This is a genomic window from Hymenobacter telluris (assembly GCF_017313265.1).
Taxonomy (GTDB): domain Bacteria; phylum Bacteroidota; class Bacteroidia; order Cytophagales; family Hymenobacteraceae; genus Hymenobacter; species Hymenobacter telluris.
In genome coordinates this window covers 57,672-173,014 of record NZ_JAFLQZ010000001.1, presented here as the reverse complement: position 1 = coordinate 173,014, position 115,343 = coordinate 57,672, and the positions used below count along the sequence as shown (strand labels likewise).

General features: G+C 58.1%; 104 protein-coding genes and 1 tRNA gene (2 of these 105 cut by a window edge). 41 read left to right on the top strand and 64 right to left on the bottom strand.

From position 1 onward, the window contains the following. A protein-coding gene (locus tag J0X19_RS00720) for a type I restriction enzyme HsdR N-terminal domain-containing protein (RefSeq protein WP_206979963.1) crosses the window boundary here: on the bottom strand, positions 1-170 show its 5' portion. It extends 286 nt beyond the left edge of the window; only the first 170 of its 456 coding nucleotides appear in the window; its start codon is at positions 168-170; the stop codon falls past the left edge of the window. A 175-nt stretch (positions 171-345) separates the two neighbouring features. Here J0X19_RS00720 and J0X19_RS00715 point away from each other — a divergent pair, with 175 nt between their 5' ends. The 3 genes from J0X19_RS00715 (at position 346) to J0X19_RS00705 (ending at position 3,392) form a co-directional block, all read left to right on the top strand. Continuing rightward, on the top strand, positions 346-1,119 hold the full coding sequence (locus tag J0X19_RS00715) for an AMP nucleosidase (protein WP_206979962.1): 774 nt from the start codon (positions 346-348) through the stop codon (positions 1,117-1,119). 237 nt (positions 1,120-1,356) lie between these two features. After that, a complete protein-coding gene (locus J0X19_RS00710; RefSeq protein ID WP_206979961.1) occupies positions 1,357-1,722 on the top strand; it encodes a hypothetical protein in 366 nt (121 codons plus the stop codon). Positions 1,723-1,742: 20 nt separating this feature from the next. After that, complete coding sequence (locus tag J0X19_RS00705; protein WP_206979960.1) at positions 1,743-3,392, top strand: amidohydrolase; 1,650 nt, start codon at positions 1,743-1,745, stop codon at positions 3,390-3,392. Positions 3,393-3,453: 61 nt separating this feature from the next. On the opposite strand, the gene J0X19_RS00700 is transcribed toward J0X19_RS00705, so the two are convergent. Together J0X19_RS00700 and J0X19_RS00695 are read right to left on the bottom strand one after the other, a co-directional pair. Further along, on the bottom strand, positions 3,454-3,966 hold the full coding sequence (locus J0X19_RS00700; RefSeq protein ID WP_206979959.1) for a DinB family protein: 513 nt from the start codon (positions 3,964-3,966) through the stop codon (positions 3,454-3,456). A gap of 92 nt (positions 3,967-4,058) precedes the next feature. Next, positions 4,059-5,504, bottom strand: a complete 1,446-nt coding sequence (locus tag J0X19_RS00695; RefSeq protein WP_206979958.1) for an MFS transporter — start codon at positions 5,502-5,504, stop codon at positions 4,059-4,061. Positions 5,505-5,720: 216 nt separating this feature from the next. Between J0X19_RS00695 and J0X19_RS00690 the strand changes: the two genes are divergently transcribed. Then, positions 5,721-6,524, top strand: a complete 804-nt coding sequence (locus tag J0X19_RS00690; RefSeq protein WP_206979957.1) for a DUF5602 domain-containing protein — start codon at positions 5,721-5,723, stop codon at positions 6,522-6,524. 60 nt (positions 6,525-6,584) lie between these two features. On the opposite strand, the gene J0X19_RS00685 is transcribed toward J0X19_RS00690, so the two are convergent. The 11 genes from J0X19_RS00685 to J0X19_RS00635 form a co-directional block, all read right to left on the bottom strand. Next, positions 6,585-7,409 (bottom strand): HNH endonuclease family protein, encoded by an 825-nt coding sequence (locus J0X19_RS00685; protein WP_206979956.1) that lies wholly within the window; start codon positions 7,407-7,409, stop codon positions 6,585-6,587. 8 nt (positions 7,410-7,417) lie between these two features. Then, positions 7,418-8,869, bottom strand: coding sequence for an AAA family ATPase (locus J0X19_RS00680; protein ID WP_206979955.1), 1,452 nt, complete (start codon positions 8,867-8,869; stop codon positions 7,418-7,420). Positions 8,870-8,884: 15 nt separating this feature from the next. Next, on the bottom strand, positions 8,885-9,469 hold the full coding sequence (locus J0X19_RS00675; protein WP_242581781.1) for a nucleotidyltransferase family protein: 585 nt from the start codon (positions 9,467-9,469) through the stop codon (positions 8,885-8,887). Between the two features lie 20 nt (positions 9,470-9,489). After that, positions 9,490-10,677 carry an XdhC family protein gene (locus J0X19_RS00670; protein ID WP_206979953.1) on the bottom strand — a complete coding sequence of 396 codons (1,188 nt, stop codon included), beginning with the start codon at positions 10,675-10,677 and terminating at the stop codon, positions 9,490-9,492. Between the two features lie 97 nt (positions 10,678-10,774). Beyond that, on the bottom strand, positions 10,775-13,111 hold the full coding sequence (locus tag J0X19_RS00665) for a xanthine dehydrogenase family protein molybdopterin-binding subunit (protein WP_206979952.1): 2,337 nt from the start codon (positions 13,109-13,111) through the stop codon (positions 10,775-10,777). A 102-nt stretch (positions 13,112-13,213) separates the two neighbouring features. Continuing rightward, positions 13,214-14,194, bottom strand: a complete 981-nt coding sequence (locus J0X19_RS00660; RefSeq protein WP_206979951.1) for an FAD binding domain-containing protein — start codon at positions 14,192-14,194, stop codon at positions 13,214-13,216. Positions 14,195-14,297: 103 nt separating this feature from the next. After that, complete coding sequence (locus J0X19_RS00655) at positions 14,298-14,936, bottom strand: (2Fe-2S)-binding protein (RefSeq protein ID WP_206979950.1); 639 nt, start codon at positions 14,934-14,936, stop codon at positions 14,298-14,300. Positions 14,937-15,272: 336 nt separating this feature from the next. Beyond that, positions 15,273-15,482, bottom strand: a complete 210-nt coding sequence (locus tag J0X19_RS00650) for a hypothetical protein (RefSeq protein WP_206979949.1) — start codon at positions 15,480-15,482, stop codon at positions 15,273-15,275. Positions 15,483-16,141: 659 nt separating this feature from the next. After that, positions 16,142-16,444: a hypothetical protein gene (locus J0X19_RS00645; protein ID WP_206979948.1), complete on the bottom strand. Its 303-nt coding sequence runs from the start codon at positions 16,442-16,444 to the stop codon at positions 16,142-16,144. A 399-nt stretch (positions 16,445-16,843) separates the two neighbouring features. Continuing rightward, positions 16,844-16,931: transfer RNA gene (locus J0X19_RS00640), tRNA-Ser, on the bottom strand. A 69-nt stretch (positions 16,932-17,000) separates the two neighbouring features. Next, positions 17,001-18,050, bottom strand: coding sequence for an asparaginase (locus J0X19_RS00635; protein WP_242581774.1), 1,050 nt, complete (start codon positions 18,048-18,050; stop codon positions 17,001-17,003). Between the two features lie 185 nt (positions 18,051-18,235). On the opposite strand from J0X19_RS00635, the gene J0X19_RS00630 reads away from it, so the two are divergent. Continuing rightward, a complete protein-coding gene (locus J0X19_RS00630; protein WP_206979947.1) occupies positions 18,236-19,522 on the top strand; it encodes a glycoside hydrolase family 28 protein in 1,287 nt (428 codons plus the stop codon). Positions 19,523-19,671: 149 nt separating this feature from the next. Next, on the top strand, positions 19,672-21,210 hold the full coding sequence (locus tag J0X19_RS00625) for a rhamnogalacturonidase (RefSeq protein ID WP_206979946.1): 1,539 nt from the start codon (positions 19,672-19,674) through the stop codon (positions 21,208-21,210). Positions 21,211-21,301: 91 nt separating this feature from the next. On the opposite strand, the gene J0X19_RS00620 is transcribed toward J0X19_RS00625, so the two are convergent. The 5 genes from J0X19_RS00620 to J0X19_RS00600 form a co-directional block, all read right to left on the bottom strand. After that, positions 21,302-22,075 (bottom strand): TatD family hydrolase, encoded by a 774-nt coding sequence (locus J0X19_RS00620; RefSeq protein ID WP_206979945.1) that lies wholly within the window; start codon positions 22,073-22,075, stop codon positions 21,302-21,304. Positions 22,076-22,185: 110 nt separating this feature from the next. Then, positions 22,186-23,292 (bottom strand): glycosyltransferase, encoded by a 1,107-nt coding sequence (locus J0X19_RS00615; RefSeq protein ID WP_206979944.1) that lies wholly within the window; start codon positions 23,290-23,292, stop codon positions 22,186-22,188. A gap of 119 nt (positions 23,293-23,411) precedes the next feature. Beyond that, positions 23,412-24,050, bottom strand: coding sequence for a polysaccharide deacetylase family protein (locus J0X19_RS00610; RefSeq protein WP_206979943.1), 639 nt, complete (start codon positions 24,048-24,050; stop codon positions 23,412-23,414). A 37-nt stretch (positions 24,051-24,087) separates the two neighbouring features. Then, the gene (locus J0X19_RS00605) at positions 24,088-25,218 is read right to left on the bottom strand and encodes a glycosyltransferase family 4 protein (protein WP_206979942.1); all 1,131 of its coding nucleotides are present in this window, start codon (positions 25,216-25,218) and stop codon (positions 24,088-24,090) included. Positions 25,219-25,347: 129 nt separating this feature from the next. Further along, the gene (locus J0X19_RS00600; RefSeq protein ID WP_317194733.1) at positions 25,348-26,748 is read right to left on the bottom strand and encodes an oligosaccharide flippase family protein; all 1,401 of its coding nucleotides are present in this window, start codon (positions 26,746-26,748) and stop codon (positions 25,348-25,350) included. Between the two features lie 278 nt (positions 26,749-27,026). Between J0X19_RS00600 and J0X19_RS00595 the strand changes: the two genes are divergently transcribed. Next, positions 27,027-28,103, top strand: a complete 1,077-nt coding sequence (locus J0X19_RS00595; protein ID WP_206979940.1) for a Wzz/FepE/Etk N-terminal domain-containing protein — start codon at positions 27,027-27,029, stop codon at positions 28,101-28,103. Between the two features lie 78 nt (positions 28,104-28,181). Beyond that, on the top strand, positions 28,182-29,648 hold the full coding sequence (locus J0X19_RS00590; protein ID WP_206979939.1) for an O-antigen ligase family protein: 1,467 nt from the start codon (positions 28,182-28,184) through the stop codon (positions 29,646-29,648). A 96-nt stretch (positions 29,649-29,744) separates the two neighbouring features. Here the strand turns inward: J0X19_RS00590 and J0X19_RS00585 are convergent, their stop codons facing one another. From J0X19_RS00585 to J0X19_RS00555, 7 genes are all read right to left on the bottom strand, one after another. After that, positions 29,745-30,464 carry an FkbM family methyltransferase gene (locus tag J0X19_RS00585; protein WP_206979938.1) on the bottom strand — a complete coding sequence of 240 codons (720 nt, stop codon included), beginning with the start codon at positions 30,462-30,464 and terminating at the stop codon, positions 29,745-29,747. Positions 30,465-30,570: 106 nt separating this feature from the next. Continuing rightward, complete coding sequence (locus J0X19_RS00580; RefSeq protein ID WP_206979937.1) at positions 30,571-31,809, bottom strand: PP2C family protein-serine/threonine phosphatase; 1,239 nt, start codon at positions 31,807-31,809, stop codon at positions 30,571-30,573. An 88-nt stretch (positions 31,810-31,897) separates the two neighbouring features. Further along, positions 31,898-33,088: an ABC transporter permease gene (locus J0X19_RS00575; protein WP_317194716.1), complete on the bottom strand. Its 1,191-nt coding sequence runs from the start codon at positions 33,086-33,088 to the stop codon at positions 31,898-31,900. Positions 33,089-33,090: 2 nt separating this feature from the next. Next, a complete protein-coding gene (locus J0X19_RS00570; protein WP_206979936.1) occupies positions 33,091-33,348 on the bottom strand; it encodes a hypothetical protein in 258 nt (85 codons plus the stop codon). A 75-nt stretch (positions 33,349-33,423) separates the two neighbouring features. Continuing rightward, on the bottom strand, positions 33,424-33,978 hold the full coding sequence (locus J0X19_RS00565; RefSeq protein ID WP_242581771.1) for a c-type cytochrome: 555 nt from the start codon (positions 33,976-33,978) through the stop codon (positions 33,424-33,426). Between the two features lie 120 nt (positions 33,979-34,098). Beyond that, positions 34,099-35,328: a glycosyltransferase gene (locus J0X19_RS00560; RefSeq protein WP_206979935.1), complete on the bottom strand. Its 1,230-nt coding sequence runs from the start codon at positions 35,326-35,328 to the stop codon at positions 34,099-34,101. Beyond that, complete coding sequence (locus J0X19_RS00555; protein ID WP_206979934.1) at positions 35,325-36,389, bottom strand: lysylphosphatidylglycerol synthase transmembrane domain-containing protein; 1,065 nt, start codon at positions 36,387-36,389, stop codon at positions 35,325-35,327. The genes J0X19_RS00560 and J0X19_RS00555 overlap by 4 nt, the downstream gene beginning before the upstream one ends. A 93-nt stretch (positions 36,390-36,482) precedes the next feature. Here J0X19_RS00555 and ruvC point away from each other — a divergent pair, with 93 nt between their 5' ends. The 5 genes from ruvC (at position 36,483) to J0X19_RS00530 (ending at position 44,663) form a co-directional block, all read left to right on the top strand. After that, positions 36,483-37,106, top strand: coding sequence for a crossover junction endodeoxyribonuclease RuvC (ruvC, locus tag J0X19_RS00550; RefSeq protein ID WP_206979933.1), 624 nt, complete (start codon positions 36,483-36,485; stop codon positions 37,104-37,106). Between the two features lie 105 nt (positions 37,107-37,211). Next, positions 37,212-37,430 carry a KTSC domain-containing protein gene (locus J0X19_RS00545; protein WP_206979932.1) on the top strand — a complete coding sequence of 73 codons (219 nt, stop codon included), beginning with the start codon at positions 37,212-37,214 and terminating at the stop codon, positions 37,428-37,430. Between the two features lie 769 nt (positions 37,431-38,199). Beyond that, entirely contained in the window at positions 38,200-42,372 is a 4,173-nt protein-coding gene (locus J0X19_RS00540) for a beta strand repeat-containing protein (RefSeq protein ID WP_206979931.1), read from the top strand. Between the two features lie 297 nt (positions 42,373-42,669). Continuing rightward, entirely contained in the window at positions 42,670-43,947 is a 1,278-nt protein-coding gene (locus J0X19_RS00535) for an LVIVD repeat-containing protein (protein WP_206979930.1), read from the top strand. Next, the gene (locus J0X19_RS00530) at positions 43,947-44,663 is read left to right on the top strand and encodes a hypothetical protein (RefSeq protein ID WP_206979929.1); all 717 of its coding nucleotides are present in this window, start codon (positions 43,947-43,949) and stop codon (positions 44,661-44,663) included. The genes J0X19_RS00535 and J0X19_RS00530 overlap by 1 nt, the downstream gene beginning before the upstream one ends. A 125-nt stretch (positions 44,664-44,788) precedes the next feature. On the opposite strand, the gene J0X19_RS00525 is transcribed toward J0X19_RS00530, so the two are convergent. Beyond that, positions 44,789-45,583, bottom strand: coding sequence for a PhzF family phenazine biosynthesis protein (locus J0X19_RS00525; RefSeq protein WP_206979928.1), 795 nt, complete (start codon positions 45,581-45,583; stop codon positions 44,789-44,791). Between the two features lie 219 nt (positions 45,584-45,802). Here J0X19_RS00525 and J0X19_RS00520 point away from each other — a divergent pair, with 219 nt between their 5' ends. After that, the gene (locus J0X19_RS00520; RefSeq protein WP_206979927.1) at positions 45,803-46,342 is read left to right on the top strand and encodes an RNA polymerase sigma factor; all 540 of its coding nucleotides are present in this window, start codon (positions 45,803-45,805) and stop codon (positions 46,340-46,342) included. Here the strand turns inward: J0X19_RS00520 and hutI are convergent. Then, on the bottom strand, positions 46,292-47,545 hold the full coding sequence (hutI, locus tag J0X19_RS00515) for an imidazolonepropionase (RefSeq protein ID WP_206979926.1): 1,254 nt from the start codon (positions 47,543-47,545) through the stop codon (positions 46,292-46,294). The two genes, J0X19_RS00520 and hutI, sit on opposite strands and share 51 nt — an antisense overlap. Before the next feature lie 98 nt (positions 47,546-47,643). Between hutI and J0X19_RS00510 the strand changes: the two genes are divergently transcribed. Then, positions 47,644-48,177, top strand: coding sequence for a 2'-5' RNA ligase family protein (locus tag J0X19_RS00510; RefSeq protein WP_206979925.1), 534 nt, complete (start codon positions 47,644-47,646; stop codon positions 48,175-48,177). Positions 48,178-48,266: 89 nt separating this feature from the next. Here J0X19_RS00510 and J0X19_RS00505 read toward each other — a convergent pair whose 3' ends face one another. The 14 genes from J0X19_RS00505 to J0X19_RS00440 all read right to left on the bottom strand — a co-directional run bounded on the left by J0X19_RS00505 (position 48,267) and on the right by J0X19_RS00440 (position 64,943). After that, the gene (locus J0X19_RS00505) at positions 48,267-49,805 is read right to left on the bottom strand and encodes an aldehyde dehydrogenase family protein (RefSeq protein ID WP_206979924.1); all 1,539 of its coding nucleotides are present in this window, start codon (positions 49,803-49,805) and stop codon (positions 48,267-48,269) included. A gap of 226 nt (positions 49,806-50,031) precedes the next feature. Beyond that, positions 50,032-51,384 (bottom strand): Gfo/Idh/MocA family oxidoreductase, encoded by a 1,353-nt coding sequence (locus J0X19_RS00500; RefSeq protein WP_206979923.1) that lies wholly within the window; start codon positions 51,382-51,384, stop codon positions 50,032-50,034. Positions 51,385-51,523: 139 nt separating this feature from the next. After that, entirely contained in the window at positions 51,524-52,546 is a 1,023-nt protein-coding gene (gene fbp, locus J0X19_RS00495) for a class 1 fructose-bisphosphatase (RefSeq protein WP_206979922.1), read from the bottom strand. 109 nt (positions 52,547-52,655) lie between these two features. Beyond that, positions 52,656-53,129, bottom strand: a complete 474-nt coding sequence (locus J0X19_RS00490) for a nuclear transport factor 2 family protein (protein WP_206979921.1) — start codon at positions 53,127-53,129, stop codon at positions 52,656-52,658. A 116-nt stretch (positions 53,130-53,245) separates the two neighbouring features. Beyond that, positions 53,246-54,607 carry an MFS transporter gene (locus J0X19_RS00485; RefSeq protein WP_242581768.1) on the bottom strand — a complete coding sequence of 454 codons (1,362 nt, stop codon included), beginning with the start codon at positions 54,605-54,607 and terminating at the stop codon, positions 53,246-53,248. A 79-nt stretch (positions 54,608-54,686) separates the two neighbouring features. Next, entirely contained in the window at positions 54,687-55,343 is a 657-nt protein-coding gene (locus tag J0X19_RS00480; protein WP_206979920.1) for a beta/alpha barrel domain-containing protein, read from the bottom strand. A 98-nt stretch (positions 55,344-55,441) separates the two neighbouring features. After that, positions 55,442-56,449, bottom strand: coding sequence for a sugar kinase (locus tag J0X19_RS00475; protein WP_206979919.1), 1,008 nt, complete (start codon positions 56,447-56,449; stop codon positions 55,442-55,444). A gap of 90 nt (positions 56,450-56,539) precedes the next feature. Beyond that, a complete protein-coding gene (gene uxaC / locus J0X19_RS00470; protein WP_206979918.1) occupies positions 56,540-57,997 on the bottom strand; it encodes a glucuronate isomerase in 1,458 nt (485 codons plus the stop codon). Between the two features lie 242 nt (positions 57,998-58,239). Then, a complete protein-coding gene (locus tag J0X19_RS00465) occupies positions 58,240-59,892 on the bottom strand; it encodes a UxaA family hydrolase (protein WP_206979917.1) in 1,653 nt (550 codons plus the stop codon). A 144-nt stretch (positions 59,893-60,036) separates the two neighbouring features. Next, a complete protein-coding gene (locus tag J0X19_RS00460) occupies positions 60,037-61,572 on the bottom strand; it encodes a tagaturonate reductase (protein WP_206979916.1) in 1,536 nt (511 codons plus the stop codon). A 10-nt stretch (positions 61,573-61,582) separates the two neighbouring features. Next, positions 61,583-62,704, bottom strand: coding sequence for a pectate lyase (gene pelA, locus J0X19_RS00455; RefSeq protein WP_206979915.1), 1,122 nt, complete (start codon positions 62,702-62,704; stop codon positions 61,583-61,585). Between the two features lie 154 nt (positions 62,705-62,858). Next, positions 62,859-63,203: a cupin domain-containing protein gene (locus tag J0X19_RS00450; RefSeq protein ID WP_206979914.1), complete on the bottom strand. Its 345-nt coding sequence runs from the start codon at positions 63,201-63,203 to the stop codon at positions 62,859-62,861. 15 nt (positions 63,204-63,218) lie between these two features. Further along, the gene (kduI, locus tag J0X19_RS00445; protein WP_206979913.1) at positions 63,219-64,049 is read right to left on the bottom strand and encodes a 5-dehydro-4-deoxy-D-glucuronate isomerase; all 831 of its coding nucleotides are present in this window, start codon (positions 64,047-64,049) and stop codon (positions 63,219-63,221) included. Between the two features lie 123 nt (positions 64,050-64,172). After that, positions 64,173-64,943 (bottom strand): SDR family oxidoreductase, encoded by a 771-nt coding sequence (locus J0X19_RS00440; RefSeq protein ID WP_206979912.1) that lies wholly within the window; start codon positions 64,941-64,943, stop codon positions 64,173-64,175. A 307-nt stretch (positions 64,944-65,250) separates the two neighbouring features. On the opposite strand from J0X19_RS00440, the gene J0X19_RS00435 reads away from it, so the two are divergent. Further along, positions 65,251-66,303, top strand: coding sequence for a LacI family DNA-binding transcriptional regulator (locus J0X19_RS00435; RefSeq protein ID WP_206979911.1), 1,053 nt, complete (start codon positions 65,251-65,253; stop codon positions 66,301-66,303). Between the two features lie 132 nt (positions 66,304-66,435). On the opposite strand, the gene J0X19_RS00430 is transcribed toward J0X19_RS00435, so the two are convergent. The 4 genes from J0X19_RS00430 to J0X19_RS00415 form a co-directional block, all read right to left on the bottom strand. Beyond that, on the bottom strand, positions 66,436-68,388 hold the full coding sequence (locus J0X19_RS00430; RefSeq protein ID WP_206979910.1) for a glycoside hydrolase family 88 protein: 1,953 nt from the start codon (positions 68,386-68,388) through the stop codon (positions 66,436-66,438). Between the two features lie 170 nt (positions 68,389-68,558). Then, positions 68,559-70,217, bottom strand: a complete 1,659-nt coding sequence (locus J0X19_RS00425) for a glycoside hydrolase family 28 protein (RefSeq protein ID WP_206979909.1) — start codon at positions 70,215-70,217, stop codon at positions 68,559-68,561. Positions 70,218-70,271: 54 nt separating this feature from the next. Beyond that, positions 70,272-71,927 carry a RagB/SusD family nutrient uptake outer membrane protein gene (locus J0X19_RS00420; RefSeq protein ID WP_206979908.1) on the bottom strand — a complete coding sequence of 552 codons (1,656 nt, stop codon included), beginning with the start codon at positions 71,925-71,927 and terminating at the stop codon, positions 70,272-70,274. Positions 71,928-72,041: 114 nt separating this feature from the next. Continuing rightward, the gene (locus J0X19_RS00415) at positions 72,042-75,008 is read right to left on the bottom strand and encodes a SusC/RagA family TonB-linked outer membrane protein (protein ID WP_206979907.1); all 2,967 of its coding nucleotides are present in this window, start codon (positions 75,006-75,008) and stop codon (positions 72,042-72,044) included. 286 nt (positions 75,009-75,294) lie between these two features. On the opposite strand from J0X19_RS00415, the gene pncA reads away from it, so the two are divergent. Then, positions 75,295-75,903 (top strand): bifunctional nicotinamidase/pyrazinamidase, encoded by a 609-nt coding sequence (gene pncA, locus J0X19_RS00410; protein ID WP_206979906.1) that lies wholly within the window; start codon positions 75,295-75,297, stop codon positions 75,901-75,903. A 111-nt stretch (positions 75,904-76,014) separates the two neighbouring features. Here the strand turns inward: pncA and J0X19_RS00405 are convergent, their stop codons facing one another. After that, positions 76,015-76,815, bottom strand: a complete 801-nt coding sequence (locus tag J0X19_RS00405) for a class I SAM-dependent methyltransferase (RefSeq protein WP_242581765.1) — start codon at positions 76,813-76,815, stop codon at positions 76,015-76,017. Between the two features lie 11 nt (positions 76,816-76,826). Then, positions 76,827-77,243 carry a BLUF domain-containing protein gene (locus J0X19_RS00400; protein ID WP_257573009.1) on the bottom strand — a complete coding sequence of 139 codons (417 nt, stop codon included), beginning with the start codon at positions 77,241-77,243 and terminating at the stop codon, positions 76,827-76,829. Positions 77,244-77,608: 365 nt separating this feature from the next. Here J0X19_RS00400 and J0X19_RS00395 point away from each other — a divergent pair, with 365 nt between their 5' ends. Together J0X19_RS00395 and J0X19_RS00390 are read left to right on the top strand one after the other, a co-directional pair. After that, positions 77,609-78,721, top strand: a complete 1,113-nt coding sequence (locus tag J0X19_RS00395; protein WP_206979904.1) for a mechanosensitive ion channel family protein — start codon at positions 77,609-77,611, stop codon at positions 78,719-78,721. Positions 78,722-78,865: 144 nt separating this feature from the next. Further along, the gene (locus J0X19_RS00390; RefSeq protein ID WP_206979903.1) at positions 78,866-79,408 is read left to right on the top strand and encodes a GNAT family N-acetyltransferase; all 543 of its coding nucleotides are present in this window, start codon (positions 78,866-78,868) and stop codon (positions 79,406-79,408) included. Positions 79,409-79,423: 15 nt separating this feature from the next. Here the strand turns inward: J0X19_RS00390 and J0X19_RS00385 are convergent, their stop codons facing one another. Both J0X19_RS00385 and J0X19_RS00380 read right to left on the bottom strand, forming a co-directional pair. Beyond that, positions 79,424-80,110, bottom strand: coding sequence for a hypothetical protein (locus tag J0X19_RS00385; protein WP_206979902.1), 687 nt, complete (start codon positions 80,108-80,110; stop codon positions 79,424-79,426). Between the two features lie 147 nt (positions 80,111-80,257). Beyond that, positions 80,258-81,376, bottom strand: a complete 1,119-nt coding sequence (locus J0X19_RS00380) for a spore photoproduct lyase family protein (RefSeq protein ID WP_242581762.1) — start codon at positions 81,374-81,376, stop codon at positions 80,258-80,260. Between the two features lie 316 nt (positions 81,377-81,692). On the opposite strand from J0X19_RS00380, the gene J0X19_RS00375 reads away from it, so the two are divergent. Beyond that, positions 81,693-83,207: a malate:quinone oxidoreductase gene (locus J0X19_RS00375; protein ID WP_206979901.1), complete on the top strand. Its 1,515-nt coding sequence runs from the start codon at positions 81,693-81,695 to the stop codon at positions 83,205-83,207. Between the two features lie 317 nt (positions 83,208-83,524). Here J0X19_RS00375 and ctlX read toward each other — a convergent pair whose 3' ends face one another. Both ctlX and J0X19_RS00365 read right to left on the bottom strand, forming a co-directional pair. Continuing rightward, positions 83,525-84,454, bottom strand: a complete 930-nt coding sequence (ctlX, locus tag J0X19_RS00370; RefSeq protein ID WP_242581759.1) for a citrulline utilization hydrolase CtlX — start codon at positions 84,452-84,454, stop codon at positions 83,525-83,527. Between the two features lie 144 nt (positions 84,455-84,598). Beyond that, on the bottom strand, positions 84,599-85,654 hold the full coding sequence (locus J0X19_RS00365; protein WP_206979900.1) for a LamG-like jellyroll fold domain-containing protein: 1,056 nt from the start codon (positions 85,652-85,654) through the stop codon (positions 84,599-84,601). Between the two features lie 239 nt (positions 85,655-85,893). Here J0X19_RS00365 and J0X19_RS00360 point away from each other — a divergent pair, with 239 nt between their 5' ends. Further along, positions 85,894-86,736 (top strand): ion transporter, encoded by an 843-nt coding sequence (locus tag J0X19_RS00360; protein WP_206979899.1) that lies wholly within the window; start codon positions 85,894-85,896, stop codon positions 86,734-86,736. Between the two features lie 104 nt (positions 86,737-86,840). Here J0X19_RS00360 and J0X19_RS00355 read toward each other — a convergent pair whose 3' ends face one another. From J0X19_RS00355 to J0X19_RS00345, 3 genes are all read right to left on the bottom strand, one after another. Further along, complete coding sequence (locus tag J0X19_RS00355) at positions 86,841-87,482, bottom strand: class I SAM-dependent methyltransferase (RefSeq protein WP_206979898.1); 642 nt, start codon at positions 87,480-87,482, stop codon at positions 86,841-86,843. Positions 87,483-87,603: 121 nt separating this feature from the next. After that, the gene (locus J0X19_RS00350) at positions 87,604-88,437 is read right to left on the bottom strand and encodes a phosphatase PAP2 family protein (RefSeq protein ID WP_206979897.1); all 834 of its coding nucleotides are present in this window, start codon (positions 88,435-88,437) and stop codon (positions 87,604-87,606) included. A gap of 507 nt (positions 88,438-88,944) precedes the next feature. Continuing rightward, positions 88,945-89,958: a zinc-dependent alcohol dehydrogenase family protein gene (locus J0X19_RS00345; RefSeq protein ID WP_206979896.1), complete on the bottom strand. Its 1,014-nt coding sequence runs from the start codon at positions 89,956-89,958 to the stop codon at positions 88,945-88,947. A gap of 180 nt (positions 89,959-90,138) precedes the next feature. Here J0X19_RS00345 and J0X19_RS00340 point away from each other — a divergent pair, with 180 nt between their 5' ends. After that, complete coding sequence (locus J0X19_RS00340) at positions 90,139-91,089, top strand: NmrA family NAD(P)-binding protein (protein WP_206979895.1); 951 nt, start codon at positions 90,139-90,141, stop codon at positions 91,087-91,089. 94 nt (positions 91,090-91,183) lie between these two features. Here the strand turns inward: J0X19_RS00340 and J0X19_RS00335 are convergent, their stop codons facing one another. Beyond that, positions 91,184-91,834, bottom strand: a complete 651-nt coding sequence (locus J0X19_RS00335; protein WP_206979894.1) for a hypothetical protein — start codon at positions 91,832-91,834, stop codon at positions 91,184-91,186. A 176-nt stretch (positions 91,835-92,010) separates the two neighbouring features. On the opposite strand from J0X19_RS00335, the gene J0X19_RS00330 reads away from it, so the two are divergent. The 3 genes from J0X19_RS00330 (at position 92,011) to J0X19_RS00320 (ending at position 95,247) form a co-directional block, all read left to right on the top strand. Then, complete coding sequence (locus J0X19_RS00330) at positions 92,011-93,135, top strand: TlpA disulfide reductase family protein (protein ID WP_242581756.1); 1,125 nt, start codon at positions 92,011-92,013, stop codon at positions 93,133-93,135. Between the two features lie 255 nt (positions 93,136-93,390). Beyond that, positions 93,391-94,398, top strand: a complete 1,008-nt coding sequence (locus J0X19_RS00325; RefSeq protein ID WP_206979893.1) for a glycoside hydrolase family 43 protein — start codon at positions 93,391-93,393, stop codon at positions 94,396-94,398. 102 nt (positions 94,399-94,500) lie between these two features. Further along, positions 94,501-95,247, top strand: coding sequence for a ThuA domain-containing protein (locus tag J0X19_RS00320; protein ID WP_206979892.1), 747 nt, complete (start codon positions 94,501-94,503; stop codon positions 95,245-95,247). A gap of 228 nt (positions 95,248-95,475) precedes the next feature. Here the strand turns inward: J0X19_RS00320 and J0X19_RS00315 are convergent, their stop codons facing one another. From J0X19_RS00315 to J0X19_RS00290, 6 genes are all read right to left on the bottom strand, one after another. After that, a complete protein-coding gene (locus J0X19_RS00315; protein ID WP_206979891.1) occupies positions 95,476-95,952 on the bottom strand; it encodes a hypothetical protein in 477 nt (158 codons plus the stop codon). Between the two features lie 93 nt (positions 95,953-96,045). Then, positions 96,046-96,360 (bottom strand): hypothetical protein, encoded by a 315-nt coding sequence (locus tag J0X19_RS00310; RefSeq protein ID WP_206979890.1) that lies wholly within the window; start codon positions 96,358-96,360, stop codon positions 96,046-96,048. A 483-nt stretch (positions 96,361-96,843) separates the two neighbouring features. Next, positions 96,844-97,413, bottom strand: coding sequence for a DUF6985 domain-containing protein (locus tag J0X19_RS00305; protein WP_206979889.1), 570 nt, complete (start codon positions 97,411-97,413; stop codon positions 96,844-96,846). Between the two features lie 139 nt (positions 97,414-97,552). Next, on the bottom strand, positions 97,553-97,882 hold the full coding sequence (locus J0X19_RS00300; RefSeq protein WP_206979888.1) for a GNAT family N-acetyltransferase: 330 nt from the start codon (positions 97,880-97,882) through the stop codon (positions 97,553-97,555). A 310-nt stretch (positions 97,883-98,192) separates the two neighbouring features. After that, positions 98,193-98,417 carry a hypothetical protein gene (locus J0X19_RS00295; protein WP_206979887.1) on the bottom strand — a complete coding sequence of 75 codons (225 nt, stop codon included), beginning with the start codon at positions 98,415-98,417 and terminating at the stop codon, positions 98,193-98,195. A 170-nt stretch (positions 98,418-98,587) separates the two neighbouring features. Further along, complete coding sequence (locus J0X19_RS00290) at positions 98,588-99,316, bottom strand: NADPH-dependent F420 reductase (RefSeq protein WP_206979886.1); 729 nt, start codon at positions 99,314-99,316, stop codon at positions 98,588-98,590. 215 nt (positions 99,317-99,531) lie between these two features. On the opposite strand from J0X19_RS00290, the gene J0X19_RS00285 reads away from it, so the two are divergent. The 3 genes from J0X19_RS00285 (at position 99,532) to J0X19_RS00275 (ending at position 101,582) form a co-directional block, all read left to right on the top strand. Continuing rightward, positions 99,532-99,879, top strand: coding sequence for a P-loop NTPase family protein (locus J0X19_RS00285; protein ID WP_206979885.1), 348 nt, complete (start codon positions 99,532-99,534; stop codon positions 99,877-99,879). A 436-nt stretch (positions 99,880-100,315) separates the two neighbouring features. Beyond that, positions 100,316-100,915 carry an AAA family ATPase gene (locus tag J0X19_RS00280; protein WP_206979884.1) on the top strand — a complete coding sequence of 200 codons (600 nt, stop codon included), beginning with the start codon at positions 100,316-100,318 and terminating at the stop codon, positions 100,913-100,915. A gap of 184 nt (positions 100,916-101,099) precedes the next feature. After that, positions 101,100-101,582, top strand: coding sequence for a hypothetical protein (locus J0X19_RS00275; RefSeq protein ID WP_206979883.1), 483 nt, complete (start codon positions 101,100-101,102; stop codon positions 101,580-101,582). Positions 101,583-101,647: 65 nt separating this feature from the next. Here J0X19_RS00275 and hutU read toward each other — a convergent pair whose 3' ends face one another. Beyond that, entirely contained in the window at positions 101,648-103,411 is a 1,764-nt protein-coding gene (gene hutU, locus J0X19_RS00270; RefSeq protein ID WP_206979882.1) for a urocanate hydratase, read from the bottom strand. Between the two features lie 355 nt (positions 103,412-103,766). On the opposite strand from hutU, the gene J0X19_RS00265 reads away from it, so the two are divergent. From J0X19_RS00265 to J0X19_RS00250, 4 genes are all read left to right on the top strand, one after another. Next, positions 103,767-104,384 carry a DUF2975 domain-containing protein gene (locus J0X19_RS00265; protein ID WP_206979881.1) on the top strand — a complete coding sequence of 206 codons (618 nt, stop codon included), beginning with the start codon at positions 103,767-103,769 and terminating at the stop codon, positions 104,382-104,384. Between the two features lie 5 nt (positions 104,385-104,389). Next, the gene (locus J0X19_RS00260; protein WP_206979880.1) at positions 104,390-104,623 is read left to right on the top strand and encodes a helix-turn-helix domain-containing protein; all 234 of its coding nucleotides are present in this window, start codon (positions 104,390-104,392) and stop codon (positions 104,621-104,623) included. 324 nt (positions 104,624-104,947) lie between these two features. Beyond that, positions 104,948-105,331, top strand: coding sequence for a hypothetical protein (locus J0X19_RS00255; protein WP_206979879.1), 384 nt, complete (start codon positions 104,948-104,950; stop codon positions 105,329-105,331). Positions 105,332-105,546: 215 nt separating this feature from the next. Continuing rightward, positions 105,547-106,542, top strand: coding sequence for an MBL fold metallo-hydrolase (locus tag J0X19_RS00250; protein WP_206979878.1), 996 nt, complete (start codon positions 105,547-105,549; stop codon positions 106,540-106,542). Positions 106,543-106,625: 83 nt separating this feature from the next. Here the strand turns inward: J0X19_RS00250 and J0X19_RS00245 are convergent, their stop codons facing one another. Beyond that, the gene (locus J0X19_RS00245; RefSeq protein WP_206979877.1) at positions 106,626-107,546 is read right to left on the bottom strand and encodes an arginase family protein; all 921 of its coding nucleotides are present in this window, start codon (positions 107,544-107,546) and stop codon (positions 106,626-106,628) included. A gap of 131 nt (positions 107,547-107,677) precedes the next feature. Between J0X19_RS00245 and J0X19_RS00240 the strand changes: the two genes are divergently transcribed. From J0X19_RS00240 to bioB, 9 genes are all read left to right on the top strand, one after another. Continuing rightward, positions 107,678-108,118 (top strand): copper resistance protein NlpE N-terminal domain-containing protein, encoded by a 441-nt coding sequence (locus J0X19_RS00240; protein WP_206979876.1) that lies wholly within the window; start codon positions 107,678-107,680, stop codon positions 108,116-108,118. A 153-nt stretch (positions 108,119-108,271) separates the two neighbouring features. After that, positions 108,272-109,006: a YebC/PmpR family DNA-binding transcriptional regulator gene (locus J0X19_RS00235; RefSeq protein ID WP_206979875.1), complete on the top strand. Its 735-nt coding sequence runs from the start codon at positions 108,272-108,274 to the stop codon at positions 109,004-109,006. 701 nt (positions 109,007-109,707) lie between these two features. Next, entirely contained in the window at positions 109,708-110,721 is a 1,014-nt protein-coding gene (locus J0X19_RS00230) for a proline iminopeptidase-family hydrolase (protein ID WP_242581753.1), read from the top strand. Positions 110,722-110,770: 49 nt separating this feature from the next. Continuing rightward, complete coding sequence (locus J0X19_RS00225) at positions 110,771-111,361, top strand: hypothetical protein (RefSeq protein WP_206979873.1); 591 nt, start codon at positions 110,771-110,773, stop codon at positions 111,359-111,361. Positions 111,362-111,377: 16 nt separating this feature from the next. Further along, positions 111,378-111,734, top strand: coding sequence for a hypothetical protein (locus tag J0X19_RS00220; RefSeq protein WP_206979872.1), 357 nt, complete (start codon positions 111,378-111,380; stop codon positions 111,732-111,734). A gap of 115 nt (positions 111,735-111,849) precedes the next feature. Further along, a complete protein-coding gene (rluF, locus tag J0X19_RS00215; protein WP_206979871.1) occupies positions 111,850-112,953 on the top strand; it encodes a 23S rRNA pseudouridine(2604) synthase RluF in 1,104 nt (367 codons plus the stop codon). 483 nt (positions 112,954-113,436) lie between these two features. Continuing rightward, positions 113,437-113,835, top strand: coding sequence for an inner membrane protein YiaA (gene yiaA / locus J0X19_RS00210; protein WP_206979870.1), 399 nt, complete (start codon positions 113,437-113,439; stop codon positions 113,833-113,835). Positions 113,836-113,972: 137 nt separating this feature from the next. Further along, positions 113,973-114,533 (top strand): sugar O-acetyltransferase, encoded by a 561-nt coding sequence (locus tag J0X19_RS00205; protein ID WP_206979869.1) that lies wholly within the window; start codon positions 113,973-113,975, stop codon positions 114,531-114,533. A gap of 234 nt (positions 114,534-114,767) precedes the next feature. Further along, positions 114,768-115,343, top strand: partial view of a biotin synthase BioB gene (gene bioB, locus J0X19_RS00200; protein WP_206979868.1) — the 5' portion only. The gene runs 432 nt beyond the window's last position; the window shows 576 of its 1,008 coding nt (coding positions 1-576); the start codon lies at positions 114,768-114,770; the stop codon falls past the right edge of the window.

The following is a 115,343-nucleotide window of genomic DNA, read 5'->3' as shown; positions in this document are numbered from 1 at the left end:
AAGCCGCGCGGATAGCCCCGGTGGTTTATCAAATAATGAAGAATGTGCTGGCGCACCCATTCTTCGGGCGTCAGCACCACGTTCTTGCGGCGCAACACGTCCCAGATATATAGAATTTCGCCGGTTTGCGTAACTTTGTACTCGAAAGGCGGCAGGTTTAGCTCTTGCATCACCTCCAAAGGTACGGCCTGGGTACTGTTCCCGCCTTTCAATTCCGTACCGTCGCCCTCTAGCAGGGTCGGCGGTTTTTTATTTTAATGGCTGCATTGTTAAATGGCTGACAGTGCAGTAAGCCTTGAGAACAAGCAGCCATTCAATATTGCAGCAATTTCAACAATTCAATACATGAAGAACAAATCAGACATCGTAGAAAACTGGCTGCCCCGCTACACCGGCGTACCGCTGAAAGAGTTCGGCCAGTATATTCTGCTCACCAACTTCCTCAACTACGTGCACATGTTTGCCGAGCAGTTCGGCGTAGAAGTACACGGCCTCGATAAGCCGATGCAAACGGCTACAGCCGGCGGTATTACCATCATCAATTTCGGCATGGGCTCCCCCATGGCCGCTACCGTCATGGATTTGCTGTCGGCCATCAAGCCGAAAGCGGCGCTTTTTCTGGGCAAGTGCGGCGGCTTGAAAAGCAAAACCAAACTCGGTGACCTGATCCTGCCGATTGCCGCTATTCGCGGCGAAGGTACTTCCGACGACTACCTGCCCGCCGAAATTCCGGCGCTGCCCTCCTTCCGTTTGCAGCGGGCCGTGAGCAGCATGATCAAGAAGCACGAGAAAGACTACTGGACCGGCACCGTGTACACCACCAACCGCCGCGTGTGGGAGCACGACGAGAACTTCAAAGAGTATCTGCGCCAGATTCGGGCTATGGCCGTGGATATGGAAACGGCTACCATCTTCACGGTGGGCTTCGTGAACGAAATTCCGCACGGTGCGCTGCTGCTCGTGAGCGACAACCCAATGACGCCCGAGGGAGTGAAAACGTCGGAAAGTGACAAGAAAGTAACAGCCGATTTTGTGAAGGCCCACCTCCAAATCGGTATCGACTCGCTGTTGGAGCTGAAAAACTCCGGTGAATCGGTGAAGCATATGCGCTTTGAATAGTGCAACCCAATAACCAGACTGTACTTGCTTGCAACCAAGCTTAAAAGACGCTCCCCGGTGACTTGTAGTTACCGGGGATTTTTTTGCAGTTTACTTTCTTCTTACTTTTCCTTATTCATTCTGATTTCCTATCCGCCGAGACAACTATTCTGCATGGGTTCTTTTTCCTCTACCTACCTTGATATTGAGTATCAGGCTATACCGCGGGTGCTGGCAGCCCACTGGCGCCGTGGGGTTATGCCTTTTGAATTACAGCGTGGCTACAAGGCCATGCTCGACGAGGCAGTATCGCGCCGCTGCCGCTTTTGGCTGATCAATCTGAGTGGCCGGGCCAGCGGCGTAAGTGCTGCCGACCTGCAATGGATATTGGAAGAGTTTTTTCCTCAGCTGCCTTTGCGGCTGCGGCGGCCGGTGTACATTGCCTATCTGATGGCGCCGCACCAGCTGGCCGGTTCCCTGGCCGACCCTAACGTTCCGAATGCCGCGTACTACGACGACCGTTCTTACCGCATAGAACGGTTCACGGTGCAAGAAGAAGCGCTGGCCTGGCTTCAGGATTGCCGCCAGCAGGATGCCAAAATTCGCCGCCGCAAAACCGCTTAGAGGCGCGTACCTTCGCGCTTATGAACCGGATTTTCTTGTTTGCCGCAGGCTTGTTGGTAAGTCTGCTGAGTGGTTGCCAGTCGCGGCGGCCCGTTGATTTGGTGGTGTATAATGCCACCGTGTACACCGTCGATTCCGCTTTCAGCAAAGCCACGGCCTTTGCTGTGCAGGATGGCAAGTTTGTGGCGGTGGGCACGGCCGACGAAGTGCGAAAGAAATTCGAAGCCAAGCAGGAGGTTGACGCGCACGGGCAATTCATCTACCCGGGCTTCTACGACGCGCATTGCCACTTTTACCGCTACGCCCTGGGCTTGCGCGATGCTGATTTGGTGGGTACCGCCTCATGGGAGCAGGTGGTACAGAAGCTGCAAGAGCAACGCCGGCAATACCCGCAGGCCGCCTGGCTTACCGGCCGCGGCTGGGACCAAAACGACTGGCCCGGCAAGCAGTTCCCAACCAAAGACACGCTGGATGTGCTGTTTCCGGACACGCCGGTATTTATCGTGCGGGTGGATGGGCATGCGGCCCTCGTCAACCAGAAGGCGCTGGATTTAGCGGGCGTTTCCACCCGCACTCCCATCAGCGGCGGCACCATTACTAAAGACGCCACTGGCCGCCTGACTGGCTTGCTGGTTGACAATGCGGTGGACCTGGTAGCAGTGAAGATTCCGGAGCCGACGGCGGCCGAAGCCAGTACGTTGCTGCTGGAAGGCCAGCAGCGCTGCTTAGCCGTGGGCCTTACCAGCCTCGCCGACGCCGGCCTTGATAAGGCCAACATCGACCAGATGGCGGCGTTGCAGCAGCAAGGCAAGCTGAAGCTGCGCCTGTACGCCATGCTCAATCCCACCAAGGCCAACAAGGACTATTATCTGAAGAACGGCCCGGTGATGGAAGACCGCCTGACGGTGTGCAGCTTCAAGGTGTACGCCGATGGCGCTTTGGGCTCCCGCGGGGCCTGCCTGCTGCACCCCTACACCGACAAGCCTCGGGAAACCGGCTTTCTGCTTTCGTCCATTGCCGATTATCGAACCTTGGCGAAAGAGCTAGCCGCCAGCAAGTTCCAGATGAACACCCACGCCATCGGCGACTCCAGCAACCGCCTGCTGCTTGACATTTACGGCGAAGTGCTAAAGGGCAAAAACGACCGGCGCTGGCGCATCGAGCACGCCCAGGTGGTGAGCAAGGCCGATATGGTGAAGTTCGGACAGTTCAGCATTGTGCCTTCGGTGCAGCCCACGCACGCCACTTCTGATATGTACTGGGCCGGGGAACGGCTCGGGGCTGAGCGCCTGAAAACCGCTTACGCCTACCGCGCCCTGCGTGAGCAATATGGCCAGGTAGCCATTGGCTCCGACTTTCCGGTGGAAGACATCAACCCGCTGTTCGGCTTTCACTCGGCCGTGGCCCGGCAGGATGCCAAGAACTACCCAGCTAGCGGCTTCCAGATGGAAAACGCCCTCAGCCGCCCCGACGCCTTGCGCGGCATGACCACCTGGGCCGCCCACGCCGCCTTCCAGGACAAGCAGAAAGGCAGCATCCAACCCGGCATGGCCGCCGACTTTGTGGTACTGGACACCGACCTGCTGGAGGCCCCGAAAGAGAAGCTACGCGGCGCCAAAGTGCAGCAGACTTGGATTGCCGGCGAGCAGGTGTTTTCAATTAAGAATTAAAAAGTAAAAATTGGCCGTTCAACGACTCCAAGTACGATGGTGAACGGTCAATTTTTACTTCCTAATTCTTATCATCGGCGCTGGGGCCATAGAGGCCGGGCACGGGAATATCGAGCAGGCGCAGATACACCGTTAGTTGCCCCCGGTGATGGATGCTGTGGTTGAGGCCCATAATGCGGAGGGCGGTACCCTTGGGATGGTCGAAGATGACCTGCTCACCGCGGTGCAGTTTGAAATTATGAGTCAGATGCTCGTTGGTACTGGCCTGTAGTTCCTTCCGCAACGTTGTGCTGTACTCCTCAAAACGTTCCAGCAGTTCGGCATGGCTCGTAGGCGTTGGGCCGGGTTTGGGCGCGTTTGGGTCGAGGAAGTCGCGCGAGTCGTGGGTGACAAAAAGCGTCTTGAAGGCTAACAGATTGACCACGTGGGTAGCTAGCTGCCACAAGCTCATGCTTTTAGGGTGCGGCTTGAAGTCGGCTTGGTCGAAGGGCACCCGTTCAAGAATGCGGCGGGTACTGGCTAGCTCATGGTGGAGTTCAGCCAGAATGTTCTGTTGGAGGGAAGAAGTATACATTGCTGATGATGTGGAAAAGCAGGTGTAAGCCCAGAAGTAACACGAGCACCGAAAACTTAGGTGCTCGTGCAAGAATCTAAAATCAATTGACATTATTTTCTGGTGGCGGGCATGCCTGCATTGGGGGTGGCGGGCGGTGGTGCCAGCGTTTCATCGGCATCCTCGCGGAGCTTGCGGCCACGGAGTTGGAGCAGGAATATCAGCCCCAGAATGAAGAACACAATCAGGGCCAGAATGCTGTAGCGCATATTGCCCCCCATTATCTGCGAGATACCGCCAAATACTACCAGGCCAATTACGATACCTACTTTCTCGGTTACATCGAAAAAGCTGAAGTAAGCAGCAGAGTTGGGCGTATTTTCCGGAATAATCTTGGAATAGGTGGAGCGCGAGAGACTTTGTACGGCGCCCATGGTGAGGCCGATTACGGCTGCCAAGGCGTAGAAAGTCCAGCCAGCCTGCACGAAATAGCCGGCAATACAAATCAGCATCCAGATGAATACCGCCCAGCTGAGGGCGCGCGTATTGCCAATGCGCTCCGAGAGCTTGGCGAATAGATAAGCGCCCAGAATGCCTACAATCTGAAGTAATAGAATGGTGATGATGAGCGACTTACTATCCAAATGCAGTTCTTCGTCGCCGAACAGCGTGGCCACGTACATTACCGTTTGCACACCCATGTTGTAAGTGAAGTAGGCCAGTAAGAAACGCTTTAGGTTGGGCTGATGCTTGGTTTCTTCCCACACTTTGCCCAGTTCCCGGAAACCGTTGAGCAGCCAACCCGACTCGGAAGCGGCACCCGCGGGGCGGCCTCGGTCGGGTGGCAGCGTGAAGAAGGGAATCTGGGCGAAACCGGCCCACCAAACGCCGGTGAGCAGAAAGCTGTACCGGGTGGCTTCGCCCGCAGTAAGCCCAAACATAGGCGTACCCGACAGTGTGGGCCCCTGAATCAGCATCAAGCACATGACCAGCAACAGCACCGACCCAATATAGCCCATAGAAAAGCCCCGCGCCGACAGAGAATCGAACTTCTCTTCCGAGGAAATATCGGGCAGGTAGGAATTGTAGAAGACGATAGAGCCCGAGAAGCCTACTGTTGCCATGATAAATACAAACACGCTGATGGTGAATGTATTGGGCTCGAAGAAATACAAGCCCGCGCAGGAAATGGCCCCGATGTAGCAGAAAATCTGGAGGAACAGCTTTTTGCGGCCCGAGTAGTCAGCTAAAGAAGTGAGCAGCGGACTGATAAGGGCAATAATTAGGAAGGCAGCCGATACCGAGTAGTTCTGCAACGACGTGCCGGGAACGTGCAGGCCCAGAAATTCCACTGGCGACTTGCCGCTGTCGGTGCCCGTAACGGCCTTGACCATGGAGCCCCAATAGATGGGGAAAATGCTGGAAGTAATTACCAGCGGATACACCGAATTGGCCCAATCATAGAAGGTCCAGCCGGTAGTGATACGCTTGTTGTCTTTGGGAATGTCGGCGGCGGTGTGGGCGGCTGGCGCCGAAGGAGCAGTAGGGATTGGGGTCATGAAATAAGGAATAGCAGCGTGGCAACGAGTAAGTAACGGGTTTCCAAGGTTCAGGTTGGGGTGGACCCTATCGGCCCATTCTTCCTGCACATCAAGAAGGCGAATTATACCATCTTATTACAAAGTAATTCTACTGCTCAGCGACATTAATTAATCATTTATTAACAAATAACTATATTTAATAAACAGTATTTTTGCGTCCTCACTTTACTCGCTATGAACAACTTTACCCCCTCTCTCTTTACAAGTTGCCGCTTTGCGCTGGCGGTACTGGCATGTACGAGCCCACTGCTGGTGGCCTGCGACAAAGACAACGACGAACCCGCCACGGCTTACGGCCCCAAGGTGCAAGTAGGCAGCGGTACGGCCCGCAGCTTTGTGGCTACTGACGCCAACGGCACCCCCACCGAAATTGGCGTGGCCGTGTCGGAGGCTTCTTTGAACAGCCTGCCCGCCACCCCGGCTATAGGTACCATGTACGACGTAGCGCTACCCACCGCCAAGGCCACTGCTGCAATGCCATTCGACCACATTTCGCTTGACTGGAACCCTACCGGCCACGAACCAAATCAGATTTATACGCTTCCGCATTTTGATGCCCACTTCTACATGCAGCCTACCGCAGTGCAGCACAGCATCACGCTCGACGACCCGAAAGGCGACATTTTTCCGGCGGCCAGCAAACTACCAGCTGGCTACATCACGCCACCTAACGTTGCGCCGGGCCGTACCGTGCCCATGATGGGCCGCCACTGGGTGGACCCCACCAGCCCCGAATACGCCCCTAGTGGCACTTTCTCGCACACCTTCATCTATGGCACCTACGATGGCCGCGTTACGTTCATTGAACCTATGTTCACCAAGGCCTTGCTAGTACCGGGCGTCAGCATTGAACAGGCCATCAAGCAGCCCGCTGTGTATGAGGTAACGGGCAAATACTTCCCCACCACTTACACCATTCGCCACGATGCCGCCGCTCACGAGTATATCATCTCGCTGAAAAACATGGTAATGCGCTAAGCAATGAACGGTTTCAGAAAGCAAAAAGCCGCTTTGAACAAAGCGGCTTTTTGTTGCATTCTAATGTGGCAAATGCGGAAAGTTAGCCCGCATCATGCCCGCATATTCAGCTGCGTCGAAGGCCGCTTGCTCCCAGACCTGCCGCGCCCGTGCTACGTACCGTCGTGCTTCCGTCTTGGTCATGTGTAGGTCGGTAAGCGTAAGGCGCAGGTCGGTCGGCGTCATTCCGTCGATATCCAGAGAGGCGGCGAAGCGAATTAGCTTGAGAGTTTCCAGAAATTCGTAGCGGCGCTGGCGTAGCGGCGGGCGGTTCAGGCCGTATGCCCGGATGCAGGCCACACCCCGCGCAGACAAGTTCTTCTCCACGGCTACGTGCCGATTAAAGGTCAACTCGGTGGCCGGGTCGGTGCGGCATGGGTGGGGCAACAAAGGCCGCTCCTGCCACAATTGGTCGTCGTGTTGGCGGGCACGCCGCGCGGGGTTCAGTAAAGGGAACCAGTTACTTTTGTGGCGGCGGTTACAAATTTCGCAGCTGTATAGCAGGTTCGACCACTCATATGCCAGCCAGTAGTAACCTGGCTTTTCCAGAGCCGATTTCGGCTGCTGCCGCACTCCGGCCTTGGGACGGAAGTGCTCTACATCGCCAAAGCCCGTGGCCTCAAATTTCGATTCGCAGTAGCAGCACTTGCCGCGTTGATCGGCAGCCAGCGCGGCTTTCACGGCCGCCGCCCCGTAGATGGCGGGCTTGGCAACCAGTTGTTGGTTACGCGGCACCTGACAAGCAGCCGGGTCGGCGGCGAAGATACCTTCCAACCGCTGCCGGTCGGCGGTACCCAACGTGGTGAGCATGGCGGGCGCGGTGGCCCGCTTCCGGATTCTGATCATGCGGGCAGCTAGTCAAGAAGGTCCTGTTTGCCCAGCTTGCGAGCCAGCTCACGCAGCACGTCAGCGGCTTTGCGCTCGGGTTGTGAGTCGCCCACTGGCTGCATGTTGTCCCATTCGTTTAACTCAGTCAACTCCTTCTTCTCGCTGGCTGAAAGGCGCGACTTCGCCAGCAGCGCATCACGGCGCTGGAGTTTCTTCTCCGTATCAGGCGAATGGGCCGGCACTTCGTCGAACAGTTCGCTGCTCAGAATCTGATCCAGCCGCCAGCTGCGCACGTCGGGCAGGTCTTCGCCCTGGTACACGATGGTCTGGTCGCCTTCACGCTTAAGCAAGACGACGTTGGCCCCGCTGGGCTGGTCGCCGGCGGCTTGTACCACCAACGGGCTATGAGCGGTAGCTATGAACTGCGTGTTCTTGAAGATACCACTCAGGAAGCCGATGAGCTTGCGCTGCCAGCTGGGGTGCAGGTGCAGGTCGATTTCGTCGATGAGCACAATGGCTGGTTCTTCCAGCGGATTAGGGCTGTCGGGGTAGCGAATAAAGAGCTTGCTGGCGAAGTCCGTTAGCCACACTGCCAGCGTCTGGTAGCCCAAGCTCATGTCGCGCAGGCGTACCCAGCCGTAGGGAGTATGAAATTGCAACCCTTGTTCAGGATTACCGCCTGAAGTCGCAGGGGAAACTTTTATCATATCTACATCCTCTAACACCTTGAGCAAAGCAGTATGTAATTGTATAAAATTCTGTTTAGTACGCCTATCATATGAGTCAGATTTAACACGATAATCAGCTTGCAAAAACCACTCTTCAGGATTAAGTAAATCTGCCTTATCGTTAAATAAACTTATGCATGTATCGGCCATATCCTGTACTTGCCCTAGTGTAGAATTACCTATTGATCTTCCTGCACCATAACCATAGCAAATTATCGTTTTTGCTTCGGGATAATCTTTATCCATGAACTCATTAGAAGATCTAAGTTTAGAACTAGGACTTAGAAATTCCAATATCATTCCTATTTCACGAGATGCTTTTTCCAACCAATCCGGATCAGAAAGTAATGCACCACCACGTGCAGTGAAATACATGAAAGTCGGCTTCTCACCTTTATTTCTTCTCAACTGCCACTCTGGGCGACGAAAGCTAAAATAAGCTGGACCATATTTACCAGCCGGTGGCGGTTGTTCAGTTGGCATTAATGCCGCCAACGACTTCAAAACCGTTGTTTTACCCACCCCATTATCACCAAGAATAATCGTCCATTGAGCGGGACGGCCGTCGGGGCGGGCGAAGGAAATCGTCTGCTTCTCGCCGAAGCTGCGCACGTTTTCCAGGCTAAGGGAGAGGAAGTAGGCGGGCGGCGGGGTTTGCGTCTTTTCAGGCATAATGAATGGGCAAGGAAGCCAAAGTGCCCCAAGTTCGATAATTCGCCACAGTAGTTGCAACACAAGGCGGGCAGCCATGCTGCCCACAAGCTGCTACTTGGCTAGCAGCGCCGCATACTGCTCAGGCGTATCCACATCAATGGCTCCTTCCGGAAACGGCACAGTGGCTACCAGTTGCGGATGCTGTTTCAGGAGTTGATTGGCGCCAGCGGCGTCGGGTAGCTGATGAAGTAGCGGCAGTGCTTCGGCTCCGAACAGAACCGGCACTCCGCGCACCTCACCGTACTGAGCAGCTACAATCGGCTGACCGGTGGTGTTGTGCGCAGTCAGTAATTGCTGTAATAAAGTCGGCGTAACAAATGGCTGGTCGCAGAGCATAACCAGTACGCTGTGCAAAGCAGGGCCTTTGTTTTCCAACGCGGCGAGGCCCGTTTTCAATGAAGCGCCCATGCCTAATTGCCAGGTATGGCAGCGCACCGTTTGTACCAGCAACCCAGCAAGTTCTGGCAATAACTCTTCGTGCAAAGCCCCCGTCACCACTACCACCGGGGTACCAGCTGCTGCCGTTACTGCGGTTTCGGCGGCGCGGCGCAGCAGGGTTTGGCCTTGGTATTGGAGTAGCTGCTTGGGCTGACCGAGGCGCGACGAAGACCCGGCTGCCAGCAAAATAATAGCCATAGACATACCGCCGCGTTAGTTTACAAACCACAAACGGCATCTACCCGACCCTCCGGAACCAATGCAGCATTGGAATGCAGAGAAGGATGAATAGGATGCGGCGAGTCGCGCAGGAAACCCGCGGGGCGGCCGGCCAGCACGGCTTGGATTTCGGCTACCACCGACAGCGCTATTTCCTCGGGAGTTTCGGCACCGATGTTGAGGCCAATTGGGCTGTGTAGCCGAGCGGCTAGCAATTCGGCTGCTGCAGGCTCCTGCTTGTGCAAATCGGTGAGTAGCCGCTCGTATTTCTTGCGGGGCCCCAGCAGGCCGATATAGCGAGTAGGTGCGTGCAATAAGTGGCGCAGCACTGCCAAATCGTAGTAGTAGTTGTGGGTCATGAGCAACGCAAAACGGGCATCGTGGGGCTCGTTTTGCACTTCGGCCAGCGGCAGCACCCGTACCTGCTCGGCTTCGGGGAAGCGCTGGGGCTGGGCCTGCGCCGGGCGGCCGTCCACCACTTGCACGCGCCAGCCCAAGCCAGCGGCCAAGCGCACCAAAGGCTGCACGTCGTTGCCGGCTCCGTACACCGTGAGACGTACCGGGGGGCGCAGAATTTCCAGACTCACCCGCACCGTACCCGCACCCACCGGATAGTGCCGGGTGGCAGGTTGGGCCGCCTGCAACGCGGCGCGGGCATCGGCCAGAATGGTGTCGTAAAGCTCAGAAGCAGTTGGGAGAGTGCCTTGCACGGTGCCATCCGAAAGCAAAAGCAGCCGCTCCCCTACTTGGGCGGCTACGTCGGTACCGGCTAGGCTGAATACGGTGGCTACTACGGCCGGCGCTTCCACGCCTTCCGCCCAGCGGCGCAACAGTTCCAGCGGGTTGTCGGGGTTGTTGAAGTCCAGCGGTTCCAGCAATATCTGCACAATGCCCTGGCAGCCCAGCGCGGCCCCAAATTGCAAGTCGTCGTCGGGGTCGGTGGAGTCGTAGGTAACAACGGTGGGACGGCCCTGCCGGATGGTGCGGCGGGCGCGTTGGCGGGCGTCGCCTTCGAGGCAGCCCCCACTGATGGCGCCCGTTAGTTGGCCGTCTTCCGTCACCAGCATCCGAGCACCGGGGCGCCGGTACGCCGAGCCTGCCACGTCAACCACCGAGGCCAGCGCACAGGCGCGGCCAGCAGTCCGGTGTTCGTCGTAGGCTATAAGAAGTCGTTGAAGCTCAGTCATATTTCAGTTGTCAGTTGTGAGTTGCCGGTTGTGAGTTACCAGTTGTCAATTGGAAGTCCTCTCAACTGACAACTGGTAACTCACAACCGGCAACTCATTATACCGCCATAGCGCCCATTACTTTATCGGGGGTGATGGGCAGGTCACGGACTCGCTTACCGGTGGCGTGGAACACGGCATTAGCCACAGCCGCCGACACGCCTACCATTGAAATTTCGCCGATGCCTTTCACGCCCATGGCATTGATGTACGGGTCGTGCTCCTCAATAAATTCCACGGTCATTTCCGGAATGTCGGCATTAACGGGAATGTGGTACTCGCCGAGGCTGGCATTGGTGTAGCGGGCGAAGTTTGGGTCGCGGAAGGTTTCCTCCATCAACGCCGCGCCAATGCCGAAGATGCTGCCACCGATAATCTGGCTACGGGCCGTTTTGGCATTCAGAATTCGGCCGGCCGCGTGCACGCTCACCCAGCGCGTGACGCGCACCGTGCCGAACTCGGCATCAACGCGCACCTCGCAGAAGTGCGCCCCAAATGAGTGCATCGAATGCCCCGCCATATCGTCCTGATGGCCGGAATCAGCGCCGCCCGCGGCCAGCCCCGACTCGTAGCCGGCGCCGTACTTGCCGTTGCCCGTGCCTTCGATGTCCGACATTTCGTTGCGCTTCATCAGGGCCATGAAGTCCTCGCCTTTCTGCTTGTTGGTCTTGAGCACCATGCGGTTTTTCTCCACCACCACGTCCTCTAGCTTGGCCCGGTACAGCGGCGACTTTTTATCGGCAATAGCCAGCTTTTTCAGCTTCTGCCACACCTCCTGCGCCGCCACATACACCGACGACGAAACCGTACCACCAGCCACTGAGCCGCCCGAGTTGGGGGCCGTAGGCAAACGCGAGTCGCCTAGTTCGAACCGCACTTTATCGGGCGTAAGGCCCAGCGTATCGGCGGCTACTTGCGTCATGACGGTGTAAGTGCCGGTGCCCAGGTCGGTAGCGCCGCTTTGCACCACGGCGTGCCCATCGGCGTAGAGTCGGACGCGGGCCGTGCCTTGCGAGTTGTGCACTGGGTATGATGCCGTAGCCATGCCGTAGCCCACCAAGTACTTACCGTCGCGGGTGGCACCGTTTTGGGGGTTGCGCTTGCTCCAGCCGAACAGCTCAGCGCCGCGGGCGTAGCACTGCTTCAGGCTTTTGCTGCTCCAGGGCTTGCCGTTGGTGGGGTCCTTTTCGGCATAGTTGCGCAACCGGATTTCCAGCGGATCGATGCCCAACTGGGAGGCTATATCGTCCATGGAGCACTCAATGGCAAACGAGCCGGGCGCTTCGCCGGGGGCGCGAGTAAACGTGGACGTCATCACGTTGGCGCGGGCCAGCTTGTAGCTCGACTCGAACGTGGGGCAGGCGTAGAGCAGGTTGATGATGCGGCTGTTGGGCTCGGCGTAGTTGTCCCAGGGCGAAGTGGTAGAAGTTTTTTCGTGCACCAAAGCCAATAACTTGCCCTCCCTGGTGGCCCCTATTTGCAGGGTTTGAGTTTGGTCTTCGCGGTGGCCCATGCCCGTAAACATCTGCTGGCGCGTGAGCACCAGCTTCACCGGCCGGTTTACAGCCTTAGCGGCTTGCACCGTGAGCACCGTATGGGGCCAGCTAGACCCTTTGCAACCGAAACCGCCACCCAAGTATTTGGTTACTACCCGCACCTGTTCCAGCGGCAGCCCCAGCATTGTGGCCAACGACTTCTGGGTGCGCGTAATGCCCTGCGTAGACTCGTACACCGTCAGGCGGTCGGGGGCTTCCCATACCGCCGTGGTGGAGCCCGGCTCCATAGGGTTGTGGTGGTTGATGGCGTGGGTATAGGTGGCCGTGTGCTTGACGGGCGCGGCGGCCAACGCAGCCCGCGCATCGCCGCGGCGGGTGAAGCCATCGGTTTTGCCATCCTGCACCTTTTCAGGGTTGAAGAGTTCAGCTTTGGGGTCTTGGTAGGAAGCCAGGGGCTTTTCGGCGGCGTATTGCACCCGTACCAATGAGGCCGCATGGGTAGCCCGCTCAAACGTATCGGCTACTACCAGCGCCACCGGTTGCCCGGCATAGTGCACCGTATCAGAGGTAAGCGGCAAAAAGCCCATGGGGGCGCCAATGGCCTTTTTACCTTCGGGGCTGTTGGGCGTTTTGGCGAGCTTGGGCAGGTTTTGGTGCGTGAGTACGGCCAACACGCCGGGCTCTTTCATAGCGGCCGTCGTGTCGATGCTCTGGATTTTGCCTTTCGCAATTTCACTGCCTTTCAGCACCCCATATACCAAGCCTTGCTGCGGAAATTCGGCAGAATAACGCGCTTTACCGGTCACTTTATCGTGGCCGTCAACGCGGTTGAGCGGCTGGCCCACTACCCCACCGGTTCCGGGGCCGTTGGTTTCAAAAAATCTAGGTTCAGTATCCATGAGCTTGGATGCAACACCAAGCGCTTGCTCGGTGAATCGTTAAACGATGTCTGGTATAAGGATGCCCTAAATGCTGGTGGCACAAGCCGCAGTAGTTTGGGGTTACGCTGCTATTTCCTGAAAGGCCCGCACAATGGCTTTCTGCACCATATCCACTTTGAACCGATTATGCTCTCGTGGCGAGGCCCCGCGCACTGCTACAGCGGCCGCCAGTTGAAAACTGGCTTCGGTGGCGGGCTTACCTACCAGCAGCTTTTCGGCTTCCAGGGCACGCCAGGGCTTGGTGCCCACGCTGCCCATAGCAAGGCGCGCCGACCGAATCTGGCCGCCTTGCACATCGAGCCCCACCGCCGCCGACACCAGCGCAAAGGCGTAGCTGGCCCGGTCGCGCACCTTCACGTAGTGCGACTTACGGGCGTGAGCAGCAGCGGGCACCGTTACGGCTACAATCAATTCGTCGGGCTCCAGCACGGTTTCGCGCTGGGGTGTGGTGCCAGGTAGCAAGTGAAAATCGAGGAGCGGAACGCGGCGCTGCTTGCCTTTGCTGTTTTCCAGGAGCACCACCGCATCCAGCGCAACCAGGGCCACGGCCATGTCGCCGGGGTTGGTAGCAATGCAGGCCGCGCTGCCACCCAAAATGGCTAGGCCGCGGTTGTCGCCGGTTTGGGCGGGGCAGCCGGAGCCGGGGTTGCGTTTGTTGCACGGAAACGCCGTGTCGCGGAAGTACGAGCAGCGGGTGCGCTGCATCAGGTTGCCGCCAATGCTGGCCATGTTGCGCAACTGCGGCGAAGCACTCAGCAACAGCGCCTCCGAAATAGCCGGAAATTGCTGCACTACCAGCAGGTTTTCGCCCACGTCGCTCATGCGTTCCAAGGCCCCGATACGCAGGCCGTCCGTGGTTTCACTGATGCCTTTGAAGGGCACCATGTTAATATCAACCAGCTGCGGATGCTGCTCCACGTTGAGCTTCATCAAATCAAGCAGCGTAGTACCCCCGGCAATGAAAGCCGATTGCACACTGTTTTTGCGGGCGCCAGTAGCTTCTTTGGCCGTAGTGGCCGTGGTGTAGCTGAAGTTGTTCATGAAGTAGTATCAAGTAATGAGTAGGGAGTAATTAGACTGCAATGAAAGTTGTAGTAGCATGACCGATTATTAGCATCCTTGTCTCACTACCAACTACTTACTACTAGCTACTCTTTGCTACTTCGCGCACGGCGGCGGTGATATTGGGGTAAGCGCCGCAGCGGCACAGGTTGCCGCTCATCCACTCCCGCACCTGGTCGTCGGTGGTGGCGTGGCCTTCCTGCACGCAAGCCACCCCCGACATAATCTGGCCGGGCGTGCAGTAGCCGCACTGAAAACCGTCGTGCTTCACGAAAGCGGCCTGCATGGGGTGCAGTTCCTCGCCCTTCGCCAAGCCTTCGATGGTGGTAATTTCCTTGCCTTGATTCATTACCGCCAAGGTCAGGCAGCTGTTGATGCGGCGGCCATCTACTAGCACGGTGCAGGCACCGCATTGGCCATGGTCGCAGCCTTTCTTACTGCCAGTTAGGTTCAGGTTTTCGCGCAGGGCATCCAGCAAGGTCACGCGGGGCTCGGCGCGCAGGGTACGGGTGGTCCCGTTTACGCGCAACGTCATTTCCGACACGCCCTCTACAGTTTTAGAGTAGGCCGTCAGGCGCTCGGCCTGGCTCACCAGCGGCGGCGTGAGGGCCAGCCCCAAGATGCCGCCGGCCTGCTTCATAAAGGAGCGCCGCGAACCATCGTCGGGGCGGGCGCCCGATGGCGTTCCGGCAGAATCGTCGGGAGTGGTATAATTTGACATGAGGAGAAAAGAAAGAATACGAGCCGACCATTGGCAGCCCAGCAAGCCAGAAACGCAACAAATAGCTTACCGCTGAAATAACCCGAGTATCGAACAGAGGTTTAGCTGATTTCAGTTGTATTTGAGGCGTTTCCGCTGGTGTACCGCGCCGCGGAAAGCCAACTATTTCGATACGGCATCTTGCTGCGCTGAGTTTATCGAAGTAGCTGAATAGCAGGAATTATAGTGCCTATAACTGCTATATAGCTGCTGCACTTAGCAGTTATAGGCTCTAAACGAAACAACCCTTCCGCCGATGGGCAGAAGGGTTGCAATACTTTAAGAAGCAGCAGGCTACTACGAACTAGATTTATCCATCTTCATTTTGCCCTTGCCTTTCTTGTTGTTCATTTTCACTTTACCGTCGGAGGCTTTCACTTTTTCCTTCTTGGAGTTCATTTTCATCTTGGTCGTGTCGCCTTGAATGGGTGCACCCTGAGCAAAAGCAGGCGCTACAGTACCGAGCAAGAAAGCAGAGAGGACAGCGGTGAACAGTGCTTTTTTCATGACAAATGTTGTGAGAGGGAAGTGTGGGAAAAGCAACCTGAAAGGCTATTGCGCCAAACAAGCCAGCGCAACAGCCGAGCCATCTACGCAAGTGCCGTACTGCAGGTTGTACCCCATGCTCAGTGGCAGCTTTGCTCCCAGAAAATCCCCTTCACATACCAGCCTACACTCAGCACTTACCCATTAGCGCAAAGTACAGAAAGCCAAGTGGTTTATAATAGCAGCCAGCCAGCCCAACGCTTACTCGGTGGGCAGGCCAGCAATGCCTTTGCTATGACGACGCCAGCAGTACCAGGCCCAGCGCGTAGGAAAATAGCCACTGGCAAGGCTATAAGACTTATGACAGGTGCGACGCAAATGAGCGCGCTCGGACAGACGTAACAGGTTCGGACTCATAGGTAGTATATTCTGTAATTACGCAAGCCATACCTGATTGGATTGAACTGCCTAGATACAAAAATTTGCCCGTTGATTCCACTAATTCTCCACATGGGCGCTGAGGAAATAGCTCCTGTACCCCAACAACCAAGTCGAGTAGCATGCTTATGCTGCACCAGCAGTCGTGCCAGGGTCTCAGGTAATAGGGCAGTTCTCTTTCTCAGTTCCTGTTTGCCTGTTCAAGGTGTAAGAACCCAGGAACCGCATAGAAAAGGGGCCATTTATTGATGCGCAAACACTTGTGGTTTGCGCAGCTTACGGGCCATATGCTTCCGGAACCGGGCCACAGCGTGGCGGCGCGTTTCGGCCAGGTGGCGCTTCGGCTCGGCCAGCGTTGCAACTGGCAATTGAAGCTCAATTGCTAGCATTGCTTTTGCGCGTTCAATGGTATCCGTAATAGGGTCATAGCCTTTGGGCCACTGCTCCTTAGGTAGGTCACGCCACGACTCATACGGATAGGGAGGAGTATCAACAGCTAATACCCACGAAAAGAAGGAACGGAACCAAAGGGCCAGTGAATTCATGACCTCTGCTTAAATAGATGTAACGATATACAAACATAATTATAAGCCTATCAATAACAACATATTTTACAATAATAATGGAATATTATAATCATGTAGAATACCCCAGAATATCATACTCACATTCATATCGAAGAATGATGGTTATACAGTCACTTTAGGCTACGTATAGCTAGTGGCAAAACACCCTATGCTCTTACCGTATAGCTGACTACAGCTTACTACTAGGCCAGGAAATGGATATTCTTACTCAATTCCAGCCAGCCTATGTGCATTACAGCCAGCTAAAGAACCTCATACCCGACCTTTCGAAGATTTCGTGCTACGAAGTTGACTTATCACTTGGGTGTGCCACCAAAAGCAAAAACCCCGTTTCTGATTCAGAAACGGGGTTTATTGTAGAGAGGATGGGATTCGAACCCACGATGAGCTTTAGACCCATACACACTTTCCAGGCGTGCTCCTTCAACCACTCGGACACCTCTCTAGGTGCGGTTAGCGGGCACAAAATAGCACCCGATTTTTTGGATACGCAAGCTGTGCCCGCAACAACCTTTCAATCTAGCGTGATTTCGCCGCGCAAGTCGTGGGTGAGCAGGCGGCTGGTTTCCACGGCGGAGCCACCCAGACCCAGCACGAACATCAGCTTGGCAATAGCGGCTTCACGAGTAATGTCGTCGCCGCCAATGATGCCGAGGTCGGTGAAGTGGGCGCTGGTTTCGTAGCGACCCTGTATCACGCGGCCTTCCTCGCACTGGCTGACGTTGAGGAACTGTACGCCCCGGTCCCGCGCCTCGCGCAGGCAGTTCAGAAACCAGGTGGTGGTAGGCGCGTTGCCGGAGCCGTAGGTTTCGAGTACGCAGCCGCGCAGGCCCTGTGCTTCTAGTTGGGCCCGAACCATGCGCTCGGTCAGGCCCGGATAGAGCGACAATAGCGTTACTCGGTCGTCGAGGTGCTGGTGGGTGTGCAGGCGGGCGGCGGGCAGCAGCCTAATCTGCTTGTCGTTGAACTCCAGCTCGATACCGGCGCGGGCCAAAGCCGGGTAGTTTTCCGAGCGGAAGGCGCTGTACTGCTGGCTTTCCACTTTCTTGGCCCGGTTGCCCCGGATGAGCACGTCGTTGAAGAAGATGCACACCTCTGGCACCCGCACCGTGCCGGCCGCAGGATGGCGCGCTACGGCAATTTCCAGCGCCGTCATCAGGTTGCGGCGGGCATCAGTCCGGACGCGGCCCACTGGAATCTGGGCGCCGGTGAACACCACCGTTTTACCCAGGTTTTCGAGCAGGAAGCTTAGGGCCGCCGCCGAGTAGGCCATGGTATCGGTGCCGTGCAGCACCACAAATCCGTCGTAGCGGCTGTAATTCTCCTCGATGATGGCCGCCATTTTGTACCAATCATCGGGCGTGACGTTGCTGGAATCTATGGGCTCCCCTAAGCTCACCACTTCCACGTGCATGTTAAGCTGACTTAGCTCCGGCATTTTTGCCCGAATCTGCTCGAAGTTTGTCGGGACCAGCTCGCCCTGCTGGTTGTAAGTCATGCCGGCCGTGCCGCCGGTATAGATAACAAGGACGGCGGTTTGGGGGCGGTTATCGGGAGAAGCCAAAGCGGATACAGTTGGGATGGAAGCGCCAAGTTAAGGACGTCCGGCAACCTATGTGCGCAGCGTACCGCCAGGAGTTTATACGCAGCAACAGGATAGTGCAGAACGGCTGGGTTAGCTGAAGCCCCCATCTTCGACACACCACCAGCCTTCTAGCTCTGAATAGCTCCTTGAAATCCAGATACCCGATGATACGACGAAACTGGCTCCTCTTAACAGCGCAATTTATAGTGCTGGTCGTGCTGGCGTCGTTCAGCGCCCGGCAGCCGGCCAAACGCTACGATATTGCCGCCTACGGAGCCGTAGCCGACGGGCAGACGATTAACACTCAGACGATTCAGGCTACCATCGATAAATGCTCGGCGGCGGGCGGTGGCACGGTGGTGGTTCCCAAAGGCACGTTCCGGACGGGCGCCATCTTCCTGAAACGCGGGGTGAACCTGTTGATTGAAAAAGACGGCGTGTTGAAAGGCTCGACCCGGCCCGAAGATTACCCACAGGTAGCCACCCGTTGGGAAGGCACCGAGCAGCAGTTCACGGCGGCGCTACTAAACGCCACCGACCTGACCAACGTTACCATCGAAGGCGCGGGAACCATTGATGGCTCGGGCGAAGAATGGGTGGAGCTGGCCCGGCAGGCGCGACTACAGGAAAAGGGCGCCGTCTCTACTACCGCGCCCCGCCGGGGTCGGCCGCGGCTGATTTGCTTTCAGAACTGCCGTAAGGCGCGCATTGCCAACCTCAAATTGAACAACCAGGCGGTGTGGGGCCTGCATATTCTGTACTGCACCGGCATGGTAGTAGAAAACCTGACCATCCGGGCGGCTCACAACATTCCTAGCTCCGACGGCATTGACGTAGATTCCAGCCGCGACGTGCGCATCAGCGGCTGCGACATTGACGTGAACGACGACTGTATCAGTATCAAATCGGGCAAGGACGCCGACGGTCTGCGGGTGAACCGGCCGAGTGAGGACATTCTCATCGAGAAAACCCGCTTCGGCTACGGGCACGGCGGCGTGGCCATGGGCAGCGAAACTTCGGGCGGCATCCGGCGCGTGACGGTGCGCAACTGCGTGGCCGAGGCCGACAACTGGGCCCCTATTCGGTTTAAGTCGCAGCCTAGCCGCGGGGGCGTGGTGGAGGATATTACCTACCGGGATATGGTGCTGCGCAACACCCGTCAGGCTTTCGAGTTCAACATGGAGTGGCGCATGGTGCCGCCTGTTGCCCCACCCGCGCAAGTGCTACCCGTGGTGCGCAACGTGAAGCTGATTAACATCACCGGCACCGTTACGGCGGGGGGCCGTATCCACGGTCTTAAGGACAGCCCAATTGAAAACGTCAGCTTCCGGAACTGCGTGGTTACCGCCCAAAAAGGACTGGTGCTGGAAAACGTGCGCGGCTTGGATACCAGCGGCCTGAAGCTAACGGTAGCCGAGGGCGAAGCCATTGTGCGGCGCGATGCGCAATAGAAAGTACTGTCAAACCCCGGCTTGGCACAAAGGAACTGTCATTCCGACCCAGGAGGAATCTGAGTGGAGTTTTACGATTTCACCCAGATTCCTCCTGCGTCGGAATGACAGACTTTCAACCTATTTGCATACCCTTTTATCCCTCTCCTATGCGGTGCTTTCTGCTTGTTGTTGCGCAGTTGCTTTTCAGTTTCTCGCTTCTCGCGCAGGCGCAGCCGGGGTATTTCAACGTGCGGGCGTATGGGGCTACCGGCAACGGCAAAACGCTGGACACGCCGGCCATCAATAAAGCCATTGATGCGGCAGCGGCAGTGGGCGGCGGTACGGTGTATTTGCCGGCCGGCACCTACGCCAGCTATTCGGTACATCTGAAAAGCAACGTTGCCCTTTTCCTCGACCAGGGCGCTACCCTGCTGGCCGCCGCGCCGCCTACCAACGGCCCCGGCGGCTACGATGTAGCCGAACCAAACGAATCAACCAAGTTCCAGGATTTCGGGCACAGCCACTGGCACAACAGCCTGATTTGGGGCGAAAATCTGGTGAACGTATCCATCCTTGGCACGGGTAGTATTGATGGCAAAATGGGTTTGACGCGGGAGGGCACGCGCACACCGGGCGTCGCCAACAAAGCCATTGCCCTGAAGCTGTGCCGCAACGTGCTGATTCGGGATATTACGATACTCTACGGCGGACACTTCGGTATTCTGGCTACCGGCATCGACAATTTCACGGTGGACAACGTGAAGATGGACACCAACCGCGACGGTATCGACGTGGACTGCTGCCGGCACGTGCGCATTTCCAACTGCACCATCAACTCGCCCTTCGACGACGCCATTTGCCTGAAAAGCTCCTACGCCCTGGGCTTCGCCCGCGCCACCGAAAACGTGACCATCACCAACTGCGAGGTAACGGGCTACGACCGAGGCACCGCTTTCGATGGCACCTACCAGCGCAAGGAAGCCGCCTTGGTGCCCGACAAAATGGACGTGACGGGCCGCATCAAGTTCGGCACTGAGTCGAACGGCGGCTTTAAGAACATCACCATCTCCAACTGCGTGTTCGAGTACTGCCGCGGGCTGGCGCTGGAAACCGTGGACGGTGGCATTCTGGAAGACGTGACCATCACCAACCTCACCATGCGCGACATTGTAAACTCGCCGTTTTACCTGCGCCTCGGGGCCCGGATGCGGGGGCCGGAAGGTACGCCGGTGGGCGTGCTGCGCCGCGTGAAAATCAGCAACGTGGTGGTGTACAATGCCGACGTGAAGTACGGCTCCATCATCAGCGGCATCCCCGGCCACGACATCGAGGACGTGACGCTCGATAATATCCGCATCGAGTTCCAGGGCGGCGGTACCAAAGCCCAGGCCGCCATTGTGCCGGCCGAAGGCGAAAAGGACTACCCCGACCCCGGCCACATGGGCGACATGCCCTCCTACGGCTTCTTCATCCGGCACGTCAAGAACCTGGAAATGCGCAACATCGACCTGCGCTACAAGACCGAAGACCAGCGCCCACCTTTCGTGCTGATTGATGTGAAAGACCTGCGCCTGCGCAACATCAACGCCCAGCACCCCGCCACCGTCCCGGCTTTCACCCTACAGTCCGTGTCGGGCTTCGACATCAAGGACAGTGAACTGCTGCGCGACAAGCAGGTGAAGCAGATGGCGAAAGGCCAACTGTAGCGCTAGGTGAAAAGACCGTCATGCTTCGACTGCGCGGACGCCAGATGGGCATGACGGTCTTGAGCTTTGTATTATACAGGTTATTAGCGTTTTACTTACTAGCGCCAAACAGCTCCTTGGTGTTGCGGGTGGTGGCTTCGGCTATCAATTGCACGTCTTGTTGCAGGATGTCGGCTACGCGCTGGGCGATGAGGGGCAGGTAGGCGGGCTCGTTGCGCTTGCCGCGGTGCGGCATGGGGGCCAGGTAGGGGCAGTCGGTTTCGAGGAGCAGGTGTTCGAGGCCAATGCCGGGTAGGGTCTTGTCGAGGCCGCCGTTTTTGAACGTGGCTACCCCGCCAATGCCGAGCTTGAAACCCAGTTTGATAACTTCTTCAGCTTCGGCCGCCGAACCCGAAAAGCAGTGAAACACGCCGCGCAGGCTGCCATCCTGGGCAGCCGTAATGAGGTCGGCGGTTTCGCGGAAGGCGTCGCGGGTGTGCAGCACCAGCGGTAGGTTGTGCTGCTTGGCCAGGCTGATTTGAATGCGGAGAGCTTCTTGCTGCTCGGCTAGGTGGGTTTTGTCCCAGTACAAATCGATGCCGCACTCCCCTACCGCCGCAAACGGGCGCTTACCCAGCCACTCTTCCACTTCGTAGAGCTGCTTCTCGAAGTGCTTGCCCACCGAGCACGGGTGCAAACCCATCATCGGGTAGCACTGGTTAGGGAAGCGGGCCTCGGTTTCCAGCATCCCATCAATGCTGGAATGGTCGATGTTGGGCATGAAGATGGTTTCGACGCCGGCCTGGTAGGCGCGGTTCAGCATGTCGTCCCGGTCCGCTTTGAACTGCTCGGAATAGACGTGGGCGTGAGAATCAGCTAGGATCATCTTGGTTTTTCGTTGTTGGTTTTTTGTTTTTGGTGGAGTTTCGGGCTAGTTAAGCTTCAAAAAGCACTTGTTGAGTAATAGCCAAAAACCAGCAACCAAAGACTAAAAACTCATTTATACCGCCGGCCTTTCCACTGAAATGAGAGGGGCAGCAGGCGGTAGGTGGTGAGGGTGAACGTGAGAATGAAATTGTAGAGTTCAGCCAGCGGCATCAGCCACAGGGGGGCGCGGCGGCCGGCCCGGCGGTAGCAAAAGTACGCCAGTGCGCCTTGCAGCAACATCTTAACAGCCAGTACCAGCGCGGCCGGGCCGGGGCCGGCCACCCAGGCCAGCCCTACCAGCAGCGGATAGAAGCCGGTGTAGTAGAGCGCCCCGCCTCGCAGGCTCCACGGCAGGCTTTCGGCGCCGTGCATCCAGCGGCGGCGCTGTTGCAGCAGGTTACTCAGGGTGCGCATCGGTAAGGAAACCGCCAACACCTCGGGCCGGAAAATAATGCGGTACCCAAAGCCCTGCCGGATGGTGGCCTGAAACAGGGCGTAGTCTTCGGTGACGGAAAACGGCAGCGCCTCGTACCCCCCGATGGCCTCATACGCGGCGCGCGTCACCAGCATGTTGTTGCCCATGGCCGTCACGGGCCGCCCCAGGTCGGACACCACCTGCACCAGCCCCAACGACATCAGCCAGTCGAGGCCCTGGAGCTTATCAAAGAGGCGCGGCCCGTCTACCAGCGTCAGGCCCGTGATGGTGCCCACGCCGGGAGCCGCGTGCGCCAGCATTCCTTGTATCCAGGTGGGCGGTACGGCAATGTCGGCGTCAGTAATGAAGAAGTAGTTACTGGAAGCGGCGCGGGTGAGGTGGGCCAGCACGTTGGCTTTACCGCGGGCCAGCCCTAGCGTTTCCTGGACGGGCACGATGGAGAAGCTGCCTGCAAAGCCCTGCATGGTGCGGGCCGCTAGGGCGCTGGTGGCATCGGTGGAGGCATCGTCGCCGAGCAGCACTTCCAGTAGGTGCGCGGGGTAGTTAAGCTGGCGAATAGCCGTCAGGCAGCGGGCAATGGCAGCTTCCTCGTTGCGGGCGGCAATCAGGATGCTGACGCGCGGCAGCGGTTCCGGCAGCGGCTTGGGCTGGCTACCGGGTCGGGTGGCAAACAGCGTGGTGGAAGTGGCCAGAATCAGAAACCAACCAACCAGAAGAACCGTGAGAAGCAGCAAGGGCACAGCGTAATTATCGGCGCAAAGGTAAGTTATAGCGTCACGCCTGCGCTTCGTGTATCGTTGTTAAAGCTGGTTAGGCGCAACGCCAGGCGCTGAATCATACGCGAGGCAAAGGCTTCGGGCTACAGCGCTTCAAACGAATACCCGGCGGCGGCGCAGGCTTCCAGGTAGCGGGGCAGCACGGCGCGCAGGTTGCGCTGGGCCTTCTGGCTGTCGTGAAACACCACAATGGAGCCCGGCCGGGTGTGAGCCAAAGCGGCCTTCAGGCAAACGTCGGCCGGATAGGTAGCGTCGTAATCGTAGGTCAGCACGTCCCACATAATGAGGCGGTAGGTGGGGTGCAAGGCAGCGGCCTGGGCGCGGGTGATGCGGCCATACGGCGGCCGCAGCAACGGCTGTTTTTCCGGCACTCCGGTCAGGTGCTCCAGTGCCTGCTGGCACTGCTCCACCTCAGCCAGATAATCGGCATCGGGCAGCCGCCAGCCGCTGACGTGGTGGTAGGTGTGGTTGGCGAGGCGGTGCCCAGCGGCCAGGGCCTGTTGAGCTACCTTGGGGTGTTTTTCCAGATTTTCGCCCACGCAGAAGAAGGTAGCACGGGCGTCGTGGCAGGCTAGTTGTTCCAGCACAAAGGGCGTTTGCTCGGGAATGGGACCATCGTCGAACGTCAGGTACAACGGCTTTTTGCCCTCGGGCGCAGGTCCGCGCCATTCCGTATGCGGCAGCAGGCGTTGCAGAAGTTTAGGCAGACGGTGCAAGCGCATGTTTAGGAGTAAGAATAAAGTAATGGAGCTGTTACACTCATTTTTCAACCACCGAAAGTATTGCTTCCCACAGCGCCTCAGCGCTTTTATCCCAGGAAAACCGCTGCACGTTCACCTCCCCTTTGCTTACCAGTTCTTGCCGCAACTCCGGCTCCTGCCACAGCCGGCTCAGGGCGCTGGCAATGGCAGACGGGCTGTACGGATCAACGAGCAAAGCCGCGCCGCCGGCTACTTCGGGCATAGAGCTTCGGTCGGACGTCAGGACGGGGGAAGCGCAGGCTTGGGCTTCGATGATGGGAATGCCAAACCCTTCGAAGTAAGGCACATACACGGTAGCCAGGGCGGCAGCATATAGGTGTACCAGCTCCGCATCGGTTACGCGGCCGGTGAGGTGTACGTCGTGGCGGTGCTGCATCTGCTGGTACACATCGAACATAGGGCCCGCTTTCCAGGCTGTCCGGCCCACGACAAGCAGTTTGGTGGGCGCCCCGGTTTGCTGCTTGAACTCGTCGAAAGCTTTGAGCAGATTCACTAGGTTTTTGCGCGGCTGTAAGGCTCCTACAAACAGAAAGTATGGCTTGCCGGCCGCAAACCGCTCCCGCGTGGCCTGCTGTACCTCGGCCGGCTGGGGCTGAAAATGCGCATCGGCGGCATTGTACACCACCTGAATTTTGTTGGCGGGCAGCTGATACGTGGCAATCAGGTCTTGCTTGGTGGCTTCCGATACGGCTACCAACCGCTCGGAGGCCCGCACAAAGCGCGGAAAGAAGTAATGGTAGTACTTGCGGCGCAGCAGTTCCACGTCCTGCGGGAAATGCTCGAAGGCCAGGTCGTGCACTACCGTGAGGCGCGGGACGGTGGTAGCCAACGTGGTGAAGCCGTCGGTACTGAGAAACACCGCCGGCTTATGCCGCCGCAGCCACCACGCCACCGCCCCTTCAAACCACGCCACAAACAGAAACGGGTGCCGCGCCGGCGGAAACAGCACGTGCGGCACCACGTTCGGCCCGAACACGTAGCGCGCGTCAAAGGGCCTGTCGAATAAAAAGTGGAACGTATGCTCGGGGTGCGCGGCCACCATCCGCTTCAGCGTCTCGAACGTGAAGCGCCCAATCCCCTCCAGTTGGTCGCCGGGCAGTAGAAAGCGGGTGTTGACGGCTATGTTCACTGAGTGGCTGAAGGGCTGATTGGATACGGGAACGAGTATGCCATACGACATCATTCGCGGGCAATGCGTCGCAAGAACGTCAAACCCATCCAATCATCCATTCCTCCACTCAGCCAGTCATTCACTCCTTCACCTACGGAGCAGGCTACGCACTTCGGAAACCTGCACAACCCCGGTTGCAAACAGGATGCCCAAGAAAGCCACGCCCGCCAATACCGATTCGGGGAGCCAGTGCAGCGCCAGCCCAACTTGCAGGCCGTACCATACGGCGCACAGCAGCCCAAACGCCAGCGCCAACCGGCTCAGCATCTCCCACGGAATAGCAATGCCCGTGCGGCGGCGCACCAGCCACACATACCCTACCGACACAAAAACGGCGCACACCAGCGTGTTGATGGCTCCGGCCACCGCGCCCAGCTTGGGCAGCAGCAGCAGGTTCAAACTCACGTTGAGTGCCACGCTGCCCGCCACCAGCCAGCTGACCGGCCGCTCGTGGTTGGTGCTGGTGAGCAAGGTGCTGTAAATGGCGAAAAAGGCGTGTACCAGCACATTCACGAAGAGAATTTTTAGGCACACCGTCATGCGGGCAATTTCCTCGGGGGTGCTGTGCTTGAACTGAAAGAACAGCAGCTCGCCCCGAAACAGCACGAAAGCGCACATCAGCAGCAGCGGCACCGTTACCACCCGCTGCCCAAACCACAGCAGGTCGCGCTGCTCCTGGGGCCGGCCGGTGGCGTGGGCGAACTTGGCAAAAAACAGCGGCAGCACCGTCCAGAGGTACATCATCACGGTATCAACCAGCCGGTAGGAAGCCTGGTAGTAGCTGGCTTCCTGCGGCGACACGAGGCGCTCCAGCATCAGAATGTCAATCCGCTCGTTCAGCCCGTACACCAGCGTAATAAAGGCCAGCGGCAAACTGGCTTTCATCACCAGCCGGGCCTTGTTCCAGTTCACTTGAAACCGTACCCAGCCGTAGAGCCGCGCCACCAGAGCATACAGCACCACAAATGTAAAGCCAATAGCTATTAACCTGGCCACCACGTAGTTGTTGAGCGTAATACCCACCGGAATCAGGGCCAACACCAGCCCCAAGAGCAGCAGCTTTTCCAGCACCGACAGCAGCGCATCGGTATTGAAGCGCTGATGCGCCTGCAACACGCCCCGCAAAAACAGCGTGTACTGCGCCAAGAGCAAACCGGCGCCCGTGAGAGCCAGCAGCGTGAGCAGATGCCCCTGGTAGCCCAACACCCAGCCAATAGCCACCAGCCCCCCCAGAAACAGCAAAGCCAATCCGCTTTTCAGGGGCAGCAAGGTAGGAAAGTACTCGGTCAGAAATTCCGGACTGGCGGCTACCCGCTTGGTAGTCAGCTGGGTAGTACCCAGGTCGGAGATGGAAGCCACAATGGTAGCCAGCGTGAACAACGCCCCGAAGGTGCCAAACGCCACGTGCCCCAGCCGGTCCTGCACCAGGTTTTCCACTACCACCCAAGCTGGTTTCACCAGTAGGTTGAGCAGCACGACGAAGCTAATATTTCCGAAAAAGCGTTTGATGTGCGCAAAAGTAGGCGAAAAGGCGCGTTGTTGTAAAGCCAGGCGCGCGAATAGCTACCGGCTTGGCGCCACGCATCCTCCGAACCAGTATGGGCCAGCAAGAGCAGCTACGCCATCGGTCTTCTGTCTTTGTAGTAGTAAACGCGCCATCAATCCAGCAATTGGCCGCTTGCCTAACGCATTTTCCGAGTAGATTTGCCGCGTTGTGGTACTACCGGTTGGCTGGCCGTGCTGCTTGGTTGTCTTTTTCCGCCTATATGTCATCCCGATCTTATTCGCTTTTGGGTCTGTGGCCCGTTATCAACCGTTGGAAGTTTTTGGTTCTGGCGGCTGTAGCGCTGGCCCTGGTAGTTAGTGTAGTGGTAGCCCTAGTGCTGCCAAACATCTACAAATCAACCACTGTTTTCTATCCGACCAACCCACAAACCACTGACCCTGACCGCATTGTGACGGAAGGCGGCAAACTGGAACTGGGCGGCCGAAGTGAGGACTTAGACCGGGTAATTACTATTGGCGAATCGCAGCCGGTGGCAGAAGGCGTCATTCGCCGCTTTCATTTGCACGAGCACTACAAGGCTGGGAAGCCCGGCGACGATGCCGCCGACCAGGCCGCGCTCGACGAATTTGCAGGCAGTCTGACCATCGTCCACAACGACCGGGACGCTATTGAGTTGACTTTTCAGGACAAAGACAAAGAACTGGCGGCCCGTATCGCCAATGCCTTGGTTCAAAGCATCGACTCAGTGAACCAGCAACTTACTTTTGCAAACCGGGGCAAAGTACTGGAGCTGTACGCCCAACGCCGCAACTTTTTGGAGCGTGAATACCAACTCACCTACGACAGTTTACTGGCGGGTCGGAAGCGCTACGGTATCTACGGGTTAGCGCTGGAATCCCGCTACCTGGCCAAGGAAATTATCGAGACGGAAAGCGAACTGCGCCGAGCCGAAGGAGAAGGCAACAGCGGCAAAGCTGCTGGGTTACGCCGGGCATTGCGCGCCCTCACCAAAACCGACGGCGGCAACATTTTCAACCTGGAAAGCTACACGACCGGCATCGACCGGATGAATACGCTCTACGCCCGCTTCAACGACATTCAGGGGCGCCTGTTGGGTGCTCGTAGTGCTTACGAAACGGCCCGCCTGGGCATCAGCGGCAAGATTTCCAGCATCTACGTAGTGCAGGAAGCGTATCCGGCCACCAAAAAATCCAAGCCCGTACGCTGGCTCATTGTGGCCTCTTCAGTGCTGATTACGTTCGCGCTGTCGGTCATCTTTGTTACCCTGTTGGAGCTGTACCGCGGCAACCTGAGCGTGGGGAAAAGCCGAAGCTAGAGCGTTATAAACCGGTGCATGAAGCCGTAAATAATTCAGCGGCCGGTTATTTGTATTGCTTGCTAACTCCTTGTCCGTTTGAACTTTCTGGCTCGCCTGCGCCCCCAAAACTCCGATCAGCGCTTGTTTATAGCGTTTATCGGCTTGCTAATGGCGTCCGGCGTTGTGGCATTGCTTGCTGATTCGATTGGCTGGCTGGCCCTGCCGGTAGTGGCGCTGGGCGTGGCAGTGCTGCTGGTTGATTGGCGCTGGGTGTACTACATCTTGCTGCTTACCCTGGCTTTCTCGCGCGAGTTTCCGCTGCCCGGTGGGCTCAGCATGGACGTACCTTCCGAGCCACTGATGCTGGTACTGCTGGTGTGCATAGTTGTGAGTGTGCTACTGGGCCGGGAAGAGGTGCCCCGGCAACTCTGGGTGCATCCGCTGGTAGTAATTATGGGGCTGGCGCTATTGTGGTCGGTGATTTCCGCGCTGTTTTCGGTGAGTGGCGTAAAATCGGTAAAGTACCTGCTGGCCAAAACCTGGTACATCGGCCCATTTGTGTTCGGGACGCTGGCCATTGTGCGGCGTCCGCGCGACGTATGGCGGCTGGTGGGCTTTTTTGCGGTGGGCGTGGTGGCTACCATTCTCTACACGATGAAGCGGCACGCGGCCCTCAGCTTCGGCTTCGACACCATCAACAAAGCCATTCAGCCTTTCTACATCAACCACGTAATTTATGCTACCACGGCGGCACTGCTAGTGCCCTACGCCTATTTTGCGGGCCGCAGCGCCGCTACCACGTGGGCACGCTGGCTGTGGTACACCGCCCTAGCCATACTGGTAGCGGGCGTGTTTCTGTCGTACACCCGGGCTTCCATGCTGTCCTTGATAGTAGCGGGCTTGTTCTACGCCGTGATTCGGTTGGGGCTAGTGCGGCTGGTACTCCTTGCCGCTGCCGTGGCGGCGCTTAGTGGGGCGTCCTATTTCATGAGCGAGAACAATTACATGCTCTACGCCCCTGATTTCGAGAAGACTATTTTCAACGGCAAGAACTTCGAAAAGCACCTGGAAGCCACCTACAAGCTCCAAGACGTATCGGGCATGGAGCGGGTGTACCGCTGGGTGGCCGCCGCCCGCATGATTTCCGATAAGCCGCTGACTGGCAGCGGCCCCGCTACTTTTTATCCGGAGTATAAGCGCTACACCGTCAAGAGCTTCCGCACGTACGTGAGCAACAACTTAGAGAAATCTACTACGCACAATTACTTTCTGCTGCAACTGGCCGAGCAGGGCGTACCGGGTTTTGTGCTGTTCACGGCCCTCATCAGCTCGGCCCTGATTATGGTGGAGCGGATTTATCACCGGAGCCGGTCGGTGGTGCACCGGCGGGTGGTAATGGCGGCAGGGCTGTGCTTGGTTGTTATCATCTTCCACTTATTACTCAACGAGCTGATTGAAGTGGATAAGATTGGCTCGTTTTTCTACATTTCCCTGGCCGTACTGATGCGCGCGGGCATGTGGATTAGAGCAGAAGCCCCCGAAGAGCCAGCCAGCCCAGAATAAGAACGACCCTCAACACACCGCTGCCCTCCAGTAAACCCGAGTATTTCGCTCAGGCTTACTGGAGGGCAGCGGCGCTTAGAGGCAAGTGTCTTACGCTCAGGAATATGCTATGAAATAGTAGTGTGACTTGTTTTGGTAGTGCTGCTCGAATTGCTTTTGGGTGAGGGCTGGCCGGCCGTTCAGCCAATTTTCCATCAGAGAGAGTTTTAGGCCACACTCGGCTAGCAGGCTGAATACCATATCCGGGGTGGAACCGTAGAATTCGGACGCCCCCAAGCCGCACTCGAAAATAACAATTGGCTTGCACCGGGTGAGGGTTTGGCGGGCGCCTTGCAGCACTAGTAGCTCCCCGCCTTCCACGTCTATCTTCACAAAATCAACCCGCTCGTTGGCGGGCAGCACGTCATCCAGCTTGTCGGTCTGTACCTGAATGGAGGTATCCTGCTCGTCTTCCCGGTCGTACTTGCGCTTGATCAGGCCGCTATAGGCCGGGTTGGAAACCACGTAGTTGAAAGAGGTTTCGCCGCGCTTGTTGCTGAGAGCAATATTGGAGATGGTGATGTTGGGTTGATTGTACTTGGCGCGCAGTGCCTCGTACAGCACCGGAATCGGCTCGAAGCCGTAGTGTTTGCCGGCCGGGCTGGCCGCCAACAGCATGTCCAGCACCTCGCCTTTGTGGCAACCCACATCGATGCAAGTGCTATCGGGCTTACAGCTGCGCCGGATTACCTCGGCCGTCTGCCGGTCGTACTTCTGGTTCTGAGTGAAAGCGAAGGGTAAACTCTTGATTAACTTCTTCGCAAGTTCTTTGAGCATGTATAAGGAGTTAGAAGGCAGAAGCCAGCAAGGAGTTAGGTGTTAGCAGACAGAAACCGGACGACAGAGACAAAGCTTCAATTTCCAGCTTCTACCTTCCAACGTCTTACTTAAATCGGCAGCTTAGGATAGTAATGTCATCGGCAAACTGGCTGCCATTGACGTTGAACTCTTTGATTTCGCGCAGGAGTTCTTCGTGCAGGCGTGGCAGCGGCAGGTAGCGGTTGTGCCGAATAACGCGCAGTACCCCCTCCTCGCCAAACTCGTTGTAGTTGTCGTCAAACACTTCGGTTAGGCCATCAGTGTAGGTCAGGAGCAAGGTGTGCGGCGGGATATCCACCTCTCCCACTTTCAGCATCGGCAGTTCGTCCATCACGCCCAGCATAATGGTGCCTTCCTTGAGCAACTGCACCGAATTGTCGTCGGCGAGTAGCAGGGGGTCGTTGTGGCCGGCATTCACGAATTGCAGCTTGCGCGTAGTCCGGTCGTAGAGCCCGAAAAACACCGTAATGAACTTGTCGCCGCCGGCGTTGCGAAAAATCAGGTTGTTTAGTTCGTTGGCTACCGTGGCTATGTCGGCCTGCTGCCGCAGCAAGGTGCGCAGCCCCGCCTGAAAGTTCGACATCAGCAACGAAGCCGCCACGCCCTTGCCCGACACGTCGGCAATGCAGAACATAAACCGGTTGGCATCCAGCGGCACCACGTCGTAGTAGTCGCCGCCGACGGCGGTGTGGGGCACGTAGGAAGCGGCTACGGCTACGTGGGCATCGTTGGGCAAGGAGCGCGGAAACAGCATGGTTTGCACTTCCTGCGCAATTTCAATTTCCTTGCGCATGGCGGCGGCGGCAATGCGCTGCCGGCCCAACCGCCGATTTTCAATGGCCCCGAACAGAATGTTACTAAGGGTTTCCAGAAACTTGGTGGCCTCGCCGCTGGCGTAATCGTCGTGCATGTTGCCGATGAACACGTAGGCCACCACTTCGTCGTTGCGCACCACCGGAATCAAGGTTTCCAGCAGCTTCCAACTATCGTTCAGCGCGAGGCTGGCAACCGCAGCCGGAGCTGAAGTACAGTTCTTGATAATCACCTCGGGCAGTGGAATGCGGCGGTAATCGGGTAGGTGCTGCCCGAACGACACCATGCACTGCCACTCCCCTTCTTCCTTCACGTAGAGCACCACGCGCCGGATATTGAGTTGCCCGAGTAGTGTAAACTGGAATATTTTATAGAGGGCTGTTTCTCCCAAGTCCTGGTTGATGGCCTGCGTAATTTCCAGCAGCGCGCCCAGCTCCCGGTCTTTCAGGAAGAGCCGCTTTTCAGCAGTGATAGGGGCAGCGTTTGACATATAGTTTGCTTGTTGAATTATTGAATGGCTAAATGGTTGCTTGCTCTGTTATCTGGTTGAATGACCAACCATTTGTTAAGTCAGCCATTTAGCTATTCAAGGGCGTTTTCGGGTCGTAGGCGTCGCGGAGGCCATTACCGAGCAGGTTGAAGCTGAGCACCAGCAAGCTGATGGCTAAGCCTGGCAGCAGCGTGAGCCACAAGCCGGCTTCGGTACCCAGTAGCTGGAACCCCTCGTTCACCATCAGCCCCCACGATGGGGCCGGTGGCTGCACGCCCAACCCCAAAAAGCTCAGCCCTGCTTCGAGCAATATAGCCGCCGCAAAATTACTGGTTGCAATGACAATCAGCGGCCCGGTCATGTTGGGCAATAAGTGGCGGGCAATCAGGCGGCTCTGGGGCAAGCCTAGTACCCGGCCGGCTTCCACAAAGGTTTTTTCGCGCAGGCTCAGCATCTGGCCGCGCACTACGCGGGCTACATCCACCCACATGGTCAGGCCCACCGCCACGAAGGACGTCCAGACGCCTTTGGAATCCAGGGCCAACGAAATGGCAATAACCAGCATGATGCCCGGAATGCTCCACACCACGGTCATCAGACCCAGCAACAGGCTGTCGAGCCAGCCGCCCACGTAGCCGGCCACTGCGCCAATGGTCATGCCCAGCACCAGCGAAATCAGCACGGCTACCAGCCCGATTCCCAGCGAGATACGCGTACCAAGCAACAAACGACTCAGCTCGTCGCGGCCGGCTTTGTCGGTGCCCAGCCAGTACGTGCGCTTGATAAGTTGCGCTTGCTCTACCGCTTGGCGCAACTCAGCAGCGGAGCCGGCCCGGCCAGCTAGCGTGGTTAGCGCATAGCGGCGGGGCTGGTCAGCCAGGGCGGAATGGTTGCGGTAGGGCTCGGTGAAGAGCGAGTCGCCCACGAAACGGTAGCTGCTGATGGGCACCTCTTGGTAGCGGGGCGCCCGGCCGTGCAGCCAGGTGGTTAAGGGGTTGTCGGCGGCGGAAGAGCGGGCGGCTTCGGGGAGCGGCAGACGCAGGATGGTGGCCTGGAAGCCGGGCGGCTCCTTTTGCAACTGCACGAGGCTGTTGTTGGCGTTCGGCGAATTATCGGGCAGTACCCAGTAGCCGAGTACGGCTATCAACGTGCATAGCACAATAAAGCCCAGCCCCGCCATTGCCGGCCGGTTCTGGAGCAGGCGCTGGCGCACGTAGTAGCCCGGCGGCCGGGCAATGGCCGCGGCGCTTGGCTGCCCCGATATAACGCCCCCCGCCACTGCTAGCGGGTATTATGCTGAAGCAGACCTTCTTTGGAGGCCAGATAGTAGCAGTCTTGGCTGATGGCGCCGAACGAGCTTTCCTCGTAGGCCAGCTCGGTGTCGGGGTCGGGCCAGAAGCTGCGGACGAGGCCCTGTTCCAGCAAGCCACGCAGCCCCTGTTTCAGAGCCACTTCCGAAAGGCCGGTTTTCTGGAGTAAATCACGAAAAGAAGTGACGAAATACAGTTCGTCGAGAATGTCGAATTCGGGGTCAGTCACGGGTAACAAGAACGGGGAGTACAGGCAAAGGTAGCGCGCACCGGCCGGATTAGCGGCCTGCCGGGCGCACGATGGCTAGTTGAGGGCAACCGCAGAAGTTTTAGTCATGCCGGAATTGCTTTCAACTTCCAGATAAGCGAGAATCTGACGGATTTCCTGATCGGAGAGGGCGAAGCTGGGCATTTGCTGCTTCTGGTACTGGTTGAATAGCTTCACAGCGTACTCGTCGCCACTGGCTACCACTTTGCTGGAGTTCTTGATCCAGGGAATCAGCCAGGAAACCGGGCGGCGCTTGTGCAAGCCAGCCAGCGCCGGCCCTACCACCACATCATTCACAGCGTGGCATTGGGCGCAGTTGCCTTTGAAAAGGGCGTCGCCAGCGGCAATAGCTACAGCTTGTTCAGGAGAAACAGGAGGTCGATTTTCTAAAGACTGGATAGTGCTATCCCCTCCGGAGCCTGCACACAATGATTGTTCAGCCAGCGCCAGTTTATCGGTGGCGGCTCGGGCCGCATCCGCATCGGCAAGAGGAGTAACCAGACCAGTGGCGGCGAAGAATATCCCGCCCATAGTAAATACCAACACCACGACCAACAGGGGAAGCATCATTTTCAGGCTGAAATTAGACATAGCACAGAGAGTAGATGGTAACTGTTCGACTTACCGGAAAAAGTAGTTGCCAAACGCCAGCATCCCTATTATTTCCACCTTTTTATTTCTTTGCTACCAGCGGGCGGCTACCGGTAGCAACTACCGCAGCTGCCGGCCCTTCCACTCGTAGCCGCCGCGCAGGCCCGCCAAGCCCACCAGCAGCGCATACGGCGCATACGCCAGTTGCAGCACCGGCACCCAGGCCAGCCAGCGCTGCCGCCGGAAAAACCGCAGTACCGGCGTCAGAAATAGCACATCGGCCCCTAGCTTAACGGTCCAGGCGGCGGCCACCCAGGGCGCCAGAGCGGGCTGTGCCAGCAGGGCCACAGTTCCACCGGCCAAGGCTACGTTGGCCGCCAGCACCAGCACAGCCAGTTGGCGGGGAGCAGCGGCTTGGTAGTGCTGCCACTTGCTGGCCCACCGCACCCGCTGCCGTAGCAGCTGCCGCACCGTGGGCTGGGCAGCGGTACGCACCGTGGCCAGCGGGGTTTGCAGGAAACGAATGCCTGCCGGAAACGCCGCGTGCAGCTTGTGCAGCAGAAACTCGTCGTCGCCGCTGGCTACTTGGGCGTTGCCGGCGTAGCCGCCTACCGCGTGGAAACTGGCCCGGCGGTAGCTGAGGTTGGCGCCGTTGCACATGGTGGGGGCTCCCAGCAGGATACCCGCCGCGCCGCTGGCCACCAGCCCAGCCAGTTCCAGCCCTTGCAGCTCGGCCAGCACGCCCTGCCCGGTAAGCAACACGGGGCCACTTACGAAATGGGCCGCCGGGTCGTGGGCTTGCTGGTGGGTGGCCAGCCAGTGGGGTTGCACGCGGCAGTCGGCATCGGTGCAAACAATCCACGGGGCTTGGGCCACGGCAATGGCGGCTTGCAAGGCGGCTTTTTTACCGGTTCGGGCGGGACCAGGCAAGTCGGCCAACCGCAATAGGCGTAGCCGGAAGGCACTGGTGCGGGCCGCGTCAGTTACTAGGGCCGCCGTATCGTCGGTGGAATGGTCGTCGATGACGATAACCTCGAAAGCGGTGGCCGGTAGGTGCTGCGCCTGCAAGTCAGCCAGCAGCAACGGCAGGTTAGTGGCTTCGTTGCGGGCGGCTATTAGTACGGAGAGCTGTGGTTGAACCTCCCGGTTGACCTCCCCCCCTGGCCCCCTCTCCTCAGGAGAGGGAGAACTAGCTTCTAATTCAATAGAGCTAGATATTAAGTCTAGTTCCCCCTCTCCTGAGGAGAGGGGGCTAGGGGGTGAGGTCCATGCCCGGCGGAATTGCAGCATCCGGAGCGCATAAGCGGCTGGCGCGGCTAGCAGCAACAGGCCGATAAGAGTGCTTTTCATGAGGCAGCGGAAGATTCGGGGGCCGGGGCCGGGCGGGCAAGAGCTGGTTGCTTTTTGCGGAAGACTTTCAGGCGCAGCACAAAACCCAGCCCGGCGGCGCTGGGCAGTGCAATGTTCAGCACCCACAAGCTCAGGCTGGCACTGAGCACCGGCAACATTGGCTCACCAAGCAAACCAAACAAATGCGTGGCCGACAACTCCCGCACTCCTACATCGGCCAGGGCATTGAGCGAGGGCACCAACGACTTCAGCAGAAACGTGCCGGCAATAGCGGCAGCCCCCGGCCCCAATGGCGCGTGGGCGCCGTAAGCGCGCAGCAACAACCCAAACTGCGCGCAAAACACCACGTACCGCAGCCCCGACAGCGCCAGTACCACGTGAATGGCGCGGGCTGGATAGGTGGGCATGACGGCCAGAAACCGGCGGAAGCGGCGCAGCGGCGGCACGGCCATGAGCACGGCCAGCAGCAGCCGGGAGCGATACAGCGGCAGCAGCACGCCGGCATTTACCAGCACCGCGGCCACCACCACGCCCAGCCCGGTGGCCGGATAATCGCGCAGGTAAAAGGTCAGCAGGAAGTACACCAGGCCCGCCGTGCCGGCCAGCACCGTAACCACCAGCTGGCCGTAGCGGCCCAGGAACACGGCGCCCAGCGCATCGAGGCGGCGGTGTTGAAGCTCGATGATGCGGCCGGCGTAGTCGCCTACGCGGTTGGGGGTGACGAAGCCCAACGTGAGGCCCACCAGCACCGCCCGGAAACTACGCCGGAACGAAACGGGTTCTAAGTGCCGAGCCAGCCGCCACCACTTCCAGGCTTCCACGCCCCAGTTGACGGGCACCAGCGCCAGGGCCAGCAGCACCGGCATGCGCCCTTCCCCGGTAAGCGTGGACGTGAGCAGCCGGCGCCAGGCTGCCGCTGTAGCCGCGTCGGCCACCACCGAATACCAGAGCAGCCCCAGCGTGAGCAGGGTTATCAGGAGCTTGCCCCCTATCACCAGCCACTTGCGGCGCGTGGTGCGTTCCGGCTTTTCAGCGTAGTTTTGTAGAAGGTGGTCGGGCAAGATGGCAGCAGCAAGAGCGGTTAGCGTCGGCAATTTACCTACACTACGCACAACCGCCGCCTTCCTATTCTCTCCCCCTATCCGTTACCGCTCATGATTCTGCCCCTCGCTCCCACCGATTTACTGCCCAAGATTATTATGGGCGTCGACCCTGGTACCAATATTATGGGCTACGCCCTGATTGAGGTGCAGGGCCAGCGCGTGAAGGTGCTGCGCTATGATGTGATTGACATGCAGAAGATGGGCTCGAACCACGCCCTGAAGCTGAAGAAGATATTCGAGCGGATGTTGGAGCTGATTGATGAATTTCTGCCCGACGAATTGGCCATTGAAGCGCCCTTCTACGGCGTGAACGTACAGAGCATGCTGAAACTGGGCCGGGCGCAGGGCATGGCCATTGCCGCCTGCCTTTCCCGCCAGATTCCGTACGTGGAGTATGCGCCTACCAAAGTAAAGCAGTCGGTGACGGGGACGGGCACGGCTACCAAGGAGCAGGTGGCCCACATGCTGCGCCAGACGCTTACGCTGCCGCCCATTGCCGAGGCGTCCAAGTTTCTGGATGCTACCGACGCCCTGGCCGTGGCTCTCTGCCACCACTACCAGAAAGGCAACAACCAAAAGGCCGGCGGCAAAAGCTGGGGCAAGTTTCTGGCTGATAATCCAGACAAAGTAGCGGGGCCGGTGGCCGGCAAAAAAAAGAAGGCCACCTCCAAATAACGCGTCAACGTTTGCGGCTGTACATGCAGATGGAGGCGCTTAAATCGGCCGCCTTTTTATTGTCCAATTAGCAAGCACAACAGTATACATCGTACCATTCGTTCTATGCAGCGGCGGCCGGTTCGTTCCACTTCCCTGAAATCTGTTGGTTACGATGCGGCTACGCTAACCTTGGAAATAGAGTGGCGCAACGGCAGCATTGTGCGCTATACAGGTGTTGCCGAACCGGTGTATCAGGCACTGCTGGCAGTGCCGGGCAAAGCTATGTTTGTAGAGCAGGTGATAGAACGGGGTGGCTACGGGCGTGAACAGGTGCGCAAGTAGCCTGCACAACACGCAGGCTTACCTCAACTGCTGCTAAGGCTTGCCGGCTCTCAGGCCAACCAGACTTCGTGCAGGAATACGTGGTTCATGGAATTGCGTCATGTTTCCCGGTATGCTGCACTTGGCCGCTCCAACATACGTTGCCGACGGTTTTTTGCGCCGTGCCTGTGGTTGAATTCAGGGCTACCTATGGGCAGCTTATGTGGTTGCCGTTGCCATTTCAAGCAGTGTGCGGGCATCCGGCTTTTGGATAGGCGGCAAATGCCGTTGGTGATGCTTGTTCTCACCTCCTTTTTGGTTAGCAGCAGATTGCACTAAGGCGGCCTTGGCGTTGGGCTTTGGGGCTGCGTACAGGCGCATGCGTGTGCTATCAGGCGGCATTGCCTGGCAGTGGCCACAGCATACCGTTAGCTATATATTATCCTCTTTGAGCCGCTTGCTGTGCGGCGAATAGCCACTTATATAGCACGATAATAATTCATCTAATAATACAAAAACATTACACATTTTCCTGTTTAATGTCAATTTAATGCTGAAAATGGGCTACTATTTATGTAACTATGGCTGAGCAAGATGGTGTGTCCCGCCCTTCAATAAGCGCCATCCGGCTACTTACTTCCCGTTTTTTTCACCTTTCCCATCACCCCGTATGCACAACTCTACTCTTACGCTTACCTCCTCCCAGGCTGGCCGAGGCCGGAGGATCACCCTGAGACTCGGCCTTAGAAACTGGCTGGTGGCCTTGCTGCTACTTACCAGCCCAATGGCAATGGCGCAGCTTTCTGGCGCTTATACCATTAATAGTGCGCAGCCTACTAGCGGTACCAACTACGCCAGCTTCACGGCCGCTGCAAATGCCTTGAATACCAGCGGTGTGAGCGGCCCGGTCACGTTTACGGTGAGCGGCGGACCTTACACTGAACAAATAACGCTAAACCAATTTGCAGGCAGCAGCGCCACCAACCGCGTTACGTTCAACGGGGGTGGCAGTATCATTCAGTTCGGGTCGGGCACCTCGGCGCAGCGGGCGGTTATTACGCTGAACGGCGCCGACTTCGTGACCCTCAGCAACCTGGCGGTGGATGCCACGGTGGGCGGCACCAGCACCGCTACCTACGGCTGGGGCGTGCAGGTGCTCAACGACGCCGACAACGTAACCATCAACAACTGCACTATTACCAGCAGCACGTCGTCCACGTCATCCACCAACTTTGTGGGGATTGTGGCCAACAACTCTGCTACCTCGCTTACCACCGGCGGCAACGCGGGCAGTAACCTCACGGTACAGAACAACACCATTCAGGGTGGTTACTACGGCATTAAGGTAGTGGGCAATGCTACTAACATCCTGGACGGCTACCTTATTCAGGGCAACACGGTGCAGAATTTCTATCTATATGGAATTGATGCTGACTATACCAGTAGCCTGCAAGTTATCGGCAATGATATCAGCCGCCCAACCCGGACTACGGTCAGCACATTTTACGGTATTTCGCTAGGGGCTGGCACCAGCGGCGCGGCCGTAGAGAAGAACCGAATTCACCGGCCTTTTGGCGGAGCATCTGCCTCTACTGCCGCCACGTACGGCATCTACCTGACCACCAGCACCGCCGCCACCGTGGCCAACAGCCCCAACTTCATTATCAATAACCTGGTGTACAACCTGGATGGCAGTGGCACAGTGTACGGCCTTTACAACGGCGCCTCGGGTTCAGCCCGCTACTACCACAACACTGTCAGCATTGACAACCAAACCACTACTGGCACCTCCACGGCGTACGGGTTTTATCACACCACCGGGCTGGCTGCCGAGTTCCGTAACAACGTGGTGCAGGTAACCCGCTCGGGCAGCGGCACCAACTTCGCCTTGTATTTCTCCTCGGCTACTGGCAACGGCATTGTGTCCAACAACAACGACCTGGTAGTAGGCGGCACCGATGCCCAGACCGGCTACTACGTTGGTACGGAGTATGCCACCCTGACCACCTGGAAAACGGCCAACAACAGTGCCTACGACCAGAACAGCGTGGACGCCGACCCGCAGTTTGTGAATGTGGCTACCGGCAACCTGCAACCCACGGCCAGCCCACTCAACAATACAGCAACCCCACTCGCCCGCGTTACGCAGGATATTACCGGGGCACCCCGTGGCACTACGCCCGATATAGGTGCCTATGAGTTTTCGCCTGTGGCCGATGATGTAGCGGTAGTCAGCATCGACTCGCCCACTGCGCCAGTGCTGGCTGGTGCCCGCCCGGTAACAGTTACGGTACTCAACAACGGCGGCTCGGTGCTGAATACGGTGCGCCTGGCTTATGTGCTGAATGGCGGTACGCCGGTGGCTCAGACGTTCACGCTGACGGGTGGCCTGGCCTCCGGCACTAGTCGCGCCCTCACCTTTACTACCCCAGCCAATCTGGTAACAGGTGCAAATACCCTGACAGTAACGGGTAGCCTGCCCAACGGCAACCCCGATACCAATGCCAGCAACAACACCCAAACGGTTACGCTCTACACGTCCTTAACCGGCATCTACACCATCAACAGCGCCCAACCAACGAGCGGCACCAACTTTGCCAGCTTCACAGATGCAGCTACGGCCTTGAACCAGAGCGGAGTAGCTGCGGCCGTGACCTTTAACGTGAGTGGTGGCCCTTATACCGAGCAGTTCAGCTTGTCGCCCATCAGCGGGGCCAGCGCCACCAACCGTGTAACCTTTAACGGCAACGGCAGCACCATCCGGTTCGGCTCAAGCAACACCAACCAACGGGCCGTAGTTACCCTGAACGGTGCTGATTATGTAACGCTCGACAGCCTCACTATCGATGCGACCAATGCCGGCTCGCCGGGTACGTATGGCTGGGGCTTGTTTATTACGAACCAGGCCGACAACAACATTGTGCGCAACTGCACCATCACCACTTCCGAGGCCTCAACCAGCAGCTTCTTCGCGGGCGTCGTGGTGAGTGGTAGTGCCACGTCGGCTACCTCGGGCGGCAACGCGGCCAACAACCTGCTGCTGGAAGGCAACACCATCAACGGCGGCTACTACGGCCTGACGCTGATGGGCACCAGCACCACCACCCGCTCCACGGGCAACATCGTGCGCAACAACACCATCGGCAACTTCTACTTCTACGGCGTGTATGCCGCCTACCAGGCCGACGCGCAGTACGTGGGCAACGACATCAGCCGGCTCACTCGTAGCGGGGTAAGTACCTTCTACGGCCTGTATGTGTACTACAACCTGGGCGCGACGGTAGTGGGCAACCGCATTCATGATCCGTTTACGGGTACTTCCGCTTCCACGTCGACCATGTACGGCCTGTACATCTACTATTCCGACGGTACGGCAGCGTCGCCTATTCTGGTGGCCAACAACTTGATTTACAACGTTAATGGCGGCAATATCACGTACGGTATCTACAACTACTACTCCGATTACGTTGATTATTACCACAACTCGGTTTCCCTGGACGACACTTCTACGGGAACGGCTATACGAGCCTACAGCCAGTACGCCGCCTCTAATATCACGCTGCGCAACAACATCTTCTCGGTAACGCGCCCTTCCAGCACGGCAGCCTACGCCGTGTACGTGTACTACACCGCCGCTGCGCCACCTACTATGACGTCGAACTACAACGACTTGTACGTGGGCACGGGCACCAATGCTTACGTGGGTTACTACGGCACCGCCACCACCGCTACCAGCGGCGGCGCGGCCACCCTCACGGCCTGGCAGGTCCTCAACAACAGCGCCTTCGACCAGAACTCGGTGTCTGTGGACCCACGTTTCCGGTCTAGCTCCGACCTGCGGCCTTCGGCGGCCAACCTCAACAACACGGGCACGCCCACCACGCTCACGCGCGTACCGCTCGACTTTGCCGGAGTTACGCGCAACAACCCACCCGACATCGGGGCTTACGAATTCTCGCCGTCGGCCAACGACGTGGAGTTACTGAGCATCGATTCGCCGGTGACGCCTGCTACGCCGGGCACCAACCCCGTAACGGTAACTATTCGCAACAACGGCACCGTTACGCTTACCTCGGTTACGTTGAGTTACGCGCTGAACGGTGGCACGCCGCAGCAGCAAGTATTCACTGCCCTGACGCTGGCGTCGGGCGCTACGCAGCAGCTTACCTTCACGCAGGGCGTAGTAGCGCCAAGTGGCCCCAATACCATTGTGGTTACGGCCAGTTTGCCCAACGGCGGCACCGATAGTGACCCTAGCAACAACACCAAAACCGCGACTTTCAACCAGCCGACGCCCAACAACGATGAGCCTTGCACGGCCATAGCACTTGGCACGGGTAGCATTACCGGGTCGAACAGCGGCTCCAGCACCAGCGTGCAGCCGGGCCTTCTGACGGCACCTAGCTGCTCACCAGCCAGCGCCCCTCGGGATGTATGGTTCACCTTCACTGCTGCCAGTGCTAGCCGGACCCTGTACTTGGCGGGCAACCCCGCCGGTATGGTGCGCGTGTTCAGCAGCCCTAGCTGCTCGGCCGGACCATTTACGCAGGTATTTTGCCAAGGCAGCAACCTTTCCAACACCAGCGTAGGCACCGTAAACATCACGGGCCTCACGTCGGGTCAGTTGTACTACGTAGCAGTATCAGGTTACGGCAGCAACGACTTCACGGGCGCTTTCACCATCAGCACTACGCCGCTCAGCACCCGCAGCAGCAGCAACAGCGCGGCGCTGTCGGTGTTTCCGAACCCCAGCGCTACCGGCCAGCTTACCCTGCGCCTCACTGAGCTGAAAGGAGCTGGCACCGTGGAGCTGGTTAACGCACTCGGCCAGCGGGTACTAGCGCAGCCGTTGGCGGCCACCGGCGAGCAGCAGCTTTCCACCCGTGGCTTGGCTACCGGCCTCTACACGCTGCGCGTGCAGGTGGCCGGTCAGGTGCTCACCCGCAAAGTGGTACTGCAATAACCGCTTCCATTCTTAGACTACCAGCCTGTTAGCTGACTTCGGTCGGCGCACCAGGGCAGGTAGCGTTTAAAGCAGTCAGGCCAGGTGGCCTGACTGCTTTTTTTCTGTCTAGCAGGTAGTACGTCGATAGGCAGTTGGCGTGTGGTTTGGTTGCCACCGCAATGGGGTACGAGCGGGCTGGGAAGAGCCGCATAAAAATCCACGGATTGGCTTGCAACTTTCCAGCAAACCTTTGGCTCTGAAGAGTAAGAGGCCAACCTCCGTTCCTTTTCCTTCCACTCTTTACTGCTTTATTATATGACCAGATTATCTACTTACCTATTCAGCTGGCTGCTGCTGTTGGGGCTGCTGGCCTGCGGCAAAAAAGAGGACCCCACCATTGCCTACTACGACGGCTACGCCCCCATCCTCATGGACCGCACGGCGCTGGAGCAGTCGGTGAGTGCGCTGCCGGCCCGGCCCATGCACGAGGCAGGCAAAATCTACCTGTGGGGGCGCTACCTCTTTGTAAATGAGCGGTTCGAGGGTATTCACATCATCGACAATCAGAACCCCGCTCAGCCGCGCCCAATAAGCTTCCTGCGCATTCCCGGCAACGTAGATTTGGCCGTGAAAGGCAACTTGCTCTACGCCGACAATGGCCCCGACCTGGTAACCATCGACATCAGCAACCCCGAAGCCGTGCAGGTGAGAGGGCGCGTACGCAACGCTTTCCGCGAGCTGCCGATGCCCGTGCGGTGGGCCAGCATCCCCACCGAGTCGCTGCCCGAAAACCGCCCGGCCAACTCGGTGGTAGTCGGCTGGAAAAAGGTGCAGATTCCGTACACCGTTAACCCCAACCCAAGCATCGACCCGCGGTGGTGGGGAGACGGCCGCGTCTTTATGGCCAACGCATCGTCTACTTCGGCTTCGCCCGGCGCGGTAGGCAAAGGCGGCTCCCTGGCCCGGTTTGCTATTCTGGGGCAAACGCTTTACACCGTGGACGAGCAGAGCCTGCGCTTATTTGATTTAAGCAACCCAGCGCAGCCTTCTTCCGGCTCGAACTTCGCCCTGCAATTCGGCGTCGAAACCATCTTTCCCAAAGGGCAATACCTGTTTTTGGGCACCCAGCGCGGCATGTACATCTTCGATGCCGCCGTACCCCAAACGCCCCGCCAGGTGGCCTACTATCAGCACACCGTAAGCTGCGACCCAGTGGTAGTGGACGACCGGTACGCCTACGTGACCCTGCGCAGCGGCCAGGCGTGCGGCGGCGGCCCCAACCAACTCCAGGTTATCGACCTGACCAATCTGAGCCAGCCGCGCCTGGCCCGCACCTACCCCATGACCGGACCGCAGGGCCTGGGCGTTGATGGCAACCATCTGTTTATCTGCGACAAAGACGGCCTGAAGGTGTTTGACACCAGCCAAGCGCCCACCCTCACCCAGCGCCAGTTCTTCCCCGTTAAGGTGTTCGACGTAATTCCGGACGGCGGCGTGCTGTTGGCCATCGGCACCGAAGGGCTTTACCAGTACAGCTACACAGGCACCACGCTTCAGCAACTGAGCTTGTTGCCGATTACGCCACAGCTCTGATGCCGGCTACTCGTGCGGGCCACCATTGCCAGTGGCTGTTGCTGCCCGCGTTGCTACTTGGTATAGCGGGCGGCGCGCAGGGGCAGAGTGCGCCGCCCACCCGAACGTTGCTGCTGAAAGCCGTGCCTCAGTATGTGGTGGTAAGTGGCTATTGGCTGGAAGCTGAGCAGAGTTGGAAGCAGCACCCGAACCAAAGTTTCGCCGTTACGGCGCAGGCCTACGCCGGCCCTGCCGGCAACCCCAATGGCAATATCCTTATTGACAACCCCTTCTCCCCCGACCAGAACCGGCAGGTGCGCGGCGCGGGCCTGCAAGTGCATCACCGCCTGTACCTGGACCCTGCCTTTTCCACTGACTATCCATCGGGCTGGTACGTGAGCTACGGGCCGCAGTTCCAGCACTTTGCCTTGTCGTATGACGGACTGGGCTGGGAGGAAGTGGAAGGACCGAATGGCGCGCCCGTATATGAGCTGCGCAACGGCCGCCACACCGAAACCATTAACCGCTACGGCGGCAGCGTGCAGCTAGGCTACCAGGCCCCACTGCCGCCCGGCCCCGTTTTTCTGGACCTGTACGTGGGGTTCGGCTGGCGCGAAAGCCAGAGCCGCGGCGACTCCTGGAAAACAAGTAGCCGCTACAGTTCCGGTTCTTCCAACTACGGCCACGAAGGATTTTACTTCCCGGCCGGTATTAAAATAGGCGTAGCGTTGCGCTAATTTAACCCTTCCACTTAGTACCGAAAGCAGCACAATGGCCATTCAATAGCGGGGATTAATTCCTCTACTGTTGAATGGCCGTTGTGCTGCTTTTTGAGTTAACAGTTGTTCTTTCTGCTGGCCGTTTACACCGCTATTTCGCCGTGCAGGTACGTGACGGCGTAGCCACCAATAAGCACCCGCTCGCCGCGCAACTCGCACCATAGCTCGCCGCCCCGCGCCGATACCTGCCGGGCCTTGAGAGTGGTTTTGCCGAGCTTTGCCGCCCAGTACGGTACGAGTGTGGTGTGCGCCGAGCCGGTTACCGGGTCTTCGGGTACGCCCACGCGGGGCCCGAAAAAGCGGGATACAAAGTCGGTTTCCGCATCGGCGGCCGGCGCCGTGACGACGATGCCGCGGTACTCTACTTGGGCCAGCTGCGCTTGGTTGGGTTGAATGGCGCGCACTTCGGCCTCATTGGCAAACAGGGCAATCAGGTCGGGGCCGGCCAGCACCTGCAAAGGCGTAGCACCCAGGCCATCCAGCAACCCATCGGGGTGGGTGGCCAGCAACTGAGGCGGGCGGCTCGGGAAATCCAGCGTGAGGCGGCCATCGGTTTCGCGCAGCACCCGTAACGGGCCGCTGGCCGACTGAAACACAATTTCGGGGCCTGTAAAACCCAGATGCTGGTACAGCACGTGCGCCGACGCCAGCGTGGCGTGGCCGCACAGCTCCACTTCCACGGCGGGCGTAAACCACCTGATTTCGTACTCGTGGCCGGTTTTGGGCACGAAGAAGGCCGTTTCGGCGAGGTTGTTTTCGGCGGCTATGGCCTGCATGGTTTCGGTGGGCAGCCACTCGGGCAGCGGGCACACGGCGGCGGGGTTGCCAGCAAAGGGCCGGTCGGAGAAGGCGTCGATTTGGTAGATGGGCAGGGTCATGGCAGAACGAGAATGGGGCGGCAAGCCGCTGATGAAACGGTGAAGCTAGAAACTAGTGGCTGTTTCTGCACCAGGCAGGGTCGCACTACCTTGCGTAACACGTTATTTTACAGCCTATAGAAATAAACTTACTACCCGACGCAACGCTACCAAGCCGGGGCCGGTCATGGGGGCAGAACGCTAGCGGATTACATCTTTATTTCTCTATCCAGGTTGCCGATGGCCCATACTCTTGATGCTGTTCTGGAAGGCTGTCGGCGGGGCCGCCCCTCGGCGCAGCGGGCCCTCTACGACCAGCTGGCGTACCGCCTGATGGGGGTGTGCTTGCGCTACTGCCCATCCAGGGCCGAAGCCGAAGACGCCTTACAGCTCACGTTTGTAAAAATATTCACCCGCCTCGACCAGTTTCGGGGGCAGGGGCCTTTCGAGGCCTGGGCGCGCCGCATTGCCGTTACCACCTCGCTCAACCTCTGGCACCAGCACCAATTGCGCGGCCCCCAAGTGGAACCCGACGAAGCCGCCGAGCTGCACCACCCCGACGGCACGCCGTTCGACCAGCTTTCCGCCGACGACTTGGTTGCTTTGATTAATACGTTGCCGCCGGGTTACCGGGCCGTGCTCAACCTCTACGCCATAGCATTGATCAGCTACTCACCTATTGTTATACGCAAAGCGCGGCCAATACTGGCGGCGCTTTGTTGTTTACGGCTACTGTTGAATACCGCCAATTACCACATCCCGCACCGGGTTTTCGCCTAGCCAGTAGGGTATTTCCTGGTAGTCGGCCACGTCGAGCACCAGCAGGTCGGCGCGCTTACCGGGCTCCAGGCTGCCTACTTCCGCTTGCAGGTCCAAGGCCCAGGCGGCGTTGAGCGTAACGGCGGCCAGCGCCTCTTTCGGAGTCAGGCCCATTTTCAGGCAGGCCATAGACAGCGCCAGCCAGAGGTTTTTGCTGGGACACGAGCCGGGGTTGAAATCAGTGCTGACGGCCACTGGCACGCCGGCCTCAAGAAGCTGCCGGCCGGGCGCGTACACCTCCTGCCGCAGAAACAAGGGCACCAGCGGCAGCAGTACCGCTACAGTGCGGCCGTTGGCGGCTACCTGGGCGGCATCGGCTGGGTTAAGGTAGTCGCAATGGTCGATGCTGATGGCGCCCAGCTCGGCGGCCATGCGGCAGCCGCCCAAATCGTGCAGCTGCTCGGCGTGGATTTTCAGCTTGAAGCCCAGCTCTTTCGCTTGAGCTAAGTAGTGGCGCGACTGTTCCACGCTGAACGCCCCTTCCTCACAGAAAATATCCACGAACGGCACCTCAGCGGGGCTAAGCTGCGGCAATACCTCCGTAACCAGCATGTGCAGATACTCGGCCGGGCGGCCCTTGTACTCGGGGCCGGGCACGTGAGCCCCGAGGCAGGTAGGCACCACGCGCACAGGCTGCCGCCGGCTGGCTTCCCGGGCAATTCGTACTAGCCGTAACTCGGTTTCCGCATCCAGGCCGTAGCCGCTTTTGGCCTCTACCGTAGTTACGCCGTAGCGCTGGAAACCGGCTAAGTGGTGCAGCGCGTTGGCAAGCAACGTTTCATCGGGGGCGGCGCGGGTGGCGCGCACGGTGCTTTGGATACCACCACCCGACGCCAGAATGTCGAGGTAAGATTCGCCTTGAAGCTTGCGCTGAAACTCGTGGGCCCGGTTGCCGCCGAATACCAGGTGCGTATGGCACTCCACCAAGCCCGGCATCACCACCCGCCCCGCCGCTTCCAGCACCTGCGTTTCAGTGGTTACCTGGGTTTCGTCTAGCTCTGCCATTGGCCCCACGGCCACGATTCGGTCGTTTTCACAGGCTACGTAGGCATCCGCAAGAATCGGCCAGTCTTGCATGTGCGGGCCGGTAAGCGGCCGGTGGGTAGGGCCACCAGCCAACGTAAGCAGCTGGCCACAGTTACGAACGAGAAGCGTGTAGGGCATAAGTTGATAGGCGAAGCGGTTAAAACGGTAGGTGCAAGTGGTGGCGCAATATCGGCGGATGGCGGCAACTCCGCCGCGGCGGTTGCGGTATTACCTGCATGCCCATTTCCTCGCCTTCGGTTTCGGCCGCCACTCCGCTTATCCTCACCCTGGCCCTCGACGCCGAAACGCAGCTGTTTTTCGATGAACTCCGGCAGCAGCATTTCCCGCCCGAACGCAACTACTTAGCGGCGCACCTTACGCTGTTCCACCACCTGCCCGGCGCCGACTACGCCACCATCACCGAGCAGCTAGCCCAACTGGCCACAACGCAGCCGCCCTTGGACTTAGCCGTTACGGGCGTGCGGTTCCTGGGCCGCGGCGTGGCCTACACGCTGGAATGCCCGCCGCTGCAAGCATTGCACCGCGCGCTCCAAACCACCTGGCAGCCTCACCTTACACCTCAGGATCAGCAGAAGCTCAACCCACACGTCACGGTTCAAAACAAGGTAGACCCCGCCGTGGGCCGCACCCTGCACCAGCAATTATCCGTTGGCTTTCAGCCTTTTGAGGCTACCGGCACCGGCTTGCATCTATGGGCCTACCGCAACGGCCCGTGGGAAGCATTACAGACTTTTAACTTTTCGGGGTGAAGCAGCAATATCGATAAAAGAAAAGCCTGCTTGCTCCGCTCGAAATCGAGTAGGACAAGCAGGCTTACCGCTACAGTTATACGCCGGAGCTATATTTTCTCGGGTAGCAACGTGGAGTCTTGGTAATTACCCAGTACGGGTTTGTCGCCTTGGGTTACGGCTTCTATCAGCAGCGCGCCGCCTACGAAAGCTCCTTTCCACGATTCGCCGAGGCCACCGAATACTTCGTCCCGGTCGCCGCGGGAGCGCAGCTTGTTGATGCCGACTTTGAAGGCGCGTACTTCCTTGGCGGTGCGGGCGGCCCATTTTTGGTCGTCACTGGCTACGGCGGCTACTAGGGCGCCATTGCTGATGTTCATTTCTCCCACCAGTTCCTCCACCCGATCCACCAGCACAATGCTGTCAATCGGGCCGAAGGGCTCTTTGAAGTACAGCTCGCTCTGGCGCGGCAAATTCACGAGAGCCCGCGGGGCGCGGTAGGCCGAGCGGTCCTGGCCAGGCAGGAACAGGTTCTCGTCGAGCTTGCCTTCGTAGATAGGAGTGGCGCCGGTTTTCAGGGCGTTGGCGTAGAGCCGGTCCAGTTCCTGGGCTTGCGTGGCATTAATAACCGGGCCGAAAGCCAAGTCGGGCAGCTTGTCGTCGGGGTTGTCAACCAGTGTGGGGTTGCCCACTTTCAGGCTCCGGATGGCTTCCCAATACGTTTCCAGGAACTGCGGAAACAGCTGACGCTCCACCACAAAGCGCACGTAGGCGGTGCAGCGCTGCTTGCCGTAGTCGTAGCCTTTTTTGAGCTGGTCGGCCAGGCCGTTCCAGTCGGAGTAGTTCCAGATGCCGTAGGTGTTCACGCCTTCCATTTCCAGCATGTAGCGCTTGTGCTCCTGGCTGAGGGCGTCGGCAATGTTGCGGCCGTTGTAGCGCCCGCCCACGAAGCTGAGGCAGTCCACCGCTTCGTTTTTCACCAGCACGTCGCTCAGTTCCCCACCCGAACCGCTCACCAGCGTCACCGGCAAGCCGCAGCGGCGGGCAATGGCAAACGTCAAGCTCAAGGAAATAAAGCCGCCATCGGTCGGCGTTTTGGCAATAACAGAGTTACCAGCCAAGGCCTGCACCAATACCGCGTGCAGCAACACCGACATCGGGTAGTTCCAGGACGCAATGTTGCTCACCAAGCCCAGCGGCTTGCGTGAACCCAGCATGCCTTCAATGTTGTCAACGTACCACTGCACGCCATCAATGGCCCGGTCGATGTCGGTGAAACCCAGCTTGTAGGTTTTGCCGATTTCCCACATAATGAGCTTGGCCGTCAGCTCGACCTGGTCCCGCAGCTGGTTGAGACACTCCTGCACGCGGCTTTTCCGCTCGTCGAGGTCGGTGGCGGCCCAGCTGGCAGCTTCCTTTTTGGCGAATTCCACGGCCCGCAGCGCCGTAGCGCGGTCGAGCATGGGCAGGCTGCCCAGTTCGGTACCGTCGATGGGCGAGGTAAAGGCCCGAGGCTGGCCGGGCTCCTGCCAGCGGCCTTCCAGCAGGTTCAGGAATTTCCCATCAGCCGAGAAAACCTCGGGCGTAACAGCTTTCATCTGAGTCAGCAACCCGCTGAACTCGACCTGGGGCGAAATGATTTTAGGCATCGTAGAGAAAAGGAACTGGTTGGAAAAGTGAATCAACTTTGTTCCCGGCGTAATGGTGATGGTTGTTGGTTGGTTGTTGATTGATTGCTTATTGCAACTTGGTGAACGAGGTAGAGACGCGTATTCGCGTTTGGCTGTTGAACAACACCGTTGCACTTAGCCCGGACGACCAGACGCGAATACGCGTCTCTACCTCGTTCAGAAAATTGCTGTGGCAGCCAGCAACTCACGCCTTAACAGCTACTGGCTTCAGACTGGTAAGGTCGGCAATACGGACGGGCTGGCCGCTGGCTATGCTTTTGCGGGCCGCAATACCCACCAGAATAGCCATGGCCCCGTCGCGGCTGCCGGCAGCCTGGCGGTATGTGTCGGCGGCTTCGGGGTGGCGGAACAACTGGGCCCGCAGCAGTTTGTCGCCGCCGCCGTGGCCCTCGGCCTGGGGCACCTGAATGTACTCCACTTTGCCGAAGTTACGCGACACCATAATTTCGTCGTAGGCCTCCTTGGTCATGGCGCCCGACTCCTTGATCCAGGCTTCCACCCGGCCTTTGGTGCCGTTGAAGGCAATGCGGTAGCCCTCATAAGGCGAGTAGGCCGTGAGTGAGTAGCTGACCTGCACCCCGTTGGCGTAGCCGATGGTGGCGGCCATCTTGTCGTAGATGTTCACGTCTTCCTTGAACACGCACCCGTCGCGCAGGTAGCCGTCGTACTGCTCGTTGGCGGCGTACAGGGCCATCAGGCGGGCGTCCTTGGTCATGTCCCAGTAGTAGGGGCACTCGGCTTTGTGCGGGCACGGACGGCAGTTGCTGAACCGGAACGGCCCGTTTTTGCCGTAGTTTTCCAGCGCCCCCTTGGCGTACACCGTTTCCGGCTCCGATTCCAGCCACCAGTTCAGCAAATCGAAATGGTGCGAAGCCTTGTGCACCCACAACGAGCCACTTTTCTCGGTAAGGCGGTGCCAGCGGCGGAAGTAGTCGGCGCCGTGGCTGGTATCGAGGTACCAGTGAAAATCGACGGACGTTACCTTGCCGATGGTGCCCTGACGCAGCAAGTCGTAGATTTTCTGGCGGTGCGGCGAGTAGCGGTAGTTGAACGTGACGGTCACCTTTTTGCCGGTGCGCTTCTCGGCGTCGAGAATGGCCTGGCACTTGGTTTCGTCGGTGGTCATGGGCTTTTCCGACACGATGTTGGCGCCCATTTCCATGCCCTTGATAATGAACTCGTCGTGGGTGGCATCCACGGTGGTTACGATGAGCGTGTCGGGCTTGGCCTTGCGCATCATCTCCTCGAAGTTGGTGTAGGTGGGACACGACACGCCCATCAGCTTCTTGCCGGTTTCCAGGCGCCCTTTGTTGCTGTCGCAGAGCCCCACAAACTCGATTACATCGGCGTGTTCTTCCAGCAGCAGCTTGCCCCACATGCCGGTGCCGCGGTGGCCAGTGCCCACCATAGCTACCCGGCGCTTGGCTTTGGGCGCGCCAAGCACGGCCAGGGGCAGCGGCGTCAGCAGGCCCGCCGTAGCCAGCGCCGACTTCTGAAGAAAGTCCCGGCGGGACTTATCGTGTAAAGTTGAGTGCATGGGATGGGAGTTTGGGGGTAGTGGAGCAGAGTTGTAGCGCGAAAATCCGTTTCGCGACGAGCATAGCGAGTTCCTACGAGTGCAGCGCCGAATACTCGCTTCGCTCGTCGCGAAACGGATTTTCGCGCTACATACCGTGTTAGACGGCGGCTAGCACGGCTTGGCCAGAAGCTACCAGTTCCTGCACCATATCGGGGGAGCCGATAAACAGCGGGGTGCGCTGGTGCAACTCGGTGGGCACAATGTCGAGCACGGCTTCGGTGGCCGATACAACGGCCTGGCCACCGGCCTGCTCAATCAGCATGGCCAACGGGTAGCACTCATACAGCAGCCGCAGCTTGCCATTCGGGTTTTTGCTGGTGGGCGGATACATATAGATGCCGCCGTTGAAGAGGTTGCGGTGGTAGTCGGCCACCAACGAGCCGATGTAGCGGCCGGAGTATTCGCGGCGCTTGCAGTTCATCAAAAACGTGCGGACAGACTCCGGATAGTCGAACCAGTAACCTTCGTTGCAGGAGAAGATTTTGCCTTGCTTGGGAATCTGGATGTTGGGGTGCGACAGGAAAAACTCGCCCAACGACTGCTCATACGTGAAGCCTACCACGCCGTGGCCGGTGGTGTACACGAACATCGTGCTGGAGCCGTACAGGATGTAGCCCGCCGCCACCTGCTGCCGCCCGCCTTGCAGGAAATCGGCCTCCGAAGCCTTGGTGCCTACCGGCGTTACGCGGCGGTAGATGCTGAACAGCGTCCCGATGCTCACATTCACATCGATGTTCGAGGAACCGTCGAGCGGGTCCATGGCCACCACGTAGTTGCCGGAGTCGTTGTCGGTGTGGATGATTTCGGCTTCTTCCTCGGACAGGATAGCGCAGGTTTCGCGGCCGTTTTTCAGGGCCCGTACAAACCGGATGTGCGCTTCCATGTCCAGCTTCTGCTGGTTTTCGCCCTGCACGTTCTGGGTGCCCATGCCGCCGGTGATGTCGGAGAGGCCGGCCCGGTTCACTTCCCGGTGCACGATTTTGCCGGCCAGCGCCAGGTCGCGCAGCAACTGCGACAGCTCACCAGTGGCGTACGGAAACTCGGCTTGCTTGCGCATAATGTAGCGCTCCAGCGTGATGCCAACGGGCTGCGCTAATGTATTCTCCTGGGTGATACTCATAACGTACTGAAGCTGTTAGCTAATAGCTGATGGCTGCTAGCTTTTGAAATAAAGGGGATGAAAAGGCCAGCTAACAGCTGTCAGCGAAAAGCTAACAGCCAGATAAAAGCTAGCTTTTCACTTCGGGCTGTTTCTGCGACTGCCACAGCACTACCTGCCAGCCTTTCTTGGGGTCTTTCACCTGCACCACCACGTATTTGATGTGCGCCACATTGGGCGTACCGTCGGGCTTGTTGGGCTGGTAGATGGTGATGGTGCCGTTCACTACGGCGGCTTTGCCATCGTTGTAGGCGCGCACGTTCACGGCTTCCACGTCAATCTTATCATACACGCTCTTACCGTCGCGGATGGATTGGATGTACTCGGTTTTGTTGTTCTGCTTGCCGTTGGAGTGCGTGTACACCAAGTCGTCGGCAAATACTTTTTCCAGAACGGTGTAGTCCTTCTTCACCTGGGCCTCGAAACGCTGACGCTCCAGTGCTTCCACCTCTTTAGCGGCGGCTACGTTCTTTTGGTTTTGGGCGAAGGTGAGGGCCGGCAGCGCCAGAAACAGCAGCGCCAGCAGGAAATTCAGTTTTTTCATGGCAGTACGAAGGAAGCGTCCGGCATTTGCCGGGCGTAGTCAAGGAAAAGGAACAGAAAATAGAAAATCAGTACAAAGCCTGAGCGGGCCGGGAGTTGCACCCGGCCTGCTTACTACTAGGCTGTGGCGGTATTATCCAAATCAATCTGCTTCATGCGGGGCGCCAGGAAGTGCATCAACACCCAGGCTAACAGGTAGGCACCACCGCAAATCCAGAACATGATGAAATAGGCTTTGTCAAGCTGGTTGATGCTCTCGTAATACACGAACATATTTTTCTGCACCAGCGCCGTGAGCAAAATACCTCCCAAACCGCCAGCCATTCCACCGATACCAGTTACCGAAGCCACCGTCCGTTTCGGGAACATGTCCGACACAGTGGTGAAGATGTTGGCACTCCAAGCTTGGTGAGCGGCGGCCGCAATGCCAATTACCAGTACTGCCAGCCACATATTTACCTGGCCTAACTGCTGGGCAAACACAATCGGGAACACGCACAAGGCAATCAGCAGCATCGAGGTTTTGCGGGCTTTGAAAGCGGGCATACCACGCCGAATGAAGTTCAGCGGAATCCAGCCGCCCCCCACGCTACCAATGCTCGACAGCACATACACGGCCGCTACCGGCAATGCCACGTCGGTACCTTTGAGACCGTACTGCTTGTTCAGGAAATCGGGCAACCAGAACAGGTAGAACCACCAGATAGGGTCGGTCAGGAACTTGCCCAACACGAATGCCCAGGTTTGGCGGAAGCTCAGCAGCTTGAACCACGACACCTTCGGCTGGGTCTCCACCGATACGGCAGCCAAATCGTCCACGTCGCTGTGGATGTAGTCGAACTCGGCTTTGGTGAGGCGGGCATGGCGGGCGGGCACTTCATATAGCCAGAACCACAGTCCCAGCCACACAAAACCCAACGCCCCGGTGATGATAAAAGCCCACTGCCAGCCAATGGTTTCGGCAATGAGCGGCACCGTAAGCGGTGCAATAATGGCGCCCACATTGGAGCCCGAGTTGAAAATACCGGTTGCCAAGGCCCGCTCCTTCTGCGGAAACCACTCGGCAGTAGTTTTGATGGCCGCCGGGAAGTTACCGGCTTCGGTTACGCCCAGGAAAGCACGGGCGACGCTGAATCCCAGCGTGCTGGTAACGAAGGCGTGCCCAATGGCGGCCAAACTCCACAAAAACGTGGAAAGGGCATAGCCCATCTTGGTCCCCAGCTTGTCAATGATGCGGCCCACCCCCAACATACCCAGGGAATAGGCTAGCTTGAACGCAATTTCAATATTGGCGTAGTCCCCGGAATTCCACTTGAACTCGGTTTCCAAGTACGGTTTCAACAGCGAAATAACGGCCCGGTCGAGGTAGTTGACGGTAGTAGCGAAGAACACCAGGGAACAGATGGTCCAGCGGTACTTACCCATGGTCGACTCAACCGGGGATAGGGCGGGGGGAGACTGGGTTGGGGATGGAATCATGCGAGTTCGGGAAAGGAAGTCAGGGGGCAGTACGTGGTGGCAAACTGCCGGCACCCGCGTGGCACCGGGCAGCCCGGTGTCACTTTTTCAAGGTATCTACAAATTTCAGCAGTTCGGCAATCTGCCGGCTTAGTGCCTCGGTGTCATCGGCATTCTTGAAGAGCTGGGAGCCCATGCCTACCACGTTTACGCCGGCCTCAAACCACTCTTTCAAACTGTCGTTGGTGGGCTCTACCCCACCCGTCACCATAATGGGCACCTTGGGCATCGGGCCGCGCAAACTCTTGATAAAGCCCGGCCCGACCACGTTGCCAGGGAATATCTTCACAATGGCAGCCCCCATTTTGGAAGCCTGGTACACTTCCGAGATGGTCATGGTGCCGGGCAGCCACGGAATGTTGTGCTTGTGGCACACCTCGGCTACTTCGGTGGTCAGGCAGGGCTGCACCACGAAGTCGGCGCCGGCGGCAATAAACCGCTCGGCATCTTCGGCCACGTAAATGGTACCAATGCCCAGCAGCATATCGGGGCAGCTTTCCTGCACGAAGGCTACCAGTTCAACGAATACGTCGTAGGCCTGCTCGCCCCGGTTGGTAAACTCAAACACGCGCAACCCACCGGCGTAGCAGGCTTGCAGAATACGCTTGGCATAGGCCGCGTCGGCGTGGTAGAACACCGGCACCACGGGGTAGCGCAGCACGGTTTCGAAAGCTTCAGCGGGAGAGAATCGGGACATTTCTGATTGGTTTTTGGTAAGTTGTTTTTGGTTTTTGGCTCGCTGTTCCGGCTTTTAATCTTTCAACTAAAAACCAAACACAACTCACCGAAAACCAATCAACGCACTAAGCGGCCGGTGGTATTGCCTTGCATCACGTGCTCCACTTCGGCGGCCGTTACCAGGTTCACGTCGCCGTGGATGGTGTGCTTGAGGGCCGAGGCAGCCAGCGCAAAGCTCAGCGCTTCGGCGGGCGTAGCATACGTCAGGGCTCCGTAGATGAAACCGCCCATGAAGGCGTCGCCGCCGCCAATCCGGTCCACTACGGGCGTGATGTCGAGGTAGGGCGTTTCGGTGTAAGTGCCATCGAAGAGCATGCCTTTGATTCGCTCGTGCGAGGCGCTTTGGGTTTTGCGGCGGGTGGAAATCACCTGCCGGATTTGCGGGAAGCGGGCCATCAGCTGCTCCCCCATCGAGGCAAACTTGTTTTCAGCCCCGGCGGCCACCTGAATGCCGAACAAGTCGTTGGCGTCATTCTCGGAGCACACCACCACGTCGCAGCCGGCTACCAGGTCGGTCATCACCTCTTGGGCGGTCTGGCCGTACTGCCACAGGTTGCGGCGGTAGTTCACGTCGGCCGAAACGGTGATACCCAGGCGGCGGGCGGCGGCAATGGCATCGGCAGTAGCTTGCGCGGTAGCCGCCGAAATGGCGGGCGTAATGCCGGTCCAGTGCAGCCACTGCGCATCTTTCAGGATTTCATCCCAATCGAAAGCCGCGGGGTCGAGGTTGGCAAACGACGAGTCGGCGCGGTCGTACACCACTTTGCTGGGCCGCAACGATGCCCCTACTTCCAGAAAATACAACCCGAGCCGCTTGCCGCTGTACACGGTATGCTGCATATCCACGCCGAGGCGCTGAAAGCTCTGCACGGCGGCTTGGCCCAGCTCGTTGGCGGGAAAGCAAGTGACGTGCGCGGCCGGGATGCCGAGGCCCGCCACGGCGGCGGCTACGTTGGCGTCGCCGCCGCCGTAGTTCACCTCCAGGCTCGCCGATTGCGTGAGCCGGTAGTTGAGCGGCGTCGACAACCGCATCATGATTTCCCCGAAGGTTACTACCTGTTTCATGTAGTGCTATAATTCCACGAAGCGCGGGGCCTCGTATCGTTGCTGAAGTGAAAAAAAGCAGCGCGAAGGCTCACTCCGCGCTACATCCTATTAGCTATGGGCAAAGCTGGCTTTGCTGGCGTCGGCTACGGTTGCAGTGGCCGCCTCGAAGCCGAAATACTCCTTGGCGTTGTTGTAGCAGATATTCTGCACGATGGCGCCAAGATGGGCCATGTCGTCGGGCAGCTCGCCGTTTTCCACGTCGTTGCCGAGCAGGTTGCACAGAATGCGGCGGAAATACTCGTGGCGCGGGTACGAGAGGAAGCTGCGCGAATCAGTGAGCATGCCCACGAAGCGGCTCAGCAGCCCCATGTTCGACAGCGCGTTGATTTGCTTTTCCATGCCGTCCTTCTGGTCGAGGAACCACCAGCCGGAACCGAACTGCACCTTACCCGCCACCGAACCATCGTTGAAGTTGCCAATCATGGTGGCAATCAACTCGTTGTCGGCGGGGTTGAGGTTGTAGATGATGGTTTTAGCCAGCTTGTCCTGCCCATCCAGCCGGTCGAGGAAGCGCGACAGAGCCTGGCCCTGCGAGAAGTCGCCGATGGAATCCCAGCCGGTATCGGGCCCGAGCTGGCGCAGCATGCGGGAGTTGTTGTTGCGGAGCGCACCCAAATGGTACTGCTGCGTCCAGTTTTTCTCCCAATCCATTTCAGCCAGCAGCACCAGCATAGCTGATTTGAATTGCAGCACTTCGCTGGCAGTCAGTTCCTCCCCGCCCCGTACTTTCACGAAGATGGAGTTGATTTCCTCAGTGGTATAGTCAGCGGCGTAAATCTGCTCCAAGCCGTGGTCCGACAAGCGGCAACCCAACGACGCAAAGAAGTCGTGGCGCAAACGCAAGGCGTTTTCCAGGTCACTGAACGTGCGGATTTCCACGTCGGCCGCTTCGCCCAGCTTATCCAGGTAGTGGTTGTAAGCCGCGGCGCTTTCCGGCGACATGGCCTTGTCGGCACGGAAGGTTGGCAGAATCTGAACGTCGAAGCCGCTTTCGATGATGGCGCGGTGGTATTCTAGCGAATCAGCCGGGTCATCGGTGGTGCACACCACTTCCACGTTCATCTTGCGCAGCAGGTTCCGCACTGAGTATTCAGGCGTTTGCAGCTTGGCATTGCACTCATCGAAAATGCGGCGGGCGCTGTCTTTGTTGAGCAGCTCCTTGATGCCGAAGTACCGCTGCAATTCTAGGTGCGTCCAGTGGTAGAGCGGGTTGCGCACGGTCTGGGGCACGGTTTCGGCCCACTTCTCGAACTTCTCCCAATCGGAAGCATCCCCGGTGATGAAGCGCTCCGGCACCCCGTTGGTACGCATGGCGCGCCACTTATAATGGTCGCCGTAGAGCCAGATTTGGGTGATGGTTTCGAACTGCCGATCCTGCGCAATCTGCTCGGGAATCTGGTGCGAGTGGTAGTCGATGATGGGCATCTGCTTGGCATACTCGTGGTAGAGCTGCTGGGCAGTTTCGGTTTGCAGTAGGAAATCCTCGTTCAAAAAGGGCTTTTTCATACTAGAAAAGGGCATTGTTGCCGAAAGCGGGAGGTACTACCCCACCTGGTTTTAGAAAAGTAAGCGACCCGGCCGGCATACCCGTCCTGAAGTCTCCTGTGTTGTTGAAGTTTAGAGCGGACAATAAACGCCTGTCATGCTGAGCGCAGCCGAAGCATCTCGCGTGCTGACTCTAGATTACTATTTCAACATCAGCACGCGAGATGCTTCGGCTGCGCTCAGCATGACGTTCTACTTGCAGTTTACAGCGACACGCCGCGCTTCCACGGAATAAAGTCGGTTTGGCCGTGGCGCACGGCGGCTACTTCCTCGCCGCTGGCCACCCGAATCACGTAGTCCAGAATCCGCTCCCCGGCCTGCTCGATGGTTTCCTCGCCGTCGATAACCGTTCCGGTGTTCACGTCGATGATATCGGGCATGCGGTTAGCCAAGGCCGTGTTGGTGGCAATTTTCACCACGGGCGCAATGGGGTTGCCGGTGGGCGTACCGAGGCCGGTAGTAAACAGCACCACGTTGGCCCCCGACCCTACTTCGGCCGTGGTAGATTCTACGTCGTTGCCGGGAGTGCAGAGCAGGTTGAGGCCGGGCTTGGTTACGGGCTCCGGGTAGTCGAGCACGGCTACTACCGGCGAGCTGCCGCCTTTGCGCGCCGCCCCCGCCGATTTCATGGCGTCGGTAATCAATCCGTCACGAATGTTGCCCGGCGAAGGGTTCATGTCGAAGCCCGACCCTACGGCCACGGCGCTGTCGCCGTAGGCTTTCATAAGGTGGCTGAACCGCTCGGCGGTGGCCGTGTCTACGCTCCGGTCAACCAGCTCCTGCTCCACACCGCACAGCTCCGGAAACTCGGCCAGGATAACCGAGCCGCCCAAGGCCACCATCAAATCGGACACGTGGCCCACGGCGGGGTTGGCCGAAATACCGGAGAAGCCGTCGGAGCCGCCGCACTCCAGCCCAATTGTGAGCTTGCTGAGTGGGGCGGGCTGGCGCTGCTGCTGGTTGGCTTGCATCAGGCCCGCAAAGGTCTGGCGCAACGCCATGCTCACCAGCGTTTCCTCGGTGCCCAGCTGCTGCTGGTCCAAGATGAATAGCGGCTTGCTGAAGTTGGGGCTGCGCTTGTTGATTTCGTCTTGCAGCATGCTGGCCTGCGCGTTCTGGCAACCCAGGCTGAGTACAGTAGCACCTGCCACGTTGGGGTGCGTGATATAGCCAGCCAATAAGCCACAGAGCGTTTGGGCGTCCTGGCGGATACCACCACAGCCGCCCTCATGGGTCAGGAACCGGATACCATCCACGTTCGGGAACAGCTTCGGCTTCTGGTGCTTGCCTTCAGCACTGTGCAGGTCGGTGGCCAGGATTTCCTCTACCGATTTGCCGGCCTGCATCAACGAAATCAGCTCCTGCGTTTGGGGCTGATAGGTTTTGCGGCGGCCGTAGCCCAGGTCATTCACCAGGGCTTCTTCCAGCACCTGAATGTTGCGGTTTTCGCAGAACACCAGCGGAATTACCAGCCAGTAGTTGGCGGTACCCACGCTGCCATCGGCGCGGTGGAAGCCCATGAAGGTGCGGTCCTGCCACTTGCTTACGTCGGGGCCCTGCCAGCTGGCGCGGCGCTCCTGGTGCTCGTCGTAGCTGTTGGTGGCGTGGCGGATGTTGGCCGTGGTGAGCAGTCCGCCCACGCCAATGGCGGCGGCGGCTTTGCCCACCAGCACCCCGTACATGTGTACTGGGTCGCCGGGGGCCAGGAATTGCAGGGCCAGCTTGTGCTTGGCCGGAATCTTTTCGGTGGTAGTAACCGTGACGCCGTCGTAGGTTACGGGCGTGCCAACGGGCAGGTCGGTGAGGGCCACCAGCACGTTGTCGTCAGGATGTATTTTGGCTACCAGATGCTTCATTGCGTGTTCTTGATTTACAGCCTTTGCGGGCCGGATAGAGATGCCTCAATTAACATCTCAAGGTTACTGATTTTGTGTTAACTAATGCGTTGGAGCAGGACCTCCGACGAAAGAAATAACAAAACGAGGTTCCGAGTTGGTGGCTTACTCGGCCACTTCCTGCCGCGCCACGGTCTTGTTCAGTGCCTTCGCTACGGTAGCTTGCGCGCCGTGCGCCAGCAGGTGCTTCAGGTAGTTGCTTACTGAATCGGCAAAGCCCGGAATAGCCAGCAAATCGTGGCCCCACAGGCTGGTGTTGTGCAGTACGGTACGGGTCAGTTCTGCGGGCTCCAGGCGGCTCCAGAGGTCAGCAAAATAGCCGGCTTTGTCGTCCTGAATCGGGTATTCGGTGCCGTTGTTTTCGCCGTACCATACGCCGTCTTCCTGGCGCTTGCCGCGCATGAACAGCAAGTAGGCGGCAAAACCCAGCGCCACGTAGTGCGGCACGGCTTCCAGCTTTTTGGCGTAGTGCAGCAACGCCGGCACCACCCGCATTTGCAGCTTGGCCGAGTAGTTCAGGCTGATGCTCAACCAGCGGTGCTCGATGTAGGGGTTGCGGAACCGGTCGAGTACCTGCATACCGAAGCGCTGGCCCGTTTTTTCATCCACGGCGTACGGAATACCGGGCAGCAAGTCAGCCAGCATGAGGTTGTGCACGAAGCCGGCCAGCAGCTGGTTTTCCATGGCTTCGCGCACCGTGTTGGCGCCAGCCAGAAACGCCAGGCCACAGCTGAGCGTGTGCGTGCCGTTGAGCAAACGCAGCTTCAGCTCCCGGAACAGGGTGATGTTGGGCTGCACGATTACACCGGCATCCACCTGCTCGAAGCTCAGCACCGATTTCACGTGCTCGTTGCCTTGAATAGCCCATAGCGTGTACACCTCCGACATCGTCAGCAGCTCATCTTCGTAGCCCAGCTGCTCGGAAAGCGTGGTTTGCATGGTGGTATCGGGGCGGCCCGGCACGATGCGGTCCACGAGGGAGTTGCAGATGGAATTGGCGGTTTCCAGCCAGTCGATGAACTCGGCGTCGAGGTTGTTGCGGTGCGCCTGCTCCAGCAGAATGCCTTCCAGCTTGGTCCCGTTGTCTACAATCAGCTCCGTGGGCACAATCACCAGGCCCTTGGCCTTGTCGCCTTGGAACGCCTGGTAGCGGGCGTGCAGGAAAGCCAGCAGCTTGCCCGGAAACGACACGGGCGGGCTTTGGCTTACGTCGTCGGCTACCAGCTCAATGCCTACTTCGGTGGTGTTGGAAATTACTACGGTTAGCTCGGGGTTAGCCGCGCAGGCCAGTACCTCGGCCCACTGCGTTTTGGCCGACAGCACCCGGCTGATGGCCGAGCACACCACGTTTTCCTCTACAATCTGCTCGTCGGCAATGCCCCGGATGGCCAGCGTGTACAGGTTATCCTGCTGGGTGAAGGCGTCCAGGTCGCCGCCGCCGGTGCTTTTCACCACCACAATGCGGCCGTTGAAAATGCCCTGGCGGTTGGCTTTGTCGATGAGGTAATCGGGCAGGCCACGGAGCAGCACGCCCGTACCAAACTGAAGTACTTTTTCAGGTAGCTCAAACTGGGCCGCGGTGGGCAGGACCGCCGCAGTGGTGGGTGCAGAAAGAACGAGGGATTTTGAAAGCTGGGGCATGGCCGGGAGGTTATTTACTTGCTTGCGGGGATACAGTGGCGGGGGCGGCAGCCCATTTCTGCTGCCATTTTGGGTAGGTTTTGGTCAGCAGCTTTTCGGGCCAGGTACCCGCGTAGACGTAGCCCGCCCGCCGCTCATTTTCTATTTCAGCCAAGGTGTAATGTACCTGACTGTCGCGCCCGACGTAGATGGGGCGGTTGGTTTCCAAATCGTAGAAGCGGGCCCACAGCGTGGCGCCAGGCGCGGCTACCATCAGCCGGTCGCGGCCCGTGGGCTGCTTGGGGTCCTGCACTTCTTTCACGGCCATGTTCGGGATTTTCACTTGCTCGAACCACGCAATGGCGCTGGTAATGGCCTGCTTCACTTCCGCCGGGGGGTTGTCGATGCCCAGCAGGAATTCCACAATAGCCACCGACTCATCACCGCTCAGCGAGGCCAGCTCGAAAGCCCGGGCCTTATCGGGACGTAGCGTTTTCTCGTCGTATTGCGCGCACCACGCCGTGCGTTTGCCTTTCTGCACGTACTGCGTTTTCAGGATGCAGGCTATGCCGCGCGCTACGGCGTCTTTGGCGGGTGCCACCAGCTCAGGGCTCACCAGGGCATACTCAGCTTGCTGGTTGGCTACGGCTCGCAACACCAGCAGCGCCCGCACCATGGCGTTATCATTGTAAGTAATTTGGTGGCGGTAGCCGCTGAAATCGGGGTAGAACTGCGGGAAGCCACCGTTGGGGTACTGCATTTTCAGCAGGTAATGGATGCCGCGCTCAGCGCTTTGCTTGTACGCGGGGTTGTTGGTGCGCCTGAAAGCAGCCAGCAGATACTCGATTTCGCGGGTGGTGGCTTTGTTGTCGATGGTGGCGTCTTTGCGGTTGGCATCGGCCAGGGTGCTGGCCCGCAACGCCGCCGACAACGGCTTGGTGTAGTCCACCTTCACGTCTTTCACCGCTTTCGGCCAGCCGCCCACACTCCGCTGATACAGCAGCATCTTCTCGGCAATGCTGTCAACTGCATTGGCACGCCGGTTGGCAGCCAGACTAGGCACGCTATTGAGGGCAGCCTGGATGGCCCGGGAGTTTCCCGAACCATCCGCCGCCACCGTCACCTGCTGGGCCCGGGTTGAAAAGATCCCCATCCCCCCTATTCCCGTCAGCAGGAGCAGTAGTTTTCTCAATATGTGTTTGTGCTGAGCTTGCATTGTGCCGGAGTGAACCAGACTTATTAAGTAGTTGGATATGAGTAGCAAGCAGAAAGACATCGTCTACCTATGAGAGCGGAAGCAATTCTGGCTACTCAATAAAATCTTCGCGCATGGGGCTGAACGTGTCCAGCAGGGTGCCCGCTTCCAGGCACTCCACGCTGTGCCACACGTTGGAGGCCGCATAAAACACGTCCCCCGCACGCATCACCCGCGTGTCGTCGCCGACGGTGGCCGTGAACACGCCGCTTTCCACGTAGGTGATTTGCGTGTGCACGTGCTGGTGCCGGGCCCCGATGCCCCCCTGCTCAAACGCCACGCGCACCAGCATCATATCCGGACCATAGGCGAGGATCTGGCGGCGCAAACCGTCGGCTACCGGCGTCCAGGGCTGGCGGTTGTTGTCGAGCTGAAAAGGGGCTTCAAGGGTGGGCATAGTGGCAGGTGCGTATTAGCGCAGGTCGTGAATGGTAACGAGGTCCATGTCGGTGTACTCCAGGTTTTCGCCGGCCATCCCCCAGATGAACGTGTAGTTGCTGGTGCCGCACCCCGTATGAATCGACCACGGCGGCGACAGGATGGCCTGCCCGCTGCTCACCCACAACGGGCGCGTTTCCTGGGGCTGGCCCATCATGTGCAGCACCCGCTGGTTTTCGGGGAGGTCGAAGTACAGGTAAGCTTCCATGCGCCGGTCGTGCACGTGGCTGGGCATGGTGTTCCACACCGAGCCGGGCTTGAGCCGGGTCAGGCCCATTACCAGCTGGCAGCTCTGGATGCCTTCCAGGTAGATGTACTTATAAATGGTGCGCTCATTGGCCGTTTCCGGCGTGCCTAGTTCCACGGGTGTCGCCTCGGCCTGGGTCATGCGGCGCGTGGGATACGCGTGGTGCGCCGGGGCCGACAGCAGGTAGAACTTAGCGGGCTGGTTACCGTCGGTGGAGGCAAATACCACTTCTTTGGCGTCTTTGCCCACGTAGAGGCAATCCTGGTTGCCCAGCTCGTACACGGTGCCATCTACGGTCACGGTGCCGGGCGCGGCGGTGTTAAGGATGCCCAGCTCGCGGCGCTGCAAAAAGAAATCGGCTTTCAGATTCTCGGGGCAGGGCAAGGTCAGCGGCTCGGTGGTAGGCGTAGCGCCACCCACAATCATCCGGTCGTAATGGGTGTATACCAGCTCGATTTCGCCGGCAACGAACACGTCTTCAATCAGAAAGTTCTCGCGCAGTTGCTGGGTGTTCATCGCCGCCGTTTCGCGGGGGCTGATGGCATATCGTTGGGTCATCTTGGAGAGTGGTGAAATGGTGAAGTGGTGAAGTGGTGAAGTGATGTTCTGGTGGCGCGTTCTGCGCGCTTGGCGCTTTCAAGAACGGAAAACTCACCATTTCACCACCTCATCATTTCATCTTTAGCGGCCCATCCAGCCGCCATCAACGGTGAGGATGGTGCCGTGCACGTAATCGGCAGCCTGCGAAGCCAGGAACACCGTGGGGCCTTTGAAGTCGGCGGGGGTGCCCCAGCGGCCGGCCGGGATGCGGCCCAAAATGCTGGCCGACCGGTCGGGGTCGTTGCGCAGGGCTTCGGTGTTGTCGGTGGCAATGTAGCCGGGCGCAATAGCGTTGACGTTCACGCCGCGGCCGCCCCATTCGTTGGCCAGCGCTTTCACTACGCTGCCAATAGCACCCTTGCTGGCCGCGTAGCCCGGCACGTTGATGCCGCCCTGAAACGTGAGCAGCGAGGCCGTGAAGATGATTTTGCCGGAGCCTTGCTGGAGCATCTGCCCGCCAATGGCGCGAGCCAAGCGGAACGGCGCATCGAGGTTGATGGCCAGCACTTCGTCCCAGAGTTCATCGGCGTGCTCGGCGGCCGGGGCGCGCTTGATGGTGCCGGCGTTGTTGATAAGAATGTCGATGCGAGGGAAATCCTGCTGTACCTGCGCAATAAAGGCATCCACGGCGGCACGCTCACTGAAGTCGGCCTGGTAGGCGTGAAACTGCCGGCCCAGGGCCTGCACTTGCTGCTCGGTGTCAGAGCCACTCAACGCCAACGAAGCCGACACGCCGATGATGTCGGCGCCGGCTTCGGCCAGGCCCAAGGCCATAGCCTGCCCGATGCCCCGGGTGCAGCCCGTCACCAACGCTAGTTTACCGGTCAAGTCGAAAGAGTCAGCGAAGGCCATGCAAATAGGAATTTGTAAACTTTTAGAAAGAAAATGATGTACTTTTCATACTACCGCAAGCACATCGTATCTGTAAAGATTAAGGATTGTGTTAGCCAAAACGAAGAATAGAACAATGTTTATTCTCGCAAACGTTATCGGGAACGTTGCCAACAAGTGGATTCCCAGCTTTTACTGGTGGCGGTGTGGCTAAACTGGGTAGCTCTTTCTACTTTCACCCCCGGTAAGACACTTGGCGCTGCTGTTGGCGGCTCTTGCACTTTAGGAAGCCTACCTCCTACCCTACTCCTTCAAACCTGCCTTCCCATTGGAAACATTCACCATAAAAGACATTGCCCGCGAGCTGAACATTTCCACTTCCACGGTGTCGCGCGCGTTGCGGGGCAGCTACGAAATCAACCCGGAAACGAAGCGGCTGGTAATGGAGTGTGCCGAGCGGCTCAACTACCGCCCCAACCCCATTGCGCTTAGCCTGAAGGGCAGCGCCAGCCGGGCCATTGGCGTTATCGTGCCCCAGATTGCGAATTATTTCTTTTCGCAAGCTATCAACGGCATCGAGGCCATTGCCTACAACCGGGGCTACCACGTCATTATTTTTCAGAGCCAGGAGTCGTACGAGCGGGAAACAGCCAACGTGCACCAAGCCATGTCGCGCAAGGTGGACGGACTGTTGATTTCACTGTCGAGCGAAACCTCCGACGTGGCGCATTTGCGCGACGTGCTCGACAAACACGTACCGATTGTGCTCTTCGACCGGGTGGCGGCCGAGCTGGGCGTTACGCAAGTGGTAGCCGATAACTTCGGGGGGGCGTTTGCCGCCACCGAGCACCTGATTCAGTCGGGCCGGCGGCGCATTGCGCACCTCACTATTCAGCCCTGGCTGAGCATCACGCAGGAGCGCCTGGCCGGCTACCGCGCCGCTTTGGAAAAGCACGGCCTAGAGTACGACGAAACGCTGATTCGCTACGGCACCTTCGGCCCCGACGAGGTAGGCCCGATGGTAGACGAGCTGATGGCCCTGGACCCCATGCCCGATGCCTTTTTCACGGCCTCCGACCGGCTGGCCGTGGGTTGCCTGAAGGCGTTGCACCAGCGCAACCTGGCCATTCCGGATGATGTGTCGCTTATTGGGTTCACCAACCTGAACGTGGCCGATTTACTGTCGCCTTCGCTAAGCACTGTGGTGCAGCCCGCCCAGGAAATCGGTCAGGTAGCGGCCGAGCGGCTGATTGACTTAATCGAGTTCAAGCACCGCGCCAAGCCCGTAGGCACCGTCAAAATCCCAACCGAGCTGATTGTGCGCGACTCCACCCGCCTGACGGAACATGCCAAGCACGCCGGCGCCGCTGCCACAAAGTAGTAGGTAGTGGGTAGTAGGATAAACACCCTAATAGCTACTACGAACCATCTACTTAACAGGTAGTTAGACTAGATGCAAAAGGCCCGATTCCGTGCGGAATCGGGCCTTTTGCTTCATACGAACATCTGGGCTTTACTTCGCGCTGCTTTGCTGCAACAGCCAGGTAGCCAAATCCTTGCCAGCCTGGAAGTTCTCGAACTTTGCCGGGATTTTGCGGCCGTCGGTGTACTCGTTGTACAGCCACGGGTCACCGATGGCGAATACGGTGCCTTTGCCCACTTTAGCTGTAGCCATAATTACGCTGTTGCCGCTGCTGACAAGCGGTTTGGCGGGGCTTTTCACGTCCAGCACCGACAGTTCTTTTACGTAAGCGGTTCTAGCCGTTTTGAAAACCGGATTGCCGGCTGGCAGCGTCACCAAACCCTGGTCGAACTGGCTGCCCTGCACCATGTTCAGGCTGGTGTTGGTGAACTGGATGCCAAAAGCCTTGGCCAGCGTGTTGAAGCGCGGGATTTCGCAGTTCGAGGTGTCGTTGGCCATCAACACCAGCGTGCCGCCGCCCTTCACCCACTCGGAAATCACCTGTACATCGGCAGGCTGCACGAAGTTGGGCTTGGGGCTTTCCTTTTTGCTGTCGGGGTCCACAATGATGTAGACGCTCACGTTCTTCAACGACGCGGCCGTGGGCGCCGTGGGTATTGTCACGGTTTTGGCGCCCAGCTCCCGGAACTGGTTGCCCCACAGATAGAAGCCGCCGTGCTGGCGTTCCTCCCAGGTGTAATGCCAGGGCTCGGGCTCCCCGGTCAGCGGGCTTTTGCGGATTTCGTGGTTGAAGTAGTTGTCGAGGCCCACGGTTTTGCCTTTACCGGTGGCGCTTTCGGCGGCTATTTCCATTTCCACGCTGGCCATGATAAACGGCCCCACGCCTTTCAAATCGTTCTTGCGCAGCGGCTCGCTCAGGTAATACTCGAAACTCCCGTCGCGGTAGGGGTTGCCGCCGAGGCCGCCCACGCTAACGGTGCCATTGAAGGCCAGCGCGTTGCCGGCTTCCGTGGTTACGAAGGTTTTCAGCAGCCCGTCATAGCCCTTTTTGGCCACGGCGGCGTACTTGCTGTCGAGGTAGCCCAGGCGCACCCCTTTGGCCAGGGCGTACACGAACATGCTGCTGCCCGAAGCTTCGGCGTAGTTGCCTTTGCGCGAAGCCTGGTCCACTACCAACGACCAGGTACCGGTTTTGGGGTCCTGGTACTTGGCCAGCACGGGGGCCAGCCGCTGCAAATCCTTAACAAGCTGCGCACGTTGTGGGTGGTTGGCCGGGAAATAATCCAGCACGTCCACTAAGGCCATAGCATACCAGCCCATGCCCCGGTCCCAGAAGTTGGGCGACTGGCCGGTGGTTTTGTTGGCCCATTTCTGCTCTTTGCTTTCGTCGTAGCCGTGGTAGAGCAGGCCGGTTTTGGGGTCCACCAAGTTTTTCTCGATGAGGGCAAACTGCTTGGCTACATCATCGAAGCCGGCGGGCTGGTTGAACACGTTGCTGTACTCGGAGTAGAACGGCTGGGCCATGTACAGGCCATCGAGCCACATCTGGTTGGGGTACACCTTCTTGTGCCAGAAGCCGCCCGCTTTGGTACGCGGCTGCCCATCCAGCTGCTTGCGCAGGTACTGCGCGGCTTTGATGTACTTCTGCTGCGCCGCCGAGCTACCCAACGATACCTGGCTCATCAAGAGCAGGGCGTGGCCGGTGGCCATGTTGTCGAGGTTGTAGTCTTCCTGCTTGTAGGTGCGGATGCTGCCATCGGGCAACACAAACTTGTCGAGGTCTTTCTGAATGTATGTGAAGTACTTCGGGTCGCCGGTGCGCATCCATACCCGCTCCAACGCCTTCATCATCAGGCCTTGCTCGTAGTCCCAGCGGGCGGTGGTGCGGTTGCCAATCAGGATGGAATCGGGGTACCACGACATAAACGCATCAGTCATGCGCTGCGACATGGCCGGCGCGGCTGGTTTGGTTTGGGCGCTGGCGGTATTTGTGGTGAGCGAAGCCAGCAGCAAGCCGGCAGCTACAAGATGACGGGTGGTCATAGGCAGAGGATAACACCAAGCTTCGGCTTGGCGAATTAGTTGAAAACACTTCTGTCATCCTGGATCTGGCTTCTGCTTGTAGACAATCTTCAGCTAGTGGAAACTAGGGTAAGAAGGTCCTCCACAAGCGGATGCCAGATCTAGAATGACAGACAAAGATGAATGGCAAGTTACAGCTTGGAAACCGTCACGACTTTCTTGGAAAGTTTCTGACCGAGTTCAACGTCTTTCTTGGCGGCTTTGGTGTTGGTGTTCACCAGCTTCACGGCCTTGCTCCGGTCGCCGGTTACGCGCAGCAGCAGGTCGGCGCCGTCGGCGAAGCGGATGTTGTCGAGCGTCAGGTTCTGGCTGTTTTGCACTTCCATCACCGGCTTGGTTTCCGTGGAGTACAGCGCCACATTCTTCAGCCGGATACCGTTGCCTTCCTGGCATACTAGGCCTTTCTTGCTTTCCAGCACCGTGTTTTCAATTTCAATGTCCTGCACGTTCATTTCGGGCAGGCCCCGCACCAGAATGCCGGTAGCGGCACCTTTGCAGGTCACGTTCTTGATGCGGAAGTTGCGGAAAACGGGCGTACCGTCGTTCAGCGGCTCGGCCTTGATTTCGGGAATGGCAAACGCCTCGCCGGTTACCTGCACGGGGTCTTTGGCGGCGTAGTACATATCAAACAGGATAGCCTCGCCGGCAATATCGGTCATCTGTACGCCGTCCACGAAGATATTCTCCACTACCCCACCGCGGCCGCGGGTAGTTTTGAAGCGCAGCCCCACATCAGTACCAATAAACGTGCAGTTGGTCACGTACAGGTTCCGCGCCCCACCCGACATTTCCGAGCCAATCACGAAGCCGCCGTGGGCGTGGTACACTTTGGTATCCCGAATGATGAAGTTCTCGGTGGGTACGCCGCGCTTACGCCCCTGCTCGTCGCGGCCCGATTTGATGCAGATACCGTCGTCGCCCACGTCGAAGGTGCAGTTTTCCACGATGCCGTTTTTGCAGGATTCCAGGTCTAGCGCGTCGGTGTTCTGGCCGTACCAGGGGTTGCGGGCCGTTACGCCGCGTAGCGTGATGTTCTCACACAGCAGCGGGTGAATAGTCCAGGCTGGGGAGTTTTGGATGGTGAAGCCTTCAAGTAGCACCTTCTTGCAGCGCTGCAAGCTCAGCATATTGGGCCGCAGAAAGTCTTTGATATCGGCGTAGTCGGCAATGTCTTTGCCGGGTTGCAGAACACCGGGCTTGGTGGTAGTGGAGCCCTTCAACGACTGCGCCGTGGGGTACCAGGTGGTGCCTTTGGCGTCCACCACACCGCCCGATTTCACTAGTTTCTGCCACTGCCCTTCGGCTAGCTTTTCTTTCTTCACCATGCGCCACGCGTCGCCGGCGCCATCAAACACGCCTTCACCTGTAATGGCAATGTTTTCCAGGTCGGAACCCGAAAGCGGCGACTGGTTGCGCACGGCGTCCACGCCTTCCCAGTTGGTTTTGATGAGTTGAAAATCGGAGAGCTTGCCACTGAATTGCACCAGCGCGCCGCGCTGCACGTGCAGATTCACGTTGCTTTTCAGCTGAATCGGGCCGGTGAGCCACAGCCCGCGCGGCACCAGCACCACGCCGCCTTTCTGGCTACAGGCGTCAATGGCTTTGCGGAACGCTTCGGTGTTCAGGGTCTGGCCGTCGGCTACGGCCCCGTACTTGGTGATGTTGAAGGTGTCTCGGCTGAAGGTGGGCTCCACCACTTTGGGCAAGGTCGGCGGCGTGTCAGCAGCCGGCCGGAACGCCAGAATACCACCCGTAAAAAGGGCTAGAACGCAAGCAGTAAGTTGTTTCATAGGTGCAAATAAAACCCCACTGGCTTAGTGACCAGTGGGGTTTCGTGGAAAATATTAGCGGTATCCCTGGTTTTGCGTGAACTCCGCTTTGTTCTGAATGGCATCCAGCTGGCGTTGCGGAATGGGCCGTAGCATGTGGTAATCCTGGATGCTGGCACCCGCTTCGGGGTTGTTAGCTTTCACCCGCGGCACCAGGCGGTTGGTGCGCTTGAGGTCAAACCACCGCAGCTGCTCGCCGGCCAGCTCCCGCGCCCGCTCATCGAGGATGAAGTCCAGGCTCAGGTTGGCGGCGGTGATGCGCATGTCGGCCACTTTGCCAGGCAGGGCGGCCCGCTCCCGCACCGCGTTGATTTGCGTAACCGCCTGGGCGGTGTTACCCAGCTTGAAGTTGGCTTCGGCAGCCATCAAGTACACGTCGGCCAGCCGGATAACGTAGGCGTCGCGGGCGCTTTGCTCTTCGGCAATGGTTGGGCGGGTCGGGTCGTCGAACTTGCGTAGGCACACGTAGTGCAGCCGGTCGCCGACTACGGCGCCGGTAGCGGGGTTGTACACCTTGCTTAGGTCGTAGGTGCGGTAGCGCTTGGCGTTTTCTACGGCCGTCGGGATTTCCTTTTTGGTGGCCAGAATGGCGGTGTCGCCAACCGCCAGGGGCTTGGCGCCGGTTACCACGGTGTTGGCGCGCCACACGGTTTTAAACGAAGCCAGGTAACGCGAATCCTTGGTTTCGTCGAACAGGTTGAGCAGGAACAACGACGGCATGTAGCGGTTGAAAGGGCGGCCGTTGGCAATGTCGCGCGTCATACCGGGCTGGTCGTCGTACTTCATCGTCCAGAGCAAGTGGCCGTTGTTGGCGCCGCGGGGGTGCCCATCGGGGTACAGCGTGGCGTCTACCCGGTCGTTCAAACTCAGCTCTTTCGAGTAATTCACGGCCCACACGATTTCCTTGTTTTCCAGGTTGGTCATCGACCACAAATCGGCATAGTTGGCCTGGAGCGAGTAGCCGTAGCTGGAAATTACCCGCTGGGCCAGCGTGGCGGCTTCCTGGTTGTTGCCGCGGGTGAGGTGCATTTTGGCCAGAAACGCCTCGGCCGCGGGTTTCGTCACCCGGCCGTACTCGGTGGTGGTGTTCGGCAGGTTGGCTACTGCAATGTTCAGGTCGTCGAAAATCTGGTTGTAGAACGTCTCGACCGGGGTGCGGTTGGCCGTGGTTTGCACGGTGGTAGTTTCGGAGGTGGTGAAGTGCACGCCGCCCCAGGTTTCCACGATGTGCCAGTAGTAGAAGGCCCGCAGGAAACGCAGCTCCCCCTCGCGGGTTTTCTTCTGCGCGTCCGTCATGCCCGACTGCCCGATGCGGTTGATGCCCGCGTTGCAGAGGTTGACGGCGGCGTAGAGTTTGCCCCACAGGGCTTCGAGGGCGCGGGAGCTGCCTTGCAATGTGGTGTAGTCGGTCAGGTCGGGGTTTACGTCGCCGGCGCCGCGCTGCCACAGGTCGGTGCCCATTTCCGAAGCGCTGTAGCCATCTTCTTTGCCGTACCACCAGCGGGTGTACGAGTAGGCGGCATTCACCAGCGTTTCAAAGCCGGCGGGCGTGGTGTACACGGTTTCGGCGGTGAGGCCCGAGGGGTTGTATTCTTCCAACTGCTTTTCGCAGGAAGAAAGTACGGCCAGCGCGCAGGCAGCCAGACCGAGGGATATGCGAGATATTTTCATGGAGTTGATGCAAGTTGTTGGTTGATAGTTGTTGGTTGGTAGCTGCGAATTGTTGATTGATAGGTCCTGATGCTGCGGACTGACAACTCGCAACTTTTAACCGACAACTGAATCCTAGAAACCGAGGTTGAGGCCTGCCAGTACCACCCGTGGAATCGGCGACGTAATGGCCCCGCCGCGCTCTGGGTCATAGTCCTCGATGTCGCTCCAGGTGGCCAGGTTCTTGCCCTGCACGTACACCCGCAACGACGACATGTGCAGCTTGTCCAGCACCGATTTCGGAATGTTGTAACCCAGCGTGGCCGCGCGCAGCTTCACGTACGAACCGTCGCGGTAGTACAGGGTGTTGCCGTACAGGGCGCTTTGCTGGGTGGTTTTCGATAAGCTAGCATCCGGCCGCGGGTAGTCGTTGGACGGATTTTCCGGCGTCCAGTAGTTCTGGCGCGAGCTGTTCTCGATGCCTTGCGGGTCGTAGAAGCTGTTGTACTCGTAGTTGAACATCTGGCCCATGCGGGCGAAGAACTGGAACGACAAGTCGAAGCCTTTGTAGCTGAAGTCGCTGTTGAAGCTGCCGTTCCACTTCGGTACGCGCCAGCCCAGCACTTTGCGGTCGGCGCTGGCCGTAATCTGGCCGTCGCCGTTCAGGTCGCGCACCTTAATCTGGCCGGGTTTCTGGCCGTAGGCTTTGGCCTGATCCACTTCATCAAGCTGCCAGATACCGATTTTCTCGTAGTCGTAAATCACGCGGGTGGGCGAGCCGATAAACCAGCCGTTGGTGATGTCGCTGCTGGCCCCGCCCAGGTCCACAATTTCCTCGCGGTTCATAAACCACGCTACTCCGGCATTCCACTTGAAGTTTTCGTTGTCGATGAGGCGCCCGTTCAGGCCAACCTCGATGCCCCTGTTGCGGGTGCTGCCAATGTTCTGGGTGATAACCGATACGCCCGAGCTTAGCGGCAGGAACCGGTCGAGCAATAGGTCGGTAGTTTTGGTGTTGTACACGTCCACCGAGCCGGTGAGGCGGTTATCCAGCAAACCGAAGTCCAGGCCGATGTTCTTGGTGTTCGACAGCTCCCAGCCCAAGTCGGGGTTGCCGATGCGGTTGGCGAAGGTGTAGCCGGGGGCGCTGGTTTCGCCGTAGCCAAACGGAATGCGCGACAGCAACGACTGCGACGAGTACACCGGTACATCGTAGTTGCCGGCCCGCCCGTAGCTCACGCGCAGCTTCAGGTCAGTTACGGCGCTGACATTCTTCATGAAATCCTCGTCGATGATGCGCCAGGCCACGGCCGCCGACGGAAAGAAGGCCCATTTGTTGCCCGCCGCCAGCTTTGACGACCCGTCGCTACGGCCCGTGAGGGTGAGCAGGTAGCGGCCCTTGTAGCCGTACTGCACGCGGCCCGTAAACGAAATCAGCTTGCTGTCTTCGTAGCCGCTGTTGATGCCCAGCTGCTGGTTGGCGTTGGCCAGGTTGTAGTAGAGCTGCGAGGCCAGCAGCTGGTTGCGGCCCTGCGCGTTGGAATTCTCGGTGTTGAACGTCAGCAACGACGTAACGCCGGTAGCCGTGAGGGAATGGTCGCCGAAGGTCTTGTTGTAGTTGACGATGTTTTCCCAGCTCCAGTTGGTCAGAAACTGCGTGCCGTACGATGACTGCGGTACCGAGCCGTTGCGGTCCAGGGTGTTGCTGCCCTGGTAGATACCCGTGCGGGCGTTGGACAGCGTGAGGCCCAGGTTGGAGCGGATGTTCAGGCTCGGCAGAATCTGGTAGCTCACGTAGCCCGTTGTGAAGGTGCGGGTGGTGCGGGTGTTGTTCTCGTAGTTGCCGTTCACTTCATCAATGATGGGGTTGATGAAGTTGCCGCTGTTGGGGAAGATGGCAATGTTGCCATTGGCATCGTACGGCGTGAGCAGCGGGTTGATTTTGTTGGCCTGGTTGGTGGGGTCGCGCCGGACGCTTTGGTTGTAGTACGTCAGCTGGCTTTGCAGGCCGATGGTGATTTTCTTGTTAATCTCCTGGTCGATGTTGAAGCGAATGGAGTACCGGTTGAGGTTATCCAGCTTGAACAACCCCTGCTCGTTGAAGTAATCGAACGAGGTGTAGAACTTGGTTTTCTCGGAGCCGCCCGACAGGCCAATCTGGTGCTCCTGTTGGGTGCCTTTGCGCAGCAACAGCTCCATCCAGTCGGTGGAAACCCCGTTGGCAATGGATTCCAGCTCGTAGGGCGTGAATATTTTGCTGTCGTCGGCCGTGCTGTTCCAGAGGCCCGTGGTGCGGTTGGCTTCGCGCTTCTGGGCCACGTACTGCTCGGCGTTGTTCACCTTGGGGTAATTGGCAACATCGGTCTGGCCGTAGTAGGAGTTGATGGTTACCCGCGGCTGGCCCGAAGTGCCGCGCTTGGTGGTCACGATGATAACGCCATTGGCCCCGCGTGAACCGTACACCGCCGTGGAAGCCGCGTCTTTCAGCACCTCCATCGAGGCAATGTCGTTGGGGTTGATGTCCTGAATGGAGTTGTACTGCACGCCATCCACAATGAACAGCGGGCCGTTGTTGGCGGTGAGGGAGCGGTTGCCCCGCACCGTTACGCTCACGCCCGACGTAGCCGAGCCGCTGCTGCGCGTGATGTCCACGCCCGGCAGCCGCCCCTGCAACGACTCCATAACGTTGGCCGCCGGCGTCTTTTTGATGTCTTCTTCTTTTACCGATACAATGGCGCCCGTTACATCACTCTTCTTCACCTGTCCGTAGCCGATAACTACTACCTCGTCCAGGGCTTTGGTATCCGAAGCCAGTCTGATGTTCAGGTTACCGTCGCCTTTGGCCGTTACGGTTTGCGTAACGTAACCGATGTAGCTAACGGTTAGCTGTACCTCGCCGGTGGTGGGTACGCTCAGCGTAAATTGACCGTCGGCTCCCGTAGAAGCGCCGTTGGTGGTGCCTTTTACGAGCACCGTTACGCCGGCCAATCCTTCGCCGGTTTTGGCGTCCAGCACTTGCCCCGAAAGCTGCCTGGTTTGCTGAGCCCAGGCGGGCGCCGCCGCGCACAGCAGGATGGCTGGTAGTAGTAAGGAATGTTTCATGAGTATGTGGGAATTGTAGTAAAGAGGCAATCAAGTGTGGTTACTGCACACGGTGCACGTAATACTGTAGTCTGACTGCTAGTTAATATTAAGCCCCTCAAACGTTTGCGGAAGCTTGTTGCCCGGTGTTTTTTTATGCAAACGTTACCGGCAACGTTCCCATAAGCGCCCGTCCCGTATGCTTTTCAATAGCCAACGCTACTTTTGACCGGCTTCCACGCGCACTTCGTCCGCTGGCCTCGCCCAATCCTTACTTTCACCCGACGTTCTCAAATAGGCTTCTTCTATGAAAGCACTGCTGCTGATTGATATCCAGAATGACTTCGTGCCCGGCGGAGCCCTGGCCGTAGCCGATGGCGACGCTATTATCCCGCTCGTGAACGAGTTGCAGCCCCGTTTCGAGTTGGTGGTGGCTACTCAGGACTGGCACCCGGCCGGGCACGGCAGCTTCGCCAGCAGCCACGCCGGCCACGAGCCGTTCCAGCAAATCGACCTGTACGGCCTGCCCCAGACCCTGTGGCCCGACCACTGCGTGCAAACCACACCCGGCGCCGACCTGCACCCCGCCCTCGACCAGCACCGCATCGAAACCGTGTTCCGCAAAGGCACCAACCCCACCATCGACTCCTACAGCGGCTTTTTCGACAACGGCCACCGCAAAGCCACCGGTCTTACCGAGTACCTGCGCGGCCGCGGCGTCACGCAGGTGTACCTGGCCGGCCTGGCCGCTGATTATTGCGTGTATTTCTCGGCCAAGGATGCCCTGGAGCAAGGGTTCGAGGTGTATTTCATTGAAGATGCCACCCGCGCCATTTCCGCCGACGGCTACGCCCAGGCCCGCGCCGACCTGCTGGCCCACGGCGCGCATTTCGTGTCGGCCACCGATGTGCGGTAAAAGAGGCAGTAGCGCACAGCCGCTGCTTCGCGTATCGTTGCGGAATGCCGCGCCGCAGGCAGGTCGTTCAACGATACGCGAAGCAAAGGCTTCGCGCTACTATCACAGCTCCTACCGTTTGCGGGCCATTACCGAGTAGAGCATCGGCAGCTTATCGGGCAGATGCCGGAGGCGGTAGCGGTGCTCGGCTATCTGCTCCAGGTTGGCAAAGCAGTTGTAGGGCGAGTAGTCGTACTCGTTGAAATGCGTGATTTCCAGGCCCTGTTGCAGCAAACTACCCAGCACTTCGCTCAGGCTGTGGTTCCAGGAAATGGCTTTGTGCTCGATGGGTGCGGCGCGGTCGGCGTAGGTGCCGGTTTCCGTTTCCTCGATGGCGGCACGGTTGAAGTACGAGTATTCCACCCGCGTAAAATCGTTATCGAACATCCACACCACCGGATGAAACTCCACCAACAGCAGCTGGCCGCCGGGCTTCAGGAAGTGCGCTACCACGGCCGCCCATTTTGCCAGGTCGGGCAGCCAGCCCAGCACGCCGTATGTGGTAAATACCACGTCAAACTGCTGGTGCAGATGCTGGGGCAGCGCGTACACATCCGAGCAAATAAACTTGGTTGGCAGCTGCAACTCGGTTGCTAGCTCGCGGGCTTTGGCAATAGCCTTGTCCGACAAGTCAACGCCCGTAACCTGCGCCCCCAGCCGGCTCAGCGACAACGAATCCTGCCCGAAATGGCATTGCAGGTGCAAAATCGACCGGCCCGCCACGTCGCCCAGCAAACCCAGCTCCACTTCCCGCAACGACGACTTCCCGGCCCGAAAGCCCGCCATATCGTAGAAATCCGACGCCACGTGGTAGTCGGTTTTGGCGTTCCAGAGGTGTCGGTTCAGCGTGAGGTAGTCAAGCGGAATATTCATCCTGCAAGCTATTAAAATAGGTCTTTTTGACCCGCACTGAACTCCTTTAACAGCTCGAATACTTCGTTAGCCGGCTGACTGAGGTACGGGGCTGGTAAGCCAGTCTGGCTGGGGTTGAAATACCCTACTATGCGCTCGAACTCCCCGGGCGAAGCGGGAGTGAACCCCATCGACCAGTCGGCAAAGGCACGCTGCGTAATTGGCCCGTCTGCTAACTTACATACGTTGCTATGACGCGGGTCCTGCTTGATTGTCTGGAACATAGCGGCAACCTGTTCGCGGGTTCCCTCCAGCACTTGCATCCATTTATCGCCACTAAGCACTAACATCCCCGTAATGTGGTGCTCCTCGTTTTTGGCTCGTGACCGGGTTAAAATTTGCTTTAAGGCATACTCATCTGTTACTCCAACCGATGAGCTCATGTACATAATATGATGCATTCCTACTTACGCTTGATAATTCATACTAACTACTGCTTGCACAACCTGCATTTTTCTAAGCAATACTGAAAATAATTATATTTTCACAGCACCCAGTTTTCACAAGGTAAGTTGCCAATAATTAATAAAATGTCGCAACTGCCTTAGAATACTTGCAGCCGATAATACTTCAAATTCAGTATAATCAACTGTTGCTTTCCAACCACTAGGTGTTAATACGTAGCACGTCTTCGGCTATCTAGCAAGGCACTTATGTATTGCTATTGTTTAAAACTGTGGTTTTGCAACCTTGAAGCAATACATAACCTTTCCAAGTAGAGCAAGGTACTGCTAGGCGGACCTGTTTTCTGCCCATGAGATTCAACTTACCGGAACTGCTTCCTGATCAGCTCGAAGCCATTCTCTATACTGCCGTAGTTATAGCCGGCGGCCTGGCCAGCGGATTACTGCTCAAAATCGTGGTTTTTCTGGTGTTGCGGGCCTATAACCGGCGCGAAGACACGCTCCTCTCCCACTCCGTAGCGCGGCACCTGAACCGAGCCAGCACGTTCTTTTTCCCGGTGCTGGTGCTTTCGTTTGTGCTGCCGCTGGCGCCGCTCACCCCCAAGCACTACGAGGTGCTGCGGCGGCTGGTGGAAACGGCACTGCTGGTTACGTTTGCCTGGGGCTTGGTGAAAACTGTGGATGTAATTGAGGACCTGGTAAAGCAGCATTACCAGCTGGGCGGCGACGATAACCTCCAGGTACGCAAGCTGTTCACCCAGCTGCAATTCGTGCGCAAGCTGGTGGTTTCGCTGATTATCTTCGTGGCGGTAGCCCTGATTCTGATGAGCTTTGCCACGGTGCGCAAAATCGGGACGGGGCTGCTGACCTCGGCGGGTATTGCCAGCGTGATTGTGGGTTTTGCAGCGCAACGCTCCATCGGCAACCTGCTGGCGGGCTTCCAGATTGCCTTCACCCAGCCCATCCGCATCGACGACGTGCTGGTAGTGGAAGGTGAATGGGGCCGCGTAGAGGAAATAACGTTTACCTATGTGGTCCTGCGTATCTGGGACGAGCGACGGCTGGTACTCCCGCTTAACTACTTCATCGAGAAGCCGTTCCAGAACTGGACGCGCACCGGCTCGCAACTGTTGGGCACCGTGTTTATCTACACCGACTACACCCTGCCCGTAGAGGAAGTGCGGGCTGAGTTGAAGCGCCTGGCCGCCGCCAATCCGCTCTGGGACCAGCGCGTGTGCGTGCTGCAAGTCACCGACTCCAAAGAGCGCACCATCGAGCTGCGGGCTTTGGTGAGTGCCTCCAGTTCCAGCCGCGCCTTCGATTTGCGCTGCGAAATACGGGAGCAGCTGGTGGCCTTTATCCAGCAGAATTACCCCGAGAGCCTGCCCAAAACCCGCACCGCCTTCGATGCTGCGCCAGAGCCGCCGTTCCTACCCACCGGCGCCGCCGCCGAAGCCGGCTAGCGGCACGTGAAGTTGATTCTGCGGCCCCATCCAGCTGCACTAGTTTCGGCGGCGCACCGTTAGGCGGCGCGCCCGAAACGCCGTACCTTGGATGGCCCTAAACGATTGGGTGGCCACTTTTCGGTGGTGTACTTCTCTGCCTGCATGATCCAACTCGAGTACTTCACTCCCGCCGATTTCCCCCAATTAATTTCCTGGATTCACGACCCACAACTGCTGCAAAGCTGGTCGGGGGCGCTGTTCAGCTTCCCCCTCACCGAATCTTCGCTGGCCTGGTACCTAGAAGGCACCAACGACTTGCAGGAGTCGGACGCGCTGGTGTATAAGGCAGTGGAATCCAAGACGGGCGAGGTAGTAGGGCATATTTCCTTGGGCGGAATCAGCCGCAAAAACAACTCGGCGCGCATTAGTCGGGTGCTGGTGGGCAACACCACCGCCCGCGGCCGTGGCGTGTGCCAGGGCATGATCAAAGCCATCCTGAAAATCGGTTTCGAGGACTTGGGCCTGCACCGTATTGACTTAGGTGTGTACGACTTTAACACCGCCGCCATCCGCTGCTACGAGAAGTGCGGCCTGAAGCAGGACGGCATCATGCGCGACATCCTCAAGCACGGCAACGAGTACTGGAGCCTCGTGGAAATGAGCATGCTGGAGCACGAATGGCGGGAACTTCGCGACAAAAAGTAACGGCCCTCACAGCTTTTAACCGTGTGATGTTGGCACGTGTGCTACCAACGGCCGCTGTAGCAACCAAGCTTCCAGTAGGCCCTCATCGGCTGATATTTTGCCTACTACCCGGTACTGAGAAGCCAGCGCCACCGAAGTCAGGGCGGGTTCCTGCACTACTCCCTTGCGCTGTACGTAGGAAGAATGAATAAATGACACGCTGCCATCGGCTTTCACACGCAGAAAACCCACATGATTGTCAAGACCAACCATATAGAGTCCGGTTCCTGACATACGCACCCGCCGCACGAATTCTGGCTGACTCATGCCTCGATATCGTTGAATATGGGCTTCAGTGGTTAGGTTACGAATAATAACCTCGGAAGCCTGTTGCGCCAGCAATACCCGTTTTAGCTTTAAACCACTGTCACGCAGTGTGGTAGTAACAAAATAACCACAGGCAATACTACTGCGTTGCGGCGTTTCAGTGTGGCCGTAAAACGTCCAGGGGGTGCCATACCAAGCCGGCCAGATGGTGCTATCAAGAGAGGCCAATAGCAGGAGTTGGGCTTGCCGCAGGCACTTCCGGCGACTGGCTGTTGTGCGAGCCCGCCGAAACCGTTGAGCCAGCGCCTGCCGCCGGGTAGCTACCGTCTGCAATTGCTGCTTGTAAGGCAACGATGAGGTATGCGCAGGCTGTTCCGGACCAGAACAACCCACCATTCCACTAGCCAACAGCAAGGCGCTACCTAGCTTCAAAAAACTATTTATCCGATGCATGCTGGTAAATTAACCTAGTGCTTCACCAGATTCAAACGCAGCAGTTGAACAGTCATTGTGTGGCTACTTGTACCACCAGCTAGCTTGGCACTACGTCCAATACAACACGGGCGCGTGGGGGAAGCGGCGCTGCCACTCCTCGTAAAAGAACTGTTTGAGCGGACGCATATCGTCGGGCGGGTACACGTATTTCACGCCGCCAAACTTGTTGCGTTTGGCAGCGCGCAGGCTTTCATCAAAGTTGAGAGCCGTGTTGGGGTACCACTCGCGCAGCACGTCGCGGGAGCCGGGCGTGAAGCGGTGGGTGATGAACTCCACGGTCAGGTCGCAGTCGAAATCGAGGGCCGCTGCTACTCGGTCGAGAAGCTGGGTGTAATGCTCCTGCCAGTCGGGTACCAGCATAATGGGCGCCAGCACCACGCCTACGGGGTAGCCACCCCCACCCTGCTCAACAGGCAGTGCCAGCTTGCGCAAGGCCTGAATACGAGCTTCCACCGAGGCCGTACCGCCTTCCATACGCCGGGCCACGGGCTCGGCATTGAGGCTGACACGGGCCCGCGTACGGCCATTGTGCGGCAAGTCCAGCAGGGAGTCCACATGGTCGTACTTGCTCACGAAGCGCAGCCGGGCACCTTCGCGGGTACCGTAGTGCCGAATGCACTCGGCCAGGCTGCCGGTCAGGTGCTCGATGCCCAGCACGTCGGTGTAGCAGCTTACCTCGAAGCTAGTGAGGCGGCCGGGCTGCTCGTAGCTGGCGGTGTTTTCCAGCAGCTGGGGCAGGTTGGCAAACACGCGCACCACCGGCGGACCCTGCAGGCTACCGGCCAGGTAGCAGTACTGGCAATGCGCCGGGCAGCCTTCGGCCACGTTCATCTGCCAGTCGGCGGAGGGGGGCGTGGGTTGCAGGCGTAGCGCGCCGGGCGGGGCTTTCACTACGGCCAGGGTGTTTTTGGCGTTGCGGTACGTTTCGCGGGCATCAGCGCCGCGCAGGCCGGTCAGGCGGTTGCTTTTCAACAGTTCCACGTCTAACCCGTGCGCCGTTACGCGCTCCAGAATCTGCTGGCCGAAAGGCTCGTCGAGGGCATCGGGCGTGAAGAGTACCCGCTTGGGCAGCCACAGCTTGGCCGACTTGGTGAGAGGTTCTGGAACGGCAACCGGCGCCAAGGTTGGCTGGCTAAACAACGGCAATACAGGCAAAGAATCGAACATGAATCAGGCGGATTTGATAGCTGTTGATAGAACACTAAATGCCACCGGATAAGTCCGTAAAACGCGCATAAACCTGTGATTTTTCAAGGTTTTAAGCGCCTCCCTTACTGTTCTGCTTCGGGCGTCTCAAGCTCCACACTACGCAGCTAAATCGGTTCTTTTGCCTGTTTTAAAGTCCTCGGCAGTACCTTTGCAGCGGCTTTCCACGTATTGCCACTTTCCGCTCCCAACTACGCATTTCCAATCCCGCCCCAACTCAGCGCCCCTCGCGCCGGGTTGGGGCTGTTTCTGAAACTCTGTTTCTGTCTCTGAACCGATGCCAACCAACGATATTGCCACTGCCCATCCCGTAGCCGACGTTATTCTTATCGGGGCGGGTATTATGAGTGCTACTTTGGGTATGATGCTCAAGGAGCTGGACCCCAACCTGACGGTTGCCATCTACGAGCGGCTGGACGTGGCCGCCGCCGAAAGCTCCGACGCCTGGAACAATGCCGGCACCGGCCACTCGGCCTTCTGCGAGCTGAACTACACGCCCGAGCGCCCCGACGGCTCCATCGACATCAGCAAGGCCCTGAAAATTGCCGAGCAATTCGAGGAAAGCAAGCAGTTCTGGGCGTTTCTGGCCGAGCGCTACGAGGTGAAGGAAATCAGCCGCTTCATCAACCACATTCCGCACATGAGCTTTGTGTGGGGCCAGGACAACGTGGAATACCTGCGCAAGCGCCACCAAGCCCTAACCAAGTCGGCCTTGTTTGAGGGCATGGAGTTTTCCGAGGACCGGGAGCTGCTGCAAAGCTGGATTCCGCTGGTGATGGAAGGCCGCGACCCGGCGCAGCCCGTGGCGGCTACCCGCATGGATTTGGGCACCGACGTGAACTTCGGCTCCCTCACCCGCGGCATGTTCACGCTGCTGCAAGCCAAGCCCGGCGTAACGCTGCACTTCAACCACGAAGTGCAGAAACTGAAGCAAAAAGAAGGCGTGTGGCGCATTCAGGCCAAGAATCTGGCCACCGGCGAAGTCAGCAAGGTGCGGGCGAAGTTCGTGTTTATCGGGGCCGGCGGGGGCTCGTTGCCGCTGCTTGAGAAATCGGGTATTCCGGAGGCCGATGGGTTTGGCGGGTTCCCGGTGAGCGGGCAGTGGCTGAAGTGCACCAACCCGGCCGTTATTGCCCGGCACGAGGCCAAGGTATACGGCAAAGCCTCGGTTGGCTCGCCGCCCATGTCGGTGCCGCACCTGGATACCCGCATGATTGAGGGCAAGCGGGAGCTGCTGTTCGGGCCGTATGCGGGCTTCAGCACCAAGTTCCTGAAATCGGGCTCGTACCTGGATTTGCCCGGCTCGATTCAGCTCAACAACCTGCGGCCCATGATTATGGCCGGCCTCAAGAACATACCGCTCACCAAGTACCTGATTCAGCAGGTACGCCAGTCGCCGCAAGACCGGGTGGCGGCGTTGCGCGAGTATCTGCCCGAAGCCCGGCCCGAGGATTGGGAACTGGCCATTGCCGGCCAGCGGGTGCAGGTCATCAAGAAAGACGCCAAGCAAGGCGGCGTGCTGGAATTTGGCACCGAGGTGGTAAGTGCCGCCGACGGCTCTATTGCGGCGTTGCTGGGCGCTTCGCCGGGCGCGTCCACGGCCGTGAGCATCATGCTGCACCTGATTCAGAAGTGCTTTCCGCAACATTCCCGCACGCCGGAGTGGCAGGCTCGTTTCCGCGAAATGATTCCGTCGTTCGGACAGTCGTTGCCCGACAATCCGGAGTTGGTGGCGCAGGTCCGCGCCCGTACCAGCGCCGTGTTGGGCCTGGAGCCGATGGTGGAACAATAGAACCTTCAAACCGCCACAAAAAAAGCTCGTGCAGAAATCTGCACGAGCTTTTTTGTGGCGCAGTATACTTACTGTAGAGACGCGACACTTCGCGTCTCCCGCCAGAACGACCGGCAATGCGCGGTTAAAACAACCTCAGCAACGCCGAGACGAGAAGTGTCGCGTCCCTACAACAGCACAAGCACCTTGCGGCAATTGGTTTGCGGGCTACTGGCTACCGGTTATTCATCTGCTCGAAAGCGGCATCCAGCTTGGCGCGGGAAGCCAGCCGGCGGGTTTCCGAACTCTCGTAGCCTACTTCTACCTCACCAGCGACGCTACTTTGTACCTAGCGGCGGCAGAAACACCTCCGCCAACATGCACCGGACGCTGCCGCCCCCAATGGTTTCGATGGTGGGAATGGGCGGCGGCAGCAGCGCGGCATACTTGCTCAACGTCTGGCGCTGCGGCTCAGTCAGGGCCTGGAAGGCGCTCTGCGACATGGCCAGCAGTGTGGTTCCGGCCGCAGTTTGCAGCGCCAGCAGGTTGCCGGCAAAGCGCGCTACCTGCTCCAGCGAAATATTCACGATTTCGTGGCCACTGACCATGAACGAGCCTACTACCGCCGCCCGCTCGGCGGCATCGGTTATGCTTTCCAGGCATACCACTGCAAAGCCGCTGCCAATGCAAAGCATGACGTTGGTATGGTAGATTGCTACTCCCTGCGCATCGTAGGCACGGAATGCTACCGGCCGGTAGCCTAGTTGCGCGGCTACCTCGCGGAACAGCGTGGCATCGGTGCGGGGCGAGAGGGCGGCGTAGGCCACGCGGTGTTCGTGGTTGAAGAGGATGCTGCCGGTGCCTTCCAGAAACCGGTTTTCCTGCTCGTGGGTGGAAAGGTCGATAACATCGGTGACGGTGAACTGCCGCCGCAGGGCCGCCAGAATATCGGGGCGGCGCTCCGGGCGGCGGTTGGGGGCGCACATCGGGTAGAGGAGCACCCGGCCGTCGGGGTGCAGGGTGAGCCAGTTGTTGGGGAATACAGCATCGGGTTTGGCGGGCTCCAGCGTATCCTCGAACACCAGCACCCGCACGCCGTTGGTGCGCAACGCGGCTACCAGTTCATCGAATTCGGCGTAGGCGCGCGCCTGAATGGCGGCGGCACCAAGGCCCTGCATGTGGTGCTGGAAGTGGTTGGAGGCGGCTGTTTCGGTGTTATAACCGAACCGCGCCGGACGAACCACAAAAACAGTGTTGGTGGATTGCATGGACTTTTCAGAAGCAGAAATAAAAAACCGGGGCACACCTTGCGGAGCCGGTTGTTGCGCGCCAGCAAGATACGCCGGCACTGCAACCACTGACCCCGCAAGGTGCGCCCCGGCTGGGTTTTGCGCCCGCCTTACAGGCAACGGTTATTCTTTGAGAAGCTTGGTAGCCACAGTGCCGGCGGGGGTGCTCACCCGCACCACGTATAAGCCAGCAGCCGCTGGCAGTGGCACCGAGCTACGCTGCTCAGCCGCCGCAGATTGCACTTGCCGGGTCGAGACGACTGCGCCCAGCATGTTTAGTAGCTGCACGGTAACCGGCTGGTTTTTCACCCCCCGAATTTCTATTTCCGCTTGTGTTCCTCGGGCCGGATTGCCCAGTACCTGCACCTGCAAGTCGGAAGCAGCACGTGGGCTAGCGGTAGCCAAAGCGGCGCAGGACGTCGGAATAACCGTCGACCAGTCGGTGTTGGTCATGCCCATGAGCGTACCCGTGTGGCCGCGCCCGGTAAGGTCGTTGGCCACGGTGCCAGTGCCTTCGTTCAGCCGCCAGTACGCTTCCAGGCCAGCCGCAGTGGCACTCACTTGGCAGGGACTGGCGGCAATTTCGGCGGCCGTGAGGGTGCGCGTCCAAACCCGGGCCTCGTCCAAAGAGCCGTTCAAGGTACGCAGGGCTTCGTAGTTGCGGCCCAGCATGAACGTTCCGGTGCCTGCGGCCGTGCCCACTGCGGCCGTGGAGTTATCAAGCACCCCATTGACGTACAGGCGCATCGTGGTGCCGTCGAAAGTACCAGCCACGTGGTACCAGGTATTCACGTTGAAAGTAGCCAGCGAATTCACTTTGTATTGGGTGGCTCCTACGGTAAGCACAAACTGCATGCGGTTCGGCGAAACGGTAGCATCGCCAAAGCGCAGCATGGCGGCGTTGTTGCCGTCTTCCACCCCCATCACGCTTGTGATGTAAGGAAAAGTGGTTTTGAAGGCCGTCACTTTCACCCAGCTTTCCATGCTCAGGCTGGTTGTGTTGAGCGTTACGGTGTTGGCCTGCACGTATTTGGTTGTGCCGTTGAAGAGCAGGGCCGTTTGCGCCGAGGCGCTCAGGCTGCCACCTAGCAAGGCAGCTAGCAATGCGCTACCGCAGAGCTGGCGCAGGCAGGAACCAGTGGAGGTAGTGGGTGCACTCGAAAAGTAAAGTTTTTTCATAGTAAGAAAGGATGAATAGTGGAGCAAAGAGAAACAAGTAAACTAATGGTTGTCAATGTACTAATTACAAGCATTCCTTGTACTCTTCCGGCCTACGCTGGCGGCTTATTTAGCGAGCCATCCTGGAAACCGCCCCAGGAAATCCTTGGCGGCGGCCAACCAATCTCACTGCGTTTTAGGGTGCCAGGCATCGGGTAGGCAGGGGCTTGCGTAGAGCCTTGCGACCCTACTGCTCCCTCATGGAAGTTCGCCCCTACGAAAACGACCCCGCCTGGAAACGCGCCGCCTACAGCGTCATCTTTGAATCGGATACGCCGGCCGGGCGCCTGTTCGATATTGTGCTGCTCGGGGCCATTGTGCTCAGTGTACTAACGGTGATGCTGGAAAGCGTACCTGCCATCAACGCCCACTACGGCCCGGAGTTGCGGATTATCGAATGGGTGTTCACGGCGCTGTTTACCGTGGAATATCTGGCGCGGCTGCTGGTAGTCCGGCGGCCCCTAAACTATGCCCTCAGTCTGCTGGGCATCATTGATTTTTTGAGCATCGTGCCCACGCTGGCCACGCTGGTACTGCCCGGCAGCCGCTACCTGGTTACCATTCGCACATTGCGCCTGCTGCGGGTGTTCCGGATTTTCAAGCTGGGGCAGTTCGTGGGCGAAGGCGAATTCATCGTGACGGCTCTCAAGGCCAGCCGTTTCAAAATTCTGGTGTTCCTGACGGCCGTACTGACGCTGGTAGTGGTGATGGGCACGCTGATGTACGTGGTGGAAGGTGGCCGCAACGGCTTCACCAGCATTCCGCAAAGCATCTACTGGGCCATCGTCACGCTCACCACCGTTGGCTACGGCGACATTTCCCCCACCACCATATTGGGCCGTACGCTGGCGTCCATCCTCATGATTCTGGGCTACGCCATTATTGCCGTGCCCACCGGTATTGTATCGGCGCAGATGGCTGGTGCCCGGCCCGCCCCTGCCCCGGCTGCCCCGGCGTTCAAGCAGGTAATCTGCCACGTGTGCCAAGCCCCCGACCACCGCCCCGACGCTGAGTTCTGCTGGCGTTGCGGCGAGAAGCTGTAGCGCGGGAATGATTGGATGATTGGATGATTGGATGAGTGGATGCGGTAATACGACAGTTCGCCTTACCATCATTCTCTCATCCAATCACCCAGTGGTTTAATCATCTAGTTCACCACCCGCCCGACTACGGCAAACAGTGGGTCGGAATGACGCAGGGCCGGGCTCCGGTCGAGCAGCTCGATAGTGTGCCAATTACCGGCGGCTTGCAGGTATTGCTGCACCAGCACCAAGTGGCCCCGGTCGTCGAGGGCGTGCCAGGCGGCTATGGCTTTGCTGGGGAAGCACCGGTTGGAAAAGGTGATAACCAGCGGCGCCCCGGGCTGCATCACGCGGGCTAACTCGCGGAGCACGGCCACCGGCTGGGTCAGGTAGTCGATGGATACGCAAATGGCGGCCCCGGTGAAGGTGTTGTCCTGGAAAGGCAAGGCGGGCTGCTGGTTGAGGTCCTGCACCACGTACTCGGCCAGGCGTGGGTTGGCACGCAGCTCCATTTCGTTCATGCCCAGCCCAACCACCCGCTCATACGGCACCTCGGCGGGCAGGTGGCTCACCCAGCTACTCATCAAATCGAGCAGGGTGCTGCCGGCCGGAAAATACTCCCGGTACAGCTGCGTAACGGCTGCAATTGCCCCTTCATCAATGTGCGTAACGAAGCGCGGGTGGTGGTAGAACTCGGTGTCGGGCGTTTCATCCTGGCGCCGGAAAGTGCCCGGCGGGAAAGAGAAGCTGTTAGGGTCGTGCGGCATAGCAGGCAGTTTAGCTGGCAAACCAATTCACCAGCAAATAGTAACGAGAAAAGCCGCTTGTTTTCTGTAAGCAGAACGCAAGCGGCTTTTTCAGCAAGTATATACGGCGCACTAGCGGCGGCTACAGCTGCTTGGTGAGCAGCAGGCCGCCGTAGGAGAAGCCATTCACGTTCACACCCTGCATGGGCACGATGGACAGGCCGGCGCGGCGGCCGGTTTTGTGCAGCTGCGGCACCACAATGCCCATAGTGGCCCCAAGGGCATAGCCCACAATGTTGTCGGAGAGGAAGTGCTTGCCGGCTTCCATGCGGTAGTAGGCCACGGCGGCCGGCACTACGGCGGCGGCGCCCCACACGAAAGGCTCGGCCGGCGAATCGGGGTTGAAATCGTGGAATACTTTGGCCGCGAAAAACGTGGCCGTAGCCGTGTGAGCAGTGTGGCCCGCGAAGAAAGAGTTGGTGGCAATTACGCTGGTGCCTTTGCTGATGGGCGCGTCGGAGCCGTAGGTGAACGGCCGGTAGCGCGACACGTTGCCCACCGTCATTGTGAAAATAGCATCGGTGGCCAGCATGGTTTGCAGGTACAGCCCCGCTACTTGCCCGTAACGAGCCCGAATGTCGGAGTTCAGGGCCAGCAGGCCGGGCGCTACCACCAACGAGCCGTAGCACAGATAGTCGCTGGCGGTTTGGGCCGATTCGCTGTAGTTGCCGGCCACAAACCGGTCGAACTTGGGCACGTCGTTTTTGTTGAGCTTCGCTATGTCGGCCTCGGTGAGGCTGGTTTTCTGCTGAATCAGGTAGAGCCCCACGCCGCTAACGGCCCCCAGGCCAAGCGAAATGGGTGCGTCAACACCGAAACGGGTTTGGTACGGCGACGGGGCCTTCTGGGCCGTAGCCTGTGGTCCGGCAGCCAACAACAGCGAGCCAGACAGCGTGAGCGTAGCGAGTAATTTCATGGGGCGAGAGAAAAGTAGATGCCGCTCAAACGCGGAACTGTGGAGCTAGGTTGCCTTACGATTACCAATCGTATTCTTTTAATCCAACTTCAGCAAGAACCCCAGAATACCAGCCAGCGAAACGCAGGCAACGTGGGGGTTGGCCGCAGCTTACGCCACCAGCCTCCAACAGGTACGGCAAGCCACCCGTACCGGATACTGCTCCGCCTACACGTTCAAGCACGGGAGGCAAACCGCTTAAAACTCAGAAGCAACCCAGTTGCTAGGGGCCGGCGCATGTGGCGTTGTAAAATTCCTCTGTAGTGTGCTGTTCTCAATGGATTCTCCGTTGGAAGCAGCCAAGCCGGCCGCAAACCTTTTTGGCCCTGACGTGCTGCTGCCGGAGCCGGAGGTGCAGCTTTGCAGGCTGGCAACCAACAAAGCAGCCCACCGGCCCGAGCATATAACGTCGGGTCGGCGGGCTTTTTTAGGTTCAGGGGGCACCCTCCTGTGGGTGGGCAGCATGGGTTATCCTACCTGCACCACAATTTTGCCGAAGTGCGAACCGCTGCCCATATACGCCAGCGCCTCTTTGGCCTCATCGAAGCTGAAGGTTTTGCTGATAACAGGCTTGAGGTGGTTACGGTCAAAAGCCACCAGCATGTCGGTCAGCATTTGGGTGCTGCCCACGTAGATGCCTTGCAGGCGTTGGGTGTTGAGGGGTAGCATGCTTAGGTTTGGCGCCTCATCATTGGGGCCACCTACGGCGCCAATCTGGAAGATGCTGCCCCCCGCTTTCAGGGCTTTGATGGAACGGGCCAGCTGGCCAGCCACTTCCAGCACGTGGGTTACGCCTTCGCCCTGGGTTAGCTCCCGGGCCTTTGCTTCCCAGTTGGGCGTCTGCTTGTAGTTGATGAGCTGGTCGGCGCCGAGGGCCTGGGCTTGCGCCAGCTTGTCGTCGGAGCTGGAGGTGATGATAACCTGCGCGCCCAGCAGCTTGGCGATTTGCAACCCGAAAACCGACACGCCGCCGGTGCCTTGCAGCAGCACGGTATCGGTAGGCTGGAGCCGGCCTTCTACCACCAACGAGTGCCAGGCCGTAACGCCAGCGCACGGAAACGCAGCCGCTTCTTCAAAGGAAAACGAGTCGGGCACTTTGGCTACGGCATCTTCCGGAAAACACACGTACTCGGCCAGTACGCCGTCGGTGCTGCCGCCCAGCGAGCGGGTGGTTTTGGCCGCGGAAAATGCGCCGTCGTGCCAATCGGGGAAGAAGTTGACGGCTACCCGGTCGCCGGCCCTGAACTTGGTAACGCTGGCTCCCACTTCCGTTACCAGCCCGGCGGCGTCGCTGAACGGAACGAACGGGAGCTTCTCGCCGGGGTAGCCAAACCAGCCGTTGGCCAGGGCCCAGTCGCGGTAGTTCAACGACACGGCTTTCACCTGAATCTTCACTTCATGGTCACGCGCAGTGGGCTCGTCGTATTCACCGAGCTTGAAGTTGTCCAGGTTTTTGGGGGCGTGCAGCTTATATGCTTTCATAAAATTCAAGGCAATGTGGTGGTAAGGCCCCTACAACCCGTAGCAGTTGAGGATTGTTAGCGCCGCTCTTTTCCGGGTAACAGCAACATTTGCGGAAGCCCGGCAGTATCATCTGCCACAGTTCATCTGCTGCTGAGTGTACTGCCGCGGGTGTACTCCACTTAAATCCTACAACCACTTATGGCCCCAGTCTCCCCCACAAACAGCATCGAATCGTCGCCGGCTCCTGCTACCGAGCCTAATCTTGTTGTGCTGGCCGGCGCTACCGGGGCGCTGGGCCTGCTGATTGCGCACCACCTACGCCAGCGCGGAGCCGCCGTGCGGGCCCTGGTGCGCCCCAGCGCCCTGCACAAAGCCGAAGCGCAATCGTTGCGGATACAGGGCGCCGAGGTGGTGGACGTTGACTACCACAGCGTGGCCGACCTCACAACGGCTTGCACCGGCGCCACCTGCGTGGTGTCGGCCTTATCCGGGCTGCGCGACATTATTGTGGACGCCCAAACGCGCCTGCTGGAGGCCGCCGTGGCCGCTGGTGTCCCCCGTTTCATCCCCTCCGACTTCTCCGCCGATTTCACCAAGCTGCCCGAAGGCTCGAACCGCAACTTTGATTTGCGCCGGGAGTTTCAGCGGCAACTCGACAAAGCCCCCATTCAGGCCACGTCGGTGCTCAATGGCATGTTCATGGATTTGCTCACGGGCCAGGCACCGCTGGTGCAGCCGGGCATCAGCCGGATAGTGTACTGGGGCGACGCCGACCAGCCACTGGACTTCACCACCATGGTAGACACGGCCGCCTTCACCGCCGCCGCCGCCCTCGACCCAAACACCCCGCGCTACCTGCGCGTGGCCGGTGATGTGCAAAGCATCCGGGGCCTGCAAGCAGCCGCTAGCACAGCTATGGGCAAAGAGTTCAAGCTACTACGGGTAGGCGGCCTGGGCGTGCTGGCCACTATGATCAAGCTAACGAAAACACTAGCCCCCGCCAAAGACGAGGTGTTTCCGCCGTGGCAGGGCATGCAGTACATGCACAACATGCTCACCGGCCAGGCCAAGCTAGCCGAACCGCTCGATAACGCCCGCTACCCCGACATTCAGTACACCAAGGTGCAGGACCTACTGGCCCACAAATAGCCGCAGCTTGTACGCAACGGAGCCTGACCGATACGCCATAGTGCTTCGGTCAGGCTCTTTTTATTTTTAAGGATTTTCTGTGCGGGGGATGCTATTAGCAGGGGGTGAAGAACCCTACTTCTTGCAGCACGCCTTTCTTGAAAAACAGCACCAAAGAGTAATCCGTCCACTCACCCTTGTACTTGAAAGGCAAGCTCATTTCTTCTCCCAGGCGCCCTGGCGCGGGCACATCAGCGTCTTTGGCCGATAATGGGTAAAAGCGGCGCACGTCTTTTAGGGTCGTGTTCTTGTCGAGCACTAGCTTGCCCAGCTTCCCCTGAAACTTTCCCGACGTAACGTCGAAGCTGCTTAGAACGGCCGTGGATTTATATACTTCATAAACAGTTCGACCATAGTACCATATATCGGCTTTGTCACTCAATCCGGTGTCCAGCATGCCAGCGCACTCCACTGCTTCTCGCGCAATACTGTCGGGGCGTCCGAGTTGCTTTACCAGGGCTTGAATGGTTGTTTCATCGTGCTGCTGGCCGTTGATGGTAAGCATATCATTCCGTATAAATTCTGGATTCGCTCGGGCCGCTGCCGCAATACTGTCATAATTGACAGGCCGCACCGTAGCAGCAGGTTGCACCGCGGCCGGCTTGGCTGGTGCTGCTGCGCTGGCCGCGGCGGGCGTGGACGGGTTGCTTTGGCAGGCGACGGCCAGGCTCAGTAGCAGCGGCGACAACTGGAATAGAAGTTTCATAGCGGGTGATAGATAAAGTGGTATTGGGGTCGCAGGCTGATTTCGGGGGCAATACTAGCAGATTAGGCTGGCACTCTAGTTTTTCCCGTTAGAGCCCGAATGATATACACTGTGCTATGTTACAGAGCGTTACTGCTTACTACCTAAACTACTTACTACCTAACCACCAACTTATTATGAAAGCTTCCTTACTTGGCTTATTACTAGTTGCGCCTTGGCTGGCCCAGGCCCAAACACCATTTACCGTTAAGGGCACGATTGGCAAGCTGAACGCCCCGGCCAAAATCTATCTATTCCGAGGTATGGAGCCCGCCGACTCTGCCACGCTCAAGAATGGCACGTTCGAGTTCAAGGGTACCACCGATATACCGAAGCCAGCAAGCCTGGTAGTGAAGCGCAACGGCAAGCCGGACAACAACATGTTTAGGCAGAACGATGAAGCCAGAATATACCTGGAGCCCAGCACTATCGTGGTTACCACCTCCGATTCGTTGAAGAATGCTACCGTCAAGGGTGGCTCCATCAACGCCGACCACCAACGGTTTGTGGCCTCTTCAAAACCCTTGCTTCCCAAGCAAAAAGCCATGGAAGTGGAATATCAGAAGGCAACTGCCCAACAACGGGAAACGCCTGAGTTCAAAGAGCGAATGGAAGCCATGGGGCAGGCCCTGTTCAAAGAATATGCGCAGAACGACATGGCGTTTATTAAAGCCAACCCCAATTCCTGGGTCAGCTTGTACGCTTTGCATAGCTTGAAAATGATACAGCAACCGCAATACGAAGCAGTTGCGCCGCTCTATGAAGCGCTAAGCCCCGAGCTAAAGAACAGCGCCCCCGGCCGCCAGTACGGCGACATGGTGCGCGGGCTCAAAGTCACGGCCCTGGGCGCGCAAGCTCCTGGCTTCACCCAAAAGACACCCGATGGCAAAGCGGTGTCGTTGGCCGACTACCGCGGCAAATATGTGCTGATTGATTTCTGGGCTTCCTGGTGCAAACCTTGCCGCGCCGAAAATCCGGCCGTTACCAAAATCTACAACGAGTTCAAAGGCCGCAACTTCGACATTCTGGGCGTGTCGCTCGACGACGAGAAAGGGCGTACCAAGTGGCTGAAAGCCATCCAAGACGACCAGCTACCCTGGACGCAGGTATCGGACTTGCGCGGCTGGGAAAACCAGGTGGCCCGGCTCTATGGGGTGCAGGGCATTCCGCAAAACTTCCTGATTGACCCCACCGGTAAAATCGTAGCCTTCAACCTGAAAGGCGACGACCTGAAAAACACGCTAGCCCGCTACCTCAAGTAGGAAGCTAGGAGCTTGCAGACAGAAGTTAGGAGGTAGTCGAGCAGAGCTAGAATCTAGAAGCTAGTTCCCCTCCTCAGATGAGGAGGGGTTAGGGGTGGTTGACCACTCGTTGAACATCATCTAGCGCTAGTTTCTAGTTCTAGTGTTTCAACCACCCCTAGCCCCTCCTTATCTAAGGAGGGGAACTAGCCTCTTGCCACTTACGGACCAACAACCCCAAACCGCATACTCCGGAATTTCACTATCATAGCAGCCATGAAGAAACTTCTGCTGTCTGGTTTTGTATGCAGCCTGCTTGCGGGGCAGGTGGCATGCGCGCAACCCTCCCGCCCCGCCAAACCAAAGCCCACTGCTGCCACTTCAACGTCGGGCAACCCGATTCTGCCGGGCTGGTACGCCGACCCCGAAGCCATCATCTTCGGTAAGAACTACTGGATATACCCTACCTATTCGGCGCCGTACAACCAGCAGGTGTTCATGGATGCCTTTTCGTCGCCGGATTTGGTGCACTGGACCAAGCACCCGCGCATTGTGGATACGGCCAGCGTTAAGTGGGCCAAGCGGGCTATGTGGGCGCCGTCCGTCATCAAGAAAGACAGCAAGTATTTTCTGTTTTTCGGGGCCAACGATGTGCACGAGGGTGAAATTGGCGGCATTGGGGTAGCCGTGGCCGACCGGCCGGAAGGGCCTTTCAAAGACCACCTGGGCAAGCCGCTCGTCGGCAACATCCACAACGGCGCCCAACCCATCGACCAGTTTGTGTTTCAAGACAAGGATGGGCAGTACTACTTGCTGTACGGCGGCTGGTCGCATTGCAATATTGCGCGCCTCAAGCCCGATTTTACTGGCTTCCTGCCTTTTCCTGATGGCAGCACCTTCAAAGAAATTACGCCGCAGAACTACGTGGAAGGGCCGCTCATGTTCCAGCGCGGCGGTAAGTACTACTTCATGTGGAGCGAAGGCGGCTGGACCGGGCCCAACTACTCGGTGGCCTACGCCGTAGCCGATTCGCCGCTGGGGCCGTGGCAGCGGGCGGGCAGAATCTTGCAGCAAGACCCGAAAGTAGCCACCGGCGCCGGCCACCACTCGGTGCTGCAAGTGCCGGGCACCGACGAATGGTACATCGTGTACCACCGGCGCCCCCTCACCGAAACCGACCAGAACCACCGCGTCACGTGCATCGACCGGATGTATTTCGACGCGCAGGGCCGCATTCAGCCTGTGCAAATCACGCAGGAAGGTGTGGCCCCCCGCAAGCTGTAGCGGGTAAGCGCATACGGTCCGGCACCTACGCATCCAACTACTTGCTTCTTAACGCATTCGTTAGCAAACCGCAAGCTTCTTCTCACTTATAGAACAACTGGTATGCGCCTGCTGGCTCTCACTTACCTTGTTACTGCCCACCTGCTACTGTGGGGCTGCGCTTTAAAGAAGACCGACAAGCCGCAACCGGAGCCTAATACTGCTGTGCTGATTTTCAGCAAAACCAGTGGTTTCCACCACGAGTCTATTCCGGCCGGCATCCGGGCCATTCGGGCACTAGGGCAGGCGCACGGGTTTCAGGTGGATACCACCACTAACGCCCAACTTTTCACGGCGGCCAGCCTAGGGCGCTACCAGGCCGTAGTATTTCTGAGCACCACGCAAGATGTACTGAACGAAGAGCAGCAGAGGGCTTTTGAGCAGTATATCCGGGGTGGCCGAGGGTTTGTTGGCATACATGCCGCTACCGATACCGAATACGACTGGCCCTGGTATGGGCAACTGGTGGGCGCTTATTTCAACGGGCACCCTGCCGTTCAACTGGCCACTGTTAGCGTGCCTGGCAATGCCCATCCGGCTACTACGGGGTTGCCGGCCCGCTGGCAGCGTACCGATGAGTGGTACAATTTCCGCAACATCAACCCCAATCTTACAGTGCTGGCTACACTTGACGAAAGCACGTATTCCGGCGGTACCAACGGGCCCGACCACCCTGTTGCCTGGTACCACGAGTTTGACGGTGGCCGCGCATTTTACACGGCGGGCGGCCACACCAACGAGAGCTTCGACGAGCCGTTATTCCGGCAGCACTTATTAGGCGGTATTCAATACGCCCTTGGCAAAAAATAAAGTTGTTCCAAACAAGTCCCATAGGCCAGATGATAGCAACGATGCCGACACTACATCCGGCTTACGCTCCGGGGGCTGTTGTCGAGCTAAGGGGAGCAGCGGGATGCCATTGCTCTGCTGTGCCGGCCGTTTTGCGGCCGATGCCGGTTTCGCGTAGCAGCAGGCTGGCCAGCAGGACGACGCTGGTGCAGTAAATCCGGAACAGGCCACCGGTGCTTTACCCGCCGGCTATGGCTTTTGTAGCGGCCACCGAAAGCTGATGCCTTTGGCGTCGTCGGTGCGCAAATCGAGCTGGCCGGGGTTGGACTTGGCGTCTTTCAACGAGCGTAGCGGGGTGAGGGAACAGTCGCCGGAAACGAGGGCCACGTTTTGGTAGGCAATAAAGACAAACAGATAGTCGCCAGGTATATAGTGATTCAGGAAATACCGCAAATCAAGCTGCGGCTGACTGACTTTCAGGCTAGGCAGCGCCGGCCGCCCTTTACGAATCAGCGTGACTTCGGCATTGCGGAACCGGTAGCGCTGCTCCGGGCACCCTGCCTCCGGCGCCACTTGCAACGTAACGCTCGGCACCAAAGCACTGCCCACCGCTGAAGAAATTTCCTGTCCGTTGTGCAGCAGGCGTATAACGGGCTTAGCGCAGTCGGTTTGGGCGGTAGTGGCGGTGGTCGACAGCAGTAGCGGAAGGAATAGCGCTTTCAGCATACAAATAGGCTATAGTGACGGTATTAAACGACGGAGCTGTTGCCTTATGTATCCATCATCCTTCCAGGAGCCACCACCCAACAAAAACGCCGATTACTGCTGCCCTACTACTGGCACCGCCGCGGCCGAAAGCGCCGCAAATAACCGGTCGCTGCTGAAGCTGAAAGCCACCGAGCTGCCGCCGTTGCTAATGTGGGTGGAGTAGGTTTTCGACCAGAGAAACGTGTGCTCCTGCATCGGCCCAAAAGCCGACCAGGGGATGAACAGCGGCGGGTGCCCAACAAAGAAAATCTTCCAGGTAGTTAGGTATAGGCCCTGCGGAGTAATACCAACCCGGGCGGCGTTTTTGTAGTTGGCCACCCCAACGCGCAGGAACGTCAGCGTTTCCCGGTTCACGGTGTCAGGCACTGCTTCTATAGCATACTGGGCAGCCAAGCGGTACCAACCCATGCGGGATATCATAAACACGACCAAGCACCAAAAAGCCCCGAAAACGGGGATAAACAACACCGGAAGCCAGGGTACAATAGGATGCATATACCTGCATACGTTTCTAGCTGGCAAGCGGTTAGTACGCCTGCTTCCTAGCATATAGCAGTTTCACGAGCAGTGTAGCGGCGGGCTCCTGCCAGGCCAGCGGCCGGCTGCCTGTAGTCGTGGCGGAGGTTTGTAGTCGACTCCATAACCATATCAGCGGAGAGCATCTGGCAGTTGTTGAAGCCGTAAAATGGGCACGCCCACGTAGCTGCCCCCGAACTCCCAAGTGTGTTTCTCAGCGAGTTATACCGCAGTGGCTCCCTGGCCGGCCAACAGTGGGTTCTCGGCCAGAAAAAGCTTGATTCGCTCCACTAAGCTCTGCTCCATTCGGTGGGGTTGAAAGCGGCTAGGTTACTATTGTGCTTCGGCGTCGCGGGCGGCTATCCATTCCAGAATGGCGGTATCGGCACCACCCACTTCCACTATTCGGCTGCCGTGCAGCATGGCACCCAGGCCGTGCTCTTCTTCCCAGCTGCACACAAACTCGTAGCCGGTGTAGCTCAGGCCGTCGTTGGCGGTGGGAAACACGTTGATGGCCGTGAGCTGCACCAGCCCGGCCAGCTGCGCCGGCTCGGTTAGCACCGGCAAGTAGCGGGCAGCTTCTTCCTCGTCGTAGCCGTTTTCGTCGCGCCAGGTTAGGTAATCTTGCTGGTACCAGCCAAACACTGCCGCCAGAATGGCCTCGCGCACCGCTGCGGCCTGCGTTGTGAGCAGCTCATACGCTGCCGCCTGCGCCGGGCTCGGCAGTGCGGGCTCGTCGTTTTCAGTGGACACGCGCACTTCCACGGTGCCATCAACAGGCAGTGAAGTTTCATCGGGCAGGCGCATTCCTGCCCAGGTGGGCAGCTGCACCAAGCCCGACCAGGCGTACCCATCCCACGCAAGCGGCGGAAACGGCGGGGCAAGAGTTTGAGGAACAAGCATATGACGTGGCGTTACGTTGGTACTATTCTATACCGGTTCTATACGACCAGCTTGTTACGCTAGCCATACGGGCTGGCGCTAATGGCAGGTCGTTGCAGATGCGTACTTGTACCTGAGGCATACGTGCCAGAATCCGCTACTACCGCGAGGCTGTCGGCTGAAACCAGCGCTGATAGCCGGGCGCTACCAGGCGCTGCCACTCCGGGTGCCGCTTCAGGTAGCTGGTCACGAAGGGGCACAGCGGAATCAGCTGCCGCTGCCGCCGCTCCACTTCCGTTAGCACTTTTTCCACCAGCGCCGAGCCTACCCCCTGCCCTTCCAGCTGCGGCGGCACTTCGGTATGAAACAGGGCAATGGCTTCGGGCCGGTCGCCGTACTCCATGAAGGCGGTGGCGTGGTTCACGGTCAGCTCGAAGCGGTGGCTGCCGCTGTTGTCGAGGAGCGGGAGGTCTTGCAGTTCGGGTTTCATAGTGGGTAAGGTATAGAGGGCGGGTTAAACACAAGGGGTAAATAACTCAAGTTGCGGACTAGCCGCGTAGCGGCCTAAGGTTGGTAGCCCAGCAGGCCACAGACGGGCCGCGCCGCGTAGCGGTGCCAGAGACACAACTCCTTCTGGCACCGCTACGCGGCGCACCGTTCCAACAGAATCCGGTAGCTACCAACCTTTCGCCGCTACGCGGCTAGTCCGCAACTTAGGTTAAATACAGTAAGATATTGCTTGGAAACGCAAAGCGCCGCCCCGGTGTACCGAGGCGGCGCTAACTTTTTGGGCCGCAAGTTTAGGGCTTCCACTGGGTGCGGCGGTAGTGCTTCCAGCTTCGCTGTTGCTTGGCCAGCGTAGCGTTGCTGGTTTCGGGGCCGTGGGGAAAGCAGTAGGCGCAGCCACGGGTGTTGCCGAAAATAACGCGCGACACCTGCACGTTGGAAAACTTCACGGGGAAGGCGGCAAAGTGTCCTTCTTCTACGGTGCCAAAGGCTTGCTTGAGTTTCTTAACTCGTTTCATGGGGCTTTGAGTTGGTACTCAAAGCGGGCTGCCTTTGGCAAAAACGGATAAGTAAATCATAGCAGCATAACCGCACGTTCAGCGGAAGCCCCAAAGTAGAAAAACTGCCGGACTACGGAAACCAAGGGAGACCAATGACTGGCTTCTGCGTGCAGGAGGCTGCCCGGCAACTACTTCAGCTTGATGCCCTGCGCCTCCATGTGCTTTTCGGCCGCGTTTTGGTTGGCCAGGAACTCGGCGTGCTGCTCGGGCGTGCGCTCAGTACCGAGTTGGGCCAGATGCTCCTTCACTTGGTTGGCCGGCAGGTCGTTGCAGTAGATGGGGCCGCCGGGCTGCTGTCGCCACGACTCGCGCATGGTGCCACCGTCCACGGCGTCGAAGCCCAGCTCCTCTACCAAGGCCATTACTTTCTGCTTGGCCGCGGTGTCATCACTGGCTACGGGCAGGCCGATGCGGCCGGGCGTACCGGCGGGCTGGCCGTTCTTTTCGAGGTGCTCGGCGAAGATGTTGTTGAACACCTTCACCACCGGACGGCCCAGATGCTGCTGCACCCAGCCGCTTTCGGTCAGGTCGCCGGTTTCAAGCTCCGGAATCTGGCCGTCGCGCAGCAAGGGGTAGTAATTGCTGGTATCGATGATGGGCACCGCCGGAGCCACACCCTCGAACAGGTTGTTGGGCAGGTCTGGGATTTTCTCCAGCGGGATGGTCACCACAATAAAGTCGCTGCCGCGTTGAGCAGCCTCCTCGGCCGTAACAGCCGTAGCGCCCGTCTTCTGCTCCACGTCTTTCAGGGTTTCCGGCCCGCGGGAGTTGGCAATGTAAACTGAATGGCCAAGGCTGGTAAGCCGCACGGCCAGGGCGCTGCCGATGTAGCCGGCCCCAATGATTCCGATGTTCATAGTTAAGTTGTTTGGTTCGTGCGCCAGTGATGTGCCGGTGCAGGGAGGTAAACAACGAAGGCGGGCGTTTTGCTTTTTTCTTGTTGGGGCAAGCTAGAGTGAGCAACGCCTAGGTTACGGTAAATAGAGGAGTGATAAGTTTATCAAAGGAAGTATGATATGCTATTCCTTTTGATAGATTTGCGAAATAGGCTCATCACTTATCGAATGTCAAGATGCTCCAAACGTATATACAAAACCGAAAAACTTTTTACTTCACAGATCCATCTAGAACAGACAGCAGTGAAAATATATTTACAATAATTGTTGGAAAGAACGGCAGTGGAAAAAGCCGCTTACTAAGCTCAATAGTTTCAGAATTTATTGACACATCAAGGAAAGACCTCTTTTATAATGATATTGGTTTTAGAGAAACTTCACTTAAGGGAGTATTACAACATTCTGGTTCACCCCAGAAAATCATTACAGCGTCAACAAGCCCGTTTGACAGATTCCCATTAGGACGAAAATTTGAACACATTACCGGATATTCATATTTAGGATTAAGAGATTTACCAAGCTAAAATTTTGGCTTGGCATATATGTCAAAAATCATATCATCACTACTTGAATCACTTGCAGAAGATAATAAACAGATTAAGAGTATCACTAGTGTCCTGAACTATTTAGGGTATAATAATACTATACAAATCAGGATTGAACCTAGGCTATCTAATAGATTAGCTTACGAACTATCGAATTCTCATAACACAGATCCAGTACAAATTTTTGAAGAATTATTCAACAAAAAATCTATTGGTCCTGTAGTACCAATAAACAAAAGATTTTTTTTATCACCCTGATGGTATAATAGATGAAAATAAAATAGATTTTTTAATTCAAATAGTTAGAGAATGGTATCCAACAAGAAGCAAAAAACATATCTATATTGACATAGATGAAAATGGAATTTATAGTCAAGAATTACTAAATATCCCTTTAACCCAATTAATATTTTTAATGCATTCCGGTATTCTAAGATTAAGAGAAGTCAACCTGAGCAAAATAAATACAAATAGACCATATTCAATTATTGACGCAAGTTCCGGTGAGCAATCCGTAGTTATAGGTTTCCTAGGAATAGCAAGCCAAATTAAAGATAATTCATTAATCTGCATTGACGAACCTGAAATTTGTCTTCACCCTGAGTGGCAGGAGAAATATATAAAATTATTATTAGACACATTCAAACACTACAAAGGCTGCCACTTTTTGATAGCAACACACTCCCCGCAAATTATATCCAACTTAGACACCAATAACTGCTTTGTTTTATCAATGGATACTGGAAAAATCACAAATGCTGATTCTTTAATTAACAATTCAATAGACTTTCAACTAGCCAACGTATTCAAATCACCAGGATTTAAAAATGAATATTTATCAAGGATAGCACTTAGTGTATTTACCAAAGTAAGTTCTAAGAAACAGTTTGACAACAAAGACACGGAAAATTATACAGTATTAATCTCACAAGAAAATTTCTTAGACAGGGAAGACCCTGTCTATACTCTACTTCTGGCAATCAAAAAACTGCACAAACTATATGCCAGAAATTAACAACCCAATAATATACTCTTCTGATGCACAGATATTAGTCCAATCAAAAGAAGCCCAAATAGGCATAAGCTTCAATTAAACGGATTGGAGTTGTAATGAACTTCAAGATTTACGAAAAGAAATACGTGATTTTTACAAAATAGAACAAAGAGGCATATGTGCTTTTTGCAGAAACAGTGTATCTATGACATCTACGTTAAATTGCCATGTAGAACACATTGTACCAAAGTCGAAGCATATTACATTCATATTTGAGCCTAAAAATCTTTGTGTAGTTTGTGCCGAATGTAATACGATAAAAAAAGAACAAGAAACCTTAGATATTATTGAGGATACGTTAACGTTAAGCAAGGGCAAAACAAGAAAAAGATACCCAACGGTTTCAAACGCATTCAAGATTGTACACCCTCATTTTGACAGATACCAAGACCATATTATCAGACTTGGTGATTATTATTATGTTGACAGAACAAAAAAAGGAAGCTTCACTATTGGCGCATGCAGGTTAAATAGATTGCTATATGAATTTGGCTGGCAGGAGACATTTCATAGTGACAATGAATTAATAGAACTGATGACAAATTACCTTGAAACAGATGACTCGCTGGAAAGAATAAGAATACTTAGAAAATTAACTACGATTGGTTTAGAGTCATCTCAAGAGTAATAAATAGGGGCTACAAAACTGATGTAGCCCCTATTTATAAAGCGTTGCAATAGTATAACAACCTTTTACCCCCGCCCCGGAATATTCACGCCGCGCTCCTCGGCTACCTGCTGGGCCAGCTCGTAGCCAGCGTCGGCGTGGCGGAAGACGCCCATGCCGGGGTCGGTGGTGAGGACGCGGCGCAGGCGCTCAGCTTTTTCGGGGGTGCCGGTGGCTACTATCACCATGCCGGAGTGGGTGGAGTTGCCGATGCCCACGCCGCCGCCGTTGTGCAGCGAAACCCAGTCGGCGCCGCTGGCGCAGTTGGCCAGGGCGTTGAGCAGGGGCCAGTCGGCTACGGCGTCGGAGCCGTCGCGCATGCCTTCGGTTTCGCGGTTGGGCGAGGCCACGGAGCCACAGTCGAGGTGGTCGCGCCCGATAACGATGGGGGCCGATACCTCGCCCCGCGCCACCAGGTCGTTGATAACCAGGCCGAACTTCTCCCGCTCGCCGTAGCCCAGCCAGCACACGCGGGCGGGCAGCCCAATGAACGGCACTTTGGCCTGGGCCTTGGCAATCCAGCGGGCCAGCATTTTATTCTCGGGGAAGGTTTCGAGCAGGGCCCGGTCGATGCGCAGGATGTCCTGCGGGTCGCCGGAGAGGGCCGCCCAGCGGAACGGGCCTTTGCCCTCGCAGAACAGCGGCCGGATGTAGCCGGGCACGAAACCGGGGTACAGGAACTGGCCCTGCTCGTCGCGCACCTTGAGGCCGCCTTTCTCGGCCTGGCCGCGCAGGTTGTTGCCGTAGTCGAGGGCCACGGAGCCGGCGGCCTGCATATCAATAATGGCCTGGCAGTGCTTCATGATGGAGGCCAGCGCCTGGCGCTTGAACTCCTCGGGGTTGCTGGCGCGCAAGGTTAGCACTTCGTTCACGTCGCCTTCGGGCAGGTAGTCCATCAGGTCGTGGGCCGAGGTTTGGTCGGTCACGATGTCGGCCTTGAAGCCGCGGGTCAGCAGCTCGGGCAGTACGGTGGCAGCGTTGCCGGTCAGGCCGATGCTCCAGCCTTTGCGTTCCTGTTTGTATTGCTGGCACAGTTCCAGGGCGTGGTCCAGGTCACGGGCCTGCTCGTCGAGGTAGCCTTCGCGCACCTTCTGCTTCACCCGCTCGTCAATCGGCTCGATAACTAAGCACACTCCGTCGTTCATGGTTACGGCCAGCGGCTGCGCGCCGCTCATGCCGCCGAGGCCCGCCGTAACCGTAACGGTACCGGCCAGCGTGCCCGCAAAGTGCTTGTCGGCCACGGCGGCGAAGGTTTCGTAGGTGCCTTGCAGGATGCCTTGGGTGGCAATGTAAATCCAGGAGCCGGCCGTCATCTGGCCGTACATCATCAGCCCCAGCTTGTCCAGTTCATCGAAATATTCCTGGGTGCTCCAGGCCGGCACGAGGTTGCTATTGGCAATGAGCACCCGTGGGGCGTGGGCCCAGGTGCGCAGCACACCTACGGCTTTGCCGCTCTGCACCAGCATGGTTTCGTCGGGTTCCAGGTTTTTGAGGGTGCGGACGATGGTTTGATACTCCTTCCAGTTGCGGGCGGCGCGGCCGGCCCCGCCGTACACAATCAGCTCGTCGTACACCAAGCTCACGGCCGGGTCGAGGTTGTTTTCCAGCATGCGCAGGGCGGCCTCGGCTTCCCAGGTTTTGCAGCGCAAGGTGGTGCCGTGCTGGGCGCGCACGGTTTCCGCGGGCTTGTACTCGTAGTACATCGGGCGGGTAGTGGGCTTTTCAGATGCCGACGATTGGGAGGTGGCTTCGAGGTTGAGCTCGGGCGTGTCGAGGGTAGCGTTTGGCATGGGGTGGAAAGCTGGTAAAAGTGGGTAGGCAGGCAAGTTAAACTTTTCGCCTTTCTCCCCTAGCTTCATTTCCAGTGGGTTGCAGCCCCATTCCACTGCCACCAGCTACGGCAGTCATACTCTTTGCTGCTACGGCGCACAGCTTGCTTGCACTGGTAGCCTGTCCGTTAGTGACACCTCGGAAGGGCGCTGCTTATCGAGCAACTACACCACATCGAACAAAAGCAATTATTTTCCTTAAAACAGATAGTATTTATTGATAAACAATAAATAATTGTTTCATTTGCTATTGACAATCCCACCATATTATCACCTGTTTTGTATGCTCCGCAAAACTCAGTTTCTGCTAAAGTTTATGCGTTTCACCTTCCTGCTTATGGCCATAGCGGGGCTGGGGGTAGTGCCTTATGGCATCTACCAAATCTTGTTTCCTGGTACGCCTGGCAACGTGGTCATGCTGAATGTCCGGCAGCGCCTGACGGATTCCGAGTCGTTCGACGAGGCCCAGCAACAGGTAGCGGGCGGCAAGCCGGCCAAGCTGCTGCTGCACGCCCAAACCGGTACACTGGTTGTGCAGGAACCCAATGCTATCCGGCGCGTGCTGCTACGCCTAGTAAACGCTGAGAAAGGGCCGCTGCCGCTATTGGTGGCTGGGGTGGTGTTTGCGCTACTTATGTTCAAGATTCTGGGCGACATCAAACCCGGCGCCCCTTTCACCGCGGCCAACGTGCAGCGGCTGCGCTGGCTGGCCGTGCTGCTGCTTGGTTGCGAAGCCTACCAGCGGGTAGCCAGTTGGGGCATGCAGAACTACCTGAGCCACCTGGCGGCACCGTATACGGATCAATTGCTGCCGAATGCGGATTTTGGAACGTCGCTGATATCGAGTGGGCTGACGGCCGCTATACTGGTGGTGCTGGCCAGCGGCTACCAGCGCGGGGTCGAGCTGACGGAAGAAGCTGAATTAACTGTCTGACCTCGATGCCCATTATCGTCCGATTAGATGTGATGCTGGCGCGGCGCAAAATGTCGCTCAGCGCGCTGGCTGCCGCCGTGGATATCACGCTGGCCAACCTGTCCATCCTCAAGAGTGACAAAGCCAAGGCCATTCGGTTCAGCACACTAGAGGCTATTTGCCAGGTGCTGGAGTGCCAGCCCGGTGATTTACTGGAATTTGTGCCCGACGAAGATTCTTCGCCCCGACCTTCCCACTAGCCTAGCTTTTTCCAGGAATCTGTTGCGGCTTGCGCTTGCGCTTTCCACCGCATTTGTCTGCAAAACTTTGAGTATCAGGCAATGTATGGGAGATACTGGCTGCCTAAAGCTCCTCCGGTTTTTTTTGCACTATTCGCTGTATTCCATTGTCTTAGTAGCTCGACTATAGCGGCTTAGATAACTGAATAATATAATAAAATTTTGATCTGTTTTATCTTTTCTGGGTTACTTCCCGTTAGATACTGGTAGTAAGTGACAGGCAACGCAGTTATTGATGTTGCCGGCAATCCATTCCAAACACCTCATTCTTACCAACCTAACACGATGAAAAAGGTATTGTTTCTTGCCCTCGCCGCTGCTTCGTTCACATTTGCCTCTTGCGGCAACCAGGCCGGCGAAGGCAGCCAGGCCGGCGGCGAAACCAGCGACGCTTCGGGCACCTCAACTGAGCCTTCCACTTCTGATGCCACCAGCACGGATACCGGCATGAGTTCCGACACGTCGATGTCGGGTGGCACGGGCACCACTACGGATGGCTCCGCTACCATGGGCGCTACCACCACCGACGGCACTTCTACGGCTGGCACCACCGCCGGCGGCTCTACGGCCGGTGCTTCTACCACCACGGGCGGTGCTACCACGGGCTCCACGGCCGGCACCACCGCTGGCGGCATGACTACGGCGGGCGGTACTACCACCGGTCAGTAAAAAGCACTGGCTTGCTTGAACTCCGGAAGCCAATCACCCGATAATCTTACCGAATTAATTGAGTTAGAAGCCACCCACAATGGGTGGCTTCTCTTGTTTGTGGCCGGTAGTGCCATGCACCCAGCCGAGCCTATAAAATCTGGTTGCTGCGTCTCCCTGCCAGCCAGATTTGCGTACTACTTTCCAAACCCAGCTCAACCATTACCCCCGACACTATGAAACAAGTAGCTCCCGGCGTCACGCAGCTCACCATCCAGCGGTTCGTTAATGTGTATTTCGTGGAATCGGCCACTCCCGGCGAGTGGGTGCTGGTTGATACCGGCCTGCCGGGTTCGGAAAAGGCCATTATTGCGGCAGCCGACCAGCTTTTCTACCCTGGTACCCACCCCGAGGCCATCCTCCTCACCCACGGCCACATGGACCACTCCGGCTCGGCGCTGGCCTTGGCCGAGCACTGGAAAGTGCCCGTGCTGGCGCACCCCTTGGAATTGCCCTTCCTGACGGCCCGCGCCGTGTACCCGCCCGCCGACCCCACCGTGGAAAACGGCGGCACGCTGGCTTTCATGGCCCGGTTTTTCCCGCCGCAGTCCTTCCAGCTCAGCAGCATAGTGCAGGCCCTCCCCACCGATTCTAAAGAGGTGCCGTTCTTGCCGGAGTGGCGCTGGGTACACGTACCGGGCCACGCGCCCGGCCAGGTAGCCTTGTTCCGCGAGAAAGACAAAACCCTGCTCGGCGCCGACGCCTTTGCTACCGCCAACCACGAGTCGGTGCCGGCGCTGCTGCTCCAGGTGCCCAAGGTGAGCGTGGCGGGTGCGCCGTTCAACTACAACTGGCAGCAGGTGCGCGAATCGGTGCAGAAGCTGGCGGGCCTGCGCCCTGAGAACATCGGGTGCGGCCACGGCCCAGTGGTGCAGGGGGTGGAAGCTACCGACGGCCTTCAGCAGCTGGCCAACTTCTTCCCCATGCCTACCACCGGCCGCTACGTGCTCGACCCCGCCCGGCTCGATGAAAACGGCGTGGCCTACCTGCCGCCCGCTCCCGAGGATTCGTTCCCGCAGCGCCTGACCCTGGCTATTGTAGGCGTAGGTTTGCTGGCCGGCGCGGCCTGGCTGGTGCAGCAACGGCAGCGCCGCAGGCAAGAGGGTTACCCCACCACCCAATACGTTTCGTCGCGCCGCTTCCCCACCGGTTCCGGCAAGTATCAGGCGTAGAACTTAGGTTCCAACTACCCAAAAGCCATTCCGCTTCAACTGTAAGCGGAACGGCTTTTTGCTGGTTTCACCCCCCCCAGGACTTACCGTTGCTGCTGCGCCGTAAGCTGCGCCGCCACGCCGGTTAGGTAAGCCGTGATGATGGTAGCCGCCAGGCGCGCCGTTTGGTGGTCCCGGTCGAAGATGGGGTTCAGCTCCACTACTTCAAACAGGCACACTTCCGCCGCTTGCCCGGCCAAGAAAGCGGCTGCCGTTGCTTGCCGGGGCGTGAAACCGTCGGCGCTAGGCGCCGAAACAGCCGGAGCGTAGGCTTCGGCGCAACCGTCTATATCGAAGCTAACGAAAGCCGGGCTGCCGGCCCGCTGTAACGCACGGCGCATGTAGTTGGGCATGCCGTCGGCCTGCACGTGGGCTAAGGGCACGATATACGCCTGCTGCTCGTGCAGAAAATCAATATCGGTTTTGGTATTGAGGTTGGAATGCAAGCCGATTTCCGTGAACCGAGGCCCGGCCAGAAACTCTTCGCGCAGCAGCTTACCGAAAGGCGTTCCGCTGCTGATTACGTCGGGCTTGTGCTTCACGTCGGCGTGAGCATCCAGGTTGATGCCGCCAACCGGCTGCCCGCCACTGGCATCCACCAGGCCGCGCACGGTGCTATAGGTGCCATCATGCGAGCCGCCGAGCACTACCACCCGCGGGTACTGCCGGCATAGCTCACCCAGCTTCTCCCGGATGCGGCGGTGGTTTTCTTCGTGGTTGGGCTGGCGCAGGTTCACGTTGCCGGCATCGGCAATCCGTAAATTTTCCAGGCTGACGTTGTGCTCCAGGTTGTAGGTTTTGTGGTAGCGCCGCAGCTCCCGCCGGATGGCGTCGGGGGCGTGTACGGCCCCGGCCCGGCCGCCTTCCAGCACCGTTCCGAAATCGAGCGGCAAGCCCACCAGGCACACATCAGCTTCGGGCAGTTCGGCGGCGGGGCGGATAAGGTCGCGGAGGAAGTCGGGCATGAGGTGAGGTGGTGAGATAGTGAAATGGTGAGGTTGTTGTTTTAGCAACACTAATTGCGCAAGTGACGCAAATTGAACATCAAACTCACTATCTCACCACTTCACCACCTCACCTTGTGTTACCTTTCAGCATGAATCTGCGTTATCTTCTTCTATGTATCGGGTTGGGGCTGAGCGCGCCGGCCGTACTGGCCCAGCGGAAAGCCGCCCCGGTGGCTGCGCTCAAGCCGTCGTTTTTCACCACCTATACCTACCTCACCTACAGCATCCTGGACAAGGAAAGCGGCCCCGCGCCGGTGGCAGCCAGCGGCGTGGGCGGCACCCTCACCCTCCGCCCCGACGGCACCTACCAGAAGCACCTGACCCTGACCGTCAACCAGAACCCCATGCCCTTCGACCAGACGGGCCGCTTCACGTTCACCGGCAACAAAATCACCTTCACGTACACCGACAAAAAAGGCCAGTCCCGCACCGACCAAGGCACGTTCAGCTTGCGCAACAACCTGCTCACGCTGGTTATCGAGGGCTACCCGGCCGGCAACTCCAGCACCTACACGCTCCGGGCGCAGTAGTGCGGCACCCAGCCGAAACGCCACACGGCCGGGCGCACCAAACCAGAAGTTGCAATTGCGCCCCGCCCGGCTTTCTCCTAACTTGCAGCCCCTTCGGCCCCACCACGCCGACAGAAATTCTCACTAACTCACCATTTCACCAACTCACCATAGATGGGACGCGCATTTGAATTCCGCAAAGGCCGCAAAATGAAGCGCTGGGACCGGATGTCCAAAGATTTCACCCGCATCGGCCGGGAGATTGTGATGGCCGTGAAGGAAGGCGGCACCAACCCCGATGCCAATTCCCGCCTGCGCACGGCCATGCAGAACGCCAAAGGCGTGAACATGCCCAAAGACCGGGTGGAAGCCGCCATCAAGCGGGCCAGCAGCAAAGAGGAAAAAGACTACCAGGAAGTGGTATATGAGGGCTACGCGCCCCACGGCGTGGCCGTGGTGATTGAAACCGCCACCGACAACCCCACCCGCACCGTGGCCAACGTGCGCATGTACTTCAACCGCGGCAACGGCGCCCTCGGCACCGCCGGCTCTTCCGACTTCACCTTCACCCGCAAAGGCGTGTTCCGCCTCGCCGCCGAAGGCCTCGACCTCGACGAGCTGGAACTGGAGTTGATTGACGCCGGCGCCGAAGACGTGTACGCCGACCAGGAAGAAGACGAGCAAGGCAACGTGAAGGACTTTATTGTGGTGGAAACCACTTTCCAGGACTTCGGCCAGATGCAGAAGGCGCTGGAAGAAAAGGGCCTGAACGTTACGTCGGCCCAGCTCCAGCGCGTGCCCAACACCACCGTCCACCTCGAAGGCGACCAGCTGGAAGAGGTAATGAACCTCATCGAGAAGTTCGAAGAGGACGACGACGTACAAGCCGTGTACCATACGCTGGGGTAATTACTGGTTTTACAGCCAGTCTCATCGGATTTCGTAGTTGATTTGATTATGCCAACCGTTGTGTAATAGCAATTTGCAATTTCGATTTCCCTTCATCTTTTTATACATGAAGTGCGTATGTTTGCATAACCTTTCGCACTACCATAAATACACTGTGCGCGCAAGCCAAACGGCGGCCAGAGCCGAAGCTCTGACCGCCGCCCATCATCTTACGGATGTTCGAGCCAGTGGCTTACCACAGCTCGAATGGCTCCTCCTAGTGCGGCCTTCACCAACTCTAGGGAGATGCGAAACAAACCGACCTTGTCGGCTTGTTTCTTGCTTGCACGCTTACCCATAACTTCGTAGGTTGTTGGGTGTGCTATCCACCCACTTCCTGAAGCCCTGGCTGCGTCAACAGCCGGGGCTTCGTCTTTTCAGACGATGCGTTGGCGGGATGACAACCATGCAAGTGCAACGAAGATAAAGCAAAGCTCTTCGGGATATAGTGTCTTTTTTCTGTTCAGGTCACGTCTGGATTCGAACCTTTACTTATAATAATCTATGTATCAATTATTTAAAAATCTTAGTTGTTGGGTTGCCGGGCCTTGTGCAACCGACGAATGTGGACAACTTCTTCTACTATCCCCCCTTTCTACGTATAGAAATTGGCTTCAACAAAATCTGATTATATGAACAGGTTTCTCAGCTTTCCTATTGTAATGTTGCTTACCGCCGCCTGCAACACGCAACCCAAGCCGGAAACCGCCACGGCTCCCGCGGCCAGCTACTTCCAAAGCCAGGAAACCGGCGTGCAGGACGGCGGCGTGCAAGTCATTCCGATTAGCACGCCCAAGGGCACATTCAAGGTCTGGACCAAGCGCTTCGGCAACAACCCGAAGATGAAAGTGCTGCTGCTCAACGGCGGACCCGGTGCCACCCACGAGTACTTTGAGTGCATGGAAAACTTTCTGCCCCAGGAAGGCATCGAGTTCATCTACTACGACCAGCTCGGCTGCGGCAACTCCGACAACCCCAAGGATACGGCCATGTGGAGCTTGCCGCGCTACGTGGAAGAGGTAGAGCAAGTGCGCAAAGCCCTTAACCTAACCAAGGACAACTTCTATCTGCTCGGCCACAGCTGGGGCGGCATTCTGGCGGCCGAATATGCCTTCAAGTACCAGCAGAATCTGAAAGGCCTGGTCATCAGCAATATGATGATGAGTATTCCGGCCTACAACAAGTACGCCGACGAGGTGCTGGCGCCCCAACTCAAGCCCGAAGTGCTGGCCGAAATCCGCCAGATTGAAGCCAAAAAGGATTTCGCCAACCCGCGCTACATGCAGTTACTGGAGCCGAACTTCTACGCCGAACACCTTTGCCGCCTACCCGAGCTGCCTGAGCCCATGACCCGCTCCCTGGGCAAAACCAATCAGTCGCTCTACGTGACCATGCAGGGCCCCAGCGAATTTGGCGCTTCCGGCAAGCTTCTACACTGGGACCGGACCCCGGACCTGCCGAAACTGTCGGTACCCGTCCTCAGTATCGGCGGCAAGTACGACACCATGGACCCCGAGCACATGCGCCGCATTGCCAGCCAAGTGCAAAACGGCACCGCCCTCATCTGCCCCAACGGCAGCCACATGAGCCTCTACGACGACCAGCAAACCTATATGAGCGGGCTGACCAAGTGGATAGTGAGCGTGAACAAGGGCGAAAAAAAGGTGGCGTTGTAGAGTAGATGCTTGTCATCCTGAGCTTGCGAAGGCGCATCTGCGGTAAAGTATGAAAGCTGAATTGATACCCGTTATAGAAGTTGACCTTCGGCATCCTGAGGTGGCAGAAGCTCTTGCCTCGATTTCTCCTTTTGCAGTTAACACACCTTTTTACAGGATTACTGACATACCACTTGGCGCTATCAAGGCCTTGGCGAAGGCGCATCTGCAGGGCTATTTCGACGGTGAACGAATCATTGAGGAGCAGTGCAGCTTTTTCGGCGGCTACGTGTTGCGCATCGACGGTCAGAACACTCTTTTTCCGCAGTGCTGCGGCGAACTGTCAGACATCGTCTATTGGAAACATGTAGCTAAATACAACCGTGGCGCTTATTGCAACGGCCACCCGGCTCCGGAAGTCCTATTCACTACCGATATGGTCCTCTTTGATTGCAGGGTGGATTACGAGGAGTTTCGACCATATACTCCCCTTGAAATTCAAGTAGCAAAATCTGCTTTGTCTGCCGCATACGACCAAGCACTGCTTGAGCTAGAAGTGTTTGCCCGGCAGCTTGAACAGATACAGTTGGAGTTGCCAACGCCTGTTGAGAGTATTGCGCACGTCTTGATTTACCGCAACGCTGAACTGTCAGAACAATAAGTCGCAACTTCCCGCCATGCCCATCCCATACCGCACCCTTTTCCTGCTCGACACCGATACCGCTGCCATTTTCGAAATCAAGCGCCTGGATGTACAGAGCAACAACCCCGGTGACGTGTATTTCTGGCTGTATTTCAACAAAGGCACACAAGCGTTGCAGCCGCTCACGTTCGTAGCCATGAGCAACGACGGCGGCGTGCAGCAGCGCGAATTTGCCCAGGGACACTTGCGCTTTACGGCCACGGAAGGCACCTACACATCCAAGGAAGCCGGCGTACCCCTGCTATTGCAACCCGTGACGCCCGCCACGCTACCTACCGAAGTGGAAACGGCGCTGTTTGCGTTTTTCCAGGCGGCCGGCGCGGCGGTTTAAGTGAACCGCCTGCTTCCGTCGTACCTTTGCGGCCGGCTCACGTTCAGGACGTGGGCAGGCTACTTTGCTGATGCTGCAACCAGCAACCATAAACCAGCAACTAAAAACCAACACCATGTCTACCCGGCTCAATAAATACATCAGTGAAAGCGGCTTCTGCTCCCGGCGGGAAGCCGACAAGTTTATCGAGCAGGGCCGCGTGTTCGTGAACGGCAAGCGGGCTGCGGTGGGCGTGCAGGTTGGCCCCCGCGACCAGGTGGTGGTAAACGGGCACGCCATTGAGCCGCGGGCCGAGGAAGACGCCGTGTACATTGCCTTCAACAAGCCGCCGGGCGTGACGAGCACAACCGAGCGCGGCGTGAAAGGCAACATCATCGACTACATCAAGCACAGCGTCCGCATCTTCCCCATCGGCCGCCTCGATAAGGAGTCGCAGGGCCTGATTCTGCTGACCAGCAACGGCGACATCGTCAATAAGATTCTGCGGGCCGGCAACCGCCACGAGAAGGAATACATTGTGATGGTGGACAAGCCCATCAACGACCAGTTCATCGAGGCCATGGCCAATGGCGTCTCGATTCTGGGCGTGATGACGCAGAAGTGCGAGGTGAAGAAGGAAACCAACTACATCTTCCGCATCACGCTCATCCAGGGCATGAACCGCCAGATTCGGCGCATGTGCGAGGCGTTTGGCTACGAGGTAGTGCAGCTGGAACGCATTCGGGTGATGAACATCAACATCAAAGGTATCGGTATCGGCGACTGGCGCGAGCTAACGGAGAAGGAGCTAAAGGAGCTGTTCGGCATGATTGAGCACTCCAGCGGCACCGACGACGGCTCGGTACCGCGCCGCCGCAAAACCGTTTCCACCGCCGAGCAGTGGGCCGACCGCCCCTCGCGCAAAACCTCGCGCCCCACCACTGGCCAAGCCGTTATTGCGCGCCCCGCCTCCGGCCCCGGCTCCGACGATACCCCCCGCAAGCCCAAAACCAAGTTAGCCGGCGCCTGGGTTGAAAAAGCCGCGGGCCGCAAACCTGCCACTCCACGTGGCTTGGCTACGGCGGGCCGGGCTGCCGGCTCGGGGCGCCCCACCGGTCAGCCCGGAGTCCGCCCCAACCGCCCAGCCGGTTCCTCCAAAGGTGCCTCCGCCGGCCCCGGCCGGCCCAAAAACACCACCCGTGGCACCCGCGGCAGCGCCCGCCCCGGTAAACGCTCTTAATGGCAACGAGCCGCTCCACTTAGGGCGGCTCGTTTTGGTTTAAAGACATGTTATAATAAGTATTATAATGTAGCTGAAAGTCTAGTTCCCCTCCTCAGATGAGGAGGGGTTAGGGGTGGTTGAACAACTAGAACTAGAAATTAGAGCTAGTAAATCATTCAACGATTGGTCAACCACCCCTAGCCCCTCCTTATCCAAGGAGGGGAACTAGCTTTTAGTTTTAGCTCTAAGCTACCAAAACCTGGCCGTTGAAATGTCTGATTTCAGAACAATGCGCAAGTGGCTTTTTTATAGCTACAATCAGACTCCTTACGCTTACACGGACCTGTAATTAGGTTGTATTCGAAGCTGATTTCAGTATTTCAAAAGTCTAATTGAAACGAAAGTTTGGATGCGTGGTAGGTGGGGGTGCCCGCTATGTTTGGCTTGTCGACCGGCTACTACCCGGCGCTTGTATTCCAACCCACACACCACTGTACCGTTATGAACACCAAGCCCTCCAATGCCTTCATTGCCGCTTCCTGGGTGGCGCTGCTAGCCGGAATGGCCGCCTTCGTTGTTGGCCTCTGGAACGCCCAGATGGCGCTCAACGAGAAAGGATACTACTTCACTGTGCTCATGTACGGCCTGTTCTCGGCCGTTTCGCTGCAAAAAACCGTGCGCGACCAAATGGAAGGCGTGCCGGTGACGGGCATCTACTACGGCCTAAGCTGGTTTTCTACCCTAATGGCGGTGGCCCTGCTGGTGGTCGGCCTGTGGAACGCTACGCTTACGCTCAGCGAAAAAGGCTTCTATGGCATGTCGTTTCTGCTGGCGCTGTTCGGGGCCATTGCCGTGCAGAAAAACACCCGTGACAGCCGCACCGACAGCAACTCGCTGTAAGAAAAGCTGCTTTGTCATTCCGACGCAGGAGGAATCTGACTACAGTCATTCAACGATTACACTCAGATTCCTCCTACGTCGGAATGACAGGGCAACCTGTAGCTTTGGCGTCATTAGCCCACTTTTCAGCTATATTGATGACACCCAAACAACAAATGCTGGCCGGCGAACTGTACCAAGCCAACGACCCCGAACTGGTAGCGGAACGCCTGCACGCCAAGACCCTGTGCCACCGCTACAACCAGGAGCCGGTGCAGCTCAACAAGCAAGTTCTTGCTGAGCTGCTGGGCTACGAAACCGACGCCCACGTGGAAGCCCCGTTGCGTTGCGACTACGGCTACAACATCAAAGTAGGCCGGAATTTCTATTCCAACTACAACCTCACCATCCTCGACTGCGCCCCCGTCACCATCGGCGACAACGTGTTCATAGCCCCGAATGTGCTGCTCAGCACCGCCGGCCACCCCGTAGAAGTGGCGCCGCGCATAGCCGGTTGGGAGTTTGCCCGCCCCATCACCATCGGCGACAATGTGTGGATCGGTGGCGGGGTAACGATACTACCCGGCGTGACAATTGGGGCGGGTACCACCATCGGGGCCGGCAGCGTAGTCACGCGCGACATTCCGGCCGGGGTGGTAGCCGTTGGGAACCCCTGCCGGGTGCTGCGGCCGGTAGCAAATCCAGACAAAACCATGTAGAGACGCGACACTTCGCGTCTCGGCGTTGCTGAGGTTGATTGTGTGGTGTCGTCCAAACGGCGCGGACGCCGAGACGCGAAGTGTCGCGTCTCTACAGCGCTAACGAAAAACAAAAAACCAGCAACAAAAAACGAGTACCCCGTATCTTGCAGCCCGCCGTGCAGCGTCAGCACCGGCGGGCTGCCCTTTTCAGGGCTTGCTTCCTGTCAATTCTTCACCGCCTACCGCTCCCCCATGCAGCTCCGTACCGACTGGACCCTCGAAGAAGTAAACGCTATTTATCACCAGCCCGTGCTGGAACTCGTGACGCAGGCCGCCGCCATCCATGCCCAAACCCAGGCCACCGGCGAAGTACAGGTGTGCACGCTGCTGAGCGTGAAAACCGGCGGCTGCCCCGAAGACTGCGCCTATTGCCCCCAGGCGGCCCGCTACCATACCGGTGTGCAAGCCCACAAGCTCCTCCCCGATGCCGAAGTGCTGGCCTCGGCCCAACGCGCCAAGGATTCGGGTAGCACCCGCTTCTGCATGGGCGCCGCCTGGCGCGAAATCCGCGACAACCGGGACTTCGACCGGGTACTGGGCATGGTCGAGCAAGTGAACGGCCTCGGCCTGGAAGTGTGCTGCACCCTGGGCATGCTCAACGAGTACCAGGCCGAGCGCCTCAAGCAAGCCGGCCTCTACGCCTACAACCACAACCTCGACACCAGCCGCGAGCATTACGACGACATCATCACGACCCGCACCTACGACGACCGGCTGAATACGCTGGAGCACGTGCGCAAAGCAGGTATTTCGGTGTGCTCGGGCGGT

Bases quoted from the DNA above. Each gene is read 5' to 3' on its own strand.
- J0X19_RS00715 (WP_206979962.1), top strand. From the start codon at position 346: ATGAAGAACAAATCAGACATCGTAGAAAACTGGCTGCCCCGCTACACC.
- J0X19_RS00710 (WP_206979961.1), top strand. From the start codon at position 1,357: ATGCCTTTTGAATTACAGCGTGGCTACAAGGCCATGCTCGACGAGGCA.
- J0X19_RS00705 (WP_206979960.1), top strand. From the start codon at position 1,743: ATGAACCGGATTTTCTTGTTTGCCGCAGGCTTGTTGGTAAGTCTGCTG.
- J0X19_RS00700 (WP_206979959.1), bottom strand. From the start codon at position 3,966: ATGTATACTTCTTCCCTCCAACAGAACATTCTGGCTGAACTCCACCAT.
- J0X19_RS00695 (WP_206979958.1), bottom strand. From the start codon at position 5,504: ATGACCCCAATCCCTACTGCTCCTTCGGCGCCAGCCGCCCACACCGCC.
- J0X19_RS00690 (WP_206979957.1), top strand. From the start codon at position 5,721: ATGAACAACTTTACCCCCTCTCTCTTTACAAGTTGCCGCTTTGCGCTG.
- J0X19_RS00685 (WP_206979956.1), bottom strand. From the start codon at position 7,409: ATGATCAGAATCCGGAAGCGGGCCACCGCGCCCGCCATGCTCACCACG.
- J0X19_RS00680 (WP_206979955.1), bottom strand. From the start codon at position 8,869: ATGGCTGCCCGCCTTGTGTTGCAACTACTGTGGCGAATTATCGAACTT.
- J0X19_RS00675 (WP_242581781.1), bottom strand. From the start codon at position 9,469: ATGGCTATTATTTTGCTGGCAGCCGGGTCTTCGTCGCGCCTCGGTCAG.
- J0X19_RS00670 (WP_206979953.1), bottom strand. From the start codon at position 10,677: ATGACTGAGCTTCAACGACTTCTTATAGCCTACGACGAACACCGGACT.
- J0X19_RS00665 (WP_206979952.1), bottom strand. From the start codon at position 13,111: ATGGATACTGAACCTAGATTTTTTGAAACCAACGGCCCCGGAACCGGT.
- J0X19_RS00660 (WP_206979951.1), bottom strand. From the start codon at position 14,194: ATGAACAACTTCAGCTACACCACGGCCACTACGGCCAAAGAAGCTACT.
- J0X19_RS00655 (WP_206979950.1), bottom strand. From the start codon at position 14,936: ATGTCAAATTATACCACTCCCGACGATTCTGCCGGAACGCCATCGGGC.
- J0X19_RS00650 (WP_206979949.1), bottom strand. From the start codon at position 15,482: ATGAAAAAAGCACTGTTCACCGCTGTCCTCTCTGCTTTCTTGCTCGGT.
- J0X19_RS00645 (WP_206979948.1), bottom strand. From the start codon at position 16,444: ATGAATTCACTGGCCCTTTGGTTCCGTTCCTTCTTTTCGTGGGTATTA.
- J0X19_RS00630 (WP_206979947.1), top strand. From the start codon at position 18,236: ATGATACGACGAAACTGGCTCCTCTTAACAGCGCAATTTATAGTGCTG.
- J0X19_RS00625 (WP_206979946.1), top strand. From the start codon at position 19,672: ATGCGGTGCTTTCTGCTTGTTGTTGCGCAGTTGCTTTTCAGTTTCTCG.
- J0X19_RS00620 (WP_206979945.1), bottom strand. From the start codon at position 22,075: ATGATCCTAGCTGATTCTCACGCCCACGTCTATTCCGAGCAGTTCAAA.
- J0X19_RS00610 (WP_206979943.1), bottom strand. From the start codon at position 24,050: ATGCGCTTGCACCGTCTGCCTAAACTTCTGCAACGCCTGCTGCCGCAT.
- J0X19_RS00595 (WP_206979940.1), top strand. From the start codon at position 27,027: ATGTCATCCCGATCTTATTCGCTTTTGGGTCTGTGGCCCGTTATCAAC.
- J0X19_RS00585 (WP_206979938.1), bottom strand. From the start codon at position 30,464: ATGCTCAAAGAACTTGCGAAGAAGTTAATCAAGAGTTTACCCTTCGCT.
- J0X19_RS00580 (WP_206979937.1), bottom strand. From the start codon at position 31,809: ATGTCAAACGCTGCCCCTATCACTGCTGAAAAGCGGCTCTTCCTGAAA.
- J0X19_RS00565 (WP_242581771.1), bottom strand. From the start codon at position 33,978: ATGTCTAATTTCAGCCTGAAAATGATGCTTCCCCTGTTGGTCGTGGTG.
- J0X19_RS00560 (WP_206979935.1), bottom strand. From the start codon at position 35,328: ATGAAAAGCACTCTTATCGGCCTGTTGCTGCTAGCCGCGCCAGCCGCT.
- ruvC (WP_206979933.1), top strand. From the start codon at position 36,483: ATGATTCTGCCCCTCGCTCCCACCGATTTACTGCCCAAGATTATTATG.
- J0X19_RS00545 (WP_206979932.1), top strand. From the start codon at position 37,212: ATGCAGCGGCGGCCGGTTCGTTCCACTTCCCTGAAATCTGTTGGTTAC.
- J0X19_RS00540 (WP_206979931.1), top strand. From the start codon at position 38,200: ATGGCGCAGCTTTCTGGCGCTTATACCATTAATAGTGCGCAGCCTACT.
- J0X19_RS00535 (WP_206979930.1), top strand. From the start codon at position 42,670: ATGACCAGATTATCTACTTACCTATTCAGCTGGCTGCTGCTGTTGGGG.
- J0X19_RS00530 (WP_206979929.1), top strand. From the start codon at position 43,947: ATGCCGGCTACTCGTGCGGGCCACCATTGCCAGTGGCTGTTGCTGCCC.
- J0X19_RS00525 (WP_206979928.1), bottom strand. From the start codon at position 45,583: ATGACCCTGCCCATCTACCAAATCGACGCCTTCTCCGACCGGCCCTTT.
- J0X19_RS00520 (WP_206979927.1), top strand. From the start codon at position 45,803: ATGGCCCATACTCTTGATGCTGTTCTGGAAGGCTGTCGGCGGGGCCGC.
- hutI (WP_206979926.1), bottom strand. From the start codon at position 47,545: ATGCCCTACACGCTTCTCGTTCGTAACTGTGGCCAGCTGCTTACGTTG.
- J0X19_RS00510 (WP_206979925.1), top strand. From the start codon at position 47,644: ATGCCCATTTCCTCGCCTTCGGTTTCGGCCGCCACTCCGCTTATCCTC.
- J0X19_RS00505 (WP_206979924.1), bottom strand. From the start codon at position 49,805: ATGCCTAAAATCATTTCGCCCCAGGTCGAGTTCAGCGGGTTGCTGACT.
- J0X19_RS00500 (WP_206979923.1), bottom strand. From the start codon at position 51,384: ATGCACTCAACTTTACACGATAAGTCCCGCCGGGACTTTCTTCAGAAG.
- fbp (WP_206979922.1), bottom strand. From the start codon at position 52,546: ATGAGTATCACCCAGGAGAATACATTAGCGCAGCCCGTTGGCATCACG.
- J0X19_RS00490 (WP_206979921.1), bottom strand. From the start codon at position 53,129: ATGAAAAAACTGAATTTCCTGCTGGCGCTGCTGTTTCTGGCGCTGCCG.
- J0X19_RS00485 (WP_242581768.1), bottom strand. From the start codon at position 54,607: ATGATTCCATCCCCAACCCAGTCTCCCCCCGCCCTATCCCCGGTTGAG.
- J0X19_RS00480 (WP_206979920.1), bottom strand. From the start codon at position 55,343: ATGTCCCGATTCTCTCCCGCTGAAGCTTTCGAAACCGTGCTGCGCTAC.
- J0X19_RS00475 (WP_206979919.1), bottom strand. From the start codon at position 56,449: ATGAAACAGGTAGTAACCTTCGGGGAAATCATGATGCGGTTGTCGACG.
- uxaC (WP_206979918.1), bottom strand. From the start codon at position 57,997: ATGAAAAAGCCCTTTTTGAACGAGGATTTCCTACTGCAAACCGAAACT.
- J0X19_RS00465 (WP_206979917.1), bottom strand. From the start codon at position 59,892: ATGAAGCATCTGGTAGCCAAAATACATCCTGACGACAACGTGCTGGTG.
- J0X19_RS00460 (WP_206979916.1), bottom strand. From the start codon at position 61,572: ATGCCCCAGCTTTCAAAATCCCTCGTTCTTTCTGCACCCACCACTGCG.
- pelA (WP_206979915.1), bottom strand. From the start codon at position 62,704: ATGGGGATCTTTTCAACCCGGGCCCAGCAGGTGACGGTGGCGGCGGAT.
- J0X19_RS00450 (WP_206979914.1), bottom strand. From the start codon at position 63,203: ATGCCCACCCTTGAAGCCCCTTTTCAGCTCGACAACAACCGCCAGCCC.
- kduI (WP_206979913.1), bottom strand. From the start codon at position 64,049: ATGACCCAACGATATGCCATCAGCCCCCGCGAAACGGCGGCGATGAAC.
- J0X19_RS00440 (WP_206979912.1), bottom strand. From the start codon at position 64,943: ATGGCCTTCGCTGACTCTTTCGACTTGACCGGTAAACTAGCGTTGGTG.
- J0X19_RS00430 (WP_206979910.1), bottom strand. From the start codon at position 68,388: ATGACCACCCGTCATCTTGTAGCTGCCGGCTTGCTGCTGGCTTCGCTC.
- J0X19_RS00425 (WP_206979909.1), bottom strand. From the start codon at position 70,217: ATGAAACAACTTACTGCTTGCGTTCTAGCCCTTTTTACGGGTGGTATT.
- J0X19_RS00420 (WP_206979908.1), bottom strand. From the start codon at position 71,927: ATGAAAATATCTCGCATATCCCTCGGTCTGGCTGCCTGCGCGCTGGCC.
- J0X19_RS00415 (WP_206979907.1), bottom strand. From the start codon at position 75,008: ATGAAACATTCCTTACTACTACCAGCCATCCTGCTGTGCGCGGCGGCG.
- pncA (WP_206979906.1), top strand. From the start codon at position 75,295: ATGAAAGCACTGCTGCTGATTGATATCCAGAATGACTTCGTGCCCGGC.
- J0X19_RS00405 (WP_242581765.1), bottom strand. From the start codon at position 76,815: ATGAATATTCCGCTTGACTACCTCACGCTGAACCGACACCTCTGGAAC.
- J0X19_RS00400 (WP_257573009.1), bottom strand. From the start codon at position 77,243: ATGTACATGAGCTCATCGGTTGGAGTAACAGATGAGTATGCCTTAAAG.
- J0X19_RS00395 (WP_206979904.1), top strand. From the start codon at position 77,609: ATGAGATTCAACTTACCGGAACTGCTTCCTGATCAGCTCGAAGCCATT.
- J0X19_RS00390 (WP_206979903.1), top strand. From the start codon at position 78,866: ATGATCCAACTCGAGTACTTCACTCCCGCCGATTTCCCCCAATTAATT.
- J0X19_RS00385 (WP_206979902.1), bottom strand. From the start codon at position 80,110: ATGGTGGGTTGTTCTGGTCCGGAACAGCCTGCGCATACCTCATCGTTG.
- J0X19_RS00380 (WP_242581762.1), bottom strand. From the start codon at position 81,376: ATGTTCGATTCTTTGCCTGTATTGCCGTTGTTTAGCCAGCCAACCTTG.
- J0X19_RS00375 (WP_206979901.1), top strand. From the start codon at position 81,693: ATGCCAACCAACGATATTGCCACTGCCCATCCCGTAGCCGACGTTATT.
- ctlX (WP_242581759.1), bottom strand. From the start codon at position 84,454: ATGCAATCCACCAACACTGTTTTTGTGGTTCGTCCGGCGCGGTTCGGT.
- J0X19_RS00365 (WP_206979900.1), bottom strand. From the start codon at position 85,654: ATGAAAAAACTTTACTTTTCGAGTGCACCCACTACCTCCACTGGTTCC.
- J0X19_RS00360 (WP_206979899.1), top strand. From the start codon at position 85,894: ATGGAAGTTCGCCCCTACGAAAACGACCCCGCCTGGAAACGCGCCGCC.
- J0X19_RS00355 (WP_206979898.1), bottom strand. From the start codon at position 87,482: ATGCCGCACGACCCTAACAGCTTCTCTTTCCCGCCGGGCACTTTCCGG.
- J0X19_RS00350 (WP_206979897.1), bottom strand. From the start codon at position 88,437: ATGAAATTACTCGCTACGCTCACGCTGTCTGGCTCGCTGTTGTTGGCT.
- J0X19_RS00345 (WP_206979896.1), bottom strand. From the start codon at position 89,958: ATGAAAGCATATAAGCTGCACGCCCCCAAAAACCTGGACAACTTCAAG.
- J0X19_RS00340 (WP_206979895.1), top strand. From the start codon at position 90,139: ATGGCCCCAGTCTCCCCCACAAACAGCATCGAATCGTCGCCGGCTCCT.
- J0X19_RS00335 (WP_206979894.1), bottom strand. From the start codon at position 91,834: ATGAAACTTCTATTCCAGTTGTCGCCGCTGCTACTGAGCCTGGCCGTC.
- J0X19_RS00330 (WP_242581756.1), top strand. From the start codon at position 92,011: ATGAAAGCTTCCTTACTTGGCTTATTACTAGTTGCGCCTTGGCTGGCC.
- J0X19_RS00325 (WP_206979893.1), top strand. From the start codon at position 93,391: ATGAAGAAACTTCTGCTGTCTGGTTTTGTATGCAGCCTGCTTGCGGGG.
- J0X19_RS00320 (WP_206979892.1), top strand. From the start codon at position 94,501: ATGCGCCTGCTGGCTCTCACTTACCTTGTTACTGCCCACCTGCTACTG.
- J0X19_RS00315 (WP_206979891.1), bottom strand. From the start codon at position 95,952: ATGCTGAAAGCGCTATTCCTTCCGCTACTGCTGTCGACCACCGCCACT.
- J0X19_RS00305 (WP_206979889.1), bottom strand. From the start codon at position 97,413: ATGCTTGTTCCTCAAACTCTTGCCCCGCCGTTTCCGCCGCTTGCGTGG.
- J0X19_RS00300 (WP_206979888.1), bottom strand. From the start codon at position 97,882: ATGAAACCCGAACTGCAAGACCTCCCGCTCCTCGACAACAGCGGCAGC.
- J0X19_RS00295 (WP_206979887.1), bottom strand. From the start codon at position 98,417: ATGAAACGAGTTAAGAAACTCAAGCAAGCCTTTGGCACCGTAGAAGAA.
- J0X19_RS00290 (WP_206979886.1), bottom strand. From the start codon at position 99,316: ATGAACATCGGAATCATTGGGGCCGGCTACATCGGCAGCGCCCTGGCC.
- J0X19_RS00285 (WP_206979885.1), top strand. From the start codon at position 99,532: ATGCTCCAAACGTATATACAAAACCGAAAAACTTTTTACTTCACAGAT.
- J0X19_RS00280 (WP_206979884.1), top strand. From the start codon at position 100,316: ATGCATTCCGGTATTCTAAGATTAAGAGAAGTCAACCTGAGCAAAATA.
- J0X19_RS00275 (WP_206979883.1), top strand. From the start codon at position 101,100: ATGACATCTACGTTAAATTGCCATGTAGAACACATTGTACCAAAGTCG.
- hutU (WP_206979882.1), bottom strand. From the start codon at position 103,411: ATGCCAAACGCTACCCTCGACACGCCCGAGCTCAACCTCGAAGCCACC.
- J0X19_RS00265 (WP_206979881.1), top strand. From the start codon at position 103,767: ATGCGTTTCACCTTCCTGCTTATGGCCATAGCGGGGCTGGGGGTAGTG.
- J0X19_RS00260 (WP_206979880.1), top strand. From the start codon at position 104,390: ATGCCCATTATCGTCCGATTAGATGTGATGCTGGCGCGGCGCAAAATG.
- J0X19_RS00255 (WP_206979879.1), top strand. From the start codon at position 104,948: ATGAAAAAGGTATTGTTTCTTGCCCTCGCCGCTGCTTCGTTCACATTT.
- J0X19_RS00250 (WP_206979878.1), top strand. From the start codon at position 105,547: ATGAAACAAGTAGCTCCCGGCGTCACGCAGCTCACCATCCAGCGGTTC.
- J0X19_RS00245 (WP_206979877.1), bottom strand. From the start codon at position 107,546: ATGCCCGACTTCCTCCGCGACCTTATCCGCCCCGCCGCCGAACTGCCC.
- J0X19_RS00240 (WP_206979876.1), top strand. From the start codon at position 107,678: ATGAATCTGCGTTATCTTCTTCTATGTATCGGGTTGGGGCTGAGCGCG.
- J0X19_RS00235 (WP_206979875.1), top strand. From the start codon at position 108,272: ATGGGACGCGCATTTGAATTCCGCAAAGGCCGCAAAATGAAGCGCTGG.
- J0X19_RS00230 (WP_242581753.1), top strand. From the start codon at position 109,708: ATGTTGCTTACCGCCGCCTGCAACACGCAACCCAAGCCGGAAACCGCC.
- J0X19_RS00225 (WP_206979873.1), top strand. From the start codon at position 110,771: ATGAAAGCTGAATTGATACCCGTTATAGAAGTTGACCTTCGGCATCCT.
- J0X19_RS00220 (WP_206979872.1), top strand. From the start codon at position 111,378: ATGCCCATCCCATACCGCACCCTTTTCCTGCTCGACACCGATACCGCT.
- rluF (WP_206979871.1), top strand. From the start codon at position 111,850: ATGTCTACCCGGCTCAATAAATACATCAGTGAAAGCGGCTTCTGCTCC.
- yiaA (WP_206979870.1), top strand. From the start codon at position 113,437: ATGAACACCAAGCCCTCCAATGCCTTCATTGCCGCTTCCTGGGTGGCG.
- J0X19_RS00205 (WP_206979869.1), top strand. From the start codon at position 113,973: ATGACACCCAAACAACAAATGCTGGCCGGCGAACTGTACCAAGCCAAC.